This window comes from Posidoniimonas polymericola (genome assembly GCF_007859935.1).
GTDB lineage: Bacteria > Planctomycetota > Planctomycetia > Pirellulales > Lacipirellulaceae > Posidoniimonas > Posidoniimonas polymericola.
In genome coordinates, this window is sequence record NZ_SJPO01000001.1 from 227,819 (window position 1) to 343,161 (window position 115,343).

Here is a 115,343-nt window from a genome sequence, read left to right on the forward strand (position 1 = left end):
CAGGCGGTTCATCAGCGGGGTCGCCTTCTGCAGCTTGTCGGCGCGGGGGTAGCCGTTGCCCAGGTAGAAGCGGGCCAGCCGGCTGATCACCAAGCGGTTATCGGGGTCGGACTCGAGCGCCCGCTTGTAGACGTTCTCGGCGTCGAACCAGCGTTTCTGCAGTTCGTAGCCGGCGGCCAGGACCAGCGGCGCGGTGTCCTCGGTCAGTTCGAGCTGCAGCTGGCGGACCGCCTCGGCGCTGGCTTCCTCATCGCCGGTGGTCGACAGGTAGCCGAGGAACGCGAGCCACGCCTCTTCCGACTTGGGGGTAAGCTCAACCGCCTTGCGGAAGGCGACGTCGGCCGCGGCGGCGGCGCGTTCGCGGGTTGACTCCTTCAGGCGGTCGGACATCGAGGCCTTGAGCATGAAGCGTCCCAGCCAGAGCTGAACGTCGCCGCTGTCGGGGTTCTGCTCGGCCACGTTCTGGGCGGCGTCGACCGATTCTTCCCAGCGGTCCTTTATGCCGAGGTAGCGGGCGTTGAGCAGGGCCTCGGCAAACTGGCGGCCGAGCAGACGCTCGCGGAAGGCGGGCGTCGCGCGGTCGAGCTGCTTGAGCGCGTCGTCGAAGCGGCCGCTCTGCATCAGCAGCGAGACGTGCTGCAGCAGCGAGCGGGCGGTCGGCTGCCCGTAGTCGGCGGCCTCGTCGAGGTTGTTGAGGGCCTCGGCGGCGTCGTTCCTGGCGAGGGCCAGGTCGGCCAGCAGGAGGTACGGCAGGTGCCACTCGGGCCGCTGCTGGCGCGCCTTCTCGGCGAGCTGCTCGGCCTCCTTCAGTGTCGATCCGTCTTCCAGGCCACGCTGGACCAGAGAGATCTTGCGGTTGGCCTCGGTGTACAGCCAGTTGGCGTCGTTCTTGTCGCCGACGACCTCAAGAATCTTGTTCTGGATGTCGGTCATGCGGGCGTCGTCGTTGTCGGCGCGGGCGGCGACAAACATGTCGAGCAGGTTGGAGAGCTCGCCGGGGGCCAGCTCGGCCACCTTGGTGCGGGCCTTGTCGAGGGCCTCGGCGGCGCGGAGCGCCTCGAAGCGGGTGATCAGGCCCTGCCACACCATCTGCTGCTGCCGCTTGGGCCAGCTCTCGATGCCGTCGGTGACGGCCAGCATCCGCTCGACGGTTTGCTCGTCGTTGATCTGCATGTACATGTCGGCACGGTCCAGGCGGAGGAGCGCCTCGAGGTTGCGCTCGTCGTCGAACCGGTCGGCGAACCGCTTCTCAACCGCGTCGAGCATCTTGAGCGCCTGCACGGCCCCGCCTTCCGGGTCGCTGGCGGTCAGACGGCACGCTAGGCGCCAGGTGTTGATGTTGTCCGGCTCCTCGTTGATCGCGGCCTTGATCAGAGAGGTCGCCTTCTTGTAGTCCTGGGACCGCATGTGGATTTCGGACAGCAGCAGCTTCTTGGCCGCCGGGGTCATCAGGCCTTCCTCGATCTTCTCGTCGGCGTACTGGTCGGCGGCGGTGAGCACGCCATCCCAGTTCCGCTCGTCTTCGGGCAGGCGCATCTGCTCGGCCACTCGGTCGTTGATCGAGCCGCCGCCGCCGCCGCCGGCGGTAGTCGAAGGCGACCTGCCGATTTTCCGCTCGGCATTCGCCTTCAGGTCGATGGCAATCTGGCTCTGCGGGTTGATCTGCAGGACCGACCCAGCGGCGTCGATCACCTTCTCCCACATCTCGAGCCGCGTGTAGCACAGCGCGAGCATGCCGTTGAGCTCCTCGCTGATCTCCGAGTTGCCCTGCAGGAGCGGCCGCAGCGTCGAGAGCTGGTCGGCGGCCTGGTACCAGTTCTCCTCGGACACCATCAGCCGGGCCCTCAGGTAGTCCAGCATGATCTTCTGCAGGTTGGGGATCTTGGCGAGCTGATTGATCAGCTTGCGGGCCTCGCCCAGCTTCTTGGCGTTGATCAGCGCCCGGGCCTGGGAGACCTGCAGCGAGATCTGCTCGCCGCCGGTGGTCTCTTTGACGCCCCGCTCGTACCAGTCGAGGGCCGCCTCGGCGCCGTCCTCCCGGGCCGCGACGTACGCGCCGGTTAGGTACAGCGAACCCGAGTCGGGCGACTCGGCCAGGCCGCGGTTGAGCAGCTCCTTGGCCTTGCCGTACTCCTCGTCCTGGGCGTAGATACGCGCCCGCAGCAACAGGGCGTCGAGGTTCTTCTCGTCGACCTCGAGCGCCTTCTCGAGGTCGGCAATGCCGGCCTCCTTGCCGTCGTCGCCCTTGCTCAGCCGGAGCCGCGCCCGCGCGACGTACGCGTCGCCGCTCTCGGGGTTGGCGTCGACCGCGTGGTCCATGACGCTCTCCGCCTTGGCCGGGTCGGCGTTGGTCCGCGAGAGCGCGGTGGCGAGCAGGCCGTAGAGGTCGATCTCGTCCGGCGCCACGGCCTTCTCGTCATCGAACTTGTTGCGTTCGGGGTCGTAGCCGAGCGCGCCCGCGCAATGGCGCAGCGCCTTCTCGTTTTGATTCATCCGCAGGTAGCAGGTCCCCAGCATCGCCAGCAGCTCTGGGTCCTTGGGGTTGTCGTTGATCAGGATCTGCAGGTGCTCGGAGGCGTCCTTGGTGAGGCCGAACTTCATCATCAGGTCGACCAGCCGGCGGCGGAGCTCAGTGTTCTTGCGCCACTTGCGGGTGGTGGCCTCCATGATGCCCAGGGCCTGGCGTTTGTCGTCCATCTCCGAGTCTTCCGCCTCGGCGATTTCGGCGAAGGTCATCGCCATTTCGATGGCGTGCTCTTCGTCGTGCTCCCGCTTCTGCGTGAAGCGGTAGAGGTTCATCGCGGCGGAGTGCAGGTCGCCCGCCTTGCGGTCTTCTTCCGCCATGGTCAGCAGCTTCTCGGCCCCGCGGTAGCTCTGCACCAGCAGCAGGCCGTACAGGGCGCCGCCCACGGCGACAGCCCCCACAACCAGACCAACAAGCAGTTTGTAGTTGACTTGATAGCGTTGCATAACGTTCTCTGATGTTTCCGCTGAGACGGTGGGGCCCGAAAATGGAAGGGGCGCCGCGTTGGTTGCTTGTACGATCGGTGTTGCTACGGCTCCGCCGTAGGCGTCGCGTCCTCACGGGGATCCGCCCGCCACGGCGGACGGCGACGCGGAGGTCGCTGGGGAAGAGAAGCAGCGGCCCCCGGCGGAGGTTCCTCAGGCTCTGGGAGCCGTTATAACCGGCCCCGTCGCCCAGGGTTGTCCTGTCGGCCACCCGTTCATCGTATCTTCGCAGCCTAGCGTGTCAACGAATGGGAAGGCGGCGTAAGGCCTGATGGGCGAACAGCTTGGGTGGGCTGTAGCGGCTGGTCCGCATGCACTACGCGGGCCGGCGGCCGATGGTTCGATAACCTATTCCACCCAAACCCAAATCGGCGCCGAACGACGCCCCGAAACCGGGTCTTCCGCCGCCAAAGCAACCGGCCCCTGGCCCAGCTCGGCGGCCTCGATCCGCAGCACCGCGGGCGTCCCCTGCGCCTGACCGATAGTGCGTGAGTTCTGCTGGATCACATAGCGGCTGGCGTCGCCGTCGACCCGCAGCTCGAGGGTCTGGTCGACGCCTACCCGCCGTTCTGGGGTGCTCGAAAGGGCGATCGGCTCCGCCGCGGTGTTCCGGACGTCCACCCGCACGGTGAAGCGGCCGCGGGTCTCGATTGGGTCGTTGCGAACGGCGACCAGCCGGATCTCGTGGCTGCCGTCGGTGAGTTTGGTTGAATCGAGCGAGATCTTGCCGCCCCGCGGCAGCGCGCCCTGCAGCCTGCCGTCGACGTACAACTCGCAGAGCCCGGCCGCCGAAGACAGCCGCGGCTTGATCTCCAACGGGCCCTTCACCAGCTTGTCGTCAACCAGGTTGAAGGCGTCGCAGTCGGGCGGGTCGGCCCACGGCTGGCAGAGCGGGTCGCCCACCACCAGCAGCTGGTACGGCCCCGCGACCGACTGGTAGAACGCCTCGGCGAGCGAGCAGCCACGGAAGTAGTGCAGGTGGATCGTTGGCAGCGGGAACTTGGCCTGGATAGCGAGTGGCTCGGTTACCGTGCCCGACGCGCCAGCGGCGCCTGCCCGAATGAAGCTTGTCAGCAACGTCTGCCCGAGATCCTTGTCGGTGATCCCCCCAAAGCTGGTCAGGTTGTCGCAGATGGCGCCCGGCAGGATCCGCATGCCAGCGCCAGCGACGTCCTGCTTGCGGAATCCGGTTGTCAGGCCCACGACGTCCTGCGCGGCCTTGGGGAGCATGCCGGTGGTCACCTCGGCCATCGCGCCGTCCTCCCGCAGCGCCGCCGCGACCGCGTCGAAACACTTGTGGCGGGTGGTCGAGCGCACGTCTTTGTTTCGGGCGAAGTAGAACGTCCCCCGCGGGCGCGACGCGTCCGCCGAGGTGGCGGTGATCAGGCAGTGGGCGATCTCCTCGACCGTGTTCCCCATTTCGTGCCTGACGCCCAGCATGCACGACAGGAAGTACCGCGGGCCCTTACTGGGGTCCGCCTCGCGCTTGCCGCCGCGGCGCCAGGCGTAACGGCCCCGAAAACCCTGGGTTGGGGCGTTGGCCGCTTCGGCGCAGCGGGCCAGGTCCTGCACGCCCGCGTCCGGCACGTACCAGTTAGTGTTGAGCCCCATCAGCGTTGGTTCTTCCTGCAGCACGACCTGCCACAGGTACGTCGCGCCGGTGATCGACGCGATGGGCCGCATCTGCTTGGGGAACTTCTCGCCGGGGAAGAAGTCCTGGAAGTTGACCCGCATCGGCAGGTCGCACGAATAGACGACGTAGTCGATCTGCGCGGAGAGCTTCCTCCGGTCGATCGTTTCCAAAGTCGGCTTGAGGATCTTGTCGCGGAAGGTGTGGCCGCTGATCTGGGCCGGGTCGCCTTGCCAGTCGAGGTACAGCACGTTCTGCGGCGGGATCTGCCGCAGCCGGGTGTAGTAGTTGGCGACCGTCAGCGACTCGCTGCTGTTCTGGTTGACCACCAGCAGCACATTTTCCGGTCCGCCGCCGGCCAGGCAGCAGCAGGGCGCGAGCAGGGTGGCCAGCCCCAGGCAGCACGCCGGGAGCAGCAGGTCTGCTGCGGATCGGAATAGACGCAGGGGGCGTGGAGGCATGCTGTGGTTGTAAGGCGAGGCGGCGGCTGGGCAAAGGGCGGCGCGTCGCCTTTCGGCCCACTCAGCAACCCGCCATACTGGCTCTGCCGGGATCGAACCCCGGTGGCCAACGCCCTACGCAATCCTACGGTACGCAAGCCGCGGCGTGCTTGTTCATCCGCTCAGACGCCCCCACCCACCCATGGCCCCCGACACGTCAACCGCCGGCACGAAGTCTGCAAGCGACCGCGAGTGCGTGTTCGCCGCCCGCGACGTCACCAAGGTCTACCACATGGGCGAGGTCGACGTGCACGCGCTGCGCGGCGTCACGATGGACCTGTTCGCCGGCGAATTTGTCGTGCTGCTCGGCCCCTCGGGCAGCGGCAAGAGCACGCTGCTCAATATCCTAGGCGGCCTCGACGCGCCGACCACCGGCAGCGTTCACTACCGCGACAGCGAGCTGACCGACTTCGACGCCGCCGCGCTGACCCGCTACCGGCGGCGGCATGTCGGATTCGTGTTCCAGTTCTATAACCTGATACCGAGCCTCACCGCCCGAGAGAACGTGCAGCTCATCACCGAGATCGCCGACAACCCGCTCGACCCGGCCGAGGCGCTCGCGCTGGTCGACCTGGAGAACCGCATGGACCACTTCCCGTCACAGCTCTCCGGCGGCGAGCAGCAGCGGGTCGCCATCGCCAGGGCGGTCGCCAAGCGGCCTGACGTGCTGCTGTGCGACGAGCCAACCGGCGCCCTCGACGTGCACACCGGCGTGCTGGTGCTCGACGCCATCCAGAAGATCAACGAGGAGCTCGGCAGCACCACCGCCGTCATCACCCACAACGCCGTAATCGCCGACATGGCCGACCGCGTGATCAGCGTCTCCGACGGACGGATCCACGACGTGCGGAGCAACGCCACCAAACGGACCGCCAGCGAGCTAGCGTGGTGAGACCAGCGGATGCCCAAGGACCAAGTCGAAGTGACCAAGCGCGTGACCATCGGCGTCGTTGTCCAGCAATGGGGCAGTTTGGCTTGGTCGTTCTGAAGCCGAGCAGGCGAACGCCAGCATCAGGCACACAAAACCGGGACCGATTGATTTAAGTCTATGGGCTACAAGTCGCTTCAGCAGTGCGTCACGGACCTCGAGCAGCACGACCACCTGCGCCGCATCGACGCGCCGATCGACGCGTACCTCCAGGCGGCGGCCATCCACCGCCGGGTCTACGCCGCTGGGGGGCCTGCGCTGCTGTTCACCAACGTTGCCGGCTGCCGCTTCCCGATGGTCAGCAATTTGTTCGGCACGCTCGAGCGGTCGCGGTTCATGTTCCGCGACACCTACGAGACCGTGCAGCGGCTGATCGGCCTGAAGATCGACCCCAGCGGAGCGCTGCGGGCGCCGTTTGCCGCGGCCAAGGCTTCGTTCTCGGCGCTGCACATGCTGCCCCGCATCGTCCGCACCGGCCCGGTGATGGCGAACGAGACCCAAGTCAGCCAGCTGCCGCAGCTGGTGAGCTGGCCCCGCGACGGTGGCGCCTTCGTCACTCTGCCGCAGGTCTACACCGAGGACCCCACGGCGCCCGGCGTGAAGCGGTCGAACCTCGGCATGTACCGCATCCAGCTCTCTGGCAATGAGTACGCCAAGGATGAGGAGATCGGCCTGCACTACCAGTTGCACCGCTCAATCGGCGTGCACCAGGCGGCGGCGATGCGGATGGGCAAGCCGTTCCGCGTCAACATCTTTGTCGGCGGCACGCCGGCCATGAACCTGTCTGCCGTGATGCCGCTGCCCGAGGGGATGAGCGAGCTGACCTTTGCCGGCGCGCTGGGCGGCGGCCGCATCCGCATGGTCGCCCGCTCAAAAGGGCTGCCGGTGCACGCCGACACCGACTTCGCCATCTGCGGCACGGTGGTTGACGGGCGGATGCTGCCCGAGGGGCCGTTCGGCGACCACCTCGGTTACTACTCGCTGCAGCACCCGTTCCCCGTGCTCAAGGTCGAGCACGTCTACCACCGCACCGATGCTATCTGGCCGTTCACGGTGGTCGGGCGGCCGCCGCAGGAGGACACCGCATTCGGTCAACTCATTCACGACCTTACCGGGCCGATCATCCCCACGGTGCTGCCGGGAGTTCACGGCGTGCACGCGGTCGACCAGGCAGGCGTGCACCCGTTGCTGCTGGCGATCGGCAGTGAGCGCTACATGCCGTTCATGAAAGCAGTCCGGCCGCAGGAGCTGCTCACCCAGGCGTGCGCGATCCTCGGGCAGGGGCAGCTCTCGCTCGCCAAGTTCCTGATGATCATCAACCACGGCGACGCGCCGAACCTCAACCTGCACGATATCTGCACGTTCCTGACGCACGTGCTGCAGCGGGCCGACTGGACGCGGGACCTGCACTTCCACACGCAGACCACAATCGACACGCTCGACTACTCGGGCGATTCGCTCAACGCCGGCAGCAAGCTGGTGATCGCCGCGGCCGGGCCCGAGCGGTTCGAGCTCGAGTCCCGCATTGAAGATCCGATTGGCCTGCCCGATGGGTTCAGCGAGCCGCACGTCGTCATGCCCGGCGTGGTGGCGATCCGCGGCTCGCGCCTGCCGCAGCCCTCGTTTGACTACGACGCCGCCCGCCGCGATTCGGCGGCCGGGCCGCTGGTGGAAGAGCAGGGCATGAGCGAGTCCGCCGCCCGCGCGGCGGCCGACATCAATCGGCTTACCGACGCCATTCCGCCGGGGCACGCGCTCCGCAGGTTCCGGTTAATCGTTGTGTGCGACGATCCTGCTTTTGTTGCGGACGCGTCGGGCGGGTCGTCGATAGACAACTTCTTGTGGGCCACATTCACCCGGGCGAACCCCGCCGCCGACGTGTACGGCGTCGATGCGTTCACGCACCAGAAGCACTGGGGCTGCCGCGGCCCGCTGGTGATCGACGCCCGCATCAAGCCGCACCACGCGCCGGTGCTGGAGGAAGACCCCGAGTTAACGAAGAAGGTAGAATCCATGGCCGCCAGCGGCGGCCCCTTAGCTGGATTATTCTGAGTTCATACCCCATGAAGCGTCGCGGCTCCGCCGCGCGGCAGAGCCGCGACGCTTCATGATTTCGCTCGAACCAAACTGAAATCCGAATTCCGCAATCCCATGTGGGACTGGCTCAACACCACCGAAGTGCCGACCTGGCTTGAAGCCGCGCCGCTTGTTGCGCTCGAGCTGTGGTTGTTCGCCGTTGGGGGGTGCATCGGCAGCTTCCTGAACGTGGTGTACCACCGCGTGCCGCGGGGCGAGGACATCGTGGTCCGCGGGTCGCACTGCCCGGTCTGCGACCACCCAATCCGCTGGCGGCACAACCTGCCAGTGATTGGCTGGCTGGTGCTCCGCGGCAAGTGCTACGACTGCAAGGCTCCGATTCCGATTCGCTACTGGCTGTTCGAACTGTTCTTCGGCGCGTTGTTTGCAATTGTCGGCTGGTGGGTTTGGGGATAGTCAGGTGGCAGGCCCGAGCAGGGCGTGGCCGGGATGCTAGCGATTCACCCCGCCCTTTTATGGCGTGGCAGCCGGATCTGCTACACTGCCTTCTCCATTGCCAATCCAATCTTTGACTCCTCACACTTCCTTATGATCCGACTCACGTTCCACGGCGCGGCGCACACGGTCACCGGCTCCAAGTACCTGCTCGAGGCCGACGGCGCCAGCGTGCTGATCGACTGCGGTCTGTTCCAGGGGCTCAAGAAGCTCCGCGAGCTGAACTGGGCCGGCACACCGTTCAAAGCCGGCGAGCTCGACGCCATCCTGTTGACACACGCGCACCTCGACCACTGCGGCTACCTCCCGCGGGTGGTCAAGGAGGGCTACAACCACCGCGTGTTCTGCACGCCGGCCACCGCCAAGCTGGCAGAGATCAACATGCTCGATTCGGCGAAGATCCAGGAGCAGGACGCCGAGTACGCCAACAAGAAGGGCTTCAGCAAGCACAAGCCCGCGCTGCCGCTGTACGACGGCCGCGACGTCCTCGACACGATCAAGCTGTTCCGTGAGTGCGAGCGCGAGGACTGGTACAACGTCGCGGGACCGATCTGGGCCCGCTTCCACGACGCCGGGCACCTGCTCGGCTCGAACATGATCGAGGTCGAGGTCCGGCAGCACGAGAAGGTCACCCGCATCCTGTTCTCCGGCGACGTCGGCCGCTACGACGGACCCCTGTACCACGACCCCACACCGCCGCCAGAGTGCGACTACCTGGTCTGCGAGAGCACCTACGGCAACCGCGATCACCCGGAGACCGACCTTCAGAAGTCGCTCGGCGAGGTGATCAACCGCGGCATCGAGCGGGGCGGGGTGATCTTGATGGCCTCGTTCGCGGTGGGCCGCGCGCAGCAGCTCATCTACCTGCTGCAGCTCTTGAAGTGCGACAACGTCATCCCCGACCTGCCGATCTACCTCGACAGCCCAATGGCCTGCAACGCCACGGACATCTACCGCGAGCATAGCATCGACCACGACCTCTCCGAGGGCGAGCTGTGCGGCGACCGCCCGGTGCTCGGCGGCCCGGCGGTGCACCTCTGCCGCTCGCCAGACGAGTCCAAGGCCCTCAACAACATCGACCACTCGGCCATCATCATTGCCTCGAGCGGTATGATGACCGGCGGCCGCATCATCCACCACCTCAAGCGGCGGCTCTCCGACCCGCGCACCACTCTAATCATGGGCGGTTACCAGGCGGTCGGCACCCGCGGTCGGCGGCTGGAAGAAGGCGCCGAGACCCTCCGCATGCACGGCCAGGACATCGCGGTCAACGCGGCCCTCGAGAAGGTGCCCGGCCTGTCCGGCCACGCCGACCGCAGCGGCCTCTTGCGTTGGCTCAAGGACCTGCCCACGCCTAAGCAGACCTTCATGACCCACGGCGAGCCCGACAGCGCCGAGGCGCTCGCCCACACGCTCCGCACCGACCGCGGCTGGGAGGTGACGGTGCCGAAGCTGGGCGATAGCGTGGAATTGGGGTAACGGTGGCGGGCGGGGACGATGGCGTCCTGGCATCGCGCCGGAGTTTTGCCGCCCGCGGCGGCGGCGAATATGATGGAGAGTTGGACCTTACGCACCGCCCCATCAACGACTTGGGTTTCACTATGCCCTCAGCGCCGCGCCCTAGCCTCCTGGCTTCTGCCGTATTACTGATGCTGGCGGCTCACGCCACCGCGGCCGACCAGACGCTGCTGGTCGCCCCGGACGACGCCCCACGCTACCAACTCGGGGGCGTGCGGGTTGAGCCAGGCCGGTTTGGCCGCGATGAGATCGTCATCGGCTACACACGCACCCGCGAGGGTGACGTCGGGGTCTCGCTCGCTGGCCGCTCCAAGGAGGGCGCGATTTCGATCATGGGGATCTCGCCCCGCAGGGACGAGGTCTCCGGCGAGTTCCGCCTGAACCAGATGTTCGGCGGCCGCGGCGGGGCGCTCGACTACGAGTTCTATCTTGTTTCCTCTGCAAGCTGGGCCGGCGAGAACTTCGGCCAGTGCCTTGTCTCCAACACGGTGTCGATCGGTTCGCCCGGCGGCAGCGTCCGCACCCGGCAGTGGACGGCCGAGGAACGGGCCGCGTACGAGAAGCATCAGCTAGGGAAAGAGCCCCCCGCATCGCTGCCGAGCGGCTACCAGGCGGTCGAGCGAGGGACGACCCTGGTCCCCGGCATGCCGATCAAGGTCGGCTACTACGGCGACTGGAAGGACGCCGAATACATCAACGATGTGAACGAGGTGCTCGTGAACTTCCGCTTCCATGACGAGAGGCTTCTCAATCAGAAGACCCGTACCGGTTGGGTCGCCGTCGACCCCGAGGTGCTGAAGCAGACCCGCCAGAACCTGAGCCAATTCGCGCCCAGCGTGTCGGTGCTGCCCGGCGGCCGGGTGCCGCTGGAGGAGGGTATGGCGCCGCTGCCTAAGGGGACCGAGCTGCTCGTGGGCACGCCGCTCTACTACGCCCGCGGCAACGAGTGGCGCGAAGCCTATGTACTCAACGCTGACAGCAGCGGCGTGAAGGTGCGTTACGAGGGGCTCTCTTCGGCCTTCGACCGGCAGAACGACTGGAGCGAGTACGCGATCCGCAAGGAGACCCTCACCCGGCTCTCCGAGCCCGGCGCCGCGGAGGAGTTCGCCGCCAACATCCCGTCCGAACGCAAGAGCTCCTCGGACGCCTTCCCGAGTGGCGAGTCGGTCCGCGCCGGCGTGGCCCGCGCCGCCGCCAAGCGGTTCAAGGAGTACAAGGTGTCGATCGACGTTCCCGAGCGGGCCCAGTTTGTACCCGACGACCTGACCATCGAAGAGGGAACCCCGCTGGCGGGATGCTGGGCGCGGAAGTGGAATCCGATCACCGCCATCTCCGAGAACGACGACGGCACCGTCAACGTCCACTGGGACGACTACTCCGACGCCTGGGACTGCAGCATGAGCCGCGACCAGCTGATCATCCAGGACAAGACCGTCCGCAAGCTGCGGCGCAAGTACGGCGAGAAGAGCGGACCGGCGTCGTCGGGCCGCGTCTCGGAAGTGGTGTCGGCAAGCGAGCTCACCAAGACCCTCCGCACTTGGGCCGACGCCTCGGGCCAGCACAAGATCGAGGCCCGCTTCGTCAGCCGCACGGCCGACAAGGTGACCATCAAGACCGACGCCGGGCGGGAGATCAGCCTGGCGATCGACAAGCTGAGCGAAGTCGACCAAGAGCTCTTGAGCAAGGTCAAGCCGGCCGCGGCGGTGGCGAACCCGTTCGAGTGACGGGCCGCGACGCTTCATAAGCAGCTAGCAATCATCGCTACCGCAGGTACCGCCGTTCCGGTTCATCGGTCACGCGGACGTTGATTTCGAGGTAGCCCTTGATCGGGCTGGCGTCGACCTTCGGCATCAGCACCTGCTCGACCTGGAAGATGCCGGCGTAGTCGTCCATCAGGATCGAGATCGCCACCGGCTTGTTCTCGCCCTGCTCGATGCGGACCTCCTTGCAGGCGTCGGCGGAGATCTTGTGCATGTCGCCGACGGCAGGGTCCTTGTGCAGCATGCCGACCAGCCGCGAGCGGCCGGAGGTCATGTCGGTGCCGTCGGCCACCAGGAGCGCGCCGGCCTCGACCGAGTAGACCTTCTCGTTGCCCATGTGGCCGATGATGATCTCGCGGGCTAGCGTGCGGACCATCACCTGGCTGGCGATGTCGTCGGGGAACAGCTTAGGGAGGTAGCGGTCGAACATGCGGTCGGCCATCGCGGCGGAGTGCCACTCGTGCTTCTGCCGCGTCACGCCCATCCCGACGTCGTGCATCAGGGCCCCGAGGACCAGGGCGACCTCGGCGTGCATGCGCTCGCCGTAGCCCTCCTGCACGACCGACGGCTCGACGCCCCCTTCGATCAGCTTGTGCATGATCCGCAGGCTGTGCAGCGCCGCGATTCGCATGTGCACCGGGCCGTGGTCGTTGTGCCGCAGACGTTTGACGGCGACCGAGTTGGCCCACTTCTGCATCGCCAGCAGCTCCGCGTCGACGAGGAACTCCTGCAGGAAACCGACCCAGCCGGGCGCGCACTCGGCGAGCAGCTGCCCGTCGAGCTTCTTGGCGGTTGTGCCGTACTTCTTCGGGTCGAACGGCGAACCCTCGAGTTCTGGGCGTTCGATCATGGATCGCTCCTCGTGCTCTTGTGGCGTGCCTGCAGGCGAGCCCCGGTCGAACGCCGCGACGCGTGTCTCGGTGGGCGTCCCGGTGGGCGGGGTAATCGAATATACTTGGGTACTCCGCGGCAAGGGTATGTCAGTCTGGGTGGTTTCTCGCCCGGTTTTGCCGCCTTTTCTCTTGGTAACAGTCCCCGCGACCCCGCACGACACGCATGACCTCCCCCAACGAATTCTCCCTGGACGCCCACCACGAGCAGCTGCCCGAAGAGGTCCAGCAGAACCGCCAGGCGATCCTCAGCTCGCCCAGCTACGTGCTGGCAGAGAAGGACGTGTTGTTCCTCTCGGAGCCCGAGATGCGGCCGGTCCGCATGCAGCTGGAGCTGCAGAAGACCGAGCAGGCGATGAACGCCGAGGGGATCGAGTCGACCGTGGTGGTGTTCGGCGGCACGCAGATCGTCCCCGAGCACCAGGCCCAGAGCAAGGTCAAGCTAGCCAGGCTCGAGCTCGACGGCGACCCCGACAACCAGCGGCTGCAGCGGGCGCTGGTGCGGGCCGAGAAGCAGCTCGAGAAGAGCCGCTTCTACGACGAGTGCCGCGAGTTCGCCAAGATCGTCTCGAGCAGCTGCCAGATCGACGGCAAGTGCGAGTTCGTGATCACCACCGGCGGTGGGCCCGGCATCATGGAGGCCGGCAACCGCGGCGCCTTCGACGTCGGCGCCAAGAGCATCGGCCTGAACATCGAGCTGCCGCACGAGCAGGAGCCCAACCCGTACATCACGCCGAGCCTCTGCTTCCAGTTCCACTACTTCGCGATGCGCAAGTTCCACTTCATCCTGCGGGCGGCGGCGCTGGTGGTGTTCCCCGGCGGCTACGGCACGCTCGACGAGCTGTTCAACACGCTCTGCCTGCGGCAGACCGGCCGCATGCAGGCGATCCCGATCATCCTCTACGGACGCAAGTACTGGGACAGCATCGTCAACCTGCAGAGCCTGGCCGACGAGGGCGTGATCGCCGACGAGCACCTCGACCTGGTGAGCTACGCCGAGACCCCCGAGGAGGCGTGGAAGATCATCGCCACGTTCCACGGCGTGGATTAGTCGGCCGCCAATGTATCCCCGGCTCTCCGAGCCGGGACCGCTAGCGAGCCTAATCCCGCGGTAGAGCCATCGCCGGAGCCGCGGATGTTCGCTGCTCCGGCCGCTCACGCGGCCGGCTCTCGGACGGCAGAGCTGAATTCACGGCCCGCCTCGCCGTGCTACAATTCCTCGATTCCGGACCCAACCGACCAGTCAGCACTAGGACCCCTGCATGTCCCCCGACGCACAATCCCCCCAGACCATCGTCATCCAGCAGAAGGAGAGCCTGTTCGGCCGCTTCGGCAAGGTGCTGGTGGCGGTGGTGGTGATCCTGATCTTTTCGCTGATCGGGCTGTCCGCCCAGTACCAGCAGTACTTCAGCGAGCCGGGCGGGCCGCAGGAGAAGTACCACTCGCTCAGCAAGACCGCGACCGACAAAGTGGCGATCATCACGGTCGCCGGCACCATCATCGAGGGGGACGACTTCGTCAAGAAGCAGATCGACCTCGTCCGCGAGGACGACAGCGTCAAGGCCTTGGTGCTGCGGGTCAACTCGCCCGGCGGCACGGTAACCTACAGCGACTACCTGCTGCACCACCTCAACGAGCTGAAGGTCGCCAAGGGGGGCGACGAATTCCCCGTGGTCGTCAGCATGGGCAGCCTGTGCGCCAGCGGCGGGTACTACATCGCGATGGCCGTGGGCGATCAGGAGGACGCGATCTTCGCCGAGCCGACCAGCTGGACCGGCTCGATCGGCGTGGTGATCCCGCACTACAACCTGGCCGGGCTGATGGACGAGTACGGCGTCAGCGAGGACTCCATCACCAGCGGCAAGTTCAAGCGGATGGGCTCGCCCACCCGCGAGATGCGCGAGGACGAGCGCGAGCTGTTCCAGGAACTGGTCGACGAGACCTACCAGGACTTCCGCGACATCGTCAAATCGGGGCGGCCCAAGTTCCGCGAGGACGACGCCGCGCTCGACGAGGTTGCCCAGGGCCAGATCTTCACCGCCAAGCAGGCGGTCGCCAACGGCCTGGTCGACCAGATCGGCTTCATCGAGCAGGCGGTCGAGCGGGCGTGCGAGCTGGCCGGCGTCTCGGTCGACGGCGTGCGGTGCGTGCAGTACAAGAAGCAGCTCACGCCGTTCGACGCGCTGATGAACGCCCAGGCCGCCAGCAACAGCCGCGGCCCGCTCGGCGAGCTGCGTTCGTTCTTCGACCTCACGACCCCGCGGGCGTACTATCTGTACACGACGCTGCCGACAATGATGCAGCGGTAAGGGCGTAAGCGTGCACCGGCGGAGACGCTGGGTGCCGGGGGCGCTCTGCGAAGCAGAAGCCCCCGAGATCGAAGGTTTCCGGCGAAGGATCCGGGGCTTCCGCTGTCGCGGAGCGCCCCGGGCACCCCATGTATTAGGTTCATCTGCTTTGTCCCACCTCCTGACCAACATCGACCAGCATCTCGACGAGTTCGCCGCCCGGCACTCGCTGCCCGGCTACCGCCGCAAGCAGATCCGGCAGTGGCTGTTCGAGAAGCGGGCCGAGGGGTGGGACGCGATGAGCAACCTCTCCAAGCAGCTCCGGGCGGAGCTGGCTGAGGAGCTGACGCTGTGGGCGGCGCGGGTCGACCGGCATAGCGAGGCCTCCGACGGCACCGAGAAGCTGCTGGTCGGGTTGGAGCAGGGGGGGCAGATCGAGTGCGTGCTGCTGCGTGACGAGCACCGCCGCACGATGTGCGTCAGCACGCAGGTGGGTTGCGGCATGGGGTGCGTGTTCTGCGCCAGCGGGCTGGACGGCGTCGATCGCAACCTGACCACCGGCGAGATTATCGAGCAGTTCCTCCGCCTGCAGCACTGCCTGGCGCCCGAGGAACGGATGAGCCACATCGTGGTGATGGGGATGGGCGAGCCGCTCGCGAACCTTGACGCGCTGCTGCCGGCCCTGCAGGAAGCCACCCGGCCCGACGGCCTGGGGATTAGCCACCGGCGGATCACGATCTCGACCGTCGGCCTGCCGAAGTCGATCCGCCGACTCGCCAAGGAAGAAACGCAGTACCGGCTGGCGATCTCGCTGCACGCGCCAGACGACGAGCTGCGGAACCGGATTGTGCCGACCAACGCCAAGATCGGCATCGACGAGATCATGGCCGCGGCCGACGAGTACTACGAGGCGACCCGCCGTCGGCTGACCTTCGAGTACGTGCTGCTGGCCGACCTGAACGACCAGCCCGAGCACGCCCACCGGCTGGTGCGGCTGCTGCGGGGCCGCGAGGCGATGATCAACGTGATCCCCTACAACCCGGTCGCGGGGCTGCCGTACCAGACGCCCAGCATGGAAGCCCAGAAGGCATTCCGAACAGTCCTCGAGCAGGGCGGGCTGGCGGTCCGCTTCCGCCACCGCAAGGGCGACAAGATCAACGCCGCGTGCGGCCAGCTCCGCCGCAGCCAAGCGGGCGCCCAGGACCTGGTTCAATTGGAGTCATGACCGACGCCCGCCGCGGACAACGCCACAGCGGGCAATGACGGACCGGCGGGCGCCAGCTGCACGGAATCACGGCGCCGCCGCCTCTGGTGGGGGTCCGAGCTGATCGACCGCCGCGCTAGGGAAGCAAGAATTTGGTTGGCGACCCATTCTGCCACGGAGCGCCATCGCCCACGTTTCCCGACAAAATTTTCGGTTGCCGCCGCTGCTAGCGGGGCGGATCCACGCAACGGACAAGCGCCGCGGCGCCGTTTGGCGCGCCGAATGCGGCTCCGACCAGCCACGACTTCGCACTCTACCGCGGAAGCATTGCGCTCTAGGTGCTGCCCGCGCTCCACCTCGCGAGGCTGGCGCCGGCGAAGCCCCGCCTCAAGCCCATGCCAATGCCTGCGCAGGCGCCACGGGACAAAAGGAATGAGATGATGAGGATACTAAAGACCGCGCTGGTCGGGGTTTGTGCTGTGGCCATGATCGCCGCCGCCGCGAAGGCCCAGGAGCGGACCACTGGCCGCAGCCAGTTCTTCAACCCGTTTTCGGTGAGCCCCGTACGGCGGAGCACCTGGACAGACGTCTTTATGCCATCGGCAACCGCGGCGAACAGCGTTCCGCTCCGCACGCCCGCGACCGCGAATGGCAACGGCCCCCCAACCACGCCGCCGGGCAACGCCACCGGCCGGCCGATCACGCCGCCGCCGTTCCGCAGCCCCTACCAGCCGCCGCCACGGCCACCGTTCTTCCCGCCCGGGCCGCCCTTCAACCCGCCGGGGCCGCCGTTCTGATCGGCAGCCCACGACAGCAATCACCCCAACAAACGCCGCCGCCTCAGCTGCGGCGTTTGTTGTTTCGGAGGCGGGGTCAAGCTGCCAGGGCCGTGCAACTCGCGAGCGGCCCGCCGGCAGGCTCCGGTGAGATTAACCCAACCAGTGTCACGACGCTTCTGTCGCGACGCTTCGCGGCGGCAGGTTAGTCTCGACATCGCAGCTCGCAGTCGGCAGTAGGCCAGCAAGAGAACACCCCGCGGGGCCTGCCCTCGACCGCGAGACGCGAAAGCGGAAGAAGCTTTACGGGGCGGTTTTCGCGAGAAATGACTCGGTAAGAGTCGGGCAGTTGACGGACAAGGGCGAACGCGTCAGCCGCTAGGAAAAGCACAGCAGCGGTCGCAAATGAACGCGACGAACCGAATCGTGGCTTTGATTTTCTTTGCCGGCGAGCCGCCGCGGCAAGTCGAGGCCGTGACGATGGCGCTAGTCGTGCTGGCGGGACGGCTGTGGGAACCACGCTGCCTGGGCGAAGCGGTCGGGTGGGGCAGGATTGCCGGCCGATCCCGCCGATGGACAACATATGCTTCAGCGGGGAGCTCTAGTTGTTTCGCGTACTACCCCTACCGACCGTCCCGGTTGCGCTTGGATCACCGCAGTTGTGAAGCCGCCAGCCAGGATGGCAGTCCAATCGACGCCCCGCGTCTGGTCCATGAACGCTACGAGCAAGATCAGGTTGCTGACGTTCGGCTCGGTGCTTGTCACCGCGGTCGCTATCAGCGTGACCGCGATCATCGGCATGCAGAGCATGCTGCGACGTTCTGAGGCCAAGAGTCTGCGGCACGACGTGCTGCGGGAGTCGGAACGCCTCGGGCTGGCGCTGCAGGAGGCGCAGCACGACGTGCGCCTGCTGGCGTCGTTGCCCGCGGCCCGGCGGATTCTCCAGTCCCCAAACCCGGCGGAGGACGCCTCGAGCTTGAAGGATCAGCTGGCGGAGGTCTTCCGTCAGATGCTGCGCGCCAAGCCGACCTACACGCAAGTGCGGCTGCTCGGCGTCGCCGATGATGGGTTGGAGCTGGTTCGGGTAGATCACGTGGCGGGCAAAGTGGTACGCGCCGCCGACTCCGAATTGCAGGCCAAGGGAACGCGGCCCTACTTCCGCAAGGCGCTGGAGTCTCCGGCCGGGCGGGTGTACGTCTCGCCGATCTCGTTGAATCGCGAGCGCGGGCGGATCCAGCGGCCGCACCAGCCGATGCTGCGGGTGTCGCAGCGGATCGACGACTCCGCCGGCCAGACGATAGGCATCGTGGTCATCAATCAAGACTTCGCGGAGCTGACAGAGGGCTTGTTTGGGGGGCTCCCAGCTGGCCAAGAACTTTTCCTCACCAACGCGGCGGGCGACTACCTCGTCCACCCGGATCCAGGCCTCACGTTCGGGTTCGACCTTGGCGCCCGACGGCTGCTGCAGGCCGACTACCCCGCCGCGGGCGAGCTTTTTGAGGCGGGCGGGAAAGACGAGCTGTCGGTCGCGATCAAGGACCCTAGCTGGGAGCTGCTGCAACTCCGTCGGACGCCCTTGCTGGACTCGGACCCACAGAGCCACGTCGTGCTGGGGGTGCGTCAACGGCGCGGGTTTGTCGACGCCGGCGGCCTGGGCCTGCTCCGCAGCATCGGCGTGGTGACGTTTGTCTTGTGCGGCGCATGCGGCGCGGCGGCGGTCGCTATCGGCAGGGTGCAGACACGCCCCCTCGAGCAGGTGACCCAAGCGGCGGAGTGCGTCGCGCGGGGCGAGCCGCTGCCCGGCCTGCCGGTCCGACTCACCAACCAGATGGGTTCGCTGGCGCGTGCGGTGCAGAGCATGAACGATTCGCTGCTGAGCCGCCAGCGGGCGCTGACGCAGGCCAATCGCGAGCTGGAGAGCGCCAACGAGAACCTCGCCCACTTTGTTCAGATCGCCGCCCACGACCTCCGCGAACCGCTGCGCAAGCAGCGGAAACTGATCGATCTTCTGCTGCTGGAAGAGGGCGTCTCGCGGGACGCGGACGAGCTGCTCGGGCACGTCGGGCAGTGCTCTCACCGCATGCAGGCATTGATCGACGACTTCCGCGCGGTGGCGGGCGTCGAGCGTTCGGACCTGTCACAAGAGACGGTCTGCCTCAGGCGGGTGATCGAGTCTGTGCTCGACGGCGTGCGCGACGAGCTGCAGAGCCGAAGCGTGCGGGTCGAATGGGAGGACCTGCCCGAGGAAACCCGCGTCTACCCCCAGCTGGTGCGGCTGCTCTACGAGAACCTGATCGAGAACGCGCTGAGTCACGTGGCGGTCGATCGGTTCACGCTCCGCCTCACGGCCCGACATCAGGCCGGCCGCTGGTGGTTCGGCGTGCTCAACACCGGTTCGACAATCCCCAGCGAGAAGCTCGGCGAGGTGTTCAAGGTGTTCCGGCAGGGACCCGCCGCCGACGGCGCTGGCAGCGGCGTCGGGCTGAGCGTCTGCCAGAAGATCGCCGAACGGCACCACGGCGCCATCGCCGCCGAATCGGACTCCGACAGCGTGCACATCCGTTTCACTTTGGAGGAGGCGCGGGTTGCTCAATTCAATGCATGATTGCCCGTTGGCGTTCGTCGACGACGACCCCACCGAGTTGCTGCTCGCCCGCAAGTACCTGCAGCGGTCGGGGCTCGACGTGCCGATGCTCGAGTTCACCTCGGGCGAGGCGTTCCTCGGCCACATCGACAGGGCGGCGGCCGGCGACGGTCCCATGCCGAGGGTGGCGTTGGTCGACATCCGCATGCCGGGCATGAACGGCTTCGAGGTGTTGGAGCGGTTGCGGAGCCGACCCGGCAGCGACGGGGCGCCCCGGGTGGTGATGTTCTCCAACTCCGACGACCCACGCGACATCGAACGCGCACTAACCAGCGGCGCCGACGACTACGCCGTGAAGCCTGACAGCGGCGAGGCGTTCCTCGAGCTGCTGCAGTCGCTGGTCGCCCAGTGCGCCTGATTGCGGCGCCGGCTTGGCCGCGTTGGTACGCCCTTTGCACCTGGGTGCTCTCGATCTCAACAGGTGGTTGAGGCGGAAACAAGCGACCCAGAGGCGAAAGCGAGAGAGACGATGAAACGGTCAGTAGCGATGACGATGGTAGTGACCATGGGCCTGCCAGTCACGGCCGTCGCGCAGCAGTCGCAGAGCGAACTCGAGAAGATGCGATTTAATCAACCGCGGGCAGAGCAGACCGACCACGCTGGTTCGGCGCCAGCCGCGAGCCCGGTTCACGCTTCGCTAGCCGCGCGACGCCCGCAGCAGGCAGTGGCGTAACGGCCACACCCTGGGTGGTGAATCCAGCTTGGGCCCCGGGCGGCCAGGCTGGAGGCCGGCAGAACACCACGGCGCCAGCAGTCGTGCAAGTAGTTGCACCTGCTGTGCAGCCAGCTGCCCGCTCGACTAGGAACTGCGACAGCCGCCCGACTTGGCGATGCTCCACGGGGCGGGGCGCCCCCTAGAGCGGCGCCCCCTAGAGCATTGAACCGACTAGGCCGTGCTGCACCGCGAACAGCACGATCCCGGCAGTCCCCTTCACGCCGAGCTTCTGGCGGATGTTCTGCCGGTGGGTCTCGATGGTCGAGCTCTTCACGCCCAGCTCCGCGGCGATCTCACCGCAGCTCATGTCGCGGCAGATCAGCTTGACTATCTCGGTCTCGCGGTCGCTGAGGTCGGCCGGTTCTGGCAGGCGGCAGGTGATCGCGATCGCGACCACCTCGTCGTCCGAGTGCATCATGCGGTCGGAGTGCTGCTCGACGGTCTCGAAGCGGGCGCGGAGCAGCTCGCCGTACTCCCCCCGCCAGGTGCAGGTCTGGGGCTCCCCGGTAAACAGGCACTCGGAAAACACCGCGCGGATCCGGCGGGCTTCTGCCTCGTTGTTCAGGTGCTCGCCAATCGGGCAGCCCAGCATCTTTGCCGGGTCGTACTGCAGGCTAGCCGAGCACTGGAAGAACGACACAAACCGGGCCTTGCGGTCGAAAGCCGACACATAGTGGATGTTTTGCATAGCGATTCCCCCTAGCGCTCCCGGCGGCCTCCAAAAACTCGTGCGGAAAAGTGCGTGGCGCTGGCAGCCACCACGATACTCCATATCGCACGCGGGGCATAGAAATGAAGGAGAACGAAACGGCGCCGCGGGGCGACGCCGACAGCTACCCCACCTCCTCTTTCCAGAGTATGAAGAAGTCCAAATGAAGCTAACTAAGACCGCCGAGTACGCCCTCACCGCGCTGCTGCAGCTCGCCGACTACTCGGGCGACGAGCCCGTCTCTTCGCACCGCCTGGCGCGCCGCGCCGCGCTCCCCGAACGCTACTTTCTACAGGTGCTCCGGAGCCTGGTGACGCACGGGCTGCTGCAGTCGACCCGCGGCGTTGTCGGCGGTTACCGGCTCTGCGTGCCGCTGAATGAGATCAGCCTGCTGCAGGTCATGGAGATCACCGACGGGCCCATCCGGACCAGCGTCGCGCCGTCGTCGGCGCTGCCGCCCCGCGTGATCGAGCGGATCAATCGCACGCTGGCGGCGGTCGCCACCGCCGCCGAAGAGCAGCTGGCGGGGGTTAGTCTAGCCGACCTGACCGCCGAGCAGGACGCCCCCGACCAGACGGCGGGCCGCGCTGATGCCACCGCCACCCGCGAAGACGGCCCCGAGCCGACCGTGCGCGAGACGCACCTGCGCGGCTGCAACTGCGGGCAACGGTCGTCGGAGTAGGCGGCCTTCGTTGTTGGGCGCAAGATAAGGTCACGGCCGCGGGGGCCGTGACCGAGGATTGATTGGGAGAGCGCGTCGAATGCAGCCCGCCTACTTGTCGGCGGGCACGTCCTCGGAAGAAGCTCCCTCGGCGGGAATCTCAACCTCGACCGCCGGGGCCGGGGGTTGGGGCGGTTCGAACGCCGGGGCAACGTCGTTTGCTGCCGGGGCCTCACCCGATTCTTCGCCGAGCCGGCTACGGAGCTGGTCGAGCTGACGCTCCAGCGCCTCCATGCGGCGACGCAGCCGCTCGTCACGCCGTCCGGCCCAGCGTTCGCCGAAGCCGTCGAACATCCCCTCGAGCTGCGGCAGCATGTCCTGCAGGTCGACGTTCACGTCGACGCCCTGACCGTTGATCAGGCCTTCGACCATCGGGCGCACCTCCTCGGGGAGCTGCTCGAGCGCCTCCGGGTCATCGGCGTCAACCTCCCAGGTCTTACCGTTCTGGTTCACGGTGACGTGGGTCTGTCCGTTTTGGGTCTGCACCTGCACCGAGGTGTTGCCGGGCGCCTGGATGTCGACGTTCGCGCCGCCGACCGCAACGCCGGGGCCGAACATGCGGAACTGGAACGGCCCTCCGTCGGCGCCGCCAAAGAACTGCTGCATGACCGCTTCGGGCCCAAGCCCCTCGGGCGCCGCCGGCCCGTTCGGCCCGACCGGTTGCGGCGGAGCGGCCGGCGCGGGGCGTTCGGCCGGCGTGACCGTTAGCTGCTCGTGACCGCCGGCGCGGAGCAGGTCGATCGTGATCTTGCCGTTGTCGGTCCCGCCGACCTCACGCACGACCTGGGCGAGGGCGCCCATCTCGGTGACCGGCTGGCCATTGGCGGACAGCAGGACGTCGAACTTCTTGATGCCGGCCTGGTCGGCGGGGCTGTCGGGCACGACCTCGCGGACCAGCACACCGGCGCCTTCGAGGCCCAGGTGCGCCCGCAGCTCTTCGCTGACGTCGCCGCCGAGGATGCCGATCCAGTACGACGGACGTGCGGGCCGCACTTCGGTGGGGGCGACCGGCGGGGCAGGGGGCTCGTTCGGGGGCGTGGTGGCCGCCTCGGCCGGGTCCTCACCAACGCGGACGATCACCTCGCCCGGCTCCTGCGCCAGCGCGGCGGCGCCGACTCCGCAGGCGAGGGTTAGCGCCAGCACGCGGCTTCGATGGGCAAGTTGGAATCGCATGAGTATCTCCTTAACTTGGGGGATGGAATATTGAGAAGCCGTCGCTCTGCGCCGCGGGGTCGCGGCCTGGCGGGTCTCGTCTACAAGTAGTCGTCGCTCACGGGGGCGACCTGCAGGTCTTCGACCGGCACGACCAGCACGCGGCCGTTGTCCATATTGAGTGGCGCGTACCGCTGCCGGGACTGGAAGCGGTAGCCATGCTGCTCGTACTGCCGACGGACTTCCGGGGGGATTGCCGAACGGAACCGCACGCCAAGCTCCGAGTCGAGCTCGTCGGCGTCGACCAGCTTGGCCCGCAGCGAACGCCGCCCGCCGGACTCGTCCTTCGTCCAGAACGTCACGACATCGGGGTCGGGCTGGTCGACCCGCTGCTGCCGGTGAGCGATCGCGGCGTCGACTTCCTCGGGGCCGGGGAGGGCCGTCATCGGCGGTTCCTCGCCGCCAGCCAGCAGCGGCGCGTCACCGGGCGCGGCGATGTCGTTGTTCAGCGAGCCCGCCAGGAACGCCACGCCGAGCAGCGTCGCCGCCAGCGCCAGCCAACCACCCGCGGCGAGCACGCTCCGCGGCCTGCGATCGACCGTCGCGCAGGCAGGCGATTCGCCGGTCAACGCCCGGAACTCTTCCCGCAGCACCTGCGACTCGACGAACGCCAACGCGCACCGCCGCCAGTCGGTGGGCGACGACTCGAGCGCCTGCAGCAGCTCACGCCGCTCGGCGGGCGAGAGCTCGCCATCGGCAAGTCGGTCGAGGTCTTGGTCGAGGATCATAGGGGCGTGCTGAGTAGTGTCTGGGCTGACAGGAAGTTGGGAACACTAATGGCCACTAATGTCATGAACAGAAGTCACCTAGGCTGAAGAGCCACGAAAAGGCGCAAGAATGGACAAAAGAACCGGGGGTCTGGAGGGTGTCTGCGCGGCGGTCTCGCCGCGGCCAACCACGCTCGTGATTTTCGTGACTTCTCATGCCTTTTCGTGGCAGTATCTTCCGTTTGGGTGCATTAGCGTTCATTAGTGTTCCCCTTCAACCCGTCTTGCCTCTTCGCTCTAGTTCTTGGTTGGTGTTGCTAGTGGGTTTCGCTCAGGGTTGGGTCGGCCGCCATCAGGGCTCGCCGGAGCTTCGCCCGGGCGCGCTGCAGGCGGCCATCGACGGCGGCCTCGCTGACGCCCAGGTGCTCGGCCAGCTGCCGGTAGGTCCAGTCCTGCGTGTGCTTGAGCAGCAGCACCTCGGCGTCGCGTTTGGGCAGCACGGCCAGCGAACGGCGGACGAGCCGGCGCTGTTCGGCGGCCAGCAGCCAGTCGAGCGGGTCGGGTTGTTGGGGGTCTTGTTCCTCGTGTCGGACCTCGCTGCGGAACCGGTTGAGCAGCCCCCGCCGGCGGCCGAGCCGGCGGCGGTGCAGCAGCGACTCGGTCACCGCGACGCGGTACAGCCACGGCGCGACCCGCGTGGGGTCGCGGAGCTCGTGGCTTCGCTTCGCGGCGGCCAGCGCTACTTGCTGCATCACGTCCGCGACGCCGTCAGGCCCGCCGAGCCGAGCCAGCACGACGGTCCGCAGCCACGGCTGGTGCTCGGCCAACGCGGCCTGCCAGTCAATCTTCGGTGGTGTCGGTTGGGGGGCGGGTGGCATCGGCTCGGTTGGCTGCGGTGGGTCCTCATGCGGGGACCCCGCCATCGGGTGGCTTCCCTCAGGCGGCCCGCGTCCGGGACCGGCCGAGGCCTGCTATCGCCCTTACGCAGAGAAAGCTGCCGCTGGCCGGGTCGTCCGGCGCACATTTTGGGAAAAAAACCATTTCGATCAGCTAGGTCGCGAGCCAGCAGCCGGCGAGCTACGCCTCGCCGGTCGCCGGCAGGTTGGGTTTTGTCCGCCACGAATCCCCGCGTCGCAATGTCAGTATCAGCCAGCAGGGCCGTTTCGTTCTGCGATAGCAGTCTCTGCCGCAGTTCTGGGCTCCACCTGGCTCACCGGGTTGAGTCCGGAATATCGCGCGGAGGGGACAAAACCCCTGTGCGTACCTTTCCTCGAGATTGGGCTCGCGCGCAGGGCCTGGTTCCGCCACCGCGCAGCACTCCCCGCGAGCTGCCGGCTTCCGCCGGCAGCTAGTTGGCAATGACCCGTACCGGAGTTGCTCTAGCGTTTCTCTTATTGGACCGCGCGGAGTGGCGCTTCTCTACGAAGAAACGATAGAAAGCCCCGCTAGCGGCGCGGTGGTCCTCCACCGAGAGGCCCCTCAGCCGCTGGGCGGTGGCCCACGGTGCTTGCGAGCGACCTGCAACCAGAAACGCTAGGCGGGTTGGGGTTCGGCCGGAGCAAGCGCGAGTCGCGCAGGCCGACGCAGCAGCACGACCCAGAACACCGCCACGCCAATCAACAGCCCGACGCTGACGTTCTGCGAGATGCTCAGCCCGGTGCCGAAGATGGCGGCCTCGTCGGTGCGGATGTCCTCGAGCAGGTACCGCGAGACCGGGTAGAGCGACAGCAGCAGGCCGATCACCTCGCCGTCGCGGCGGCGGAACGCGTAGTAGGTCCAGGTCAGCCACGCCAGCAGGGCGGCGTTGACCGCGCTGTAGACCTGCGTCGGGTGTACGGGCAGGCTCTTGGCTTCGACCGTGACCTGCCGGCCGTCGCGGAGCGTCACCTCGACCTTCTGCCCCGACCAGTACGCGCGGCTCAGCACCCGCTGCGCCTGAGTCATGGTCGCGACCCGCCGGCCGTTGATCGACGCGACCTGGTCGCTCTCCGGGCGGCCGTCGATGCGGGCGCCGTCGACGATCAGCCGCGGCGGCCGCACGGTGTCGTCAACGAGCAGCCGCAGCCCGCGCGGCAGCTCACCGGCGTAGAGCTGGTCCTGGTAGGCAGGGCTGCCAACGGGAAAGGTGACTGCCCACGGCCGGTCGCACTGGCCGCCGTAGCAGCAGCCGTTCAGCAGGCAGCCGATCCGCCCAAACGCGAGCCCGACCACCAGGCTCGGCGCGAGGATATCCGCCAGCGCCAGCACCGGCAGCTTGTGGCGCCAGCAGAACGCCATGAACGCCAGCGAGGCGCCGATCAGCGAGCCGTACACCACTAGGCCGCCCTCGGTGAACATCAGCATCTGGATGAGGTTGTTGGGGAAGGCGAGCGTGGCGAAGCGGTCCTCCCAGTACTCGATCACGTAGAACACCCGCGCGCCGAGGATGCCGCACACAAACAGCCACCCCGCCAGCGAGTAGATGACATCGGGCGACAGCCCATTCTGGTGGGCGCGGTGCGCCGCCATGCCGATCCCGCAGACCGCCGCCAGCAGCAGCATCAGGCCGTAGCCGCGGATCGGCAGGCCCTCGGGGAAGAGCCGCGGCAGCAGCACGATCACCGCCGCTGCCAGGAGCCCGACCGGCAGGAAGCCCCGCGCCTCGGCGGCCGGCATCCCGCGTCGTGTCTGCCAGTACAGCCACCCCCCTAGACCGATCACCCACAGCGCGAGCAGCACGCCAAAGCCGAACAGCGGAACGCCGGCGATCTCGACCGGGATTCGAAACAACTCGCTCTGCATAATGCTGGATACAGGGAAGGGTCGGGGGGAACGGCAGGGGGAACGGCAAGCCGTTCCGCGTCGCTGAACGCCTCAAAGACAATTCATCAACAGGAGGCCGTAGAGGGAGCTGAGGGATGGGACTCTAAGTGCTCTGCTCTCTCTGCGGGCTCCTGCTCGTCCTGGCGCACGCCGGCAGCTTTTTCACAGCAGGAAACGAAGGGAACGAAGCATCGCCTAGGGCCGGGTTCTTCGTTCACTTCGTTGCCTTCTGCTCCCCCGTCCTGCGCGGTCCTGTTCCGACGCGACCGAGAGCCTAGCGGACGACAAGGTTATCGATCAATCGCGTCTTGCCGACCCGGGCGGCGACCGCGATTGCGGCCGGGCCGTCAACCGGGTCGATCGGTTCGAGCGTGCCGTCGCGGACGATGGCGATGTACTCCGGCGTGATGTCCGATTCTGCTAGCAGCGCCAGCATCGCGGTGCGGATGGCGGCGGCGTCGCGTTCGCCGCGGCTGCACATCTGCTCGGCCAACCTCAGGGACGCGTGCAGGGCGAGCGCCCGGCAGCGTTCCTCCGGCGACAAGTACGCGTTCCGCGAGCTCATCGCCAAGCCGTCGGGCTCGCGGACGATCGGGCAGATCACCAGCTCGATCGGCACGTTGAGGTCACGCACCATGCGATCGATGACCAGGGTCTGCTGGTAGTCCTTGCGGCCGAAGTACGCGGCGTCGGCCGGCGCGAGCTGGAACAGCTTCATCACGACCGTCGCCACCCCCGCAAAATGGGTGGGGCGGGATTCCCCCTCCAGCGACCGCGCCACCCCGCCGACGTCGATCGTGGTTTCGCAGCCGGCGGGGTACATGGTCTCGACCGACGGCGCAAACACCAGCGTGCACCCGGCCGGGCCCAGCAGCCCCAGGTCGGCGTCTAGGTTGCGTGGGTACTGATCGAAGTCCTCGCCCGGAGCGAACTGCGTCGGGTTCACAAAGATGCTGGTGATCACGACGCCGCAATCCTGGCGGGCCGCGTCAACCAGGCTGAGGTGCCCGGCGTGCAGGGCGCCCATGGTCGGGACCAGCCCAATCCGCTGCCCGCCGCGCCGCTCGGCGGCGATCCGCTCGCGGAGCCGCGCGGGGGCGGTGATGACTTCGGGCGGTTTCATGGCGTGCTGGGCGTCGCTGCGGGGGAGTTCAGGGCCCTGCATTCTACGCGGCGGCGCCCGCCTCAGCCCAGCCCGGGCCAGACGCACTGGATCGCGGCGGTCAGGTCCTGCCGCAGGGCGTCGTGGGGGGCGTCCTCGGGCGTCCACAGCGTGGGGCCTGCTCCGATCAGCGGCGCCGGGTTGTCGTTGATCACCGACAGCCGCGGCGGCAACGCGTCGGGGTCGAAGTTTGTCACGACCTCCGGCCCGTTGGCGCCGACGCACCCGCGGGCCAGCTCGACCAACCAGGAGGGCCCGCCGAGCACCGCGAGCTTGTTCGCCCCGGCGGCACGCAGCTGATCCAGCTCGCCGAGCGGCCGACCGAGGAGCGGGTGGGTGGTCTCTCCGGCGATCTCGGCGGCCGGGATCATCACGAACGGGCGGAACGTCATCCGCGGGTGGGGCGTCTGGACGCCATTCTCGCTGCTAGCACGGTCGCCGTAGAGGAGCAGGTCGATGTCGAGGGTCCGGGCCTCCCAGCGGTCGCGGCGTTGGCGGCCGAACCGCTGTTCAACTTCGTGCAGCGCGTGCAGCAACTCGTGCGGCGGGAGTTCGGTCTCGATGGTGGCCGCGCCGTTGGTGAACCGCGGCTGATCGGCGGGGCCGCCGACCGGCGCCGACTCGATGAGCCGGCTCACGCGTTGCAGCCGCACTCCGGGCAGCACGCCAATCGCCTTGGCCGACTGCATCAGGGTGCTGAGCGCGTCTCCGAGATTGGCTCCGAGCGCTAGCAGGCATTGGGGCATGGGGGGACTCGATGCAGAGGAGGGGGCGATAAAAAAACGGCTGGCGCCACAAGGGGCGCCAGCCGCGTTTGATCAACCTCGGTCGCTATGAGTTTTCAGCACCCTGAGGGGGGCATCCCTGCACTGCGGACAAGCCGCCAGTCGGCGTCCATGCAACGTCACCCCTCAAGTGAGCTGAAATTCCCAAGAGTGATCCATCGTGTGATCAATCAATCGATCAGTGTGATCAGCCAGGAACTGGAATTCTCAGCAGTCTCGAGCGGGTGACAAGTTCATCACCTTGGTCATGGTTTCCTTGAAGCTGACGTATTCAACGGGCCGGTCGGATTGAGGGCGGCTGGGAGCGTCGCCTCGTGCGACGCAGCCGGAACAATCCGAAACCCCGAACAAATTGGAAGAAGCCGCTGGGCGCCTAGGGAGGACGTCGGCAGAGACTCGTCGTTTGGGAACATTGCTGTCTCGCCGGGGTGCGCCCGACACGAGCCTCGCAAAGCCGCCGAGGCGACTCCAACGCGTTGCAGCGATGGTCACGTCGCGGGAATGAACAGCACCGGGAGCCCACACGCATGCTGCGTCTCTAGGCATCTACCAACCAGTCGCCGCACCGATTCCCATCACCCGACAATGCTTGCATCGATCGTTGATGATAAGCCAGATCTTTCCAGCTAAATCCACCAATCGGGAAGCAAGCCCGCACGAAGAAAACTGCCCACTTACACTCGGCGAGCGAACGCCCAACCGCGTTGCTCACCAGACTGAGACGAGTGTCGCGAAGTGGGGGGCGTGTGTCAAGCAGCTTTTCATTCTTCTTGCCGAAGCGCCGCGCCGCGCTAGGCAGACAGGGCTCTGCGCGTTCACTCTGACGCCGGCGCTTGCGCACGAGGAGCGCTGCGCGTACAATCCGGAGATCGATTTCTGGCGCCGCCGCGCGTCGTGTTCGCGACACGAAGAAAGGCTCCCTTGAGCACTCCCCCCGCCCCACAAGAATCGCTCTCGGTCGTTGCGCTGGAGAGCCGCCGCGCCGACGATATGCAGCGGATGATCGAGAAGCAGGGAGCGGTTGCCTACGTCAGCGCGTCGATGCGCGAGGCGCCCATCGAGGGCAACCGCGACGCGATTGAATTCGCGCACCGACTGCTAGCAGGGCAGGTCGACGCGATGATCCTGCTGACCGGGGTCGGGGTTCGTTTCTTCATGCAGGCGGTTTCTCGCCACGTCGACCGGCAGCGGCTGATTGACGCGCTGTCGGACGTGCCGACCATCGCCCGCGGACCCAAGCCGGTCGCCGCGCTCAAGGAGCTCGGCGTCAAGCCGACCCTCCGTGTGCCCGAGCCGAACACCTGGCGCGAGCTGCTCAGCACGCTCGACCAGCAGATGCCGGTCGCCAACATGAAGGTCGGCCTGCAGGAGTACGGCGCCACGAACCCCAGCCTGATCGCGGGCCTCGAGGCCCGCGGGGCCACGGTCGACCTGCTGCGGATCTACAACTGGGAGCTGCCCGAGGACGTCGGCCCGCTGGAGGAGAACGTCCGCCGCCTGGCCCGCGGCGAGGCCGACGTGCTGATGATCACCTCGGCGCAGCAGATCGAGCACCTGATGCAGGTCGCCGAGCGGCTCGGCGAAGACGAGGCGCTCCGCGCCGCGCTCGGCGGCACGGTGGTCGCCTCGGTCGGCCCCACCACCTCCGACCGGCTCCGGGCGCTCGGCCTGCCGGTCGACTTCGAGCCGTCGCACCCCAAGATGGGCAACCTGGTCGTCGAGGCGCTCCGCGAGGCGCCCACGCTGCTCGCGCGCAAACGCGCGCTGCCGCGGCGATCGATCAGCGCCCGCACCTCGCCGCGTGAGGACCGCGCCGCCGAGCTGGTCGACGCCACCCGCAACCAGCCGTGGCACGACAGCCCATTCCTCAAGGCCTGCCGCCAAGAGCCGACGCCCTACACGCCGATCTGGATGATGCGCCAAGCGGGCCGCTACATGCCCGAGTACCGCGCGGTCCGCGCCAAGACCGGATTCCTCGAGCTGTGCCGCAACCCACAGCTCTGCAGCGAGGTCATGTGCACCGCGGTCGAGTACCTCGGCGTCGACGCGGCGATCATCTTCTCCGACCTGCTGCCGATCCTCGAGCCGATGGGACTCGACCTCGAGTTTGCCCCCGGCGACGGGCCGGTGATCCACAACCCGGTCCGCGAGTCGGCCGACGTCGACCGCGTGCTCGACCTCTCTAGCGTCGAGTCGCTGCACTACGTCATCGAGACCGTCCGCCAGACCCGCGCCGACCTGCCCGACACAATCCCGCTGATCGGCTTCGCGGGCGCGCCGTTCACGCTCGCCAGCTACACCATCGAGGGGGGCGGCAGCCGCAACTATCTGCACACCAAGACCCTCATGTACCGCGACGAGGGCGCCTGGCGGACCCTCATGGAGCGGCTCGCCGACGCGGTCACCCTCTACCTCAACGCCCAGATCGACGCCGGCGCGCAGGCCGTGCAGCTGTTCGACAGCTGGGTCGGCTGCCTCTGCCCGGCCGACTACACCCGCTACGTGCAGCCCTACGTCAAGCGGATCATCGACAACCTGACGCCCGGCGCGGCGGTGATCCACTTCGGTGCCGGCAACCCCGAGCTGCTCGGCCCCATTGCCGAAGCCGGCGGCGATGTGATCGGCGTCGACTGGCGGATCGACCTCGACGAGGCCTGGTCACGCGTTGGGCGCCGCGCGGTGCAGGGCAACCTCGACCCCGCGAGCCTGCTCGGCAGCCTCGACTCGATCAAGCAGGGCGCCCAGCGGGTCCTCGACCAGGCCGCCGGCCGCCCCGGGCACATCTTCAACCTCGGCCACGGCATCGTGCCGCCGACCCCGCCCGAGAACGCCCGCGCGCTGGTTGAGATGGTGCACGAATTGAGCGCGCGCTAACCCAGCGGCTGCCTCGCGCGGAGTGGACTGGGAATAGCCACAAAAAGGCACGAGAAGTCACAACAGGTTGGGCTGTCGCCGTCGGCGTTTTTTTGTGCCCTCTTGTGCCTTTTCGTGACTATCACTCGCAGCGCTGTTGCGCAGCGGGAGCTTCACGCAGAGCGGCCATGATTGATCCTGCACCAACAACGCAACAAGCCGGCCACGCGGGCGCGGCCGGCTTGCTGGTTCGAAAGTGCTCGGGTGAAAGCCCTCGCTCGACTACAGGCCGATGCGGAAGCTGAAGCGGGGACGCGAGTCACGCTGGACCGGCGGCGCGACGGCGCCCTGGAAGCGGCCGCGGTAGCCGACCATGTGCGGGGCGACCTTCGGCGTAATCACCGGCGGGGCGGGGTGCGAAGGAACGACCACCTTCGGCGTGACCGGACCGATCGGGCCGCCGACAACCCGACCATAGGGGTCGAGGTCGATGTGACGCGTCACCCGGCGCCCGGTGTGGACGTCGCGGACACGCAGCACGATGTGACCGCCGTCGGCCATGGCCTGGGCCAGGGCGTCTTCCCACGAGCCGTGGTAGGACAGGCGTTGGTGGTTGAACCGCTCGATGAGGTCGCCCTCTTCCAGCCCCAGCTCGCAAGCAATGCCGCCGTGGTTAATGCGGACGACTACTTCGCCGTAGCCGTTGTTGTAGCTGTGCATGCCGAACCGGGGCAGCGGCGGTTCGCAGTAGTGGCCGTGGCTTGGGTGAGCGGCGTTGGCGGCGGCGGATAGGCCGACGACCGAGGTGATGGCGATCAGGGCGATGCGGAGTGGCTGGGCGAACATGGCGGGACTTTCTGTTTGCTGGTTGGCGGGGGCGAACGGTGGTAGGAGCCGTTCGCTGGGTTTCATGCCAACAAGCAATCGCAGTCGCCGCGCCAAAAGCCTTGGCCGGTGCGTCGAAATGGCTGTAAGTACCTTTTTGACAAGGGCTTACAGAAATGGGTCCGTCGCCGGCGCCTGGCTGTCGCGTCACCTTGCGGCCGTAATGTGTCATCTAGTTGATCCGTCGTATCGCGGAAGTGATACGATTGGATGACACCTGGCCGGTCAGGACTGCTACCCAGCCGAGGGGCGACTCAAGAACCGGTAGGCCGAGAGGACCTCGTAGAGGTCGGCGCTAAGGGTGACCGCGTCGTCCTCGAAATCGTCTAACCATGTACGGTTGTTGAGGATAGCGTCTGCCAGCAAGGGCAGGGCCTCGCTCAGCGGGACGGTGACCGTCTCGCCGAGTGGCGCATCGGCCGCTTCCAAGGGGGCTTGGTAGATCTTCAGGTGACTCTTCATTATGCGATGCATCCTTGCAGCGTTTACGGCCCACCCTCGTATCGTTGGGCGTCGAGAAAACGCCCGCCGAACAGGTATCGGCAGTCGGGACTGTGCCGCATGAGCCGGTTGTGTTGAAAATGCGAGAATGCCTCGCCGCGCGCCAAGCAGTGCCCAGAGGGCCCGCGCGTGCTTGACACGCTATCGCTTGGTTTCGGAGAATGGGTGCTTGTTTCGGCGCAAGGTCAGTCGCCGCCCAATCTTGCTATTGAACCTGGCTTGCTCCCGAACCTGGATGGCGTCGCCCCTCTGCTTTTCACCACGACTGTTCTGACGCAGGGCCCCGGGGCGTGCTCGCCCGACCGGGCCCCACCTCCCCGGCCCGCCAGGCCGCCGCGAGGCTGTCGCTAGCCGCACACCCCCACGCGCTACGAAAACACCCGATGGGCCCCAACGCCATCAACCTCAAGCCGATCGCCAACGAACTAGGCCTCGACGCCGCCGGCGTCGAGCAGACCGTGCAGTTGCTGGACGCCGGCAACACGGTCCCGTTCATCACCCGCTACCGCCGCGACGCCACCGGCGGCTTCGACGAGCAGCAGATCGAGGCCGTCCGCGACCGGGTGCACCGCGCCCGGCAACTCGAGGAGCGCCGCGAGACCATCCTCCGCTCGCTCAAAGCGCAGCGCAAGTTGAGCGACGACCTGCAGGAGCAGATCAGCCGCGCATCGTCGGTTGCGCAGCTCGAAGACCTCTACCTGCCGTTCAAGCCGAAGCGGCAGTCGCTGGCCGAAAAGGCGAAGAGCCAGGGCCTCGCGCCGCTGGCCGACGAGATCTTCCGCGCCGCCGACAGCTGCGCCGACCTCGACAAACGCGCCGCCGACTTCATCGACAAGGAGCAAGAAGTCCCCGACGCGGCCACCGCGCTGGTCGGCGCCGGGCACATCCTGGCAGAACGCTTCGCCGAGTCGTCCACGCTCCGCAAACGCGCCCGCAAGGTCATGCAGGACAGCGGCCAGCTCGTCAGCAAGGCGGTCGACGGCCTGGCCGAGAAGCGCAAGGCGACCTTCAAGGACTTCCTCGACTACCGCGAGAAGCTGAGCCGCGCGCCGACCCACCGCATCCTCGCCATCAACCGCGGCGAACGCGAGAAGGCGCTCAAGGTGAGCGTCGAGTGCGACGCCGCCGCGATCGAGCAGGCCGCCATCGAGCTGCTGGTCCCCGCGGAGCACGCCCACCGCGACTTCCTGGTCGGCTGCGTCCGCGACGCCGCGCGGCGGCTGCTGGTCCCCAGCCTGCAGCGTGAGGCCCGTCGCGCGCTCACCGAGAAGGCCGAGGAGCACTCGCTGACGGTCTTCGCCCGCAACCTCCGGAGGCTGCTGCTGCAGCCGCCGATCCGCGGCAAGCGCGTGCTCGCACTCGACCCGGGCTACAAGAACGGCTGCAAGCTCGCCGCGCTCGACGAGTTCGGCGGCCTGGTCGCGCACGACCTGATCCACCTGGTCGGCGGCGAAGACAAGCAGGCCGACGGCCGCAAGCGGCTCGCCGAGATGATCCGCGAGCACAGCGTCGAGCTGATCGCGATCGGCAACGGCCGCGCCTGCCGCCCGAGCGAGCAGCTGGTCGCCGAGCTGCTGGCCGACGAGCTCAAGGAGCACGACGCGCACTACGTCGTGGTCAACGAGGCGGGCGCCAGCGTCTACTCGACCAGCACGATCGGCCGCGAGGAGCTGCCGGAGCTCGACGCCTCGCACCGCAGCGCGGTGTCGATCGCCCGCCGGCTGCAGGACCCGCTCAGCGAGCTGGTGAAGATCGACCCGGCCAGCCTGGGCGTCGGCCTGTACCAGCACGACTCACGCAACAAGCCGATGCGAGACACGCTCAACCAGGTGGTCGAGTCGTGCGTCAGCTTCGTCGGCGTCGACCTCAACAACGCCAGCCCGACCTTGCTCTCGCACGTGGCGGGACTCAACCCGCTGACCGCCCGCCGGGTGTACGAGCACCGCGTCGAGAAGGGCCCCTTCAAGAGCCGCCAGCAGCTGCTCGAGGTGAAGGGGGTCGGCGAGTCGGCCTTCGTCCAGTCGGCCGGCTTCCTCAAGGTCGAGGACGGCGAGAACCCGCTCGACGCCACCTGGGTGCACCCCGAGAGCTACGACGCCGCGGCCAAGCTGCTCGAGCTGGTCGGCGTCGACGCCGCCGAGCTCCGCACGCCGGCCGGGGGCGCCAAGTTCCAGGACGCGCTCGCCGAGCGCAACCGCGACGAGCTGGCCGAGTCGCTCGGCGTGGGCCGGCTATCGCTCGATCAACTGGTCGACTCGCTGTCGCGTCCCGGCCGCGACCTCCGCGACGACCGCCCGCCGCCCGTCTTCCGCCGCGACGTCGTGAAGATCGACGACCTGGAGATCGGCTCGGAGCTGGCGGGCGTGGTGCTGAACGTGGTCGACTTCGGCGCGTTCGTCGACATCGGCTTGTCGGAGAGCGGGCTGGTGCACGTCAGCCAGCTCAGCAGCGGCTACGTCCGCGACCCGCACACCGTGGTCGCCGTGGGCGACCGGGTCCGCGTGTGGGTCACCTCGATCGACGCCCAGCGCCGCCGCGTGGCGCTCACCATGATCAAGCCCGGCACGCCCCAGGCCGAAGGGGGCCGCAAGGAGAAGTCGGGCGAGTCCGGCGGCGGCCGCCGCCAGCGTCCCAAACGCAAGTCGGGCGAGGCTGCGAGCCGGTCTGGCGATGGCCGCTCAGGCGACGGCAAGCCCTCCGGCCGCAAGCCACGCGGCAAGTCGGGCCGCGGCGACCGCCGCGTCGAGCGGGCCCCCGCCGGCCCGCGGGTCTTCGAGCAACGCGCCAAAAAGGAATCGAAGGCCCTCACCAAAGACATGGAAGAGGGCAAGGAAGCCATGCGCTCCTTCGGCGACCTGCTGCAGTTCCACAAGAAGAAGTCTTCGGACGATAAGTAGGTCGCAGTTTGTGGCGCGGTGGTCCTCCACCGTGGGGCGTCATGGTCTTGGCCACGAAAAGGCACGAGAAGGCACAAAAAGCCAGACGGCTGGGCGCCATTCCTACGCGCGACAGCGGGTAGGCAGCTTGAGGCGACGCCGCCAATCGCATGCTCACCCGCTGTTGCGTGTGAGCATGGCACCGGGCTGTTGGGGTAGCACCGATACTCGTTCGGTTTGCGGCTCGCCAGCAGGCTGGATTGGTTCGAACGAGTGTCGGTGTGCGCAGCACAAGAAGTGTTGCGGAGTTTCTGTCGCTTGCGCTGTACAAAGATTTAGGCAAGACGCGAGAACATGCCAAAGCACGGCAGCAATCCGAGCGACGAGCTCCTGCAAAGCCTCTCCGGTCGGCGTTTCGACCAGATTCACTTCCGTGGTCTCGACGCCGTGGTGGTGCGAATGCCGGCGGACGCGGATGAGCCGCCTCAGGCAGTCGTGGATCGGCACGCCAGCCAGCAGCCTCTGCGTTACTACCCGGTCGAGGGAGGGCACTTGGCGAGGTGGCCCCACACCGGCGGCGAGGTTCCCGAGGGGTGCACGCTCGAGGAGGGCGGCTGGAACCACGAGCACTGCGACGCATGCAACGGACACATCGACGCCGGCCACTCGTTCTGGCAAACGGCTGATGATCCTTGCGTCTGGCTGTGCGATTCGTGCTACGAAAAGCTGCCGGGCCTGACTGACGGCGGGTAGACATGCGGCCGACTTGCGAGCCAATCACCTCCTGTCGCAAGCGACACCGACAGCTGCCTGGTCGGCGTTTGAGAGCAGGCACGCCTTCTTGCGGGCAGCTGTCGCTGCCACCCAAAGTCAGCGCCGCCTGATCGCGAGTCGAAAAATGGGGACTGGCTCGACGCGCTAGCGAATAAAGAATCGTGGGGCCGTCGGGCCGTGTCGTGCCTGTCCCCTTTTTTCGACGGACCACCTGGGGGCGCTCTGAGCGAGCGGGCGCGCCCGAAAAGGGGACAGGCACTCGACCGCAGTCGCGCGGGTTCCAGGAAGTACGTCCGCCTTGCGGTCGCGAGCCAGTCCCCTATTCGAGCTCACCCCCACCCGTCAGCCCGGCTTATTCCCCCCGCCAAGGCGGGCTATACTTGAGGAATTCCTCACCCCCGTTCGAATCGCGATGGATTTCCGAGACCGACTGCAGAAGGCCGCCAGCCGCGGCGCCCGCTCCCGCGCCGAGCGTGAGTTCGCCGAGGCCGCCGAGGCGCTCAGCGAGGAGGAGTGCAAGCGGCTGCATAGCCGGCTGCGGCTGTCGCTGACCGAGCACATCGAGAAGTGCCTGCACCAGCTGGCCGACAACTTCCCCGGCTTCAAGCCCGAGACCATCGTCGACGAACGCGGCTGGGGCTCGGCCGTCACCCGCGACGACGTGGCGATGTCCGGCGGCAAGCGGACCAACCTGTTCAGCCGCCTGCAGGTGCTGGTTGGCCCCTACAACGAGTTCAAGGTGCTCGACATCGCGGCCAAGGGGGCGGTGCACAACAAAGAGACCTTCGCCCGCAACCACCACCAGCCGCTGGCCGAGGTCGACGAGGACCAGTTCCGCGAGCTGATCGAGATGTGGATCGTCGAGTACGCCGAGCTGTACGCGGCGCGGTAGGGGTTGCGCGTGGCCATCGGCTGCCACTCCCGCGATTCTTGCGGCGCACGTGCTCAGAAATGCTAGCGCAAAACTCGACATCCGCGGTGCGCCGAGTGATACTAGTGGTTTACGACTAGCCGCCCCCCCCCCCCGGTCTCGCCACGCACGACTGCGTGGCCGCCCGCCCCAATTCATCTCCGACCAACGCAAGCGTCTGGGAGAGTTCTTGTTTACTCGTTCTGCATTGCTGATCATCGTGGCGCTGCTCTGGGTGGCTGCTCCGGTGGGAACCCTGCGTGCGCAGAGCACATGGTCGGGTGAGATCCTCCCCGATGATCCTTCTGAATGGTTTTATCAGGACCGCTATATTGAGGTCCAAGTGATTATTGGCTACTCCCAGTCCGGGTCGCTCACGGTGGCTGACGGAGATTCTTTTCGATCGAGTTGGGCGAGTCTCGGATACGGGACTGGTTCCCACGGCGAATTGTCGGTGACTGGCTCAGGCTCTCGCTATTGGCATAGCTTGCTCTACATCGGTTTCGAGGGAACGGGAAGCATGCACATCGCAGCGGGCGGCTACGTACTAAGCACGCACACTACAATCAGCGCTGCGGCCGGCGGATCCGGCGAAGTCGTAGTCTCTGGCAGCGGATCCGAGTGGGAGAATGAGAGCACCATCTCGGTTGGACGATTGGGGCGCGGATCGCTCACCATCGAGAACGGCGGGCAGGTCAAGAGCATGGCCGGCTACTTGGGCGATCAGGCTGGCAGCACTGGAGAGGCTGCGGTCACAGGAACGGGATCCCACTGGGATATCTTGCGAGACCTCCGAGTCGGCATCCAGGGCGACGCGTCTCTCACCGTAGCTGACGGCGGAGTGGTGACGACAAGGGGGCTGCACGCGTCACTTTCTGACTTGCACGGCGATGGAACGATTGTGGCGTCAGGAGGCGCGGTGCTGGACGCCGACTTAGTCTTCAACGCTGCGACTGGCAACCAAGCCGCGCTTGGCTTCGGCGACGGTGGCGTGCTCTCGGTGACTGCCGACGGCTGGGCGCTTGGGGCGGGGTACCGAGGAAACGGGACCCTGGCCATTGCCGAAGGAGTCGCCATCTCGAGCTCCTATGGGGTACTCGGAAACTACGGTGGCTCGTCGGGCGATGCCGTTGTCGCAGGCAGCGGCTCAGAATGGAACATGTCTGAAACCTTGTGGATCGGCAGGCAGGGAACCGGTCTGTTAACCATCACCGAAGGCGGCATGGCAAGCGTCGGCGGAACTCTCACCATCGACGAGAACGGCGGCGACGACAGCCACGTCAACCTCGCCACCGGCGGCATGCTCGCCCTCTTCGGCGAAGCCGACGCGTCGATCGTTGCGTTCCTTGGCCTCGTCAATGGAACCGACAGCATCCGCTACTGGGACGACGCCCTCGGCGACTGGTCGTTGATCACCAACGCCGTCGACGGCGACGACTACTCGCTCGAGTACCTCACCGAGGGCGAGCTGGCCGGCTACACGCTGCTGACCGTCGGCGAGGCGCCGGCCGGGTTGGCGGGCGACTTCAACGGCGATGGCGTCGTCGACGCGGCCGACTATGTCGTCTGGCGGGACGGGTTGGGCGCGACCTACTCGCAGCCGGACTACGACCTCTGGCGGTCCAACTACGGGGCCACAACGCCGGTGGCCGAAGGAGCGACCGTTCCGGAGCCCGCGGCTTGGCTGCTGCTGTCGCTGCTCGCGCCGGGCCTGCGTGGCCGTGCGGGGCGGCGTTAGGCCAGTCCGCAGGTGTTGGTTGCTGCGGCGGGCCGCGGGCGGAAAGCTAAATTCTCGTGAGTCATTTGGTGGCCGGTTCTCGAGCCACCGATTAGTATAGAGGGTGTCCCAGGGAGCGCTCCGGAACCGCTCCTTGCCGGGGCGACGCGTTCGCCTCCTGCTCCTTCCCTGATCAACCGCGGCCGCGTTGCCAGGCTGCCCGAGGACCCTCGCGAGATGACCCAGCGGCGTCGCCCCCCACTGTCGAACGGCTCGGGCCGGCGGCTCTCGTTCGAGTCGCTCGAGGGCCGGGCGATGCTCAGCCTGACGCACCTGTACACTTTCAACGACGGCACGGCCGACGACTCGGTGGGGACCGCCCACGGGACGCTGGTCAACGGCGCGGCCGTGCTCGACCAGAAGCTCGCGCTGCAGAACAGCGGCGTCACGAGCGGCGACTCGGCCAACGTGCAGTACGTGCAGCTGCCCGCCAACCTGCTGACCACTGCCGACGCAACCATTGAGTTCTGGTTCCAGGCCGGGCAGTCGGAGAACTGGACGCGGGTGTTCGACTTCGGCAACAAGGTCGGCGGAGCGGGCGACAGCTACTTGTTCTACTCGCAGCAGAGCGGCGCGGGCGACTCGCGCGCGACGCTGCACCCCAGCAGCGTCGCGGAGACGGTCGCCTCGAGCTCCACCACCGACGACGGCGCGCCGCACCAGGTGGCGGTGGTGATGGACGCCGCCAACGGCGCCTTCCGCCTGCACGTGGACGGCCAGCTGGTCAGCTCGGTTCCAATGGGCCGGGGCTCCAATGGGTTGTCGATCAACGACACGCTCAACTTCCTGGGCCGCTCGCTGTTCGACGCCGACCCCGGTTTCACCGGCCTGATCGACGAGGTGCGGATCTACGACCACGCGCTGACCGCCGGCGAGATTACTGTCAGCGCCGCCGAGGGCCCGGCCGTCGTGCCGCTGCCCGGCGACTACGACCGCAGCGGCGTGGTGGACGCGGCGGACCGGGTGGTGTGGGTGACCAACTACGGCTCTGAGAGCAACCTCGAGGCCGACGGCAACGGCGACGGCCGGGTCGACGCCGCCGACTACGCCGTGTGGCGGGACAACCTCGGGCTGGGCGAGCCGACCCCGCCCAGCCAGGTGCTGGAGGACGAGTCGCTGACCGTGCCCAGCCTGTCGCGGTCGATCATCGAGCTGACCGGCCGGTCGGAGCTGCACCTCACCTCGGCGACCAACCCGCTGACCGCCGAGGTCCGGCTGAACTCGCCCGACGCGTGGCTGTTCTTCGAGAACGTCAAGCCGACGGAGGTGATGAGCGACTACCTGATGAACGTCCGGGTGAACGGCGCCGCCGCGTTCGCCGGCATCAACGTCCGGGTGGTGCAGCACGGGGTCGGCACGGTGGTCATCCCGCAGGACTACCGTTTTGTGCCGCTGGAGGTCTTCACCGGACCGCAGTTCACCGGCGACTCGGCCGAGCTGGACGTCTACACCTACTACAACACGCCGGCCACGCTGGGCGTGCTGCAGCAGAACGCCAGCTCGTTCGTGCTGAAGCGCGGCTACATGGCCACGATCGCCTCGGACGCGAACGCCCGCTACAGCCAGGTGTACGTCGCGCAGGACCACGACCTGGAGATCGCGCTGCTGCCCGAGCAGTTCGACAACCAGGTGCGGTTTATCCGCGTGCTGCCGTGGCGGTGGGTGGCGAAGAAGGGCGCGTCGGACATCGGCCCGGAAACGCTCGACGCGTCCTGGTTCTACAACTGGAACAACAGCGAGGACTCGACGCTCGACTACGAGTACGTGCCGATCCGCCAGCAGCGGTGGTGGCCCGCCTACCCGACCAACAAGGAGGAGGTCACGCACCTGCTCGGCTACAACGAGCCCAACAACCCGGTCGAGGACGCGTACACGTCGCTCGGCAACGGCTCGGTCGACACGGCGATCGCGGTCTGGCCCGAGCTGCTCCAGAGCGGCCTGCGGGTCGGCTCGCCCGCGGTGACCGACGGCGGCAAGGCGTGGCTCTACGAGTTCATGGACAAGGCGATCGCCGCCGACCTGCGGGTCGACTACATCGCGATCCACAACTACCAGGCCGGCCAGTCGGCGGCGTCGCTCAAGTCCTGGCTCCAGGACGTCTACGACCGCTACCACCTGCCGATCTGGATCACCGAGTTCAACAACGGCGCCAACTGGACCGGCGGCGCCGACCCGACCTACGCGCAGAACGCTCAGTGGGTGGCCGACATCACCGAGATGATGGACACGACTCCGTGGATCGAACGCTACTCGATCTACAGCCGTGTCGAGGCGGTCCGCGAGATGACCTACTCCGACGGCAGCCTCACGCCCGCCGGCCAGGTGTACCACAACAACGACTCGCCGATTGGCTACGTGCAGGAGATCCCCGCAAACCATCCGACCTCCGGCCGCAGCATCGCCAGCTACGCCTTCGACGACGACGCCCACGACCAGTCCGGATACGGCTACAACGGCTACGTGGCGGGCGTTCCGCGGTACGCGACCGACCCGACGCAGGGCCAGGTCATCGACCTGGGCGGCGACAGCCACGTGCAGCTGCCCGAGGGCGTGGCCAGCGGCGACGGCTTTACCTTCGCCGGCTGGGTCAACTGGGACGGCGGCGGCAACTGGCAGCGGATCTTCGACTTCGGCAACGACACCTCGTCCTACATGTTCCTGACGCCGTCCAACGGCTCGTCGATGCGGTTTGCGATCAAGGACGGCGGCGGCGAGCAGACCGTCCAGACCGCCACGCTGCCCGTTGATCAGTGGACGCACGTCGCGGTGACGCTCGGCGGCGGCTCCGCGAAGCTGTATGTCAACGGCGCCCTGGTGGCCACGAACAACTCGCTCACCATCACCCCGAGCGACTTCGCGCCGACCAACAACTACCTAGGCAAGTCGCAGTTCACGAACGACCCGCTGCTCAATGGCCAGCTGAACGACGTGCTCGTCACCGACTACGCCCTGACCGCCACGCAGATCGCCGGGCTGATGGCGAACACCCCGCCGGTGTTCGCGGCCGCCGAGGTGAATCTCGGCCCGGCGCCGATCGACACCCCGTTCAGCGGCTCGCTGGCCGGCCTGGCGACCGACGCCGACCCGGGCGACTCGGTCACCTACGCCAAGGCCAACGGCCCCGCGTGGCTCACGGTCGCCGCCAACGGCGCGCTTTCAGGCACACCGACCGACCCCGGGCTCGCGACGCAGGAGTTTGTCGTCGCGGCGACCGACTCCCGCGGCGCGGTGAGCTACACGGTGGTGACCATCCCGCTGCAGGGGGCAGTCGGGCGCGGGCCGGTGCTCGCGTTCTCGGCCGACGAGCAAGCCGACGCGCCGCAGGCCATAATCGACGCCCCCATCGCCGCCGCCGCCCAGGTCGACCTTAACCTGCTGCTGACGCTCGACCATCTAGACGCAACTGACGATGCGTGGGCCTCACTAGCTGAGCCGGTCGCCGCGGGCGCGGAGATTGACGAGGCGGCTCAGGCAGACCTGAACGCCGCGCAGTTTGATGGCGCGTTCGCCAGCCTGTAGGGACCAAGGCAGGTCCCGCAAAGTCGCTCTAGTCTTCTAGTCGTCGAAGTTCTTGGTCTCGATGGTCCAGTCGGCCGACTTGCTGAGTTTGCTCTGCTCGCCGACAAACCACTGAGAGGCTTCGTTGTCGCCTTTGAGCTGCCAGTCGAGCCAGGCGCGGGCGACGCCGGTGAACTCGCCGCCGTGGGGCTTGGCGTAGGTGCCGGCGTGGCCGACATCGAGGTTGGCCATCACGATCGGGACGTGTTCCACGCGGCGGAAGTCGTCCATCGCGTTGTTGTAGGCGATGTCGGACGGGCCGCCCATCAGGTACAGCACCGGCGCGTGAAAGTCCTTCAGCCGGTCCTTGGTGAGCGCCGGCATCGCCGGCATCGGGGACGGATCGGGCAGCACGCCGCTGTTGCAGACTACCGTGGTCGAGACCCGCGGGTCGCCCGAGATCTCGATCGCCTGCAGGCCGCCGCACGACATGCCCATCGCCGCGACCTGCGTCGCGTCGACTCGGCCGTAGTACTCGCTCTCGGTTGCTTGATTCTCGGCCAGGATCCAGTCGAGGGCCTTCAGCAGCTGGTCCGAGCTGGTCCGCTGCCGCGAGCTTTCGTCTCGGTGCTCGATCTGGTCGAGCAGGCCGATGGCGAGAACCAGGTAGCCGTGCGAGGCGATCTCGTTGAGGAAGTTCTTGTGCTCCTGGGTCGTGTTGGCGCAGGCGCCGTTCCCCCACAGCAGGATCGGCAGCTTCTGGTCGGCGCCGAACGGCGACAGGTCGCGGGGCCGGAAGAGCGTCATGCCGGGCAGCGCGTTGTCCTCGGTGGCCACGGCAGGGTAGGGGCCCGTGCCGCCCTGCTCGATCACCACGACCGCTGGCTTCTTCGTTGCGGAGGACTGCGTCGGCTTCGGCGCCAGCGGGCGCAGGTGCTTGGCGAAGAACTGCTCGATCGCCGGGGCGGTGGTCTCGAGGCTCTCGCCGTACGCGACGCCGTGCCGGCCCCCTTCGATCCGGAGGTACTCGATCTCGGCTCCCGCGGCCCTCATCTTCTCGACAAAGTCGTCGGTGAGGCTGGCCCGCACGATGCGGTCGTCGCTTCCCTGGATGAGCAGCAGCGGCGGGGTGTCGGCCGCGAGGTAGCCGATCGGCCACCACTCGGGCTTCGCCATGGGGACGTCGCGGCCCAGTTCGGTAGGCGGCGACCCGGCGGCCGCGGCGTTGACCACGCTTGAGTACTCGTCCCAGCCGCCATCGCCCTCCAGGCGGGCCGACTCGGGCGCCATCGCCAGCATCAGGGCCAGGTGCGCGCCCGCGGAGTGGCCGTACGCGCCGATACGATTCGGGTCGACGTGGTGCTCCTCGGCGTGGGCCCGCAGCCAGCGGACAGCGCACTTCACGTCCTCGATGCAGGCGGGGAACGGGGCCTCGTCGAGCAACCGGTACTCCACGTTGATCGTGACGTAGCCGAGCTTGGCGTAGTCGGTCATCATCTTTTGGAACACGTCGACCGACTTCGACCCCGCCCTCCAGCCGCCGCCGTGCACAATCACCAGCGCGGGCCGTGGCTCTTCGGTCCGATCGGCGGGCTCGGCCAGATCGAGCCGCCAGGCGTCGCTGTCGCCCGCGCGGTAGGCGATGTCGCGGGTGATCTCGATGGCGGCCGCCTGGGGTTCGGGCGTGGCGGGCGGCGCTTCGCCGGCGACGAACGCGGGGTAGATGTCGATCTTGTCGGTCGTCGCGCCGCCGCGGTCGAACAGCCCACCCCACTGCGGCGAGGTCGCCTCCCAGATGAACGTGCCCCAGCCCAGCTGGTCGGGCAGGTCCCGCACGATCTCGTTCACCTCCCGGCGGTGCTCCTGGTACTCGACCACGACGATCGGCTTGCGGTACCGCTGGGCGAGGTCGGTCAGGTTGTCCTCAAGCTGCTGGAGCGTCCCGTGGTGTTTGGGGTAGTACGACTGGCCGATGACGTCGAACTCGACATCGTGACTGAGGACGAGGTCGAAGAAGCGGACCGAGCGGCCGTTGTCGCCGCCCAGGGCGGGGTGCACCATGATCTTGATGTTCGGATCGGCCGCCCGGACCGCCTCGCTGGCGCGGCGGAGCAGCAGGCCAAACGCGCCGGGCGAGTTCTTGATCTGCCCCTGCGGCCACAGGAACCCGTTGTGGATCTCGTTGCCGATCTGCACCATCTCCGGCGCGACGCCGGCTTCCTGGAACCGCTGAAGGACGACGCTGGTGTACTCGGACACCTTGTCCGCGAGCTCGTCGTCGCTGAGCCCCTGCCAGGCGGCCGGCGTGAACTGCTTGCCGGGGTCGGCCCAGGTGTCGCTGTAGTGGAAGTCGAGCAGGAGCTTCATGCCCGCCGCCTCGACGCGTTTGGCCATCGCCAGGGTCTGCTCGAGGCCGCAGTGCCCTTGCTTGGAGTACCCGTTCTCGGCCGTGGGGTCGACAAACAACCGCAGGCGGATCCAGTTGAACTGGTGGTCGGCCAGGATCTCGAGGACATCCTTCTCAACACCCTGGTCGGAAAACTTAGTCCCCCGTTCCTCCTGCGATGGCGCCCAGGAGATGTCGGCCCCAATCAGCGGACGCTCGTCGTCTGGGACGCCGGCGCCGCTTGAATCTGCCCGCGCGCCCTCCATTAGCCCGGGGGCCAAGAGAATACCAACGGCCAACGCCGTCTTGCTTACGAGTTGGTGCATGCCTCGCTCCGTGTGCGCTAAGAGAAGATCAGCGGCGTCGCGGGTAACAGACGCGCCGCGACGCCTAGCTTAGCACGTGCCGGGGCGTGATGGTTGGCGGGGCACGCTTTTCCGGCGGAGAGAAGTCGCACCGGCGCAGCGTCCGCAGCACCGCAGTTGCAACTGGCAGGGCAATCGCTGCACTCCTCAGCCGCTGCGGGGCTTGCCGGCGGCGGGGCGAAATGCCGGCTAACAAAAAAACCGGGCGCCGGAGGGCAGGTTCCGGCGCCCGGGGTGTCGCCACACGAATGGCAACGGGCTTGCATCAAGTTTGGGAAGGACTGGTTGCTCAGCCAACTTCGACCGGGTACTGCACCTCGTAGATCAGGCCGCGGACGAACTTCTGGGCGTCGGCGTAGTCGGAGGCCTCCATGTCGGTGAGCTCTTCCTTCAGGTCCTGCTTGAGCTGCTCGGTGAGCTTCAGGATCCGGCCGGCGAACGGGTCGTCGCTGCCGGCGCCGTAGCGGGAACGCTGGCGGAACAGGAAGTCGAGCTGGCTGCGGGTCGCGGCGAACTGATCGTCCCGCAGCGGCGCCGGCCAAGACAGCTTGCCGGTGTTGCGGTTGAACTGGTCGGAGTCGAGCGTGTAGGTGTCGCGGTAGTAGGTCGCCTGACGCTGGGTCAGCAGCTCCTTGCCGAGCGAGTCACGCTCGATCTCGCGGGCGCGTTCGTTCTCGCGGTGCTGGCGCCACAGGTACTTCTTGCGGTAGAGGGTCTCGGTCTTCTTGACGTCGTTCTCGTAGGCGAGGGTCTGGGCCTGCTGGTTGAGGATGTTGGCCTGGGCGTCGTTGACGCGGTAGCGGCCGAGGGCGTCGATCACCTGTGCCCGCCCCCGCAGGGCGCCCTCCAACGCGGTGGACGAGTGACGGGGCCCAACCGTGTAGGCCGGCCCGACGCTGACCGGCTGGTAGTACGAGCCAGTCGTCTGGGCGGCGGCCGGCAGCGTGCAGGCGGCGGCAATCAGGGCGGTCAGGGAAGCGGTGGAGATGTGGCGAGCGGCGGACATGACTCGGACTCCTGCGGGCGAAGATTTGAGGTTTGAGGCGGTGGGCGTTCGTGCTCGTTGACTCCTACGCCGGAACAGACAGACTGTTACGCAATCAGGGCGCCATTTATTCAAACAGCTAGAATTCCCGGGAAACACCCCTTCGGGGGTGTCCCCGCGGTGGGACAAAGCGTCTCAGAGCGAGACGCCCGTTCGCGATGCGAGACACTCCTGCCCGCGTCGGCGCCCTTTGGCGGTCGGCGGTTGGGTGGTTAAACTGGGGGGACCTTCCTGAATGACCGCCCCCCCCGGACGACCCCCGAGCCCACCGATGACGACGCTGCTATCCGTGCTGGCCCAGGCCTCGCTGTACCGCCTGCCGTTGGCCTCGCTCCCGCTGCTGGCTCAGGAGGAGGAGACCGCCTCCTACGGCGTGGCGTTCCTGCTGCTGGTGCTCTGCCTGATTGGCGGCGTGATGGCCGCCGTGCGGGCCGACAAACGCGAGACCGACGTCAAGCGTTAGATCGCACGCTGCCTGCCGGTGGCGTCGTGTGCGGCCGAATAACGTGTGCGGCCAAATAAAAAGAGCCCCCGGCTCGCGCCGAGGGCTCTTAGCGTATGCAGTAGTCGGCTGCGACGCGGCTAGGCGGCGTCGCGTTTCTGGTTGGTGCGGGCCTCGGCTGCGAACGCGGTGACCGCTTCGATCACCTCGGTCTGCTCGGCCTTGGTCAGCTCGGGGAAGACCGGCAGCGAGAGCACCTCGCGAGCGGCCTGCTCGGTGTGCGGCAGGTCGCCTTCCTTGTAGCCGAGTTCGGCGAAGCACTTCTGCAGGTGCAGCGGAACCGGGTAGTAGACCGCCGAGCCGATCTGGCGTTCCGCCAGGTACTGCTGCAGCGCGTCGCGGGCGCCGTCCTCGACACGCACCGTGTACTGGTTCCAGACGCTGCGGCGGCCCTGGGCCACGCCGGGCACGCCGAGGACGTCGCACAGGCCGAGCTTCTTGAAGCGTTCGTTGTAGCGGAGGGCGTGCTTCTCGCGGGCCTCGGCGTACGAGTCGAGGCAGCGGAACTTCACGCCGATCGCGGCCGCCTGGACGGTGTCGAGCCGGCTGTTGAGTCCGACCATGTGGTGGTAGTAGCGGGGCTCCTGGCCGTGGTCGCACAGCACACGCATCTTGCTGGCGAGCTCGGCGTCGTTGGTGGTGATGATGCCGCCGTCGCCCATGCCGCCAAGGTTCTTGGTGGGGTAGAAGCTGAAGCAGCCGATCGTGCCCAACGCGCCGACCCGCTGGCCCCCCTCGGTGGCGCCGATCGCCTGGGCCGCGTCCTCGATGACGTGCAGGTTGTGCTTCTTGGCGATCCGGTTGAGCGCGGTCATGTCGGCCGCCTGGCCGAACAGGTGCACCGGCATGATCGCCTTGGTGTGCGGCGTGATGCGGCGCTCGACGTCCTCGGGCGACAGGTTGTACGTGCCGGGGACGATGTCCGCGAACACCGGCGTCGCGCCGACACGCCACACGCTGCCGGCGGTGGCGAAGAACGTGAAGCTCGGCAGGATCACCTCGTCGCCCGGGCCGATGTCAAGAGCCATCAGCGCGACCAGCAGGGCGTCGGTGCCGGAGGCGCAGCCAATGGCGTGCTCGGTCCCGCAGTAGGCCGCGATGTCCTCCTCCAGCTGCTTCACGGCGGGGCCCTTCAGGAAGGCGCCGGACTTGCAAACCTCGGTGATCGCGGCGGTGATTTCATCCATCAGAGGTTGGTTCTGACGGTTAATATCGAGCATCGGAACGGACATCAGAGAATCCCCTTGTGGGTCGATAGGCGGTGGGCCGGAAAGCGGGGTCCGGGTTGGCAGCGACGGTGCTCCGCCATGATGGCCAGGAGATTAGGCCGAACGCCGATAACGGTCAACGCCGAACTCTGCGTAAATAACGGCCACGGCTAGTATTAGTCTCGGTAAAGCTGGAACTCGCTGAGGTGGATGTTGTCGATGTGCAGCTCCGGCAGCGAGTGTTTCAACCGCAATTGAATGCGGCGGCGCAGCATCTGGAGTTCGGGGTCCTGAAGCTCCTCGAGCGAGGCCAGCCGCGCCGCCGTGATCACCTGATCACGCACGCGGTGCGCACGCGATGCTAGCGTCCGCGAGAACTCGGCGGCGTTCTCCTCGGTCACGCTGGCGTGCACCGTGAAGATCAGCCGCAGCGTGATGTCCTCGATCGGCTGGTAGTCCTTCAGCACGAACGAGCCGAGCTCGAAGCCGACCATCGCCGGTTCCTCGGGCGGCTCCTTGTCGGCGCCGCGCGCGGCGGGCTGGGGCAGGCACAGGGCAAGGCAAACAGCTGTGGCGAATACCGGTTTCATGTCGCTACTTCGTGGGGCGGGGTGGCTTCGTTACAGCGGGTCGGTGATGACGTCGGTGATGACCAGCCGCCGCAGCAGGTGGCCCTCGAAGATCGGCTGGACGGCGTCGAGCGCCCGCGAGCGGAACGCGTTGAGCTGCGGGTCGAGCAGCTCGCCGATGGTCGAGTTGCGGCAGGTGGTCATCACGCGGTCGTTGAGCGTGCTCGAGTTCCTCTCCACCAGGCGCCTGGCGGAGGACGCCTCGTGCGGGTCGACCAGCGCGTCGAGGTGGAATCGGAACAGCACGGCGTTCTTGTACCGGGTGTTGGATTCGTCGTCGACGTAGGCGACCGGCACCGGCACCTCGAAGTCGCCGATCGCCACCTCGACCAGCTCCTCGGAGATCCGGCCGACCTCCTGCTCGTCGATCGTGAAGGTGACCTTCTCGTCCCCGCCGCAGCCGACCAGCGCAGCGAGCGCGCAGGCCAAACCCAAGTTCGGTCTGCAACGCTGGTTCGGCTTGTGCCGACGGGAACGCACGGCGGGGGCTCGCTGGGGTGTGGGAAAGTCGCTCTCAAGGTTACGTCGCCGCCCGGCCGCACGACGAGCTATCCTTGGAGAGAGGGCGCCCGCCGCGGCAAGACCAGCCGACCGAGGCGCCGAACCTGCCGGATCTGACGACCATGACGACCAGTTCCACAACCCGAACGGCCGTTGCCGCCGCTGCGCTGCTGCTGCCCGCCGCGGGGTGCTACGACGCCGCCGCCATGATTGAGCGCGTCCGCAACGACGCCATCCAGTCCCGCCTCGAGGAGATCGACCTCGGCGACTTCCACGTCACGCTGCCCCGCGACGAGACCAACAGCGAGACCACCGAGGTCTTTGTCGATGTCTACGGCCGCGCCGTGCGGTACCGGCTGGCGGACATCGAAACCAAGCTCGAAGAGGAAGACTACTCCTACCGCCAGAACATGCTGCTCGCGGTCCGGAGCACCTCGAACGAAGAACTCGCCGAGCCGGGCCTCGGCACGCTCCGCAAGCGGCTGTTCGAGGTCGTCAACACCACACTGGCGGACACGCCGGTCGAACAGGTCGGGATCGAGTACATCCGCCTGGTGCGTCACTAGCACGCCGCGACCGCTCGTCTGACACCGCACGTGCCCGACCCTGTCGGCCGTTGGCCCAGGGCGTGTTTGAATCGACCGGCCGGGCCGCCTATCCTAGAGGGCTCCCCCGCCACCCCGCCGAGCCGACTGTGCCCGCTTCCGATGACCGCTTCCAGCAGCTTGCCCTGCACGCCGACGACGCAACCGAGATGCTCGAGCGGCTCGCCGAACGCTGCCTCGCAGAGCGGGACTGGGGCACGCTGTTCGAGGCCCGGCTGATGCAGGCCCGGCGCCGGCTCGGGCTGCCGATCGACTGCCGGCTGCTCTCCGACCAGTCGGCCGAGGTCCGTGACCAGCTCGAGCAGGCGTACCACGCCGCGTGCGTCGAGGCGGCCGACGGGATGATCGCCGCCGACCGCTTAGTCGACGCCTGGCCGTACCTCCGCGCGGCGGGCGAGCAGCAGCGGATGGCCGACGCGCTGGCCGCCGTGCGCCCCACCGACCAGACCGCCGAAGAGCTCATCCAGCTCGCCCTGCACGAAGGGGTGAACCCGGCCGTCGGCTTCCGCTGGCTGCTAGACCACTACGGTACGTGCAACGCGGTCACGACGCTCGACGGCCTGGCCGGCTACTTCGAGCCGGACGAGCTGCGGCCCTGTGCCGAGATCCTCGTGGGCTGGATGCACCGCGAGCTGACCGAGAGCGTCGCGGCCCACATCGAACGGGAGGAGGGCCAGCGGCCGGTTGGCAAGTTCACCGATTGGCTGCCGACGCGGCCCTGGTTGTTCGAGCACGAGCTGTCGCACGTCGACGCGTCGCACCTCGGTTCGACCGTGCGGCTGAGCCGGCTGCTCACCGAACCGGCGATCGTCCGCCTAGCACTCGATCTCGCCGAGTACGGGGCCCGGCTGCACGAGTCGCAGCGGTTCCCCCAGCCCCCACCGTTCGAGGACGTGTACACCGCGCACGCGCTCTGGCTGCACGCGGCGCTGGGCGAGCAGGCCGACCAGGCGGCCGCGTACTTCCGCGGGCAGGTCGACTCCCACCCCGACGAGTACAGCCGCCCGGCGTGCGTCGAAGCGTACGTCGACCTGCTGAGCCGGATCGGCCGCGAGTCCCAGGCGCTCGGCGAGCTGGACGAGCTTGTCGCGGCCGACGAGCCGCTGCCCTCGGGCGTGCCGACGCCGCTCGAGCTGGCGCGGGCCTCGGGCGACTGGCCGGCCTACGACCGCTTGGTGCAGAGCCGCGGCGACGCCGTGGGGTACGCGGCGGGGCTGATTGCCCGCCGCGAGGCGCCTTAGAGATCGCCGTGAGGCGCCCTAGCGATCGCCGCGTGGCGGCCTGCCGTTTGCCTCGTCAGGTCGGGGACCGCCGTTCCGCATGCCATAGCGTTGAGGATCATTGCGTTGCGGACCATCACGTTGAGGGCCATCACGGGGAGGGCCATCACGGGGAGGACCGCCGCGGTCCATCCGGTCGCCCAGCATCCGGTCACCCAGCATCCGGGCCATGTCCTCAAGCGTCCGCGGATCGACCCCGCCCAGCTCACGCTCGACGTACAACCGGCGGAGCCGCTCGTCCATCTGATCGCGTGGCAACGCCAACAGCTCCATCCGCTCGTTGTCGGTCAGCGACTCGCTGGCGAAGAAGTCCTCCATGCTGCCGGGGTTAATCTCCGCGGTCGCGAGCTCGAGCAGCCACTGCCGGATCTTGCCGGCGCGGCGTTCGGGCGAGTCGTCCGCCAAGCCCTCTTGCACCGGCTCGCTCAGGCCCGCGGTGAGCTCCCCGTCAATAATCTCCCACACCCGGCGGGCCTCGGCGCGGTGCTCTTGGGGGATGCCAGGCCAGGGGCGGTTGCTGCCGCGCCCTGGGTTGAACGCTACCTGGGGGACCAAAGCCACCAGCAGCGAAGGCTGCGAGGCCATGACCTGATCGAAGCGTTCGCTCCACTTCCGGATCCAGCCGACAGGGGAGTCGTTGCCGGCGCGCTTCTCCCAGTCGTCGAGTCGCTGGTCGCGTGACCGTTGGAGGTCCTTGAGGAGTTGCCGCAGCTCCGGCCGCTCCGCCACCTCGGCGACGGCCGCGCGGAGCGTCCGCTCGTCCTCGGCGGTCAGGTCCCGCCGCGAGCGGTTCACCTCCTGCCGCCGCAGTTCGACAATCCGGTCGACCCGCTTGGCCGGGTCGTCGAGCTGACGCAGCTCGAGCCGCGTGTTGGGCGTCTGCCGCGACGCCCAATCGGCGTACGCCATCGCGACGCGGTGCAAACGATCGGGGGGCAGCTCGGCGGCGGCGTAGGTCTGGTAGCGCTCGCGGAGCTGGGCCTGCTTGCTCTGGGACATCGCGAGGAACTGCCGCTCGGCGGTCTGCAGGCGGTCCTGCGCGACGCCGGTCAGGGCGGCGACCCGCGCGCGGCGCTCGGGCGAGGTCTCGTTTGCCATCTCGGTCCAGGCGTCGGCCGACTGCTCGACCTCGTCGCCCGCGTGGCGGTCGACCAGGCTCGGCTGGCGGGCGGCCAGCAGCGTCAGGAACTCGGCGTCGGCGTTCTGCGTCAGCGGTTCGATGCCCCACAGCACGGGCAGGTCGTGGGCGAGCTGCCGATCCGGCGCGGTCACGACGCCACGCATCACGAAGAACCCGGCGACCACCGCCGCGGCGGCGAGGGCCGTCGCGCCCCACTTGCGGCGGCGCTTGACCACCGGCATGGCGGCGGTGAGCTCGGCCACCTCACGTTCTGCTTCGACCGCGACCATCTCGATCGTTGTGCGGGAAAAGTTCTCGCTTGGGGTCTCCTGCGGCAGGTCGTCTAGCGCGTTCCACGTCTTCTCGAGCGACTGCATCTCGCGCCGCAGCTCGGCGTCCTCGCCGATGCGACGCTCGACCTCCCGCGCCTCCTCGGCCGACAGCTCGCCGTCGAGGTACGCGACCAGCAGCTCGCGGGTCGGGTCGTCGGTTTCTGGGGAAGGAGTGGACAAGTGCGTGGTGGTAGGTGGTTCGTGTTCGCGTTAAGAGTCTGTTTCTATCAACCGTCGCGGCTCCGCCGCGCGTCTAACTATCGACTTTCTGTCCGTGGTCCATGTACGGGGTGAGCGCCTCGCGGAGTTTGCCCCGCGCCCGCGCGAGCAGCGACTTGATCGCCTGCGGCGTCATCTCCATGATCTGGCCGATCTCCTCGTAGCTCAGGTGTTCGAACTTGGCGAGCAGCACGGCCAGGCGTTGCCGCTCGTTGAGGGTCTCGATGGCGGCCAGCACCGCCTCTTGCATCTCGGACTTGTCGAGCTGCCGGGTCGGCATCAGGGCGCTGGCCGCCGTGGCCGAGGCCGCGATCGGGTTGAAGCTGCTCTCGTCCGGCGCCGCCGTGACATTGACCTCCTTGCGGCGGGACAGCGTCCGCAGCGCGTTCGAGGCGACATTGTTGGCGATCGTGAACAACCAGGTGGAAAACTTCGAGCCCGGCACGTACCGCTTGCGGGCCCGGTAGACCCGCAGGAACACGTCCTGGGCCAGGTCCTCGGCCATGTCCCGTCGGCTGGTCAGGTGCACCATCAGCGACACCAGTCGGTTTTGGTACCGCTGCACCAACTCCTCAAACGCGGCCGCGTCGTCGTCGCGCACGCGCAGCATCAAACGCACGTCCGGGTCGGAGTGCGTGTAGCGCTGGATCGTGCTGTCGCTGATCGACAATGGGTGCTCCGGCGTGTGGTGGCCCGACAGCAACGGGCACGGCGTGCCGGGCGGCGGGGAGGGGGCTGCAGCCTATTTTAAGCGCCGCCCCGACCGCCAACCAGCTTGCCTGGCCCCGTTTGCAGGCCTGAGAAAATAAACCCCGCGAGACGCCGCGGGTTCTTCCGGCTGTGCCCCCAAAAAGACCGCTCGGCGTGGGCTAGCGATGCCGCCGCGAGTCCGCCACGCGGGCCCTGGGGCCGGCTACTGGGCGTCTGAGAACCGCCGCCGGTAGAGCCACCGCTCCCACCAGTGGGCGTGACGCAGGTTCGGGTCTTCCGCCGCCACGGTGTGCTGCTTGCCCCGGCGGGTCGACAATTGGACCTGGCCGTCCTCCAGCCGCTCCTGGACCACCCAGAACTTGTCGACGACGTACGAGTAGGTCTCGCCGCGGGGGGCCGCGGAGACCTCCTTCGCTCGGGGGCCCGGCGAGGTGCTGTGTTTCTGCTTGCGGTAGACCACCCAATCTCCAGGCACAAATGGCTTCACAGCATCCTCGTCACGGAATGGGCACGGGTTACCACGGCAGGGGAGGGCCCGATATACTCTTGCCCAGGTTAACGCCTTAACGAAATCTTAACAATGCTAGTGGACGCGGACCGTTGAACGTTGCTTCTCTCATTCAGCTTATCAGCGAACTCGTTGGCGGACTCGGGATATTCCTGCTCGGCATGAAACACATGTCCGAGGGGATGCAGGCGGTTGCCGGCGCCAGCCTGCGTCGGATGATCAGCACGGTCACTGGCAATCGGTTCTTCGCGATCCTCGTCGGCGTCATCGTGACCTGCGTCGTGCAGTCGAGTTCGATCACCACGGTCATGGTAGTCGGCTTCGTCAACAGCGGCGTGATGAGCCTGGCCCAGGCGGTCGGCGTCATTATGGGCGCCAACATCGGCACCACCATCACCGGCTGGATCCTGGTGCTGAAGATCGGCAAGTACGGCCTGCCGATCCTTGGCGTGGCGGCGTTTGGCTACCTCTTCTCCCGCAGCGACCGCTGGCGGTACTGGGCCATGGCGATCATGGGCATCGGCATGGTGTTCTTCGGCCTGGAGCTCATGAAGGACGCCTGCGCCATCATCAAGGAAACCCCCGAGTTCGAGACCTGGTTCCGCGCCTTCCGCGCAGACAGCTACCTCGGCGTGCTCAAGTGCGCTATGATCGGCTGCGTCCTCACGACCCTGGTGCAGTCCTCCTCCGCCACGCTCGCCATCACGGTCTCGCTCGCCACCCAGGGTGTCATCTCGTACCAGACCGCCGCCGCGCTGGTGCTGGGCGAGAACATCGGCACCACCATCACGGCGCTCTTGGCGTCGCTCGGCGCGACAACCAACGCTCGGCGGGCCGCCTACTTCCACGTGCTGTTCAACTTGGTTGGCGTGTTCTGGATCACGCTAGTGTTCTTTCCCTACATCCGGCTGGTGCAGTGGGTCGTCCGCCTAGTCCTCCGCTTGGTCTTTGGGGTGGACGTCGGCTCGGACGTTGGCGAGGCGGTGCTGGTGGACGGCCAGGCGACCTACCCGCACACCACGGCCGTCATTGCCGCGACGCACAGCATCTTCAACATCGCCAACGTGCTGCTGTTCCTGCCGTTCGTGCCGATGCTGGTGCGGATGCTCGAGCGGGTGATCCCCTCCAAGGACTTCAAGGAGAAGCCGCACCTCACCGACCTCGACGTGCGGATGCTCGACACGCCGAACCTCGCCATCGAGCAGTCACGCAACGAGCTCGAGCGGATGGGCGACGGCTGCGAGAAGATGATGGGCTGGCTGATGGAGCTCCGCGAGCAGGACGAGCCCGACAAGAACCTCGCCAACCGGCTCCGACGCCGCGAGAAGGTGCTCGATTCGATCCAGGACGAGATCTCCGAGTTCATCACCAAGCTGCTCTCGGGCAGCGCCCCGCACAGCGTCGCGGACGAGGCGTGCCGGCAGCTCCGCATGGCCGACGAGTTCGAGTCGATCAGCGACTACCTGGTCGACCTCGACAAGTTCGACCGCAAGCTCCGCCGCGACAGCTTCCGCTTCACGCCCGCCCACCGCGAGGGCCTGAACGCCATCAACCGGGAGCTGCACGAGCACCTCACGGCCATCAACGCGGCCTTGAAGGTCGCCAACAGCAACATCTACGTCGAGGCAGCGCCCGTCGCCAAGCGGATCCGCACGCACATCAAGCAGTTCCGCCGCGAGCACCTCGAGGACGTCACGATCGGCGGCGTGCCGCCGCTGGTCAACGTGGCGCTGCTGGCGTCGCTCAACGCCTACTCCCGCGTGCTCGACCACGCGCAGAACATCGCCGAGGCGATCGCGGGGGAGAGCTAGCGGTACGGGCGCCGCCAACTACGGCGCCGACGCAAGCTCGCCGGTCATGTGCAGGTGGTTGTGGTCGATGTAGACCACGTACGCGCCGTCCCTACGCCAGAAGCGGCGGCCGAAGTACACGGTGCACTTGAAGTGGGCGTGGTGCTGCTGCGCCGGCCCGATCATCGGGTACACTCGTACCGGGTCCACGAAGTCGGCGATCTTCTCCCGGACGATCCGCACGTTGCTTGTCGGCGCGCGGCGCCCCTTGGGAAGTGCCTTCTCAAGCGCCCGAAGGATCTCTGCATCGCTCGGGGGCGGCAAGATCGTCACCCGCTCGCCAGAGGTGATTGGCCCCAGGACCGGGATCCGTTTCGCCGAGGCCCCGCGCGGCGGCTGCCACCAGGCGACGACGCCCAGCAGCAGCGAGGTCGCGGTGAGCAGAATCAGCAGACCACGGGTGTCGAACCGGAGCCAGCGTCGGCGGGGTTGGGCAGTCACCTCCCCAGGCAAACGCTGCTTCAACTCGTCAACCCGTTCCTGAAGGTCGGCAATCTGCGCCTCCAGCTCTGCGATCATCCCCTCGGTGCGTTGCTGTTCGGCAGGGGCAACGGCGGGGGGGTCCCGAACCAAGGCTAACGTTTCCTCCCAAAGCGTAGTGCAGCCGTCAAGCAGTGTTTGATCTCTGGTAGTCGCTGCCCTACAGCAAACTATCCAGCAGCAGCCGGATCTTCCGCATCTCGCCCTCGTGGTCGACGTCTTCCATCGGGGTCATGTTGACCGACAACGCGCGGTTGTACTTGGCGGCGCCCAGCTGGCTGACCAGCTTGCCGTAGTCGACCTCGCCCTGGCCGACCCGGACCTGCAGCTCGTTCTTGCTGGTGTCGCGCAGGTGCACGTGCTGCACGTGGTCGATCAGCTTGTCGTAGCCGCGGTTCTGGTTCGGGCCGTAGATCATGCAGCTCGGGTCGAGCGTCAGTTTGAGGCCCGGCACGTTGTTGCAGAACATCAGCGCGGTGTCGACGTCCTGGCTCATGCGGTCGACCTGCGTCTTGAGCGAAACCACCGCGCCCTCGAGCGAGGCCATCGCCGACAGCTTCCGCAGCCGCTCGACCTCCTCGTTGAACGGGGCGCCCAGCTCGGCCGACGGCACCACCATCGTCACGACCTTGATCGCCTTGGCCAGCTTGCAGCACGCGCTGAACTGCTCGTAGTAGGCGGGGCCTTCGGCGTCGATGTTGATCGACAGCGCGGCCACCGTCATGCGGTGCGTCGCCCGGCACAGGTTGATCGCCCGCTCCAGGTCCGCTAGCACCTCCGAGGGCTTCAGCCAGCCGTCCTGCTCGTGGATGGCCAGTTCCACCACCGTGTATTCCAGGTCGACGAGCCGCGACAGCGCCTCTTTTGAGCTGAGGTCGGGGAAACACTCTGTCGAAGCACAAACAAACACGAGAGACTCCTTCCAAGGGGGCCGCCATCCGGCGCGTTACAGCCCGCCTACTTTAACGACCTTACGCGAAGCTCTGCAATGGCGATAGCAGCCCACAATAGCCGGCGAGCTACGCCTCGGCGGATGCCCCGGCGCCGATCCTCCTGTCGGGCAACCTCAACACCGGGTTCCCCGGCGAGGCGTAGCTCGCCGGCTATTCTGGTACCGCCTTCCAACGCGGCTCTGGCTCTGGCATGCTAGCTTAGGTCACCTGGTCCTCACCCTATGCCGCTTGTTATGCCCGTCACGGACGACGCCCCCACGATTGCAGCGCCCCGCAAGCGGGCGGTCCGCCGCCGGCTGAAGGGCTGGTTCGCCGCCCACGCCCGCGACCTGCCGTGGCGCGAGAACCGCGACCCGTACCGCGTCTGGCTCAGCGAGATCATGCTGCAGCAGACCCAGGTCGAAACGGTCAAACCGTACTTCGCCCGCTTCCTCGCGGCATTCCCCACCGTCCACGACCTGGCCGCCGCTCCGGAGCAGCAGGTGCTGCGGCTGTGGGAGGGCCTCGGCTACTACCGCCGCGCCCGCGGCCTGCACGCCGCCGCCAAGGTGCTGGTCAGTGAGCACAACGGCCAGTTCCCCCGCGACCTCGCCGCCCTCCAAAACCTGCCGGGCGTCGGCCGCTACACGGCGGGCGCGATCGCGTCGATCGCGTTCGACCTGCCCGCGCCGATCCTCGAGGCGAACACCATCCGGCTGTTCACCCGGCTCACCGCCTACCGCGGCGATCCGACCTCCACGCCGGGGCAGAAGTACCTCTGGCGGGTGGCCGAGGCGCTGGTGCCGCCGGAGGGCGCCTCGCAGTTCAACCAGGCCGTGATGGAGCTCGGCGCGTTGGTCTGCACGCCGAAGGCCCCGAAGTGTGACGCGTGCCCGCTCGCCAAGCAGTGCGAGGCCAATCTGCAGGACGCCGTGGAGCTGCTGCAGCCAACCACCAAGAAGCTGAAATTCGTCGACGTCAACGAGGCCGCCGTGGTGGTCTACAAGGGCGAGCAGGTGCTGGTCCGCCAGTGCGGCCCCGGCGAGCGGTGGAGCGGCCTGTGGGATTTTCCAAGGTTTGCGGTCGAGAGCGAAGGGCCGCTGTTCGCGCAGGACGAGCTGACCAAGAAGGTCGCTGAGCAGACCGGCGTCGAGGTCCGTGGCGCTTCGCACCTCAAGACGCTCAAGCACGGGGTCACCAAGCACCGCATCACGCTCGACTGCTACACCGCCAAGCGAACCGCTGGCCGGTTGAAGTCCACCGCCGACAGCCCCACGCGGTGGATCGACCCGGCCGAGCTAGGCGAGCTGCCGCTAAGTGTGACGGGGCGGAAGATTGCGAAGCTGATTGGGTAGTGGTCGTGGGACCTTGAATGGGTAGGAGCCACCTCGCGGCCGGCTGGCCGAGAGCAAGACTGCGGTTGTCCTCTTTGCTTTGGGGATGTAAGGGCGACGACCGGTTGCCTGGCCGAGTGCGTTCCACCGAGCCTCTCGCTAGGCAGCCTCTCGACCAGGTTGGCTCCTGCCATGCCAAGGTTGGCGGTGGATGGGGCCAAGAACCAACCAAAGCGACGAGTTTTCCAATTGCTTGCATCCGGTCGATCGGCGCCGCCGTATCATAGGCGTACTTGAAGGACTGCAATCCGCGGGCTCCCACCAGCTCCCCCTCCACGCTAATGAGACAACTATGAGCTTCCCAATTCAACTATTCACTGCGTGCATGGTCGCCGTCGCCGCATCGGTGGCGTCCGCCCAAACGACTATCGTGGCCCCCAATGGCTTCGCGATGACCGATGGCTCGGCCATCGCCGACGGTCCGATCGATGACGCCGGCGATCGCTTTCAGCAGGTCTACAGCGGCAGCTTCTTCGGTGGGCCCGTCCTTATCACGGAAATCCAGTTCCGCGCAGCGAACCCGGAAAACAGTTTCCGTCCGAACTCGATCACCGCCAGCGACGTCCTCGTCACCCTATCGACAACGTTGAGCGAGGCCAGTGCCGCCGGCATCGCCAGCGCCTTCGATGACAATGTTGGCAGTGACGTCCAGACCGTGCTGACCGGCATGCTCACTCTCGACCGCGGCGGCTCTAACGCGACCGGCCCGCAGCCTTTCGAGTACGGCTTCGTCCTCGACACGCCGTTCGCTTTCGACCCGTCGTTTGGCAACCTGCTGCTGGACGTCAGTGTTCCATCCTCGGCAAGCATCGCTCTCGGCTCGGGCTTCGGCGCACTCGAGAGCTTTGACGCTGTGGTCGATCAGCCCGACATCGATGGCATCGCCAGCAAGACAGGAAACTTCGGCGCCACCTCGACCGGTCTTGTAACGCAGTTCACGACTGTCCCGGTCCCCGAGCCTGGTAGCGGCGTCACCCTGCTAGGCGCCGGCGCCTTCGTGTTGTTCCGCAGGCTCTCTAGGTAGTCCGTTTATCAACCCGCGTGACCGAGTCGCACCCTTTCTAGTCGCTCGGAATCAGGGAAGCGTCGGGCGCCCTCCCGCGTTCGGGTGGGAACCGCTCCGCACGCACGTTCCGTCAGTATGAGCTGCCCCGCCGGCGGGCCGGAACCCCACCGGCTTCCGCCGGTGGCTGCTCGGCTAGGCCGTGAGTTGCGATGCCGCTAGGAAGGTTGGCGGCAACCGATTGGAGTTCACGCTCCAGCGCGCTATCAGTTCGGTCAGCAGCATACCCACGGCTGTTGCACCGGGTGACTGCGTGGCCATGCTTGTTGGGGGCCGCCTCTACTCCCGGCCTAAACTCGACGTGGGCATCACGCATGGCTAGTGAGGGGAGTTGGGATCGCGCTATCCCTCAGCTGCCTCAAGCACCATCCGGTCGTATTCTCTCAGATCCACAGCTTCCGGCTCGTCGAACCAACTTCGGACCATCACGAGCAGTCGAACGGCCCGGCTTGGTTCTTCGAGCTTCGACCGATCGCCGTTAATCCAGTTCATCAGGAAGTAGACTCTGGTCGTGTTGGCATGTCGGCCAGCGGTCACCGTTAGGGTGCTCTCGCTGCCATCGTGCACCCGTTGTCCGTACTGGCTCTCTAAGTCGAAGAATCTTGCTTCAATCAAGGCTGTGCGAAACTCAGCCAACTGCTTGTTCGATAGCAGCAACCTCCTGCGAGTACGTTTTGGGAAAGTGTCGACTGTGAGTTCCGCTTGTCCAGCCGAGTTCACGCTCAGGTGCCAGGAACTCCCTTTTGAAAACCGACCGATTTGGCTGACGGATAGCGTGAGGGGGGCGCCCTCCAACTGCGTGGCGGTTACGCCAGAGGGACGAGGCTCGGCGGCATCCAAGGGCGCGATCGCCACTAGCGTAAAAACGAATGCCATGAGGCTGAGGGTCACGTGATTGAGCATCGCTCTACCTACTGGTTGAATGTCCGAGGGAAGTCACGGCGGGGGAAGCGAGGACACAAGCGGGCGCCCTCCATTGGGGAGTTTGCCATCCCAAATGGTGATGGGACCGCCGGCCCAGCCTCTTAGATACCGGAAAGGCGCCAGTAGTTCCCAGCAAAGATCACAATCCGTGTTTCTCTGCCCACTCGGCCGTCCAGCTATAGATCCTGACGTGGTGAATCACTAGTCTCGACTCACCAGGCGTTCGCTTGCTGAGTTCGCAACCGCCCCACGAATCCGACATCCAGGTGATCGTGGGGACAATCGTCGAGTTCGACCGCCTCGCGGAGGAGAGTCAGTGAACGGATCAGATGATCGAGACCCGCAGCATCTGCGTGCACAAATCATTGGACCCGAGGATCTGTAGCGAAGCTCAGGACGTGTTCTGGCTTCGGCAGGTCGTGTGTGAGATGCGAGTTGGGTTGATGGTGATCCGCCGCTTACGCACGACAGGCGAGCGTTCCTCGTGGTTCACCCCCACCCCGGCCCTCCCCCAGCGGGGGAGGGAGTGGATGGCCTTACGCCGCACCCGCCTGATCGATATGCACATCCAGCTGCGGGAACGGGATCTCGATCCCCTCGCGGTCGAGCGCGACCTTGATGTCGCGGAGCAGTTGCTGCTTGAGCGCCAGGAAGTCGGCCGTGGGAGCCCACACGCGGACCGTCCAGTCGACGCTCGACGCGCCCAGGCCCTGCAGCACGACCGCCGGGTCCTTGCCGGGGTAGACCCCTTCGATGCCGGCGGCGACCTGCTCGAGCACCGCCCGGGTCTGGTCGATGTCGGCCGAGTAGCTGACGCCCACATCGCCGTCGACGCGGCGGTAGGAGTGGTAGGTGATGTTCTCGATCACCGAGCCGAAGATCTCGCCGTTGGGGATGATGATCCGCTTGTGGTCGAACGTGTCCATCGACGTGGTGAAGATCGAGATCTCGTCGATCACGCCGAGCTGCCCCGCCACGTTGACCGCGTCGCCGACCTTGAACGGGCGGAACAACAGCAGCATCGCGCCGGCCGCGAAGTTGGACAACGTCCCCTGGAACGCGAGGCCCACGGCCAGGCCCGCGGCGCCGATCAGCGCGGCGAAGCTGGTGGTCTCGACGCCGAAGTAGCTGAGGCTCATCAAACCGGCCAGCAGCAGCACCAGCCACCGCGCGAGCCGCGACAGGAACTTGGTCAGCGTGACGTCGAACCGCAGCCGGCCGAGCGCGCGGTCCACTAGCATCGACAGCCAGCCGGCCAGCGTCCAGGCGATGTAGAAGACGATCAGCGCCAGGCCGATCCGCGCGCCCCACTGCACCAGGTAGTAGGCCGCGATGTCCTTCCACTCGCCGGCGTCGAGCGCCCCCCAGTTGAGCTTCATCAGGTCGGTGTAGGTCTGGGGCGACAGACCCGGGGGAGGGGTCATCAGCTTCTCTCCACCAGCGGCGGCGGCCGCCGCGGCGTCGACGGCGCTGGCCGCGGGTGGCGTTGTGCCCGCTTGCACCGTTTGCGCTGCTGGCTGCTGAACCGGAGGCTGTTGGGCTTGGGCGAGAAGCAGCGATAGCATGACGGACTCCGGGCGGGCGGTGGTAGCAGAGGGATCGCGACTCGCGCGACTTCTAGCAAACCGCCTATTCGTCCGCAATGCGAACGCCCGCCCTCCGAAGTCCCCCTCCCCGGCTAGGAGAGGGGCTAGGAGAGGGGGCGCCCCGGGTACCCGCTTTGCGCTACAGCCGACAGATTACATCTGTCGGAGAGCCCGGGGAAAGCTTTTTCAGCGGGCGAGCCGCAAGGTGGCGCCTCCGACGGATGTAATCCGTCGGCTACTGGGGGCACGCCGGGCACGGACGGCCGGAGCTCCCTCCGCTGCCGTATCCGCGCAAGGAGGGCCTGGCGGCCCACGCTAGAGAGTGGCGGAGCGGCCTGCGGCTACAGCGCGTGCTGGTCGCCCGCGGCGCTGGAGCCGGTCGGGTTGGTGTTGAGGTCCGGCGAGCCGGCCAGGGCGGCCTGCAGGGCCGACAGCTGCTGGGCCGTGCGGAGGTTGGCGGCGAGGGTCTGCGTCAGCAGGTCCTTCGCGCGGTTGACCTGGCCCTCGACCGCGGCCAGGTGGTCGGTGATCGCCTTCAGGTCACGCTGGACGCCGGCCAGGTCGTGCTTGAGCTTGCGCTGCTCTTCCTGGCGGAACTCGCCGAGCTTCTTCGCGCCCTCGAGGGCGGCCAGGGTCTGCTGCAGGTTGGACTGCAGCGACAGGCCCTCGCTCCGCAGCTCGCGCTGCCGCTTGGCCTGCTCCTGGAACTCGAACGCGTAGTCACGCAGCTCGCGGTAGTAGATCTTCTGCTGGGCCGAGTCGATCGACTCCGGGCCGACCAGGTTGCCGTCCTGGTCGATGCCCATCACGCGGCGGGGCGGGTCGTCCGGCTGGACCGGGCCGCCGTGCCGCAGGTACTCCTCGACGCTCCCCTCCGGGAGGATCGCACGGAGCTGCTGCTCGCTCATGCCGGCAAACATCTTGTGGGTGTCGACCGGCATCGACTCGTGCAGCGTCCACGGGCGGCCGTCGGCGGCGCTGTCGAAGTAGCGGTCGAGGTCGTCGGGGTGCATCTGCAGGACCGGCTCGAGCCGCAGCTGACGCGGCGACGCCTGGACCACGCGGAACTCGCCGATGTACGCCGCGCCCTGCGACGGGTCGCCCTGCTCGAACGCGTACAGGATGGCGCCCTGGGTGATGTTCAGCGGGGGCGCGTCGTCCGACACCGCGACGTTCACCGTAAACGACTGCTGGTCCGGCGCGCCGAGCGGGCGGACGTTGTCCCACAGCCGGCCGCGGACACGGTTGACCATCCGCAGCTGGTGCTCGAGGTCGCCGATGCTCTTGATCTCTTCGGCGTTCTCGTCGAGCCCGAGCGGCTCGGCCAGCCGGGCGACCATGCCGCCGTTCTCGGTGCCGCGGTTGATGGCTTCGATCCGAGACTCTACCTCTTCAAGCGACGCGAGCGCGTCGGTCTCGGTCTTCTGATACTTGGCCCGGACCGACAGCACGCGGTAGCCGAGGTTCGAGAAGCCGACGGTAGAGAACACCAGGCCGACCACCACCAGCACGTGCGCCCAATGCCACACCTTGCTGGCGAGAATCGCCAGGGCGATGCTTGCGATCAGGACAACAACGACGACTATCAGGCCGATCATACGCGAAAATCCCGGGTCCGAGCCGCCCCCGCTGGGGCGACGCGACTACGAGGTTGGGGAATGCGAGGTTGGGGAATGCGAAGTTTAGGCAATCCGTGAACCTTGATCTTAAATGCCGCCGGGCCAAAGATCAACGAAACGGAGCTACCCAGATTGCCACAAATCCTTGCGATTGTGACGGTTACACGCCCTGCCCGAGCAGGATGTCCCCCTCCCCTGAAGGGGGAGGGGCTAGGGGAGGGGCAGAGTTCCCCGCTAGTTGGCGTGGTCCTGTACGAGCAACCCCGGGCAGGGTCATACCCTAGACCGACACCCAACCCGCAGAGATTGGGCCTGACGGCCCACGCTACGGGTGGCCGTGGTTCGAAGCCAGTGGGGCTGGCCGGCTACCGCACGGCGTCGAAGTGGTGGCCCTTGCCGACGGCCTTGCCGAGCTGGCCGGCGGACTCGATTAGCTGCACCATCGCGTCGCCGGCCGCCTTCTGGGCGTCGAGCGACTTCTTGGCGAGCGCAAAGCCAATCTGGCTCTGCGTCTGCGACTGCTTGGCGGCGATCACACTACTGATGGCGGCGTCGGTGCTCATACGGTCCTCTATCGGCTCGGGGAGGAAGATTGCCCCTAACCGTAGCACCGAATTCGGCCGCCGAGCGGTGTGGCTTGCCGCTCAAGTTGTCGCAACCGGCACAATCGGGCCGCGCTGTGCCGGATGAACAGGAGGCCGCAGAGGAAGCAGAGGAGCAGGATAGGAGGTAGGCCGGCAACAAGCGCCAGCGCCGTTCCGGCGCTTGCGGACCGAACTGCCGGAACCGCGCTGGCGCTTGTTGCCGGCCTACCCGTTCTCTGCTCTCTCTGCGCCCTCATGTTCGCAACCTGCGTCGCCTAGTAGGCAGCTCCGCTATTCCTCCCGCAGATCAGGATAAACGTCAGGCCAGTTGAAAACCTCCTCGCCGTTGCGGGTCAGCATGGCCCGCAGCAGCTTGGGGTCGGTGTCGGTTGGCGTGTCGCGGACGGAGCCGTCGGCTAGCGCCCGCAGGAAGAAGCCGTTGTAGTGACCGCCGAATTCCGGCAGGGGGCCGTCTGCGGGGATCTCGATATCCTCCGGCTTCGTCCACGGGATGTCACGTTTGGCCTCAACAATCAAGATGGTCTTCGAGGTGCCGTCGGTGACCTCGCGGATCCTTACGGCCTGCTCGCCGGGGAACATCGTTTGTTTGCCGACCGGCACAAAGTAGGAAGCGTAGTCCGATGTGGTTGCGCTCGGGTCGATCATCACAGGCACCAGCGTGTTGGCGATCTTCATGTTCGCCTCGCTGTCCCACGGCTCGTCAAACCTGTACAGGTCGTACAAGGCCTGCTCATCAAGGAACGGCAGAATCGCCACCCGCCAGCTGTGGGGGTGCGGGCTGCGTTTCTTCTCGTTCGTCTCCGGATCCACGTACTCGTAGTTGAGGGCCGCCGGGTAGTGCCCGTAGGTGCTCTCGTAGTTGAGCATCGCGAGCCCCAACTGCTTGAGGTTGTTGGCGCTCTGCGAACGCCGGGCCGCGACCCGCGCGGCGGTGACCGCTGGCAAAAGCGTGCTGGCGAGCTCGCCAATCTCCGCGACCGACTCGTCGGGCTGGTACACGACGCGGGCGTCGGCGCCGTCGGCCTTGATTTCGAGACCGGCCAGGGCGCTGCCCAGCACGCTCACCGCCTGATCGTACATCGCGCGTTGCTCGTCCGGCACGGCGGCGAAGGGCTGCTGGATGGCGTTCTGGCCCAGCACCCGCATCGCGTCCAGCATCGCGACGACCTGCTTAGCCGAATCCTCGCTGTCGGTCTCGGCGGTGAGCTGGAGCCGAGCGTTCTCGTCGATTGAGAGCGAGCCGGTGATGCGCTGAATCTTCTCTAGCGTCGGCGCGATCAACGCCGCCTGGCGGTTCTCCTGCATCTCCTGCCGCAGGCCAGTCGCTAAGACCTGCTGGTTGTCGATCCAGAGATTAAGGGCGGCTGGCTCGTCGCCCCAAGCCGCGGCGCAGGCCGGTACTGGGTTCTCAAGCGGCGGCGCCTGGTTGACCGTGTAATCGCAGACCAGCGTGGTGTCGTCAAGCAGCACGACCTGTGCAACGTTGTTTCTCCAAGCACGCCGCGTTTCTCTCGACTCTTCCTCGAACCCGAGGTGGCTGAGGGCGGCGGTCACTTTCTTGAGTGCTTCTGTGTTGAGAGTCCTGATTGCCAGTCGGGGCGCGTGGCGGCCTGTTGAAGGCACGGCGAGAAGGATTTCAGAGATTTCGTTGAGGCTTAGGTTCACGTCACGGAATCGGTCGCGGACGGCATCCGACTCCAGAAGACGCGCCATCTCGGGTTCGTGCGCAACTCGAGCGACGTTAACGGACAAAACCACCATCGAGTCCTTGGGCGCCAGCGTCAGCGGGATGGGCTCGCTGTTGTTGAGGTCCACGACGTCGTAGACCGCCGGTTCCTCCGCCACGCCCGCCGGCGGCCGCAGCCCGGCCACGCCTACCGCAACCAGCGCCAGCGTCGCCGCGGCGGTCCACTTCAGTCCGGCGGCCGGGCGGCCGTTGAGCGTTGCAAGCGGTGAGCGGAGCATCTCGACTCTCCTCATGAGCAGGGAACGAGTGGGGAACAAGGTCCGCGCGGGGCCGGCGACCCGCTGCGGCGGGGTTGCCAGGGCGAGCGCGGCGAGCGTCTGCAGGTACTGCTGGCTGCCGCCGGTGAGCCGGGCGGCCGCGGCGTCGGCGGCCAGTTCTTGTTCGAGCTGCAGCCGCGCGGCCAGCCAGCGCACCAGCGGGTTGTAGAAGTGCACCGCCACCGCCAGCCGGGCGACCACCCAGCCCAGGTAGTCGCGGCCGGCGATGTGGGCCAGTTCGTGCGCGAGCACCGCGCGGAGTTCATCGCTGGACCACTTCTGCCAGCCAGCCGGCAGCAAGATCTGCGGCCGGCGCCAGCCAATGGTCGCCGGCGTCGACAGTGAATGAGACTCCCGCACCGCCACCCGAGCGTCGACCGCCAGGTCGTCTCTCAACCGGCCAAGCTCAGCCAGCAGCTCTTCGTCCTCAATTGCCGAGCTCCCCCGCGAAAGCCGCCGCACACTCACCAGCCCAACCGCGAGCCGCAGCAGGCTGAACACCGCGCCGGCGATCGCGGCCAGCACAAGCCACGACCACTGCGAGTTTCTGGTTGGATTGATGGGCTGCTGCTCGGTCAACGCGGTGGTGAACTCCCGGGCGTAGTCCGACAGGGTGAACTGCTGGAGCGTGGGGGGGGCGAAGTCCTGCGGCGGGTCCTCCCCCACGTCTGCGGCCGTGGGTTGCTCGGCCGCGGCCGCCAACGGCATCGCGCCGACGCTGTTGTCTGGTTTGGCCGTCAGCTCCCACCGCGGCCAGGGGCTGCCGGCCAGCAGGGTCAGGCCGAGCGTCAGCACCATGCCCCACAGCAGGGCGGCCACGGCGGCCCGGGCGCCGAGCCGCCGGGCGACGGCGTACATGGCGAGCATCGCGAGCGAGAAGACCGCGACCTGCAACGCGCAGCGGACCAGCACCGAATCGAGCGGAGTCATTGCTTGCCCCCTTCATCGAGGATGTCTTTGAGCACCTGCCGCTCCTTGGCCGACAGCTTCTTCCCGTCCAACAGCCGCACCAGCAGCTCCTCACGCGAGCCGCCGAACACCCGCTTCACCATGTCAGTGACCAACCGGCCGGATACCTCGTCGAACGAGCGAAGCGGCTGGTAGACGAACGGGCGCTGCGTGCCGGTCTGCTTGAGGAACTTCTTCTCGACCAGGATCTTGATAAGCGTCGCGACCGTGGTGTACGCCAGGTCGCGGCCCGAGTTGGCCAACGCGTCCCGGGCGTCGACCGCGGTCTGGGGGCCCTGGTCCCAGAAGACGTGCATCAGCTCGAGCTCACGCTCGGTCAGCTCGCTGGCCTTTGGCCTCGCCATGGCGGGGGCTCCTCGGCGGTAGAGAAGTGGATGTTTGGTTTGTTAGATTTGGTTTTATAGATTTGCGGGTGGCGAGTCAAGGAAAAACTTGTTGGTGGACCCACGGCGGCCCCAATAGCCGACGGATTACATCCGTCGGACGCCCCAGTGATTGCCCCGTTTGGCAGGGCATCCGATGGATGTAATCCATCGGCTACCGGTCAATTCGCGAAGGCCGGAACAAGCGCAGCGCCGTTCCGGCAGACAGAATCGCAAGTGCCGGAACGGCGCTGCGCTTGTTGCCGGCCTACCGACTTCAATGAAGCACGGGCGCTTCGCCCGTGGGGTTGTTGGGATCGGCGCCGCCGAGGCGACCGTCCTAAGCGGTCGTTTGATAGGCTCAATTTCTCAACACTTTGTCGTAGAAAGGAGCCACCAACCGCGGTCCAATGAGGGGTTGGTCGCGACGGTCGGCCGAGGGCGGCGGGGCGGTGCTTGGATTGTGCCGCGTTTGGTACGCTTACCGTGGGCGTGAGGGACAAAAACCCTCACCCCCAGCGGCGGTGAATCGTCGTAAGTAGTTCTGGAGCAAGCAATTGCTAAGATTGCGGGACGGGACTCCGCTGGGTTCTGTCCCCTCCGATCGAATAATCGGACACTACCCGCCTGGCGACGCGGCCCGGGCCAGGCGGTCGGAGCTCATTCAAAAACCATCAGGCGAGGCGGCCATGACTTACCTACTTGCCCTCGATCAGGGCACCACCAGCTCGCGGGCAATCGTCTTCGATACTGACGGCGCCCAGGTGGCGGTGGCGCAGCGGGAGTTCCAGCAGCACTACCCCCAGCCGGGCTGGGTCGAGCACGACGCCAACGAGATCTGGGCCACGCAGCGCGATGTCGCCATCGAGGCGCTCGCCAAGGCCGGCCTCAAGGCGGCCGACATCGCCGCCCTCGGGATCGTCAACCAACGCGAGACGCTCGTCGTCTGGGACCGCGCGACCGGCGAGCCGGTCTGCCGCGCGATTGTCTGGCAGGACCGCCGCACCGCCGCCATGTGCCGCCAGCTGAAGGACGCCGAGCCGATCTTCCGGACCAAGACCGGCCTGCTGCTCGACCCGTACTTCACCGGCACCAAGCTCGCCTGGCTGCTGGACAACGAGCCGGGGCTCCGCGCCCGGGCCGAGGCGGGCGAGCTGGCCGCCGGCACGATCGACAGCTGGCTGGTCTACAAGCTGACAAACGGGAAGCAGCACGTCACCGACGCGTCGAACGCATCCCGCACGCTGCTCCTCAACCTGCAGACCTGCGAGTGGGACAACGAGCTGCTCGACATCCTCCGCGTGCCCGCCGCTCTGCTGCCGGCGGTGGTCGACTCGAGCGGCGTCTGCGGCGAGGTCTCCGGAGTTGACGAGCTGAACGGCATCGCCATTGCCGGCCTCGCGGGCGACCAGCAGTCGGCGCTGTTCGGCCAGGCGTGCTTCGGCAAGGGCGACGCCAAGAACACCTACGGCACCGGCAGCTTCTTGCTGGTCAACACCGGCACGGAGGTCGCCGCGTCCCATCAGAAGCTGCTGTCGACCGTCGGCTGGCGGATCGGCGGCGTCACCGAGTACGCGCTGGAGGGGAGCGTGTTCGTCACCGGCGCCGCCGTGCAGTGGCTGCGTGACGGGCTGGGGATCATCAAGCAGTCGGCCGACGTCGAGGCGCTCGCCAATCAAGTCCCCGACACGGGTGATGTGTACCTGGTGCCGGCGTTCGCGGGGCTCGGCGCGCCGCACTGGGACCCCGATGCGCGGGGCACGATCGTCGGCATGACCCGCGGCACGACCGCCGCGCACATTGCCCGGGCGACCCTCGAGGGGATCGCGCTGCAGTCGGTCGAGCTGGCCGAGGCAATGCGGGCCGACACCGGCCTGGCGATTGACGAGCTCCGCGTCGACGGCGGCGCGGCCAGCAACGACACCCTCATGCAGATGCAGGCCGACCTGCTGCAGGCGAAGGTCATACGGCCCAAGGTCACGGAAACCACGGCCCTCGGCGCCGCCTACCTGGCCGGCCTGGCCGTGGGCGTCTGGCCCGACCGGCCGACGCTCGCCAAGCAATGGGCGGTCGACCGGGAGTTCGAGCCGCAGATCTCTGCCGACGAGGCCGCCGCGAAACGGGCGCGGTGGGGCGAGGCGGTGGAACGAGCGAAAGGCTGGGCGGCGGACGATTGAATAGTCGTGTTGTAGTGGGGCGGGGTGCCGGGGGCGCTCCGCGACAGCGGAAGCCCCCGACCGCGTGCAAGTAGCGGCCTGTACGTCATCGGGGGCTTCCCTGCGGGAGCGCCCCCGGCACCCGTCGAGAGGGAGGCAACAGATGTCAAGTTCTTGGCCGAAGGCCATATTCACCGTAGCCTAGGGCAACGCCCTAGGTGACGTAGAGCGTGAAACCATTTGGCTGAAGGCCAAATTCAATGAGGAGGCGAGGTTGAGGCCGACCTAGGGCGTTGCCCTGGGCTACGTTGAGGTTGGCCGTTGGCCAACGAAATGACAATGGTTCGATCCGACCTAAGCACGTGAAGCAACTCAACCTCATCACGAAACAATCGGACCGCACGACGCAGGTCGAGCGGTTGGCCGAGCTGCAGCCGTTGGACATCGCGGTGATCGGCGGCGGCGCGACCGGCGTGGGGATTGCGCTCGACGCGGCGGCCAGGGGATTCAAGGTCGCGCTCTTCGAGCGGGACGACTTCGGCCACGGCACCTCGAGCCGCAGCACCAAGCTGGTGCACGGCGGCGTGCGGTACCTGGAGCAGGGCAACGTCGGCCTGGTCCGCGAGGCGCTGCATGAACGCGGGCTGCTGCTGAAGAACGCGCCGCACGTGGTGCACCCGCTGCCGACCATCGTGCCGCTCTACCAGTGGTGGGAGGGGCCGTACTACACCGCCGGCATGAAGGCCTACGACCTGCTGGCCGGCAAGCTCGGCATCGAGCGTTCGCGGTGGCTGTCGAAAGCCAAGACCCTGGAGCTCGCCCCGACGCTGCCGCGCGACAAGGTGCGGGGCGGCGTGCGGTACTTCGACGGGCAGTTCGACGACACGCGGCTCTTGGTCCACCTGGTGCAGACCGCCATCCTGCACGACGCGGTCTGCCTGAACTACGCCGAGGTCCGCGAGATTGTCCACCAGCAGGGGAGGGCGTGCGGCGTGGTCGCCGTCGACCGTGAGACCGGCGGCGAGCTGCGCGTCGATGCGCGGGTGGTGATCAACGCCGCCGGACCGTTCTGCGACGACGTCCGCCGACTGGAGGAGACGCCCGACAGCCCGCTCTCTGCCCGCTGGATCGCCGCCAGCCAGGGGGCGCACGTCGTGCTGCCGCAGCGGTTCCTGCCGGGCGATTCGGCGATCATCGTGCCCCGCACGCCGGACGGGCGGGTGGTGTTCGCGATCCCGTGGCTCGGCCGGGTGCTGGTCGGCACGACCGACATCCCGCTCGACCACTCGCCGCGTGAGCCGCTGGCGATGCCGGCCGAGGTCGACTACCTGCTGGAGACCGTCGCCGATTACCTCGACCCCGCGCCGACGCGGGCCGACGTGCTGTCGACGTTCGCCGGCGTGCGGCCCTTGGTCCAGGCCGACCCCGACGCCGCCACCAGCAAGCTGAGCCGGGAGCACGAGGTCCGCGCCTCGAAGACCGGTCTGTTGTCGGTCATCGGCGGCAAGTGGACGACCTACCGCCGGATGGCCGAGGACGCGGTCGACCAGGCGATCGAGGCGGGCGACCTCCCCAAGCGGCCCTCGCCCACGGCCGAGCTGCCGATCTTCGGCGCTACGCGCCGCGCGGTCAGCCCGCACGACTGGCCCGGCGTCGGCGAGCTGATGGCCGAGTCGCCGGAGCTCTCGGAACTGCTCTCGCCCGACCTGCCGTACACGGAGGCCCACGTCGTGTGGGCGGCGCGGGGCGAGCAGGCCCGCACGGTCGAGGACGTGCTGAGCCGCCGCACGCGGGCGCTGCTGCTCGACGCGCAGGCCGCGTCGGACTGCGCGCCGCGGGTGGCCGAGCTGCTAGCAGCCGAGCTCGGCCGCGACGCGGCCTGGCAGAGCGAGCAGATTGCTTCGTTTCAGGCGTTGGCAAGGAGGCACGTGGTTGTTAGGTAGCCGACAGATGTAATCTGTCGGCTACCTAACGAATACACGGTGCTAGCACCGCCGCGGACTGCTCTGGGACCAGCCAGCAGGTTCTCCTAGACTCCCGGCCCTGTGTTTTGCGCGCCGGGTGTGCGCTGTTCGTTTTCCCCTCCGCTCACGCGGGAGGTCTGCATGCGTTCGTTGGCGATCATGAATCAGAAGGGTGGCGTCGGGAAGACGACCACCACGGTCAACCTGGCGGCCGGGCTCGCCCGGTCGGGGTGGCGTGTCGGGATTCTCGACATGGACCCGCAGGCGCACGCGTCGCTGCACCTGGGGGTCGACCCGCAGCGGCCGCTGACCACCATGTACGACGTGCTGAACAGCGAGGCCCCGCTGGCCGAGGCCTGGCAGGACGCCGGCGAGCGGCTCCGCGTCGCGCCCGCACACATCGACCTCGCCGCGGTCGAGGTCGAGCTGGCGGGCGTGGTCGGGCGCGAGGTGATCCTGCGCGACAAGCTGGCCACCTGCGCGGACCAGTTCGACTACATCCTGATCGACTGCCCGCCGTCGCTCGGCGTGCTGACGATCAACGCGCTGACCGCCGTGGACCACGTCTACCTGCCGCTGCAGCCGCACTTCCTGGCGCTGCACGGCCTGAGCAAGCTGATGCAGACCATCGCCCTGGTCGCCGACCGGCTGAACAGCCGGCTGCAGATGGCGGGCGTGGTGATGTGCATGTACGACTCCGGCACCAAGCTGGCGGCCGAGGTCACCGCGGACGTCGACCAGTACTTCCAGGCGCTCCGCGGCAAGGGCGGGGTGTGGGAGGGGGTCCGCCTGTTCGAGACCCGCATCCGCCGCAACATCCGCCTGGCCGAGGCGCCCTCGTTCGGGCAGTCGATCTTCGGCTACGCCCCCGACTCGCCCGGCGCCGAGGACTACGGCGCCCTGACCGGCGAGCTGCTGGCCTACTACGCCGGCCGCGACCTGATGCGCAGCGCGGCGGCTTAGGCCCGCGATTGTTTCCAGCTGAGTGCTGCGTTGCTAGCACTCTCTATCGCCTGCTAAGGTTTGCCGGCTACGCGCTCGGCGGGGCCGTGGGCGACCTTTTCTTGTTTGCTGGATGTGCGTGCGCGGTCCGTCTGATCCGACTGGGAAGGCGGCGAATACCCCGTTCTGGGCGTCCCAACTGGACGATGATTCCCGTGAAGCGCGACTCTAGCCTGCGGAGCCCACGGAAGGTGCGCCGCCGGATGTCTGCGTCCTGGATACACCGTGTCCCATGGCCGGGACGCACAGACCGGAGATTCACGGATGAGAATTCAAAACCCACTACAGCGAGCCATCTGGGCCGCGGCGATGATGTGCTCCGCGCCGATGGCGCTGGCCGCGCCCTTCGCCATCACGCAATCGCCCGCTCAGCAGCCGGCCTACGGCTACCAGCCGCAGGTCGCGCAGCAGCCCCAGGCGGCGCCCGCCTATGGCTACCCGGCCCCGCAGGCCAACGCCGCCGCGCCGGGCTACGCTGCCGCCCCGGGTTATGCCGCGGCTCCGGGCTACGCGGCTGCTCAGCCGGCGTACCCGCAGCAGGGCTACGCCCCGCAGGCCCAGGCCCCGACGGCCTACCCGCAGCAGCGGTACGCCTACCGCGGGGCGCCGTCGCAGGAGCTGCCGACCCCGAACGAGTCGATCACCCCCGCGCCTGTTCAGGCCGAGGCGCCGACCTACCAGCCGGCGGAGACCTACAGCTACCCAGCCGCCAGCGTGACGCCGGCCTCCGCGCCCGCGGCTGACTGCAACTGCAACGGCGGCTCGGCCGCCCCCGCCACGACCTGGGAGGGCTACTCCTCGGGCTCGTGCGACTCGTCGAGCGCCTACGGCTCGTGCTACACCGGCGGCGGCTACGCCGGTGGATTCGAAGCCTGCGGCCCCTCGCGGCAGTGGTTCGGCGGCGTGTACGGCCTGTACATGACCCGCACCCAGCCCGATGGGTTCCAGACCTCGGTGCTCGTCGACGGCGCGCCGAACGACTACTACCCGATGCCGACCGACATCACTGTGTACAGCGATCAGGCCGACGTCGGCTACGCCGCGGGCATCGAGACCCGCATCGGCAGCACCTTCGGCTATGCCGGCTGCGGCTGCAACGCGTACCAGCCGTACGCCTGGGAAGTCGGCTACTGGGGCCTGGAGGAGGACTCGTCGTTCACCGAGGTGAGCGACACCTTCGGCGGCACCACGCGGATGTACGGCCGCATCAACTACGCCGGCATCCAGTACGACCGTGACGGCGTCGGCGGCGGTGCGTATGGCTACCGCCCGGTGAACGAGTACTACGACTACCAGGTGCCGGTCAACCAGACGGGCAACACCAACAACGTCCGAGTGCTGGCGAACCGCGTCACTCAGCGGTTCAAGGCCCAGAACATCGAGATCAACTTCTGGCGGTTCGGCGCCCCGGCGGCCTGCGGCTCGGTCGCGATGGCGGGCGTTGGCTCGTGCGGCGGATCTTCGTACGGCGCCGGGTCCTGCGGGACCGGCGCTTGCGGCTCGGGGTCGTGCGGCGATGGTTCTTGCGGCGCCGGTTCGTGTGGGACCAGCGGCTGCGACCTGACGCCGTGCTGCTCAACCGGCCAACGGTTCTTCTTCAGCGGACTGGCCGGCGTGCGGTTCATGCAGTTCGACGAGTTCTTCCGCAACGCGGTGTTCTTCACGCTGGACGACGGCGCCGGCGGCGTGGTCGGCGGCGAGCCGGGCCTGTACCCCGACAACATGCCGGCCGACGACAACGTGCTGTTCCACGACATTGACGTCGCCAACGACCTGGTCGGCTTCCAGCTCGGCGGCAGCATGAACTACCTGGTCGGCTGCAAGTGGTCGCTGTTCTGCGACACCAACTTCGGCATCTACGCCAACGACGCCGACGTCTACCAGCGGGTCTACAGCCCCGGCGGCGGCGACGTGGTCTATGTCAACGGCGGCGCCGCGGTTGCCGCTCGCAACAGCAAGCAGGACGTCGCGTTCCTGGGTGAGGCCCGCGTCGGCTTCGGCTACCAGATGAGCTGCCACTGGCGTGCGACCGCCGCCTGGCGTGTGATCGCCGCTAGCGGTGTGGCCCTCGCCGGCAACCAGATCCCGTCGGCCGGCTTCGTCAACAGCGCGACCGTCCGCGACATCAACACCGACGGCTCGCTGGTCCTGCACGGCCTGCAGGCGGGCGTCGAATGCAAGTACTAAGCTGAGATTGGTCTGTTGATATTGCTCTGAGGACGCACTTGAGCCCTGTGTCCTGTGTCACTGAAAGCGGCCCGGCAGCCACCATGCCGGGCCGCTTTTTTGCTTGCGCGGCGCGGTAGAAAAGAGCTCACTGAGGCAGCCCACCCCGCCAGGGGTGGAACTGTGCACGGGTTCGATCCCACCCCTGGCGGGGTGGGCTGCTCATCGTCGACTCTCAGCTAGCAGCTAACCGCGACTTACACGATCACGCCGGTCAGCATCTTGAAGCCGGGGTCGTCGCGGAGGGGCTCGAAGTCGGACTCGTGGTCGATGAGGTCGAGGAAGTTGCTGTCGAGCTTGAGCGCCTCGGCCAGGTGGTTGAGCGCGGGGCGGCGCTCGCAGGCGAGGCTCCAGTAGCACGCCAGGTTGTAGTGCAAGAGCGCGTCGTTTGGCGCGTAGCTGAGTCCACGGTCGAGTGACTCGATCGCGCGGCGGAGCTGGCCGGTCCGCTTGTAGCACCAGCCGAGCGCCAGCCAGACGTGCAGGTCGTCGGGGTTGATCTCGGCGCTGCGACGCAGCGGGATCAACGCCTCGCGGCAGCGCGACAGCTCGCGGAGCGACTCGCCCATCAGGAAGCAGGCGCGTGAGCTGCTGTGGGTCAGCTTGCCGCGGCGCTGCAGCTCGCCCAGGGCGTGGGCGTGCATGCCGAGCTCGAGGTATCCCTCGGCGGCGGCGATAGTTTTTTTGAGACGGATTTTGTCGGCGGTTGCCACGGGGTCGTCCCTGGGATTTCGCGTGCGTGAGCGGGGCGGATGTCCTTCTCCTTCTTAGCCGCGATCCTCCCTGACGCTGCCCGAATTGTATCCGTGTTCGCCGAGCGGCCCAACAATCGGGCGCAAAAGTCGCGCCGCAAGTTGTTGGGGCGTCTGGACTAAGCAACGCAATTTCGACCTTGCTGGCTGTGCCGCAAGCAGCGCTTCGGCAAGCTCGATGGCGCGGCGCTAAGACGCACTTGGGCGATTTCTCGCATGTTGACCTTTCGAGACACCTGGGTTGGTCGGCCGTTGAGAAAACGCCACACCGATGTCGGCGGGCGCCGACGCGCCCTTGCTCTAGGTGGTTGGTGCGGCTGGGGTTAGGCCAAACCGGGGCCACCGCCGCCGGGGCGTGGCGCGGGCATTGCGAACTGGGGGAGCAGCTCTTCTGCCCGCCGCTCTCGCAGCCCCCCGACCCCTCGTGCGTACCACCCTGTTTATCGTCGTCCTGATGATGGCCGGAGCCGCCCTGGCGTCTCGCTGGCCGGTGACCTCGGATCAGACGCCCGCGTCGCTCGAGTGGGTGCGGACCGTGGATGGCTGGGAGCGGTCGGCGCACCTAATCCCGGTGGCCGAGCACGGCCCGACGATGCACCCGCTGACGCTGGCCGCGCTGCAAGTGCTGGCCGCCGGTGTGGCGTTGGCGGCCGGCTGGAGTGCGGCCGCCGCTAGTGAGGACGACCTCGCGGCAAAGCCCGCCGCCGCGATCTCGCAGCGGCGCCGCGCAAAAGCGCCCCGTGGCGCCGCCCAGGCCGGTTGAACCGCGGCAGCACGCGCTAGCCCCGCGAGTCGAGCTCCCGCAGCAGTTCTTCCATCCGGTCGATCTGCTGTTGGCTCCTGGCGCACAGCTCCTGCAGCACGACAATCTTGTTGTCGAGCTGCGCCCGCAGCTCGCGGCCGGCGTCGTGCAGCTCGACCTTCTGCCGCTCGATCATCGCCGACGAGTCGGAGTACGCGCCCGACCACTGGCTGGTGGGTCGGGGTTGCCGGGCGATGGGCGAGTCGTCGTACCGGCGGCGGCGGCCGAAGTAGCGGTAGCTCCGCCGCAGCAGGATGCTGGTCAGCAGCGCGCAGCCCGCCGCGAACATGATGCTGGCGACCAGGGTGTTGGCGAGCAGGAGCATGCCGCGATTCTCGCTGAGAGCCGGCCCGCCGGGAACAGCAGGCCTATCAAGATTGCGCTCGGCTGAAAGCCGCCGCCGCGGCCAGCGAAACCTGTGCTAGCGTCACGCCATGCTCGTGGGCGGCCGCGTTACAATCGTCGTATTCGGGAGTGAACCTCTCGCCGCCGGTTGGCAGGGCAGCCACCACGCCGCCCACTTTGCCGTACTCGGTGTCGACCTCCGCCCGGCGGCGGGGGAGCACCATCCGGGGGACGGTCTGCCGCCGCAGCCCCAGGGCCGTGGTGTTGGCGAAGATCACCCCGGCCAGCTTGTCGGCCTGGTGCGGCCGCGCCTGGACCGACAGCAGCACGCCGGGCCGCAGCTTCTTCATCTGGATCGGCGTCAGGCAGACGTCAAGCGCGCCGGCCTCCCAGAGCCGCTCGACACAGGCGCCGATTGCCTCGCCGGTGGCGTCGTCCAGGTTGGTCTCGAGCAGGGTGATCGCGTCCGCCCCGCCGGCCGCGGCCGGCTCGGCCGCCTCGCCGACCAACAGCCGCACCAGGTTCGGGTGGTCGAAGTCCTTCTGGCCCGAGCCGTAGCCGATCGCCTCGATGGTCATGGCGGGCAGCGGCCCGAAGCCCTCGACCAGCGTCGACACGATCGCCGCGCCGGTCGGCGTGGTGAGCTCGCCCTCGGGCGCGAACGCCGCCAGCGGGATCCCCTTGAGCAACTCGGCGGTGGCGGGCGCGGGGATCGCGCAGCGGCCGTGGGCGATCTGCACGAAGCCCGTGCCGGTCGGGATCGGCGAGGCGTAGATCTTCTCGACCCCCAAGAGGTCCCAGCCGATCGCCGCGCCGACGATGTCCGCGATCGAGTCGACCGCGCCGACCTCGTGGAAGTGCACCTTCTCGATGGTCGAGCCGTGCACGCGGGCCTCGGCCTCGGCCAGGCGGGTGAAGATCCGGGTGGCGAGGTCGCGCTGCCGCTCGGTGAGCGTGCTGCGGTCGATCATCGCGGTGATGTGGTGCAGGTGCCGGTGGGCGTGCTCCGGCTCGTGCTCGACCCTGATCTGCGTGGCGCGGAAGCCGCGCTTCTTGACGGTCTCCTTCACCAGCCGGCAGCTCGGCAGGCCGAGCGAGTCGACTCCCGCCTGGATGGCTCCGAGGTCGACCCCCGCGTCGACCAACGCGCCGAGGGTCATATCGCCGCTGATGCCGCTGGCGCAGTCGAGGTAGGCAATGTTCATAAGGGATCGTTCAACGTGGTCGCAGTTTGGCTCGGGGCGCCGCCGAGCGACGCGTCAGCAGACCATTGTGAACGGTCGACCGCGTTTAGTCGACGTCCTCGCTCTTGATCCGCCGCAGCTGCTGCAGGACCGAGTCCATCGAGGCGTGGCGATCGGCGGGCTCTGCCTGGATGCACTTCATGATGATCGCCTCGAGCTCGGGGCGGATTTTCGGGTAGTACTGAGAGAGCGGCGGCGGTTCGCTGGCGCCGTGCGACATCGCGGCCAGGCCGTCGGAGCCCCGCACCCACGGCAGCTCGAACGCGAACATCTCGTACATCGACGCGCCGAACGCGAAGATGTCGAGCCGCTGGTCGGTCGCGCGGCGGCGGACCACCTCCGGCGCCATGTAGTTCGGCGTGCCGGTGCGGTTGCCGGGCTGCTGGAACGGCGGCGTCGCCGGCACCGTCAGCCCAAAGTCGATCAGCTTGAGCGACTTGCCGTCCTTCGCGCACACAAAGTTGCGGGGGCAGACGTCGCGGTGGATGTAGCCCGCCTGGTGCACGGCGTCGAGCGCCTCGGCCGCCTGCGTCATCAGCGCGAGCCGGTTGCCGTCGAGGATCGGGTTGCGGCCGATGATGCACGAGTTGAGCCCCGGCCCATCGAGGAACTCCATGACGATAAACTGCTCGCCCTTGGTCGTCATGCCGAACGAGTGGGTCACGACAATCCGCGGGTGGATCATCTGCATCGAGATCTCGCCCTCGGACGGTTTGCTGAGCCCCTTGAAGCGGGCCTCGAGCTGCTCGGTCTTCTTCTTGTCGAGGATCTTCAGCCCGACAATCTGACCGCTCTTCCGATCGCGGGCCATGTGGAAGTCGGACATGGTGCCCGACACGGCGGCGCGGAGGATCTCGTAACGCCTCTCGATGTCGACCTTGCCCGAATCGAGCATCGACTTAAACAGCTGGCCTATGCCCATCGTTTCTCTGCGTGCGCCCCGTGGTGAGATTCTGCTCCTGCTCCACTATATCTTGCGGGCCGCAGGCGGGCTATCGAAACGCTCCGAGCCCGCCGGGCCGCGGGGGCTACAGTGGGCGTTTTTCCGAGGGATTTGCGGGTCGGACGGCCGGGCGGGCCTAACCGCCGGTCCTCGAGCGGACTTCCGACCCGTCCCGCACGCGGTCGCTGGGGTGCAGGATCACCCGGTCCGACTCCGCCAGGCCCTCCAGCACCTCGGCCTGCAGGTCGTTCTGCTTGCCGACCGACACCCGCGTCTGGCGGGCCCGGCCCTCCTCGATCTTGAACACCACCCACTCGCCGGCCGAGCGGAACAGCGCGCTGGTCGGCACGATCAGGGCGTCCCCGGCGCTGGCCGTGACGATGCGGGCCTCGACGCGGAAGCCGTCGCCCAATTGCTGGCGGGCCGCCGGCGGGTCGACCAGGTCGACAATCACGTTCACCCGTTGTTCTTCGACGCCGAGGGTCGAGATCTTGGTAAAGCCGGCCGGCTCGACCAGCCGCACCCGGCCCTCGAGCGGGGACTCGCCGCCCCAGTGCTCGAGCAGCACCCGCGCGCCGGGCTCGATCCGCACCGCGTCGCTCGACAGGACATCGATTTCGACCTCCAGGTCGGTCGGGTCGCCAAGCTCGAGGAGCGACGCGCCGGCCGTGACCACGGCGGCGCTCTCCTGGAACACCCGCAGCACCCGCCCGTCGATCGGCGAGCGGATGGCGAAGTTCCAGCCGTTGTCGGACGCGTCGTCGGCCTCGGGGTTGTCGCTCGGACGCGTGCGGAGCAGGGCGGCCTTCGCCTGCTCAAGCTCGAACTCCGCAATCTCCTGCGAGTAGCGCGACGCCCGCAGCTCCTCGCTGGCGGCTCGGTAGGAGGTCTCAATCTTCTCGAACTCTTCGCGGGTCACCCCCTTCGAGTCGAGCAGCTTGCGGTACCGCTCGAGGTCGCGTTCGGCCTGCGCCTGCCGCAGCCGGGCCTGCTCGAGCACCGGCTCGACCCGCTTGAGCGACGCCGCGGCCGCCTGCTCCCGGGCCTCGGCCTGGGCGATCGCGCGGGCGTCGAGTAATTCCGGGTCACGCGGCTCGACCACCGCCAGCACGGTCTGGTCGGCGGTGACCGAGTCGCCCGGGTCGAGGTCGATCCGCAGCAGCCGCCCCGACAGCGGCGTGCTCACCACGTACTTCTCCCGGATGCGGGTCTTGCCGTCCTCGTCGACGGTGACCAACAGCGACCCTCGCCCGATAGTCGCCATGTCGACGTCCACCGGCTCCGGCATGAACGCAAACGCCAACCCCCCGACGACCGCCAAGCCGACGACGAGGAAGAACAGTTTGCTGAGCCAGTTGGTCATAGTGGGGCTATTGGCTATTGGCTATCCAGAGCAAGCCGCGAAGCGGCGCGCTGTTCCCCTCCCCTGAAGAGGGAGAGGGCAAGATGATCCGTTAGGCAACGCGCTCCTGAGTTAATACCTTAGTTCGAAGCTCTGACTTGCTGGTCCACCGCACTGGTGGTTCTAACCCCTTCCCCCTGCCGGGGAGGGGGGACCCTTGGGCCCACCTGTTCGACTAGTCCCGCGCCTTCAACACCGCGATCAAATCCAAGTGGTCCAAACTCCGTCGCACCAAGAGCCCCGACAGGGTCGCCGCGGTCAGCACCACGCCCGACGCGATTCCGTAGGTCGACCGCTCCACGACCAGCGGGAAGCGGAAGGCCTCCATCTGGTTCATCATCAGGTTGAGCGCCGTGGCGAAGCCGTAGCCCATCATCCAGCCGAGCGGCATGGCGAGCAGCGTCAGCAGGCCGAGCTCGCCTAGCAGGATCGCCGAGATCTCGCCGCGTGTGAAGCCCACGACGCGGAGGGTGGCCAGCTCGCGGCTCCGCTCGCTCTGGGCGATCCGCGCGCTGTTGTACACCACGCCGACCGCGATCACGCACGCGAAGAACAGGTTGATCTTCTTCATCGTGCCGAGGTTCTTGGCGAGCGTGTCCTGGAAACTCTCGATCGCGCTCGACTTGAGCGTCACCCCGGTCAGCTTAGGGGTGTCCTTCAAGGTGGCGTAGGTCTGCTGCTCCAGGGCCGGGTCGGTCAGCAGGTACGCGCCGGTCACCCGCGGGCCCTGCCGCATCAGGGCGTTGAGAGCGCGGAGGTCCATGTACGCATTGAGGCCCTGCAGGTCCTCCATCAGCGAGACCACCGGCAGGTCGGCCGTGGGGCGTTTGCCCTCGAGGGTCTCGATGCGGACCGTCTGGCCGACCTCGATGCCCAGCCGTCGGGCCAACGAGGCCGACAGCGTCACGCCGCCGGGGGGCGGCTGGTACATCGCGCCGGACGAGTCCGCCATGCGGTACAGCGTGCCCCCCTGCGGCAGCCCCATCAGCGCGACGCGGCGACTGCGGGGGCCGTGCCGCAGCCGCGCGGCCACCATCCGCACCGGCTCGGCCCGGATCACGCCCGGCACGTGCCGCAGGTCGTGCAGGATGTCGGTTGAGCCGGCCTCAAGCGTGTTGACGGTGATGTCGTACCGCTGCACGCGGAAGAATTGGTGGTCGAGCGTGTAGTCCATCGAGTCCTGGATAAACTGCCCCACGACGATGATCGCCACCGACAGGGCGATCGCCACGATCGATAGCGCGCTCTTCAGCGGCCGCCGCTCGATTTGCCGCAAGACCATCCGGGCGGAGCTCGGCAGCAGCCTGCCCAGGCCGAGCCGCTCGAGCAGCGTGGGCCCGAAGCTGGCGGGCGGCTCGGGCCGCATCGCCTCGGCCGGCGGCACGCGGACCGCGCGGCTCACAGCGCCGACGGCGCCAATCAGCGCCGCGCCCGCCGCCACCGAGACCGCCGTGGCGATGACCGACGGCCGCACGCGGATCACCAGCTCGGGGTACTGGTACAACTCGGCGATCATGACCGTGAAGGTGTGCCCGAGGAACCAACCGCCGAATATGCCGATCACCGAGCCGACCGCGATGATCGCCATCACGAACTTCAGGTAGTGCCAGCCAATCGCCACGTTGCTGTAGCCGAACGCCTTGAGGGCGGCGATCTGCTCACGCTGCAGCGCCAGCAGCCGCGCCAGCACCACGTTCAGCAGGAACGCGGCGACCGCCAGGAAGATCGACGGCGCCACCAGCCCGGTGGTCTTGAGACCTTGGATGTCGCTCTCCAGGAGCATGTGCGACAGCTGGTCCTCGCGTCCGTACGCGCCGAGCCCGCCGTACGGCTCCAGCAGCTGGTCCAGGCGGAAGATCACCTCACGGGCCTGGGCGCCGCGCATCAGCCCGATCGACAGATCATTGAACGCGCCCTCCATATCGAACGCCATCTCGAGCGCCTCGCGGTTCATCCAGAACACGCCGAAGTGCTCGGGGTCGGGCACAATGTCGCCCGGCTTGACCTGGAACACGTACTCGGGCGACAGCACCACGCCGACGATCCGCAGCTCCTTCTTGCGGCCGTTGATGATAGCGGTGACCGAGTCGCCCACGGTCAGGCCGTTGGCCTCGGTGAACTTCTCGCTGGCGAGGATCTCGTCGTCGCGGTTCGGCTCGAGCCGCCGGCCGCGCCGCAGGTAGACGCGGTTGAGGCTCGGCTCGCCGGAGACCGGCATCGAGATCAGCTGGCCCACGGCCGGCTCGTCCATGCCGGGCACGTCGAGGTTGACCATCTCAACGACGCGGGTCTCGACGCGGGCGACGCCGGGGATGGCGGCGGCGCGCTGGCGGATTGCCTCCGGCGCGCGCTTCACCGCGGCGAAGACGTCGGCGAAGTAGTAGCGGTCGTAGAAGCTCGCCCGGGTGGTCTCGAGCGAGTACAGCATGGTCCGCGAGTTGATGAAGGTCGCCACGCCGGCGGACACGACCAGCGCGATCATCAACGCCTGGCCCCACATGCCAGCGAGGTCGCGGATCAGCTTGCGGTCGAGGGCGGAGATCATGCGAGGGGTGGGCAAAGGGTTGCGAACCACCCCGATTCTACCGCCGCTTGCCGCAGCCTGTCTGTACCAGGGCGGGGCGCGCACCCGCTCAAATCAGTCCGCGTTCTATCGTTTCAAGGCCTCCTGCCGCTCGGCTTTGAAGTCGCCGACACGCTGGTTGCGTTCCGCGTCGGTTTCATGGGAACCGCGGAGCGTGTGCTCGCGGATCTCGACCGCGGGGAAGCGTTGGCAGAGTTGCTCGTACTCGCCCCGGGTGATCGAAGCCTCGACGATGACGAGTCGCTTGAGGCTTGGGATTGCGGCGAGGGCCCGCTCGAGGTCCTCCATGACGATCGCGTGGCCGCTGATACTGAGTTCCTCCAGCGGCAGCGGCGCCAGTGCGGCGAGGTCGGTTGGGCCGATTAGGTCGGGGTCCGCCGCGGCGTCGAGCCACTGCTGTAGCGCGTCGCCCGGCGGCGAATACATGCGGTAGTTGAGTGTCTTCAGCCGGCCGAACCGCGAAAGCTGCGCGACCGCCGCCTTCGGCAATGGCGACGCCAGCCTCAGCTCTTCGATATAGGGGAGCTCCGCAAGCCGGTTCAACTCGCCCTGCCAGTCCTCGCTCGACGAGAGGACGGCCGTGGTCACGTGGTTCAGCAGCGGCACGTAGTCCGGGTGACCCGCCAGCCGTTGCAGCCACTCGGGACCGGTGTACGTGCGGTAGACGCTAAAACGGTTGAGGGCCGCTCCCTGATTGAGGTCGGCTTCCAGCCGGGCTTCCTGGTCACGCAGTTCGGCGTGTTGGTGATGCCACGCGAGCGCGACGGCGCAAATTGTGAACGCGGCGAGCACGTCGATCAAACGGAAGCGGAACAGACCTCCGCGGCTGCGGAGCCACCACTCCACGACCGCGCCGACCCCGCCCACCACAAGGGCGAATGTCACTAGGTCGACGAGCAAGTTTCCGGGGTGCACACCCCATCGGTCGCCTGTCAGGGGCCAGGTGTGGTAATTGCTCCAGCGGACATAGTGCATCGGCACGCCGTTGCACGTTGTGAACGCGTGCCCGATGGTGAGGACCGGCGGCATCTTGACGCTGCTGATCATCGCGAACGCCGAGACACGCGTCGACCGCACGACACTCGGCAATGGCCAGCCGTGCTGTTGGAGCGCAGGGACCTGGAATCCGGGAAGGTCTTCGTAGGCGGCCCACGGCGCCTCCGACGGATCGACTTGCTCGGCCCGCAGCCGGTCGTCCTCAATGTCGCGGCTGGTAGCGTCGTAGACGCGTTGGCAGACCCTCTCCCACCCGTTAGCCGGGTTCCCTTGGGCGCCGACTCTGTTCGTCGTGTCGGAGGGGTAGCTCGGGATCGAGATCAGCACCATCGTAATGGTCGTCAGCGCAACCGCGACCCAGGTCGCCCAATGGCGACGCCGGATCATCGCGAATAAGTTGCGGCGGGTGAGGGCCATACAGCAACGTCGCGCGGGGGAAGGAGATCACGCAGTGGCTTTTGGCCCATTGTCGCCCATCGGGTCTCGAGACGCCACAACCCGGCAGTGGGGCCTGCAAGCAAGGTCGCCCCGTCAACGCACCCGGCGGTGCAGCTGCATGCCGTCCTGCCCGTGGTAGGTCAGCAGCAGGGCGCCCTCGGCGGCGCGGCGGCGGAACAGGTCGAACACGATCTGCTCCTCGCCCGGCCAGGGGTACGCGAAGATGATGTCGAAGTCGTCGGGGTCGAGGTCGAGCTCTTCGTAGGCGCTGCGGGCGTCGGTGCGGAGCCAGTTGATGTCGCGTTGCTCGTCGATCTCGTCCTCGTAGCCGTCGGGCACAAAGCTGCCGCAGACGAACTCGACGTCGATCTCGAAGTCCTCGGCCAGCGACTCCGACAGCGCGACCAGCGGCTCCTCGACCTCGATGCCGATGGCGTCGAAGCCCAGCATGCCGGCCAGGCAGGTCACGACGCCGGCTCCGCTGCCCCACTCCAGCACGCGGTGCCCCGGGGCGAGGTTGATCTCTGACAGGTAGGCGAGCACGCGGTAGGCCTCGACAAAGTCGCACGGCACGAAGGCGGCGATCGGCCGGTCGCGGTGCTCGAACTGCAGCCGCTCGATCCGTGTGTCGGCGTCGTCCAGCAGCGACACCACCCGCTTCGGCAGCCGGCAAGCGGGGTGGGCGAGTTCAATCGGGGCCAGTCGCACGGCGGCACGCGTCCGGGGGAGGGGGTGGGGCGGGGACGACGGATTGTACCCCGCCGGAACTGTTTCTGCCCCAGCTTTTGTAACAGGTCAGCGGGCGAGGCGTATCAGGGGGGTCCGGCGGCAGTTCGCCGGTCGAGCACACCCCACGAGACAGCGGACAGGCAGGCACGAATATGACGCGACGCATTCTGGTCTTCGGCTACGGTCTGGTTAGTTACGCGGTCGGTTTCAGCGTGCTGCTGTACCTGATCGCCTTCATCGGCAACTTCTGGGCGCCCACTACCATCGACGGTCCGCTAGTGGGGTCGCTCGCTTCGGCCGCGGCGATCAACCTCGGGCTGATCCTCACGTTTGCGGTTCAGCACAGCGTGATGGCCCGGCCGGCGTTCAAGCAGCGGCTCGCCCGCTGGATCCCGCCGGAAGCCGAGCGGAGCACCTACGTGCTGGCGAGCGGCCTGGTGCTGATCGCGTTGTTCGTCCTCTGGCGGCCCATGGGCGGTATCGTGTGGGACATTCAGCAGCCGCTCGCCCGCACCGCGCTATTCGCCTTGTTCGCCTGCGGCTGGGTGACCGTGTTTGGCTCGTCGTTCCTGATCAACCACTTCGACCTATTCGGGCTGCGTCAGGTGTGGCTCTGCCTGCGTGGCAAGCCGTACACGCCGCTCGCGTTCAAGACGCCGGGGCCGTACTCGCTGGTCCGGCACCCGCTGTACGTCGGCTGGCTGACCGCTGCCTGGGCGACCCCCACCATGGGCGCCGCGCACCTGGCCTTCGCCGTGCTGATGACCGTGTACATCCTGGCCGCGATCCGCTGGGAAGAACGCGACCTGGTCGACGCCCTCGGCCAGGACTACACCGAGTACCAGGAGCGGGTCCCAATGCTGGCCCCGCGGCTGCTGCGTCGGCGGAAGAGCGGAACGATTCAGGTGGAGAACGCCGCGGCGTGAGGAACCGCGGCGTTGTCGCTCGAGCCGGGGCCACGCACGAAGCGCGGCCCCGGCTTTGTTTGTGAGCATTGAACCCGTGCCAACGGCCTGCGCAATGGCAGCCCACCCCGCCAGGGGGGGGCCGACCCGGCACGCAGTCCCACCCCTGGCGGGGTGGGCTGATTGAGGGCGACCCTGGCGCCAGCGCTGGACCCTAGTACTTCACCGGCGGCGCCGCGCGTTGCGATTGGTCCTCGAGCTCGAAGTAGCTCGCCTCCTCGAAGCCAAACACGCTGGCGAGCACGTTGGTCGGGAACGCCCGGCAGAGCTGGTTGAGCTCGCGGACGTTGCCGTTGTAGAAGCGGCGCGAGGCGGCGATACGGTCCTCGGTGTTCGTGAGCTCCTGCTGCAGCGCGAGGAAGTGCGCGTCGGCCTTCAGGTCGGGGTACGCCTCGGCGACCGCCAGCAGCCTGCCGACGCCGATCCCAAGCGCCCGCTCGTCGACCGCCTGCGCGGCGGCCGAGCCGGTGTTCTGCATCGCCTGCTGCCGGAGCTTGGCGACCTGCTCCATGATCTCGCGCTCGTGGGCCGCGTAGCCCTTGACCGTTTCGACCAGGTTGGGGATCAGGTCGTAGCGGCGTTTCATCTCGACGCTGATATCCGCCCAGCTCTCGCGGATGTGCTGCCGCACCCGGACCAGCCGGTTGAAGTTGGCGATGACAAACACCAGCAACAGCAGCAGCGGGACCCCGAGGACTAGTAGCGGCAAGATGGCGTCTTCGTTCATGCGGATCTGGTGGGCAGGGGGCTACGCGCGGCTCTTGAGGTCGGCCAGCACGTGGTCGGGCCAGCGGTCGAAGAACATCTCGAGCCACTCCACGGACGGGGCGAACTCCTCGGGCTTCCAGGTCCCGCCCTGGGTCACCAGCGCGTGCCCCTGCGACAGGATCAGCGTCGGGCCGCGGGTGGCGAGCAGGAACTCCATCATCCGTGGGTGCACGATGGCGTAGGCGAAACGCTTGTCGTCGCTGCTGACGTGGAACTTGTTGCTGAACTCGGACGACTCGAAGTCGATGTCGTCGAAGCCGAAGAACGCGCCGACCTTGTCGAACACGCCCTCCGGGCGGATGGTCACGTCGGGCGTCGCGGCCGAGGGGAGCTCCGACAGCAGGTAGCTGAAGTGGTGGTGGTGGGTCGTGGACTGACCCTTGGAGTTGGTGGAGTGGGTCTCGTAGTGGAAGTCTCCGAGCTTGATGGGGAGCTCGCGGTCGTTGAGCTTCATCGCCCCGAAGACCGAGTTGTAGGCGTAGCGGCCGTTCCCCTGGCGGAACTGCCGGAACTGGCGGAAGTGGTCGTCGTGGTTGCGGTCGCGGTCGGGGGAGAACGTCCACCCACGCGCGGCGGCCAACGCGGCGAGCGCGTCGCGGCGGGCCTTGGCCGCGCGGTGCGAGGCGACAGCGGCCACGATGATCAGGGCGACCACGGCGGCAATAACGATGATCGGCAGCACGGATTCCATCACGGGCGGCGTCGGTGTAAGCGGGAAGAGCTGTATCGTAGACGCGTATTCGCTCGCTAGCCAGCAATCTTGGCCCCGGTGGCCTGTGCGGGGCGGAGCCGCGACGGGTCCTGCCCTGGGAATTGTCGCAGATAGAACCCCGCTGCTAGAACATCAGCAGCCAGAAACAGGGCCCTAAAAACCGAAGGGCCCGGTCTTGCGACCGGGCCCTCACGTCCCCCCCAATCTTGTCGACTGCTGCCTGCCTCTTCGGACTGCCCCGAGTGCCTCGCGGGCGGCGGCCGACCTCGCTAGCTCAACGAATCTCTACTTTAGCCCGGCCCCACTCTCGCCTGCGTAGCTGGCCTGACGCACGCCCGCCGGGTGCGAGCGGAACGGCTTCTCTTGCTGGTACAGCTCGAGTCGCTCGGCGTACTCGCCCTGATCGGCAGAGGGCGCCAGGGCGATGGCCTGCTTGATGGTTTCTACTGCGGCCGCGAAGTCGCCGGCGGTGGCCTGGGCGGCCGCCAGCGTGTCGAGGCAGATGTCGTCCTCGCCACCGGCTAGCTCAATCGCCCGCTCGGCGTTGGCCAGGGCCCGCTCGCCGTCGACGTACGAACGGTCGGGGCAGGTCGCCTGCAGCCAGGCCAGGTTGCGGTGCGCGATGGGGTCGGCCGGGTCGATCTCGATCGCCCGCACATAACCGCTGGCGGCCTGAGAGTAGCGGCCCATGTCGACCAGCAGGTCGGCCCGGCAGGTGGCGATGCCGGCGTCATCGGGCGCCAGCGCGGCGGCGGCCTCGAAGTGCTGCAGGGCCTCCTCCAGCCGGCCGACCACGTGGCAGACGCGGCCGCGGCCCTTGTGGGCGACCACCAGGTCGGGGTCGAGCATGATGGCCCGCCTGTAGTCGGCCAGGGCGGTCTCGAACTCACCGGCCTGCACGTACAGCGAGGCGCGGTTCGAGTGGGCCTTGGCGAACTCGCCGTTCAGCTCAATCGTCTTGTTGAAGGCGTCGAACGCCTCGGCGAACTTGCCGGCCTGGGCCATCAGCACGCCGCGGTTGTGGATCGCCCGCCACTGGCCGGCGTCCTTCGTGACGGCCTCGTCGAAGTCGGCCATCGCCTCCTTGACCATGCCGAGGTCAGCCTTCAGCTCGCCACGCTTGTTGAGCGCCCAAGAGGCCAGCTCGTTGCTGTACGACACCGCGACCGTCGACTCGTCGATCGCGAGCACGTGGCGGCACTGCTGCACCACGCGGGTGAAGTCTTCTTCGCTCTGGGCGTCGCGGGCCATGTAGTGGGCTTCGGCGAGCAGGGCGGCGGCCCGGTCGGAGGGCTCCTTGCGCTGCTCCTCGGCGGCGACCGCCACCGGGTTGGGCAGCACGGCGACCCGCGCGGCCGGCTTCTTGGCCGGTTGCATGACGGGCTGCGGAGCGGCCTGCTTGACCGGTTGCGGCGTCTGGGCGACCTGCCGCGGGGCGGCGGTCACGACCGGCATCGCGTGAGCAGGCTCGTTGATCATCGGGTTGTCCATCACCAGCGGCTGCGGCGTCGGGCCGGTGACTACGGGCAGCGGCGCCGACTGGGCCGCGATGATTGGCTTGGCCGGCTCTGCAACCGGGGCGGGCATCGCCGCCGCGGTGTGGGTCTCTTCGAGGTCCGAGACGAACAGCGGCTCGTCGTCGGTCGCTACCACCATCTCGTCATCCGCGGGGTCGTCCGACGCGATGATCACCATCGGCTCGGCAGCAACCGGCTGCGAGGCGATCGACATCGGGGCGGCCGGCTGAATGGGCATCGGAGCGGCGGCGACACGCGGCGCGGCGGGCTCGTCGCTGATCATCACGACGTCGTCGCTCGGCTTGGCCGGGGCCAGCGGACGCGACGAATTGCCGGGCATCGGCGACTGCACGACCGCCTGGGGCATCGACTGCTGCGGCGGGCTGCTCAGCATCGGCAGCGAGCTCGGGCCCGAGCTGCTGCTGTTGCGACTCCGCGTCTTGAGGGTCGAGCCACGCGAGCTTTGGGTCGAGCCACGCGAGCTGGAGGTCGAGCCACGTGAGCTGCTCTGCGAGGCTACCATGTTTTGATTGGAGCTGGCGGCCGGCTTGCTGGCCGAGCCGCTGCCGGTCTGCGAGCCGAGGTAGTCGAACAGACCCTGACGATCGTCGCCCTGGCGGAGGTTCAGCCCGCCGTTTGCCGGGCGGCCGGCCATCGGGGCCGAGGCCTGGGGCGTTTGGGGTGAGCCGGTCCGGCCGCCGGCGAAGCCGGCCTGCTGGATGCCGCGGGGCGGCTGCTGCGGCGGGTTGTTGGCGGCCGACTGCCGCGAGTCGTCGCGGGAGAACAAGCCCTTGAAGCCCGAGGTCAGCTTGCTCAGCGCGCCGCCGCTCTTCTGCGGCGCGTTGTCGCTCGCCTGCTGCGTGAACAGTCGGGCGGCCTGCTCACGGGACATGCTGGACGGCATCGGCGTCCCGGCCGGGATCCTGGTCTGCGAGACCGAGCGGCCGACGCGGCGTGCCGTCGGCGACGACTGCGGCTGGGGCAGCGGGTAGCGGCTGCTAGCAGCGCTGTAGTCGTCCACGAAAGATACTTCCTGCGCCACACCGGCGGGAACGAGAGACGCGACGCACGCCAAGCCAAGGGCAATGCGGTAGATTGAGGTTGCTTGCATGATTGCTTTCTCCAGACGAACGGGAAACTCGCAATGCGTCAGGGCGTTGCCACACGGAGAACGGTCGCCGTGGATCCCCGCTGTGGGAGGTATCGACCGTCCGGCGGGTCGGCCTAACCGAAACCGACGGACTTTTCGATAAAATCGGCAAGGCTTGCCCAGCTTGCCATCCACGGCCCTCCGATCCGCCTTGGTCGCAGCGGCGGGTGCCACTATCATGCCGGCCCGCGCAGCGGAGCTGCGCGCCGACTCCGCCGCCAACCAAGCGAGGCCTCGGGTGAGCCCCTTGCCTGCACCGCAACGCATCCTGATCGTCCGCCTGACCGCCATCGGCGACGTTATTCATGGGCTGCCGTCGTTGTGCGCGCTGCGCAACGCGTTCCCGGACGCGCACATCAGCTGGGTGGTCGAGGGCGCCGGCGCCCAGCTGCTAGAGGGGCACCCGGCCCTCGACGAGGTGATCCGCGCCCCGCGGCGGTGGTACCGCAGCTGGGGCGAGACCCGTCGGCTGCGCAAAACGCTCCGCCAACGCCGCTTCGACACGGCGGTCGACCTGCAGTGCCTGACCAAGAGCGCGCTCGCGGCCTGGCTCAGCGGCGCCCCCCGCCGGCTCGGCGTTGCCGGACGCAACGGCCGGGAGTTCAGCCGCGCGCTCAACAACGTGCGGACGCTCGTCCGTGCGCGGCACGTCATCGACCAGTACCTCGGCATCCTCACGCCGCTGGGGATCAACAACCCCAAGGTCGAGTTCCGCTTGCCCGAGTCCGCGGCCGACGCGGCCTTCGCCGACCGGCTGCTCGCCGAGGGCGGGCTCGAGTCGGGTCGGTTCCTCGTCATGAACCCGGGCGCCGGCTGGACCTCCAAGCAGTGGCCGCCGGAGCGGTACGGTGAGCTCGCCGCCCGGCTGCGGCGGTCGCACGGCGTGCCGACCGTGGTCGCCTGGGCCGGCGACCAGGAACGCCGGCTCGCCCAGACCATTGTCGACGCTAGCGGCGCGGCCGCGCGGCTCGCGCCCGACACCTCGCTCACTCAGCTCGCGGCGCTCGAACGCCGCGCGACGCTCTTCGTCGGATCGGACACCGGGCCGATGCACCTGGCGGTCGCGGTCGGCACGCCGGCGGTGAGCCTGCACGGCCCAAGCCGCGCGTCGTGGTGCGGCGCGTACGGCGAGCACAACCAGCGGATCCAGGTCGAGCTCGACGAGGGCCCGCAGCGCAAACGACCCGGAGCCGACGACTACGCGATGCGGGCCATCTCGGTCGACCTGGTCGCCGAGCGGTGCGACGCGATGCTCGCGCGGCTGCTGTCCGCCGGCCGCAGTACTACGGGGGACGCCGCATGAGGGTGCTCTTGATCAGGCTCAGCTCGCTGGGCGACGTGATGTTCACCACGCCGGCGATCACGGCCCTCGCCGAGCGCTACCCGGGCGTCAAGATCGACGTCGCGACCTACCAGCGGTTTGGCGCCGCCCTGCAGCACCACCCGCTGGTCGACCGCCGGCTGCTGCTGCCCAAGAAGAAGATCTCGGCCGCCGCCCGCGGGGGCGCTGTGCGCGAAGCGGCGCGGCTCGCCTCCCAGTTCGTGCGGGAGCTGCGGCGCGAGCACTACGACCTGATCGTCGACCTGCACAACGTGACCGACAGCGCGCTGGTGGCGCTCGCCGCCCGCGGCGATCGGCGGGTCGGCAACGCGCGTCAGCCGCTCAGCAGGCTGCTGCACTCCCGGTTCAAGTTCGACGACCGCAACGAGACCGCCACGGAGCACGCCGCGGTGTCGAACCTCCGCTACCTGGTCGAGGCGGGCTGGCTCAAACCGGACTCGCTGCGGGGCGAGCCGCGGTTGTCGTTCCACACGCCGGCGTCCGCCAAGGAGAATGTCGACCGCTTCCTGCAAGAGCAGCGGCTGGTCGGCAAAGAGCTGGTCGGCCTCAACCCGGGCGGCTCGTACGAGTACAAACGCTGGCCGGCAGAACGCTTCGCCGAGGTCGGCGCGTCGCTGCAGGCCCGCACCGGCGGGCCGGTGCTGCTGTTCGGCGGCCCCGCCGAACGGGAGGTTGTCCAGCGGGTTGCGGCCGGAATCAAGGGCCCGGTGGTCGACACGTCGGCGCTGCCTCTGTTCGAGGCCTTCGAGCTGATCAGCCGGCTGCGGCTGTTCGTGACCAACGACTCCGCGCCGCTGCACATCGCGACCGCCGCCGGCACGCCCACGGTCGGGCTGTACGGGCCGGCCAACGTGCGCAAGTTCTACCCGCTGTCACCGGCGGCCCGGATGGTGGAGGTCGAGGTCGCGTGCCGGCCTTGCCAGCCGAAGCAGGGCAGGGCGTGCGTTCACCGCAACTGCTTCTCGTGGCTGACGACCGACCAGGCGCTGCGGGCGTGCGACGAGCTGCTGGGCGAGCCCCAGCAGCGGCGGGCTTCTTGAGTCGGGGCCAGCGTCGCGGTCCGAGACGCGGCCAATGGCGGGACCCGTAGCGGCCGGGCGTTCTGCCGCCCGCGGGCCGGTCAGGGTATGATGGGGGATTCGATCCCGGCCCCTATCCATCGCCCACCCCCGCGGCCTGTCTACGGCCCGCGACCTACCCACGACTACTCATGTCCGAACCTGCAACGACCGTCCGCGTGAACCTGGCCGAGCGCGGCTACGACATCCACATCGGGCAGGGCCTGCTGGCCGGCGCGGCGTCGTTCATCACCGACCGCCGCAAGGCGAAGCACGTCGTGCTGATTACCGACGACAACGTCGACGGCCTGCACGCCGACCGAGTCGCCGACCAGCTGGTCGAGGCCGGCCTGGAGGTCAACGTCATGACGGTCGACGCCGGAGAGGCGAGCAAGGACGTCGACGTCGCGGCCGAGCTGTGGGAGACCATGCTGCAGGAGGGGACCGACCGGCAGTCGGTCGTGCTGGCGGTCGGCGGCGGCGTGGTCGGCGACCTGGCCGGCTGGGTCGCGGCCAGCTACGCCCGCGGCCTGACGTTCTTCCAGGCGCCGACCACGCTGCTCTCGCAGGTCGACAGCTCGGTCGGCGGCAAGGTGGGCGTGAACCTGCCGGGCGCCAAGAACATGGTCGGCGCGTTCTGGCAGCCGCACGGCGTGGTCATCGACATCGACGTGCTCTCTACGCTGACCGACCGCGACTACCGCGCCGGCCTGGCCGAGGTGGTCAAGTACGGCGTGATCATGGACGCCGACTTCTTCGCGATGCTCGAAGCCAACGCCGACGCCATCAACAACCGAGACCCGCAGACCCTCATCCAGATCATCGCCCGCAGCTGCCAGCTCAAGGCCGAGGTTGTCGAGGCCGACGAGCGCGAGGAGTCTGGCCGCCGCGCGATCCTCAACTACGGGCACACGTTTGGCCACGCCCTCGAGGCCGCCACCGGCTACGGCCCGCTGCTGCACGGCGAGGGCGTTTCAATCGGCATGGTCTGCGCGTCGCGGCTGGCCGAGAGCATGGGCCTGATTGATTCGGGAACCACCAGCCGGCAGGTGGCTTTGCTCGAGAAGCTGGGGCTGCCCACATCGCTCCCCGCGGGGCAGGACCCCGCGGAGCTGGTTTCGCTGATGTGGCGCGACAAGAAGGTGCAGGATGGCAAGATTCGCTTTGTGCTGCCGACCCGCATCGGAGAAGTCCAGCTGTTCGACTCGCCAGCTCAGCAGGCCGTGGTTGAATCGATGCGGTGAACGGTTCCGGCTATCCGTATTCCGTATAAGTTGACCGCCATTTCAGTTGTCCGGCGTTGCTATTACAGCCGACAATGAGTTTATTGAGGGGACCCACGACGCGTGTTTAGGGTCACGGAAGTGTTCCACTTCTGTGCTTTTCGCTACGGAGCTTGTGCTGATTGTGCGCGACCGGTTCGCCGCAGCGCGAGGCAAGCTCAAGCCTAATGTCCCAAGTCATTGATTGTGAACGAGCTCAGCGCAATACCCGTAAGCACCGACTATCTGCACATCGTCAAGATGCTGATGGACAAGTGTGGCGTGAGGCCGCACATCTACGAGAACGCCGGCGCCTGGGCCGACGACTCCAGCGCGCAGCACAAGGACCTTACCGCGCGGATGATCAAGCGCGAGGGCATGCCCACCCCGGCGCAAGACGCGACCGAAGAGCACTGCATGCTGCTGGTCGGTCCGCTGCACGAGATCCTCTCCCAGAAGCTGCCCGAGTTCGTCAACCAGGTGCACCCCGGCCTGCCGGTCGTGGCGGCCTGCGACTCGCCGCGGCTGGCGGACGTGGTCTCGGCGATCCGCCAGGGCGCCCGCGACGTGATCGACCTCTCGTCGACGGACGCGGACGCCTGCTCCGCCATCCGCGAGGCGCTCGAGTACGGCCGCGAGACCGAGGGTCAGCGGCTCCGCACGATGGAGCTCCGCCAGCGCCTCAAGACCATCACCCTTGGCGAACGCCAGGTGCTCGACTGCATGCTCGAGGGCCTCGCCAACAAAGAGACCGCCAAGACGCTCAGCATCGGGCTCCGCACGGTCGAGCTGCGCCGCGCCAAGATCATGACCAAGATGGGCGCCAAGGGCGTCGCGGAGCTGATCAAGCTCTTCTGCGAGGCCCGCGCCCCCGGCGTCGACACCCGGGCGGTCCGATAGCGGCGACCGCCGCCGCTGTGCAAAGTTCTGCAGAGCGTTCGTCGGGCAATTAGACTGCGGCTAGCCCCAGCGCGGCGTGCGCCGGGATCCGCGTCCCTCTGCCGCTCCGACGATGCCCGCGACTGACGACCAGCAGCTCCTCGCCGAGCTCCGCCTGACGATGGTGCGCGGCGTCGGCCCGCGTCTACGGCAGAACCTGCAGGCCGCCTTCGGCGGGGCCGAGCAGATCCTCGCCCGCGGAGCCGACGAGCTCACCCGCGTCGACGGCGTGGGCCGGACACTGGCCGACCGGATCGCGTCAGCGACCGACGCCATCGACGCCCAGGCCGAGCTCGACCGCGCCGCGCGCCACGGCGTGCAGATTGTCCTCCGCCACGGCGACAACTACCCCCGCGCCCTCCGCGAGATCCCCGACCCGCCGCCGCTGCTATTCGTGCGGGGCGAGCTCACGCCCCGCGACCAGTTGGCGGTCGCCATCGTCGGCTCGCGGCACGCCACCCGTTACGGGCTGGCTCAGGCCGAGCGGCTCGCCGCGGGCCTCGCCCGGGCGGGCGTCACGGTGGTGAGCGGCATGGCGCGGGGCGTCGATACGGCGGTGCACCGAGGCGCGCTGGAGGCCGGCGGACGCACCATCGCGGTGCTCGCCAACGGCCTGCTCAAGCCGTACCCGCCCGAGAACGCCGAGCTCTCGCTCGCGATCGCCGCGCAGGGCTGCGTCCTCAGCGAGGCCCCGCTGCTCCGCCCGCCGATGAGCGGCGCGTTCCCCCAACGCAACCGGGTGATCAGCGGCATCTCGCTCGGCGTGGTCGTGGTCGAGGCGGCCGATCGCTCGGGCTCGCTGATCACCGCCCGGCACGCGGGCGAGCAGGGCCGCGAGGTGTTCGCCGTGCCGGGGCCGATCGACAGCCGGCTGTCGCGGGGATGCCACAAGTTAATCCAGGACGGCGCGAAATTGGTCGGCTCGGTCGATGACGTGCTCGAAGAACTCGGCCCGCTGGTCGAGGGGGTCACGACCGACGACGGCGGCGAGCTCCGCAACGTGGCCGAGCTGAACCTGAACGAGGTCGAGCAGGCGGTCCTCCAAGCAATCGCCGCCGCGCCGACGCAGATGGACGCGGTCGTCCAACAGTCAGGCGTCCCGGTCCATCGGGTGCTCTCGACCATCAGCGTGCTGGAGGTTCGCGGCCTGGTGCGCCGCGTCAGCGGGTCGCAGGTGGCGCGGGTCTGAACGGGGATCTGAACGGCGGTCTGAGCGGGGGTCCAGTGACGCCCCGGTTGTCGGCGGTTCGATTGCCGGCAGCAGCACCAGGTAGGGCGGCAGATTCAGAGGCTTCCACATGCCCAAGTCTGCCCGATCGCAAGCGGGACGGCCGCCGATCGGGAAAAAGATTGCGGCAACGAACCGCGGCCGGCGACTGTCTTTGGGGGGCTGCTGCGGCTTGGCGGGCTGTTCTGCGGTTTTCAGGGGAACTTTTGTCGGTTGCTGGGTTCCAATACCTAAGAAGTGGCCGGCGCCGGCGAATAAAAATGCTGCGGCGGGCGAGTTCTGGCACGGCAGCCTGCCGGCCAGGGTTGTCTCAGGTTGATACGCCGGCGGCTGTAAATGCGACAGCCACTAGGTGTCCGGGCTACAAAGTCATGCAAAATTGGCAGGACCGGAGCGGCCGTTTTTTTCCGAATTTCTCCGAACCGACACCACCTAAGAATGCGTAAGTAAACGGAATGTAACGACTTAGGGAGTGAACGCGGACCAGAGTGCGGCGCCGCAAGTGCCTTCTGGCACACGGGTTGCGTCCTAGTTATACCAGTCGAGTCGGTACAATCGATTTCTGAGAGCTCTTGAGAGAGGCAGTTCTTACCGTCGCTTGTGTTGGATTCGATCCGAGCCGGTCGTGGCGGAGTCCACACCCAGCCGGCTCACCCCAAGGCCCAGGGAATCGCAACGGAGGACGCGAGGGCACTTGGAAAACTTTTTCAGACGGCGGGGAAGCAAGGATTTCGTTCCCCTTTGGCGTCGAGCCCTGTGATGCAGGAGTTCGTGACCATGAACAAGCGGACCACGGAGGATCGCGAGAACGTCAATGCCGGTCTCACCACCGGCGCTACCGGAACATTGGAGCCCGCGATGGCTAAAGCTGACAAACAGGCACGCACGGACGAACAGGTCCTCGCGGATCACCAGCGTGATTCGTCGGGCGGCCACCTCGCTACGCTCATAAAGCGTTACGAGCGTGAGCTTTACAACTACCTGCGTCGCTATCTGGGTGACGCCGGTATGGCCGAGGACGCGTTCCAGGCGGCCTTCCTGCAGGTGCACCTGAAAGCCGAGAGTTTCGACTCGGGCCGCAAGTTCCGCCCCTGGCTCTACACCATCGCCACCAACCAGGCGATCGACCTGCAGCGTCGCAACAAGCGTCACCAGGCGGTCAGCCTCGATAAGCCCAACCGCTCGGAGAGCGAAGAAGTGGGCGCCCTAATCGATCTCTTAGGCAGCAAAGAAATCGGACCGAACGAACGCTTCGACCGCCGCGAGCGTATGGAGTGGGTACGGAAGGCAGTCGCCGCCTTGCCCGAACAGCTCCAATCAGCGGTGTCGCTGGTGTACTTCGACGGCCTCAAGTATCGCGAGGCCGCCGCGGAGCTGTCGGTGCCAGTCGGCACGGTGAAGAGCCGCCTGCACTCGGCGATCGGTCAGCTCGGCAAGGCCTGGCGCGACTGGGAGTAGCCGCAACAGGCAGCGTCGGCATGCTGGGCCCACCCCCCGGGGCAGGGTCTGGCGGTTCGCCCGATTTTCTCGGCGGCCTTCCGTGTTACGGGTTAAACTAGCGTGACGCCCGGCGGCGTCCCTCCACTGCGTCGCCGGGCCCCCGCCACACGATCTGCAACCGGAAGCCGTCGTCCGATGCGCGAGAAGCTTGTCTGCTACCTGCTGGGAGAGTTGGACGACGCCGAGCGCGCCGCCCTCGAGGCCCGGTTGGCCAACGAGCCCTGCCTGCGGAAAGAGCTAGAGCAGATCCGCTCGTGCCTGGAGGGGTCGCACAACGAGGACGAGCCCACCGCCGACTGCCCCGAGGCCGCCGCCCTGGCCGCCGAAGGGGGCTGCCCCGAGGGGCTGGCCGACCGCACCGCCGGCGCAATCTCCAAAGCGCTCGCTATCCACGACGGCGTCGACTCGCCGTGCAATCGCTCGCGGTTCACGTTTGTGGACGTCTGCGTCGCGGCCGGTGTGCTGCTGGCGGTGTCCGCGATGGTGCTGCCCGCGCTGCCGCAGAGCCGCGCGTCGGCCCGCCGAGCCCTCTGCCAAGACAACATGCGCCAGATCGGTCAGGCGCTCTTCCGGTACGCCGACAACCACGGCGACTTCTACCCCGTGATCGGGCCCGACGAGAACGCCGGCATGTTCGCCGTGCGGCTGGTCGAGAGTGGCCAGATGTCGCAGCGTGAACTGCAGCGGCTGCTGTGGTGCCGCGCGTCGGGGCTGCAAGATCAGCTCCGCGAGTCCAACTCGCAGTTCGTCGTCGTGGCGCCCACCGCCCAGCAGCTCCAGCAGGCCAAGGGCGAACTGCTCGCCAGGATCCGCCGGTGGATGGCCGGCAGCTACGCCTACCGCATCGGCTACATCGACAACGGCAGGTACCTCCCGATCAAGTACTTCGACAGCTCGCGCTCGCCGCTCCTAAGCGACGCGCCGACCTACACCGAGCACGGCTGGGTCAGCGTCAACCACGGTGTGAACGGCGGCCAGAACGTGCTGCACCAGGACGGACACGTCCGCTTCCAGGTGCGGTGCGACTGCCCCGCCGTCGACCGCGACATGTTCGTCAACTACAGCGGTCAGGCGGCCGCTGGCGAGGGCAAGAGCGACATCGTGGTAGTCCGCAGCGACCTCACTCCCGGCGTCCCCCGCAACGTCACGCCAGTCGTGCCGGCCGAAATGCGGGTCGCGTCCCCCCGGCGCCCCCCATCCGGGCGGACCGAAGAGCCGTCGGCCGACAATGGACCAAACCGTGGCTCCGGCAGCGGCCCCGACAGTGGCTCCGACAGTGGCCTCGTCCGGGCGACTAAGTAGAATACAGCTCCCCCTCCGCCGGACACGGCCGTCCGGCTACTAGAACAGCGCCAGTCGGAATCGCGCTCGCCCGAACCTTGCCCGGGCGATGGGATTGCCGCCAGGACGCCCCGCCGAGAGACCGAGTTTACTCCTATGCGATGGATCCTCTCTGCCTACGTCTTGTTCGGCGCCGCCATGGCGGTCTTCGCCGACCTCGGTCAGTACCCGCCCGGCATCAGCCAGCTGCACGCCCTGCCAATGGGCGACAAGCTGCTGCACCTGATGATCTCCGGCGGATTCGCGTTGCTGCTCAACTGCTGGCTGATCGGCAGCCGGTGGGGTAAGCCGTGGCGGACGCTGCTGTGGGGGACCCTGATCGCCGCGGCCCTCTGCACCGTTGAGGAGGCCACCAACCTGTTCACGCCGTACCGCGGCGCCGAGCTGCTCGACCTGGCGGCCAACTACGCCGGCATCCTGCTGATTGGCGCCGTGCCGGTTGCGCTGCACCTGCTGATCCGCCCGCCCGCCGCCGCGCTGCCCCAAGCAAACCCGCTGGGCGGCGAATAGCCTGGGGCCCCGGACTGCCGGCCGCTCGCCCGCCCCGCGGATTCCCTTCCGGTAGCGCGCCGCAGCCAATTGCCCCCGCCGCGGCCGTCGCCTAGGATCGTCTGACGTGCCACTAATCTTCCTCATGCTGCTGTTCATCGCGCTGCCGATGACGGAGTTTGCCATCCTGTACCGGTTGGCGACCGACGGTATTGGCTTCTTCGCCACCATCGCTTTGGTGCTGCTGACCGGCGTGCTCGGCGCGGCGCTCGCCAAGCAGCAGGGCCTGCAGACGCTCACCCGGATCCGCGGCGAGATGGCCGGCGGCAAGATGCCGGGCGACGCGCTGTTCGACGGCGCGCTGATCCTGGTCGCCGGGGCCGTGCTGATCACGCCCGGCGTGCTGACCGACGCCTTCGGCTTCTGCCTGCTAATCCCGCCGCTGCGGGCCGGGGTCAAACGGGCTCTCAAGGCCTGGGCCGCGCACAACGTGAAGGTGACCACGGCGTTTTCGGGCGGCCCTGGCGGCCCCACGATGGGCCAGCCCCGCGGCGGCTTCCCCGGTGGCCGCGGCGAGATCCCCCGCGGCGGAGGCCGCGATGAAATAATCGACGCCGAGGTCATCGAGACCCGCGTCGAGCGCGACTGACCCCGAGACCACTCCCCACGGGCAACCGAGGGCTACTGCATGCGACTCATCGCTATCAGCATCGTTGTCTTGGCCGGCGTCTTGGGCTCCGCCGTCGGCGTGGTCGCCCAGGCGTTCAGCCCGCGGGGCCTCGGCAACGACCTCGACGTGTTCGGCGCCGTTCTGGCAGCCGGCGCGGCCGTGCTGTTCCTGCTCGAGTGGTGGGCGTCGCGCCCCGAGTGACCCCCTGGAATCGACATGCCGCACGAATCCTACGACCTGATCGAAACCATCGGCGGCATCGCCCTCTCGGTGATCGCCGCGGTGGCGCTATTCATGTTTGCGGTGTCGCTGATCGACCGCCACCCAGGCGCGAAGCAGAAAGACGAAACGCCGGACGACGCCCGCATGAGGGAGCCGTAGCCGGCGTTGTTCGTTAGAGGCCCGACGCACGGGGCCCGTTCACCGCGCAGCCATCAAGAGAAGCCGCCGAACGCGACCACCACGAGGCAGCGCTGATCCGTCTTGTCCACGAAGAGTTCGCGCGGCTGATTGGTGGGCCGCTGGCGAGCTGGCGCGAACCCAGGCCCTCGCAGCTACCGCCGCGGGTGCAGCAGGTCCTGCACTGCCAGCTAGAGGGCGACAGCGACACCCAGATCGCCGCTCGGCTCGACCTGTCGCGTCACACCGTGAACCACTACACGAAGCAGATCTATCGCCACTTCGGCGTCCACGCCCGGGCGACCCTGCTAGCCCGCTGGCTGTCGCGACGCTGGAGGTGACTGCCTGATGCGTAGGGTGACGCCATGCGGGCGAAGGCGGGAGTACTCGCTGTCGCGAAAACTCCGCTAATGATCGCGGACCCGCAGGATGGTCACCTGGGAGCTCGACTTCTCGAACTCAACACCGGTCTGAGCGGTCACGGCCTGCAGGACCGTGTCGGGGTCGACCCGGAACCGCTTCTCCTTCGGCACGGTGTTCGTGTCGTACCAGCGCTTCGACCAGGTGAGCCGCTCGGAGGACGGCGGGGTATCGTTGACGACTTTAACGCCGATGTACTCGCCTAAGTCGGTGAGGAGATTCGGCAGGTCGCCGAAGCTGATCTGCTCCCCGTGGTCGCCCTCGTACGGGCCGCTGTTGACGGTGAGGACCGCTTGGTCCTCGCCGCGGATCGATCGACGCGTCATCTCCTCTTCATTGAGGGCCAGCGTCCCGCTGGCGATGTAAACCAGCCGATCGACCTGTTCGAAGACGACCCTGACCGGTCGCCCCAGCTCGTCGCTGACCAGTTGGGACAGGGCTTCGGCGAGTTGGTCCCGTGTCGCATCGGCGCGGAACAGGTAGTCGCCCGGCAGGGGGAGCGTGAGCAGTTCCTCTGCGATGTCGACATCGACGCTCGGCTGCCGCAGGAGGTACGTCGTTAGGTCTGCGAGCTTGGGCGCCCGGCCGCCGATGCCAAAGTGGTGCTCCGGCTTGCCGTCCTGCCACTTCAGGAAGTAGAAGAACTCTTGCCGCCCCGGGGCCGAGCCTGGTCGCAGCAGGTGGCGGAGGTAGTTCCTCGCGAGCGGGTAGGGCGGGCCAAAGCGATTGAGCACCTCGCCGTCGGCGAGCACGTACGCTTGGCGGAGCTCGTCGACCGCCCGTTGCTCGGTCTCGGTCAGTTCCCGCCGGCGGGTTTCGGTGGCCGCCCGAACCTCTTCTCGGGAGGTGACATCAAACACGTCACGCTGCAGCCTCCGGACGCTGTGGCCGTCCCGCGTGTCGACAACCGTCGCGCCGGCGGGGGCGCCCAGCTGGAACACCGACTCCGGCAGCGGCGTGTTGAACCGCGCGAGACCGACACGCAAGATTGACGCGCGCTGGATCTGCCCGGCGCGCGATTCAAACTGCGTGATGACCGTCGGCACGGGAACGCCGGACTGCCGCCGCCACCCGAGCCACTGGGACCGACGCTCGGTGGCGCCGTGCCGCAAGACGAGTTCGATCGGCAGGCCGCTCTCGGGATCGAAGAACAGGGAGGCCGCGTCGCCCGCCGGGCTCGCGACGTTCGCGACACTCGCAGTCTTTCCCCGGTGCATCGTGCGGCGGGCCGGCTCGAACGCTGCTTTGTCCAGGAACTCGGGTCCCATGACCGGTAGGACATCTCTGAGCGTCGTGATGGCGAGGCGGTCGGCGGCGCGTGGTGCCAGATCCAATTGCGAATTCGCCTCATCCCACTGGATTGAGACATCGTCTGCCTGGATATGCACGTGCGATTCGTCGCGTCCAGGCCAAGATCTGCTTTCGCGGATGTGCGTGGGCCTGCCGTCGCTCATCTGCAGGTACAGTTCTAGCTGACTCCAGGGCGAAGTTGAGCGTTCGTTCATTGCGTTCGCGGCCTGCAGAAGGTCTGTCAGCGCGTCGGGGGCTTCGACCAGGTTGTGCTCGACCGCCAACTGGGCGAGGTCATTGGGCGATGACCCGGCGGCGAAGAGCGACGGACCTTGGTGAAAATGGCTCAACTGTAGCCTGGCGGTGCGGATCGAGGCGACCGCCTCGCGCAACTGCTCCAGCGCGGTCCGGACTAGGGAATCCGGGGTAGGCCCGTCCGCCGCGTTGGCGGAAGCCGGTTGCTCTTCGGACGGGGCGGCGTCGGTCTCCGCCGGCTCATTGTCCCGTATCTTAATCTCTACCACCGTATCGCCCTCCGGCGCAAATCCGACGGTCTGCTCGTAGCCCTCGTTGCCCGGCAGATAGACCTCGACTTCTTGCTCCTCGATCGCGGCGTTCAGGTCGACCGCCAAGCCACGCAGCACGGCGCGGCCGCCGGTGGGCGTAGATTCGATCACGACGCCGGCGCCCAACAGCTCGGCGTACGTCGCCCCTTCAGGCCAAGGCTCGAACGTGACGCGTTGACGCACGCTGACGCGGGGATCCCAGTTGCCCTTCTTGAGCCGGCTCAGGTCACCGGTGAGGTTGACGAACAAGTCACGCCGCTCGGGGACCACGATCTCGAGCGACTGGCCCGCTTCCAACCCGTGGTAGACCGCCCGGGCGCCGTCGTCGGCTTCGAAGATCGCCAGGTACCTCGATCCACGCGTCAGGCGGTCGAGCGTGAAGGCCCCACGGTCATCGGTTGTCGCATACGCTTCACCCCACCACTCGTGCCGCCGCTGGTCGCTAAACGCGCGATTGGATGATGGGTTGACCTCGTGAACCAGACGGATCTTGGCCCCGGCCAGGGGCTTCCCGTCCGGCCCCCGCACGACGCCGTTGGTCTTGGCGGCCGCGACTAGCTCGAGAGCGATTACCTTACCAGGCCGTAGTTCCACGATGCGGTCCAATAACGGCTCGTAGCCGGGGGCTTCCACCCGGAACGAGTACCGGGTCGCCGCCAGGTGCTGCAGCACGTGCTCACCGCGCTGGTCTGTCTGGAACTCAAAGTTGGGACCGCCGATGTGAGTGTGGATCTCCGGATGGGCGACCAGGGTCGCTCCGGGGATTGGATCGCCCTGCTCGTTGACCACCCGCACCCGTTGCGAGACGCCCGGGCGCAGCACGAGCTTGATGTCGTCGCGGTGCTCGCCGGGCGCCAACTCGAGCTGCTCGGTCCAGGCCGGCGCGTGGCCCTCGGCGTAGTAGGTCAGCCAGCTCGTGCCGGCGTCGACCTCCATTGAGAAGCGATCGACGTAGCTTTTGCCCGCGATGCTGGCAAAGTTGCCGTTGGCGTATCGCGTGTAGTAGTACACGTTCCCCTTGACCGTGGCGGCGGCGCCGTCCTCGAGGACGATCTGGCCGGAAAGGGTCGCGGTCCCCTCCGACTCGCCGTGCTCCAGCACGCTCTCTTCCGTCGGTTTGTCCTCGTTGGCCGCCTCTGCCTGCCAGAGCGTGGGACTAGCGAACAGCAAGCCGCTGGCCAGCAGAAGCGCCCCAACGCCGACCCGCGTCAATCCAACGCTCGGCCCCGGCAGCGGCATGCCGAGCACCCGCAGCACCCGGCCGCGTAGCTGACTAGCCCGCGGCCCGGTCGCCGCCAACGCCGCCGCGCCGGCGGTGCTCAGGCCGGCGGTCTGGTAGCGGAGCTCCGACAGCCGCACCAGCGACTCGGCGTAGTCGCACGGCTCGCTCCCCCAGCGGATCGCCAGGTCGTCGCAGCAGTGCTCGCGCTCGACGCCGATCTTGTGGCTCAGCCACCACACGGCGGGGTGGAAGAACAGGGCCGCCTCGACCACCCGCTGCAGCAGGTTCACCAGGTGGTCGTACCGGCGGATGTGGGCCAGCTCGTGCAGCAGCAGCGACTCGACCTGCTCGGTGGTCAGCTGATTGAGGATCGCCGCGGGCAGCAGGATGGCCGGTTTGACGACCCCCACCACGACCGGCGTGGCGACGCGGGTTGAGTAGGCGACCAGCGGAAGCACGTCGAGACGCACCCGCTCGCCGATCCGCGCAAGCAGTTCGGGCAGGCGGGATTCCTCGATCGGCCGGGCAGTCGCCCGCAGGCGCTGGCACCCGTACAGCCCCAGCAGCAGCCGGATCGCCATCGCGCCGGCGCCCACGACGTAAGCCGTGACGAGCCACTGCGAGGCCGACTCCCACGATGGCTCCGGCTTGGCGTTGACCGCCACAGGCGGTTCGGGAGCGGCTTCGATCTTGGGCAGACCGGCGGTCCGGCTAAGCGTACTTGGCGGCTCAACGGCGAGCCCTGGGGCGTAGTCGGTACTGGTCGGCCCGATCGCTCCGGCGGGGGATGCTTCGGGGGTGAGGCCGGCCACCGCCGGCGCAACCGCGGCCACGCCCGGCGCGGTGAGCCAGAGGTTGAGCGGCAAGCAGGCGGCGGTCAGGCCGAGCGCCGCGCAGTAGACCGCGTAGCGAGCGCGGGCGTCGCGGCGGCGGAGCACAAGGCACGCCAGCGCGGCCAGAACCGCGGCGAGCGTCCCTTGCCAGAGCACGTGGGCGAGCGACTCGACCAGCCAGGCCGAAGTCTGCGGCGTGAGGTAGGCGGACAGGTTCATTGCTTCCCTCCCCGACGCTTGCGGTTGATGAGCCGGCGCAGGGCCTGGTGATCGTCGTCGTCGACGTGCTCGGAGTCGAGCAGGTTGAGCAGCAGCGCCTCGGCCGAGCCTTCGAACACCCGGTCGAGCAGGTCGCCGAGCATCCCTTGGGACACTTCTTCCCGGCTCACCGCCGGCGAGAACAAGAACGCGCGGCCCTGCGGCCGACGGTCGACCAAGCCCTTGTCGGCCATCACGTTGAGCGTCGTGACGACCGAGGTGCGGGCGAGGTCGCGGTCGCACTCCTCGGCCAACGCGTCGCGGACGCTCATGGCGGAACTCTCGCCGGCCTGCCACAAGATCTGCAGGACCTGCAGCTCGAGCTCGGTGGGGTATCGCGAAGCGGGGCGGGCCACGGGGCGGTCTCCTTGGTTTGTCGATTTCTATAGACGTTACTGTCTATGGAAATCGACATCAAGGGAATTTGGTAAGATTCTTGAAGTTTCTACCCGCCCATCTCTTCCGCGATCTTCCTGGTTGGATGCTCGCGGGCAGTGAGGCACTGCTGCGATTCACCTGAGCCGTCTCGCCATTTTTCCGTAGAGAATCGCCGTCCCGCGCGGTCCAATAATAGTGGTGTCGGCAGAGCTGCGCGCTAGGCGAATCGCTGTGGGAGGCGGCTCCGACAGGTTGGTGGTGACTCGAAGTACTTTTGTCCGCGTTGGCGCGCAGGATGGGAAAAAAGTAGGCGATCACTCGGTTGGGCGGTCGCCGCAAGGTGTTTATCGAAAAGAGCTTAGGGCATCCGGCGCCCGAGAACGGGCCGGACTTTTGTCCCTACCAATCGATAGGCAAGTAAGGGACAAAAGTGGCCGCGGGTTTGCTTCGCGGGGCTACTTCGGCAGACGGCCGGTTTCGACCTTCGGCAGCGGGCCGGTGAGCGACTTCATGAACGCGACCAGGTCGGCCTTCTCCTGCTTGGTGAGCTTGAGCGGCTTGATCTTGTCGCTGAGGAACGGGTTGGGGTGTCCCCCTTGGTCGTACCACTCGATGACTTCCGCGAGGGTCGCCTGGGAGCCGTCGTGCATGTAGGGGGCGGTCTGGTCGACGTTGCGCAGGGTGGGGGTCTTGAACGCGCCGCGGTCGGCGTCCTGTTTCGTCACGACATAGCGGCCCCAGTCGATGTCCTCGTCGACTTTGTCTTCGTCCTCCTGGTCGAGGCCGACGCCCAGGTTGTGGTAGAGCTCGTCGCTAAAGTTGGCGCCGACGTGGCACTGTGTGCAGCCCGACCGCTCGGCGAAGAACAGCTCGCCGCCGCGGCGGGCCGATTCGGAGAGCGGGTGCGCGGCCGCCTGCTGCTGGAGGCGTTGGTATTGTTCGTAGAGCTCGGGGTCGTCCTCCTCGAGGTACTCCAGGTCCTCGGCGAAGTTGCGCTGGAAGGCGCGGAGCGCGTCGTGGTAGTCCCAGGGGGCGGTGCCGGTGACCACGGCGCGCTCGAAGCTGGCGAGCGCGCGGCCGATGTTGTCGATCGTGACGCCGTCGGGGAAGAGGGCGTCGAACTGCCGCTGGTAGCCCGCGACGCCGGCGACGCACTGGGCGCACGCCTCGTGGGTGCTGCCCATCTCGATGGGGTTGGCGATCGGGCCGACTGCCTGCTCCTCGAGCGTGGCGGCGCGGCCGTCCCAGAACTGACGGGCGGAGAGGATGCGGTTGAAGGCGGTCGGCGAGTTGCGGCTCCCCTCGAGCCCCTCGATCCCGACGCCAAACCGGGTGTCGGCGGCGTAGCCGAGGTCCGGCGTGTGGCACGACGCGCAGCTCACCGAAGCGTCGGACGAGAGCCGCGGGTCGAAGTAGAGTTGACGGCCGAGTTCGATCTTGGCGCGGGTCAGCGGGTTGTTGTCCAGGCCCTGGATGGCGCCCTGACCGGCGGCCAGGCCGAGCGGCAGCCGCGCGTCGAGCGGGCGGTGGTTGGCGGGGTCGGCGAGCCAGGCGTCGAGCTGGTCGCTGGTTAGCGGGCCCTCGCCGGGGACGCCGGTCAGCAGGTCGCCCTCGCCGAGGGTGATCGGCTCGCCCGGCAGGGCAGGCGACGCGGCGGCTGCGGCGGTGAGCGTCGGCGTGTGTGCGGCGGCGGTTGGCTCCTGGCGGCGCGAAGTCGGCGACAGGGGGGCCTGAGAGCCGGCGATGAGCGCAGCGCCGGCGACGACAACTCCGACCACGACAGCTCCGGCGAGCAGGGGGGCAGCGGTGCGGGGCGCAGTGCGAAACATTGTGCAGGGGCGGGGGTGGGCCAACGGCTTGAAACGATTCTGCCCCATTATAGGCGCCCGGCTGCCCGGCACGAAAAACGCCGCGGCGAACGTGACAATTCGCCGCGGCGTGCGTGGGGTTTGCTCCCTCCCGTGGGCGGGGGCGAGGCCACTACAGAACCACTATTGGGCAGCTACAGGGCAGCTACAGGGCCGACTTGAGGGCGGCCAGGGCGGCGTCGTAGTCGGGTTCGTTGGTGACTTCGCTGACGTACTCGACGTGGGTCAGCTTGCCGCTGGCGTCCATCACGAAGGCGGCGCGGCAGAGGATCTTGAGCTCCTCGATCAGTGCGCCGAAGCCCTCGCCGAAGTTGCGGTCCTGGTAGTCGCTGCCGACCTTCATGTTCTTGATTTCTTCGGCGCCGCAGAAGCGGTTCATCGCGAACGGCAGGTCCATGCTGACGGTAACCGCGTTGACCTTGTCGCCCAGCTCGCCGAGCTGCTCGTTGAACTTCTTGGTCTGGATGGCGCAGACGCCCGTGTCGAGCGACGGCACGACGCTCAGCAGGGTTGGCTTGCCGGCGAGGTCGCCCTTGGCGAGCGACTGCATGCCGCCCTCGAAGAAGTGCAGGGTGAAGTCGGGAGCGTCCTGGCCGGCGGCCAGGGCGTCGCCGGCGAGGGTGACGGGGTTTCCTTTGAACGTGACGGCGCCTGGGCGGGACATGTGTGGTTCCTAGGGCGTGAGGGGCGGGTGGTGAGAACCCCAAGTATCCCCGTGCCCCGCGGCGCCGGCAAGTGGCTCGATAGGCTACCGCCGCCGCCCGCGGAGGCCAACGCCGGCGCAGACCGCCAGCAGCAACGCCGCGGCGGGCTCCGGCACGGGCATCGCCGTGACCAGGCCGCTGAGGAAGTACTGCCCCGAGTCCTGCAGGAACCGGTCGCGGCGTCCGGAGTCGTAGGTCAGGCCGCCGTGCGAGGTCACCTGCAGGTAGTAGTCGCCCGCCGCCAGCACGCCCTCGTAGCGGGCGATGAGCGAGCGGCGGCTGGTGCTGAGCACCGGGTCGTCCTCGTACAAGAGGGCGAACGAGCTGTCGTACAGGGCGAGCCGGGCGTCGAGGTTCGGCCCGTACTCGGCGACGTCCACCAGCAGGCTGACCTCGCTGGGGTTGTCGATCTCGATGCGGTAGTAGTCCGAATCGGCCGTGGAGGCGATCACGCCCCGCTGCGGCGTCGAGGACGGGGTGTAGAGCTCGGCGTTGAAGAACGAGGTCCCGGCTTCATCGTCGACGAAGCCGAACCGGTTGGAGCTGGTTGAACCGATGGTGGTGATATCGTTCGTGCTGGACGAGGCCGACGTGGTGGGGCCGACCGACCACAGGCCGCGCCGCGCGTTGTAGGCGACCCCCATGTTGGGCGCCTGGAGGATCGAGTCGGAGTTGTTGTCGTAGGTCTCGTTGAGGGTGCCGTCGTCGTTGTAGGAGCTCTGGTGCCGCAGGCCGAACAGGTGGCCCGCCTCGTGGATAGCCGCGTCCGCCACGACCTTGGCGTCGCCGCCGCGGAGGTTGTCGGGGAACACCCAGGCGGTCCGCTGCACCATGCCGGAGCCGCTGCTGTAGAAGCCGCCGATGAACGCCACGCCGCCGCCGCTGCCGTACCAGTCGTTGTCGCCGCTGATCACCACGTGGGCCGACTCGCGGCGGTTGTAGTTGCCGGGGTCCACGGTCGTGACGTTGATGTCGAACATCGAGTACGCCTCGGAGACCCGCGACCAGATCTGTTCGATGCGGCTGAGCTCGTTCGTGCCGAAAGTGCTGGCGTCGCCGTCGACATCGTAGGCGGGGCGGAGCCTTGGGAGCTTGCCGCTCCAAGAGGTGAAGCCGTAGTCGACCCCGTCGAAATCGAGAAAGAGCTGGGCGCTGGCGGAGGGGCGGCTGTTGAACGCCGGGACCGTGGCCGAGCCGCTAGAGAAGACGGGGTTGCGGCTGTCGTAGGAGTACAGGCCCACGCCTTCGGCCACGCCCGCCGCCTCGGGAACGACGTGCACTAGGTGGTCTTCGTCGTGGACAGGGAGCACCACCGCCGGGGCCTGACCGGCGGAGAGGACAAGCATCGCGCAGGCCGCCAGGGCGGTCCACGCGGTCTGGATACGGTTCATGAGCACCCCCTCTAGCTGCGGGGGTCGCGCCCACCGCTTAGATTCTTGTCACACGGAACAAGGCGCCGGTTCCGGCGGCGCCGAGTTGTTGCCGCGGACGGGCAGATACGCCCGCGAGCAAGTTGATCGCCGGGAGACCAGGCGGCAACCCTTCCATGATAAGCAATACTAGCAGCCGGCCGATAGCATTTGGCGAACTAGGCAAGGGTTGCGGAAAAGCGCGTTATCGATTCACTCGCCCCAAACCCACCTGCGGAGCATCACAATCAGCAGAACCGCCCCGACCGTCGCGGTGATGAGCTCGGCCAGCAGCGTATTGGCCGAGAACCCCAGCAGCCAGATCAGCGTCCCGCCGAGCATCGAGCCGACCATGCCCACCACCAAGAGGCCGAGCAGCCCCGGTTTGCTCGACTTGGTGAGCAGGCTCGCCAGCCATCCGGCGGCCAGGCCGATCAGGATCCAGTACAGCAGGGACATAGGATCGTGCTCTTGCGCTCGTTGGCGATCGACCGCCGCCGGTTACGGGGCCAGCAGCAGCCGGCCCGGCGCGGCGAGCAGCTCCTTGACCTCGTTAAGGAACCGGGCGGCGTCGGCGCCGTCCACGACGCGGTGGTCGTACGTCAGCGACAGCGGCATGATCAGCCGCGGCTCGATCGACCCGTCCTCGACGACCGTCGGCAGCATGCGGCTGCGGCCGATCAGGATGATGGCCACCTCCGGCGGGTTGATGATCGGCGTGCTGTACGTGCCGCCGACCGCGCCCATGTTGCTGATCGTGAACGTGCCGCCCTGCATCTCGTCGAGCGACAGCTTGCCGTCCCGCGCCTTGGCGACCAGGTCGTCCAGGCCGCGGGCGATCTGCGAGATGCTCATCCGGTCGGCGTCGCGGAGCACGGGCACCGTGAGGCCGCGGTCGGTGTCGACCGCGATGCCGATGTTCACGTACTCCTTGTAGATGACCTGGTTGTTCTCCATGTCGACCGACGCGTTGACGATCGGGTGCGCCTTGAGGCTGCTGGCGATCGCCTTGACCAGGAACGGCATCTGCGACAGCTTGAGCCCACGCTTGGCGTAGTCGCCCTTGGACTGCTGACGCATCTCCTCGAGCTCGGTGATGTCGACGTCGTCGAAGTTGGTGAGCTGCGGGATCGTGGTGTAGCTGACCACCATGTTGCGGGCGATGGTCTGCCGCATGCGGCTCATCTTCTCGACCCGGGTCGCGCCCTGGCTGTCGGAGCTGAGCCGCCCGGGGGCGTTGCTGGCCGACGCGGCGTTGGCCTTCTCGCTCTCCTTGCGGACGTGGTTGCGGACGTCGTCCTCGGTGATGCGTCCGCCCTCGCCCGAGGGACGCACCCGGCGGAGCTCGACGCCGAGCTCGCGGGCCAGCCGGCGGACCGACGGCCCGGCCGCGGCCGACGAGTGCCCGTCGCCCGGCAGGTCGACGTTCGACGCGGCGGTCGCCTTCGCGACGGGCTGCGCCACGGGGGCGGCAGGGGCCGGCTCCGGCTCGGGTTCAGGTTCGGGTTTCGGGTCCGGTTTCGACTCTTGAGCGGCGGGCTCGGGGGCCGGCTCTGGCTCGGGTTCGGGTTTCGGCTCGGGCTTGGGTTCTTCCTTCGCGGGGGCGGCCGCCGCGGCTCCACCGCCGCCGGCCTCGATCTCGAAGATCGCCATGCCGACCTCAACCGTGTCCCCCTCGGAGACCAGGATCTTGGTGATCTTGCCCGCCTCGGGGCTGGGGACCGGCATCGTGGCCTTGTCGGTCTCGATCTCCAGCAGGTCCTGGTCCTTGTCGACGGAGTCGCCCTCGCTCACGAGGATCGAGAGGACGTCGCCGGAGTCAATGTTTTCGCCAAGGGCGGGGAGTTTGATTTCGGTAGGCATAGTTGTTAGTTGGTTCTAAGTGGGAACCGCGTGTCACGCGTATCGAAGCGAAACCGGACGGGGGAACACTAATGGTCGCTGATCGACGCTAATGCACCGAGGCGGACCCATTAGCGGTGATTAGTGTTCCTCTTCCTTTCGCGAATCGTGTTTGAGGTTGCCGTTGGTGTTGTGCTTTGGCAGGAGTCGGAGGCGCCCGGCGGCGAGACATTGTTCGCCGGCTGTCCCTTACGCATAGAGCGCCGAGACCTTCTCTGGGTTCACGCCGAGGTCCTTGATTGCCTGCTCGACTTCCGACATCTCACGCTGGCCGTCCTTGGCGAGCTTGTAGAGCGTGGCGATAACGATCGACTCGGCGTCGACCTCGAAGTGCCGACGCAGGTTCTCGCGGCTCTCGCTGCGGCCCATGCCGTCGGTCCCGAGGGCGAACATGCCGTTGGGCGCCCAGGGCAGCAGCTGCTCGCTCAGGCAGCGGAGGTAGTCGCTGGCGGCAATGATCGGACCCTCGGATCCCGCCATCTGCTGCTCGAAGTAGCTCTCTTTGCGGGGCGAGGTCGGGTTGAGCATATTCCACCGCTCGCACTCCTGCGCGTCGCGACGGAGCTCGTTGTAGCTGGTCACGCTCCACACGTCCGAAGAGATGCCGTACTTCTCTGCCAGCATCTGCTGGGCCTCGAGCACGCCGTGCAGGATCGAGCCGGAGCCGAACAGCTGCACACGATCCTTGGCGCCGCTCGCTTCGACGCTCTCAACCTTGTGCATGCCGCGGACGATGCCCTCGATGGCCTCCTGCGACAGCTCTCCATCGGCGCCCTTGGGCATCTCCGGCATCAAGACGTTTTCGTTCTCCAGCATCAGGTAGTAGATGCAGGTCTCGTTCTCGACGTACATCTTGTGGAGGCCGTGGAAGATGATCACGGCGGTCTCGTAGTTGTAGGCCGGGTCGTACGCGCGGACCGTGGGGAACGCGATCGCGTTGACCAGCGAGTGCCCGTCCTGGTGCTGCAGGCCCTCGCCGTTGAGCGTGGTGCGGCCGGCGGTGCCGCCCAGCAGGAAGCCCTTCGCCCGCATGTCCGCGGCGGCCCAGATGAGGTCGCCGATCCGCTGGAAGCCGAACATGCTGTAGTAGATGTACATCGGGATCATGTTCACGCCGTGCGACGCGTAGGCCGTGCCCGCGGCGTTGAACGAGCTCATCGAGCCCGCCTCGGTGATCCCCTCTTCCAGCAGCTGGCCGTCCTGCGCCTCCTTGTAGTAGGCGAGGTCGTCGGCGTCGACCGGCTCGTACAGCTGGCCCGCGTGGGCGTAGATGCCGACCTGCTTGAACAAGCCTTCCATGCCGAACGTGCGGGATTCGTCCGGCACTATTGGCACAATGTACTTACCGATCTTCTTGTCACGCAGCAGGTCGGTCAGCAGGCGGACGAAGCCCATTGTGGTGGACTGCTCCTTGCCCTCGCCCTTGCTAACCAGCTTGCTGGAAATGTTCTTGGCGTAGTCCTGCAGGGTGGGGACCTCGAAGTCCGCCTCGGCGGCCCGCCGCGACGGCACCGGGCCGCCGAGCGCCTCGCGGCGTTTCCGCAGGTACTGCATTTCCGGGCTGTTCTCCGGCGGCCGGTAGAAGGGCGCCTCGGCGACCCGTTCGTCGGAGATCGGGATGCCGAACCGGGTGCGGAACTCGCGGAGCTCCTCCTCGTTGGCCTTCTTCTTGTTGTGGGTCATGTTCCGACCCTCGCCCCCCTCGCCCAGGCCATAGCCCTTGATCGTCTTGGCGATGATGACGGTCGGCTTGCCGTTCTTGAGGTTCATCGCGCGGTGGTAGGCCGCGTAGACCTTGTCGGGGTCGTGGCCGCCTCGCTTCATCTTCTGGAGCTTGTCGTCCGACAGGTTCTTGAACCGCTCGAGCAGCTCGGGGTACTTGCCGAAGAACTTGCTGCGGATGTAGTCGCCGCCCGCCACCACATACTTCTGGTACTCGCCGTCGACAACCTCCATCATGCGGCGGGCCAAGAGTCCGTCCTCGTCGTCCTCGATGAACGGGTCCCAGTCGCCGCCCCAGATCACCTTGATCACGTTCCAGCCTGCGCCGCGGAACGTCCCCTCTAGCTCCTGGATGATCTTGCTGTTGCCGCGGACCGGGCCGTCCAGCCGCTGCAGGTTGCAGTTGATGACGAAGCAGAGGTTCTCGAGCTTCTCGCGCGAGGCGAGCGAGATAGCGCCGAGGGTCTCCGGCTCGTCGCACTCACCGTCGCCGAGGAACGCCCAGACCCGCTTGCCGGACAGGTCCTTGATGCCGCGGTCGGTCAGGTACTCGTTGAACCGCGCCTGGTAGATCGCCATGATCGGCGCCAGGCCCATCGACACCGTTGGGAACTCCCAGAAGTCAGGCATCAGCCAGGGGTGAGGGTAGCTGGACAGGCCGCCCCCCTCGCCGAGCTCGCGGCGGAAGTTGACCAGGTTCTGCTCGGTCAGCCGGCCCTCGAGGAACGCGCGGCTGTACATTCCCGGCGCCGCGTGGCCTTGGAAGTAGATTTGGTCGCCGGAGAAGCCGTCTTCGCCGCGGCCACGGAATACGTGGTTCTGGGCTACCTCGTACAGCGTGGCGCTGGACGCAAAGGTGCTGATGTGCCCGCCCGGTGACGACGGGTGCCGGTTCGCCCGGGTGACCATCGCCATCGCGTTCCAGCGGACGTAGCTCTTGATCCGCCGCTCCAGCTCACGGTCGCCCGGGTAAGCGGGCTGATCGCTGCGGGAGATGGTGTTGATGTAGGGCGTCGTGGCGGTGAAGGGGAGCTCCACGCCGTTGCGGACGGCGGCGGCCTCCAGCGCGCTGAGCAGCTCGCTCACCCGCTCCGGGCCCTTGCTCTCCAGCACGTAGTCGAGCGACTCGAGCCACTCGTTGGTTTCTTGTGGGTCTTTGTCGTTGGGGATCGGTGACGACGATGAAAGTTCGGCGCTCGACATGGCGGTACCTTGTGAGGTTGAACCACGAAGGGCACAAAGGACAGGACGCTAACCTGTGGCACTGGTGACAGCGGGAGGCGTCCCACAGTCGGCTGGTTGGCGGAGCGCCTAGTCCTTCGTGTCCTCCGTGGTGATTGGCTTCTTACTTGCGTTTGGGTTTGTAGATCTCGGTCGCGGTGCCGAGGTGCACCTCGCCGGCGAACGCGATGGTCTCGCTGAGCGTCGGGTGAGGGTGGATGCTCTCGGCGATGTCGCGGATGGTGCAGCCCATCTCGATCGCCAGCACGCTCTCGGCGATCAACTCGCCGGCGCCGCTGCCGACGATGCCGCAGCCCAGCACGCGGTCGGTCTCGGGGTCGACGATCCACTTGGTGAGGCCGTCGGTGCGTCCGTTGGCGGTGGCCCGGCCGCTCGCCTGCCACGGGTACTGGGCGATCTTGACCGGGATGCCCTGCTCCTTGGCCTCGCCGGCGGTCAGCCCGGCCCAGGCGATCTCGGGGTCGGTGAACACCACCGCCGGGATCGCCAGCGCGTCGAACGCGGCCGGCTCGCCGGCGATCACCTCCGCGGCGATCTTGCCCTCGTAGGCCGCCTTGTGGGCCAGCATCGGGTCGCCCGCGACGTCGCCGATGGCGAAGATGTTGCCGTCGCTGGTGCGCTGCTGCTTGTCGACCTGCACAAAGCCCCGCTCGTTCACGGTGACCTTGGTGTTCTCCAGGCCGAAGCCCTTGCTGACCGGCCAGCGGCCGATCGACACCAGCACGCGGTCGTACCGCTTGGTGACCGCGCCGTCGGGGCCCTCCATGCTGACCTCAACCTGTTCGCCGAGGTCCTTCAGGCCGGTCACCTTGGTCCCCAGCATGACGTCCTCGAACCGCTC

General features: G+C 67.6%; 91 protein-coding genes (2 of these 91 running past the window's edge). 43 read left to right on the forward strand and 48 right to left on the reverse strand.

The window, feature by feature from the left end:
* Positions 1–2,970: the 5' portion of a tetratricopeptide repeat protein gene (locus tag Pla123a_RS00930; protein WP_146583646.1), read on the reverse strand. It extends 1,437 nt beyond the left edge of the window; the window shows 2,970 of its 4,407 coding nt (coding positions 1–2,970); the start codon lies at positions 2,968–2,970; its stop codon lies off the left edge, out of view.
* Positions 2,971–3,357: 387 nt separating this feature from the next.
* Positions 3,358–5,100: a TIGR03790 family protein gene (locus Pla123a_RS00935; RefSeq protein WP_146583647.1), complete on the reverse strand. Its 1,743-nt coding sequence runs from the start codon at positions 5,098–5,100 to the stop codon at positions 3,358–3,360.
* 181 nt (positions 5,101–5,281) lie between these two features.
* Between Pla123a_RS00935 and Pla123a_RS00940 the strand changes: the two genes are divergently transcribed.
* The 5 genes from Pla123a_RS00940 (at position 5,282) to Pla123a_RS00960 (ending at position 11,841) form a co-directional block, all read left to right on the forward strand.
* The gene (locus Pla123a_RS00940; protein WP_146583648.1) at positions 5,282–6,031 is read left to right on the forward strand and encodes an ABC transporter ATP-binding protein; all 750 of its coding nucleotides are present in this window, start codon (positions 5,282–5,284) and stop codon (positions 6,029–6,031) included.
* 156 nt (positions 6,032–6,187) lie between these two features.
* Positions 6,188–8,119: a UbiD family decarboxylase gene (locus Pla123a_RS00945; RefSeq protein WP_146583649.1), complete on the forward strand. Its 1,932-nt coding sequence runs from the start codon at positions 6,188–6,190 to the stop codon at positions 8,117–8,119.
* 99 nt (positions 8,120–8,218) lie between these two features.
* The gene (locus Pla123a_RS00950) at positions 8,219–8,560 is read left to right on the forward strand and encodes a prepilin peptidase (protein WP_146583650.1); all 342 of its coding nucleotides are present in this window, start codon (positions 8,219–8,221) and stop codon (positions 8,558–8,560) included.
* 132 nt (positions 8,561–8,692) lie between these two features.
* Positions 8,693–10,078: an MBL fold metallo-hydrolase RNA specificity domain-containing protein gene (locus Pla123a_RS00955; RefSeq protein ID WP_197527568.1), complete on the forward strand. Its 1,386-nt coding sequence runs from the start codon at positions 8,693–8,695 to the stop codon at positions 10,076–10,078.
* 170 nt (positions 10,079–10,248) lie between these two features.
* Positions 10,249–11,841, forward strand: a complete 1,593-nt coding sequence (locus tag Pla123a_RS00960; protein WP_197527569.1) for an SHD1 domain-containing protein — start codon at positions 10,249–10,251, stop codon at positions 11,839–11,841.
* Positions 11,842–11,878: 37 nt separating this feature from the next.
* Here the strand turns inward: Pla123a_RS00960 and Pla123a_RS00965 are convergent, their stop codons facing one another.
* Positions 11,879–12,727: a phosphohydrolase gene (locus Pla123a_RS00965; protein WP_146583653.1), complete on the reverse strand. Its 849-nt coding sequence runs from the start codon at positions 12,725–12,727 to the stop codon at positions 11,879–11,881.
* 206 nt (positions 12,728–12,933) lie between these two features.
* On the opposite strand from Pla123a_RS00965, the gene Pla123a_RS00970 reads away from it, so the two are divergent.
* The 7 genes from Pla123a_RS00970 (at position 12,934) to Pla123a_RS01000 (ending at position 20,352) form a co-directional block, all read left to right on the forward strand.
* Entirely contained in the window at positions 12,934–13,818 is an 885-nt protein-coding gene (locus Pla123a_RS00970; RefSeq protein ID WP_146583654.1) for an LOG family protein, read from the forward strand.
* A gap of 211 nt (positions 13,819–14,029) precedes the next feature.
* Complete coding sequence (sppA, locus tag Pla123a_RS00975; protein ID WP_146583655.1) at positions 14,030–15,076, forward strand: signal peptide peptidase SppA; 1,047 nt, start codon at positions 14,030–14,032, stop codon at positions 15,074–15,076.
* A 148-nt stretch (positions 15,077–15,224) separates the two neighbouring features.
* Positions 15,225–16,280, forward strand: a complete 1,056-nt coding sequence (rlmN, locus tag Pla123a_RS00980) for a 23S rRNA (adenine(2503)-C(2))-methyltransferase RlmN (RefSeq protein WP_391541654.1) — start codon at positions 15,225–15,227, stop codon at positions 16,278–16,280.
* 419 nt (positions 16,281–16,699) lie between these two features.
* Positions 16,700–17,056, forward strand: coding sequence for a hypothetical protein (locus Pla123a_RS24400; protein ID WP_197527570.1), 357 nt, complete (start codon positions 16,700–16,702; stop codon positions 17,054–17,056).
* Positions 17,057–17,747: 691 nt separating this feature from the next.
* The gene (locus Pla123a_RS00990) at positions 17,748–19,640 is read left to right on the forward strand and encodes a sensor histidine kinase (protein WP_197527571.1); all 1,893 of its coding nucleotides are present in this window, start codon (positions 17,748–17,750) and stop codon (positions 19,638–19,640) included.
* The gene (locus Pla123a_RS00995) at positions 19,633–20,037 is read left to right on the forward strand and encodes a response regulator (RefSeq protein WP_146583658.1); all 405 of its coding nucleotides are present in this window, start codon (positions 19,633–19,635) and stop codon (positions 20,035–20,037) included. The genes Pla123a_RS00990 and Pla123a_RS00995 overlap by 8 nt, the downstream gene beginning before the upstream one ends.
* 111 nt (positions 20,038–20,148) lie before the next feature.
* Positions 20,149–20,352, forward strand: coding sequence for a hypothetical protein (locus Pla123a_RS01000; RefSeq protein ID WP_146583659.1), 204 nt, complete (start codon positions 20,149–20,151; stop codon positions 20,350–20,352).
* 196 nt (positions 20,353–20,548) lie between these two features.
* Here the strand turns inward: Pla123a_RS01000 and Pla123a_RS01005 are convergent, their stop codons facing one another.
* Positions 20,549–21,082 (reverse strand): response regulator transcription factor, encoded by a 534-nt coding sequence (locus Pla123a_RS01005; RefSeq protein WP_197527572.1) that lies wholly within the window; start codon positions 21,080–21,082, stop codon positions 20,549–20,551.
* Between the two features lie 184 nt (positions 21,083–21,266).
* Between Pla123a_RS01005 and Pla123a_RS01010 the strand changes: the two genes are divergently transcribed.
* A complete protein-coding gene (locus Pla123a_RS01010; RefSeq protein ID WP_197527573.1) occupies positions 21,267–21,785 on the forward strand; it encodes an RrF2 family transcriptional regulator in 519 nt (172 codons plus the stop codon).
* A gap of 90 nt (positions 21,786–21,875) precedes the next feature.
* Here Pla123a_RS01010 and Pla123a_RS01015 read toward each other — a convergent pair whose 3' ends face one another.
* The 6 genes from Pla123a_RS01015 to folK all read right to left on the reverse strand — a co-directional run bounded on the left by Pla123a_RS01015 (position 21,876) and on the right by folK (position 28,453).
* Positions 21,876–22,997, reverse strand: a complete 1,122-nt coding sequence (locus tag Pla123a_RS01015) for a PDZ domain-containing protein (RefSeq protein ID WP_146583662.1) — start codon at positions 22,995–22,997, stop codon at positions 21,876–21,878.
* A gap of 80 nt (positions 22,998–23,077) precedes the next feature.
* Complete coding sequence (locus Pla123a_RS01020; RefSeq protein ID WP_146583663.1) at positions 23,078–23,764, reverse strand: hypothetical protein; 687 nt, start codon at positions 23,762–23,764, stop codon at positions 23,078–23,080.
* Between the two features lie 296 nt (positions 23,765–24,060).
* Positions 24,061–24,621 (reverse strand): RNA polymerase sigma factor, encoded by a 561-nt coding sequence (locus Pla123a_RS01025; RefSeq protein WP_197527574.1) that lies wholly within the window; start codon positions 24,619–24,621, stop codon positions 24,061–24,063.
* A 655-nt stretch (positions 24,622–25,276) separates the two neighbouring features.
* Entirely contained in the window at positions 25,277–26,524 is a 1,248-nt protein-coding gene (locus tag Pla123a_RS01030) for a prolipoprotein diacylglyceryl transferase (protein WP_146583665.1), read from the reverse strand.
* A gap of 295 nt (positions 26,525–26,819) precedes the next feature.
* A complete protein-coding gene (gene panC, locus Pla123a_RS01035; RefSeq protein ID WP_146583666.1) occupies positions 26,820–27,668 on the reverse strand; it encodes a pantoate--beta-alanine ligase in 849 nt (282 codons plus the stop codon).
* Positions 27,669–27,730: 62 nt separating this feature from the next.
* A complete protein-coding gene (gene folK, locus Pla123a_RS01040; RefSeq protein ID WP_146583667.1) occupies positions 27,731–28,453 on the reverse strand; it encodes a 2-amino-4-hydroxy-6-hydroxymethyldihydropteridine diphosphokinase in 723 nt (240 codons plus the stop codon).
* A 1,029-nt stretch (positions 28,454–29,482) separates the two neighbouring features.
* On the opposite strand from folK, the gene hemE reads away from it, so the two are divergent.
* On the forward strand, positions 29,483–31,366 hold the full coding sequence (gene hemE, locus Pla123a_RS01045) for a uroporphyrinogen decarboxylase (protein WP_146584248.1): 1,884 nt from the start codon (positions 29,483–29,485) through the stop codon (positions 31,364–31,366).
* 261 nt (positions 31,367–31,627) lie between these two features.
* Here hemE and Pla123a_RS01050 read toward each other — a convergent pair whose 3' ends face one another.
* Together Pla123a_RS01050 and Pla123a_RS01055 are read right to left on the reverse strand one after the other, a co-directional pair.
* A complete protein-coding gene (locus tag Pla123a_RS01050) occupies positions 31,628–32,191 on the reverse strand; it encodes a hypothetical protein (protein ID WP_146583668.1) in 564 nt (187 codons plus the stop codon).
* Between the two features lie 273 nt (positions 32,192–32,464).
* Complete coding sequence (locus Pla123a_RS01055) at positions 32,465–32,692, reverse strand: hypothetical protein (RefSeq protein ID WP_146583669.1); 228 nt, start codon at positions 32,690–32,692, stop codon at positions 32,465–32,467.
* Positions 32,693–33,114: 422 nt separating this feature from the next.
* On the opposite strand from Pla123a_RS01055, the gene Pla123a_RS01060 reads away from it, so the two are divergent.
* The 5 genes from Pla123a_RS01060 (at position 33,115) to Pla123a_RS01080 (ending at position 42,587) form a co-directional block, all read left to right on the forward strand.
* Positions 33,115–35,628, forward strand: coding sequence for a Tex-like N-terminal domain-containing protein (locus Pla123a_RS01060; RefSeq protein ID WP_146583670.1), 2,514 nt, complete (start codon positions 33,115–33,117; stop codon positions 35,626–35,628).
* A gap of 333 nt (positions 35,629–35,961) precedes the next feature.
* A complete protein-coding gene (locus Pla123a_RS01065) occupies positions 35,962–36,360 on the forward strand; it encodes a hypothetical protein (protein ID WP_146583671.1) in 399 nt (132 codons plus the stop codon).
* A gap of 433 nt (positions 36,361–36,793) precedes the next feature.
* Positions 36,794–37,273: a hypothetical protein gene (locus Pla123a_RS01070; RefSeq protein ID WP_146583672.1), complete on the forward strand. Its 480-nt coding sequence runs from the start codon at positions 36,794–36,796 to the stop codon at positions 37,271–37,273.
* 397 nt (positions 37,274–37,670) lie between these two features.
* Positions 37,671–39,029, forward strand: a complete 1,359-nt coding sequence (locus tag Pla123a_RS01075) for a hypothetical protein (protein WP_261342740.1) — start codon at positions 37,671–37,673, stop codon at positions 39,027–39,029.
* 216 nt (positions 39,030–39,245) lie between these two features.
* Positions 39,246–42,587, forward strand: a complete 3,342-nt coding sequence (locus Pla123a_RS01080; protein ID WP_146583674.1) for a LamG-like jellyroll fold domain-containing protein — start codon at positions 39,246–39,248, stop codon at positions 42,585–42,587.
* A 36-nt stretch (positions 42,588–42,623) separates the two neighbouring features.
* Here the strand turns inward: Pla123a_RS01080 and Pla123a_RS01085 are convergent, their stop codons facing one another.
* Together Pla123a_RS01085 and Pla123a_RS01090 are read right to left on the reverse strand one after the other, a co-directional pair.
* Positions 42,624–45,278, reverse strand: coding sequence for a glycosyl hydrolase 53 family protein (locus tag Pla123a_RS01085; RefSeq protein WP_146583675.1), 2,655 nt, complete (start codon positions 45,276–45,278; stop codon positions 42,624–42,626).
* Positions 45,279–45,606: 328 nt separating this feature from the next.
* The gene (locus Pla123a_RS01090) at positions 45,607–46,323 is read right to left on the reverse strand and encodes a hypothetical protein (RefSeq protein ID WP_197527576.1); all 717 of its coding nucleotides are present in this window, start codon (positions 46,321–46,323) and stop codon (positions 45,607–45,609) included.
* Positions 46,324–46,633: 310 nt separating this feature from the next.
* On the opposite strand from Pla123a_RS01090, the gene Pla123a_RS01095 reads away from it, so the two are divergent.
* Positions 46,634–46,825, forward strand: coding sequence for a hypothetical protein (locus tag Pla123a_RS01095; RefSeq protein ID WP_146583677.1), 192 nt, complete (start codon positions 46,634–46,636; stop codon positions 46,823–46,825).
* A 119-nt stretch (positions 46,826–46,944) separates the two neighbouring features.
* Here Pla123a_RS01095 and Pla123a_RS01100 read toward each other — a convergent pair whose 3' ends face one another.
* The 3 genes from Pla123a_RS01100 to Pla123a_RS01110 form a co-directional block, all read right to left on the reverse strand.
* Positions 46,945–48,096, reverse strand: coding sequence for a DegT/DnrJ/EryC1/StrS family aminotransferase (locus tag Pla123a_RS01100; protein ID WP_146583678.1), 1,152 nt, complete (start codon positions 48,094–48,096; stop codon positions 46,945–46,947).
* Positions 48,097–48,248: 152 nt separating this feature from the next.
* Positions 48,249–48,662 (reverse strand): hypothetical protein, encoded by a 414-nt coding sequence (locus Pla123a_RS01105; protein WP_146583679.1) that lies wholly within the window; start codon positions 48,660–48,662, stop codon positions 48,249–48,251.
* A gap of 30 nt (positions 48,663–48,692) precedes the next feature.
* Complete coding sequence (locus tag Pla123a_RS01110; RefSeq protein ID WP_146583680.1) at positions 48,693–49,130, reverse strand: hypothetical protein; 438 nt, start codon at positions 49,128–49,130, stop codon at positions 48,693–48,695.
* A gap of 194 nt (positions 49,131–49,324) precedes the next feature.
* Here Pla123a_RS01110 and Pla123a_RS01115 point away from each other — a divergent pair, with 194 nt between their 5' ends.
* Complete coding sequence (locus Pla123a_RS01115; RefSeq protein ID WP_146583681.1) at positions 49,325–49,768, forward strand: hypothetical protein; 444 nt, start codon at positions 49,325–49,327, stop codon at positions 49,766–49,768.
* Between the two features lie 128 nt (positions 49,769–49,896).
* A complete protein-coding gene (locus tag Pla123a_RS01120) occupies positions 49,897–51,048 on the forward strand; it encodes a hypothetical protein (RefSeq protein WP_146583682.1) in 1,152 nt (383 codons plus the stop codon).
* 18 nt (positions 51,049–51,066) lie between these two features.
* Here the strand turns inward: Pla123a_RS01120 and Pla123a_RS01125 are convergent, their stop codons facing one another.
* The 3 genes from Pla123a_RS01125 to Pla123a_RS01135 all read right to left on the reverse strand — a co-directional run bounded on the left by Pla123a_RS01125 (position 51,067) and on the right by Pla123a_RS01135 (position 53,956).
* The gene (locus tag Pla123a_RS01125) at positions 51,067–52,719 is read right to left on the reverse strand and encodes an anti-sigma factor family protein (RefSeq protein WP_146583683.1); all 1,653 of its coding nucleotides are present in this window, start codon (positions 52,717–52,719) and stop codon (positions 51,067–51,069) included.
* 73 nt (positions 52,720–52,792) lie between these two features.
* Positions 52,793–53,428, reverse strand: a complete 636-nt coding sequence (locus tag Pla123a_RS01130) for an RNA polymerase sigma factor (RefSeq protein ID WP_197527577.1) — start codon at positions 53,426–53,428, stop codon at positions 52,793–52,795.
* 243 nt (positions 53,429–53,671) lie between these two features.
* A complete protein-coding gene (locus Pla123a_RS01135; protein WP_146583684.1) occupies positions 53,672–53,956 on the reverse strand; it encodes a hypothetical protein in 285 nt (94 codons plus the stop codon).
* A gap of 113 nt (positions 53,957–54,069) precedes the next feature.
* On the opposite strand from Pla123a_RS01135, the gene Pla123a_RS01140 reads away from it, so the two are divergent.
* A complete protein-coding gene (locus tag Pla123a_RS01140) occupies positions 54,070–55,788 on the forward strand; it encodes a Na/Pi cotransporter family protein (RefSeq protein ID WP_146583685.1) in 1,719 nt (572 codons plus the stop codon).
* An 18-nt stretch (positions 55,789–55,806) separates the two neighbouring features.
* Here the strand turns inward: Pla123a_RS01140 and Pla123a_RS01145 are convergent, their stop codons facing one another.
* The gene (locus Pla123a_RS01145; protein ID WP_231956293.1) at positions 55,807–56,346 is read right to left on the reverse strand and encodes a hypothetical protein; all 540 of its coding nucleotides are present in this window, start codon (positions 56,344–56,346) and stop codon (positions 55,807–55,809) included.
* A gap of 121 nt (positions 56,347–56,467) precedes the next feature.
* The gene (locus Pla123a_RS01150) at positions 56,468–57,217 is read right to left on the reverse strand and encodes a sugar phosphate isomerase/epimerase family protein (protein ID WP_197527578.1); all 750 of its coding nucleotides are present in this window, start codon (positions 57,215–57,217) and stop codon (positions 56,468–56,470) included.
* Between the two features lie 276 nt (positions 57,218–57,493).
* On the opposite strand from Pla123a_RS01150, the gene mutY reads away from it, so the two are divergent.
* Together mutY and Pla123a_RS01160 are read left to right on the forward strand one after the other, a co-directional pair.
* On the forward strand, positions 57,494–58,594 hold the full coding sequence (gene mutY / locus Pla123a_RS01155; protein ID WP_146584251.1) for an A/G-specific adenine glycosylase: 1,101 nt from the start codon (positions 57,494–57,496) through the stop codon (positions 58,592–58,594).
* A gap of 364 nt (positions 58,595–58,958) precedes the next feature.
* Entirely contained in the window at positions 58,959–59,657 is a 699-nt protein-coding gene (locus Pla123a_RS01160; RefSeq protein WP_146583687.1) for a hypothetical protein, read from the forward strand.
* Between the two features lie 381 nt (positions 59,658–60,038).
* On the opposite strand, the gene Pla123a_RS01165 is transcribed toward Pla123a_RS01160, so the two are convergent.
* The 6 genes from Pla123a_RS01165 to Pla123a_RS01190 form a co-directional block, all read right to left on the reverse strand.
* Positions 60,039–60,599: a hypothetical protein gene (locus Pla123a_RS01165; RefSeq protein WP_146583688.1), complete on the reverse strand. Its 561-nt coding sequence runs from the start codon at positions 60,597–60,599 to the stop codon at positions 60,039–60,041.
* Positions 60,600–61,156: 557 nt separating this feature from the next.
* Positions 61,157–62,185: a mechanosensitive ion channel family protein gene (locus Pla123a_RS01170; RefSeq protein WP_146583689.1), complete on the reverse strand. Its 1,029-nt coding sequence runs from the start codon at positions 62,183–62,185 to the stop codon at positions 61,157–61,159.
* 362 nt (positions 62,186–62,547) lie between these two features.
* Positions 62,548–63,804, reverse strand: coding sequence for a hypothetical protein (locus Pla123a_RS01175; RefSeq protein ID WP_146583690.1), 1,257 nt, complete (start codon positions 63,802–63,804; stop codon positions 62,548–62,550).
* A 386-nt stretch (positions 63,805–64,190) separates the two neighbouring features.
* Complete coding sequence (locus Pla123a_RS01180) at positions 64,191–64,388, reverse strand: YjfB family protein (RefSeq protein ID WP_146583691.1); 198 nt, start codon at positions 64,386–64,388, stop codon at positions 64,191–64,193.
* A gap of 312 nt (positions 64,389–64,700) precedes the next feature.
* Positions 64,701–67,364, reverse strand: coding sequence for a M56 family metallopeptidase (locus tag Pla123a_RS01185; RefSeq protein WP_146583692.1), 2,664 nt, complete (start codon positions 67,362–67,364; stop codon positions 64,701–64,703).
* Positions 67,361–67,747 carry a BlaI/MecI/CopY family transcriptional regulator gene (locus Pla123a_RS01190; RefSeq protein ID WP_146583693.1) on the reverse strand — a complete coding sequence of 129 codons (387 nt, stop codon included), beginning with the start codon at positions 67,745–67,747 and terminating at the stop codon, positions 67,361–67,363. The genes Pla123a_RS01185 and Pla123a_RS01190 overlap by 4 nt, the downstream gene beginning before the upstream one ends.
* A 707-nt stretch (positions 67,748–68,454) precedes the next feature.
* On the opposite strand from Pla123a_RS01190, the gene glpK reads away from it, so the two are divergent.
* The 4 genes from glpK (at position 68,455) to Pla123a_RS01210 (ending at position 75,074) form a co-directional block, all read left to right on the forward strand.
* Positions 68,455–69,942 carry a glycerol kinase GlpK gene (glpK, locus tag Pla123a_RS01195; RefSeq protein ID WP_146583694.1) on the forward strand — a complete coding sequence of 496 codons (1,488 nt, stop codon included), beginning with the start codon at positions 68,455–68,457 and terminating at the stop codon, positions 69,940–69,942.
* A gap of 341 nt (positions 69,943–70,283) precedes the next feature.
* Positions 70,284–71,864, forward strand: a complete 1,581-nt coding sequence (locus tag Pla123a_RS01200) for a glycerol-3-phosphate dehydrogenase/oxidase (RefSeq protein ID WP_231956294.1) — start codon at positions 70,284–70,286, stop codon at positions 71,862–71,864.
* Between the two features lie 162 nt (positions 71,865–72,026).
* A complete protein-coding gene (locus tag Pla123a_RS01205) occupies positions 72,027–72,848 on the forward strand; it encodes a ParA family protein (protein ID WP_146583695.1) in 822 nt (273 codons plus the stop codon).
* Positions 72,849–73,151: 303 nt separating this feature from the next.
* The gene (locus Pla123a_RS01210) at positions 73,152–75,074 is read left to right on the forward strand and encodes a hypothetical protein (protein ID WP_146583696.1); all 1,923 of its coding nucleotides are present in this window, start codon (positions 73,152–73,154) and stop codon (positions 75,072–75,074) included.
* A 236-nt stretch (positions 75,075–75,310) separates the two neighbouring features.
* Here Pla123a_RS01210 and Pla123a_RS01215 read toward each other — a convergent pair whose 3' ends face one another.
* Complete coding sequence (locus Pla123a_RS01215) at positions 75,311–75,826, reverse strand: TPR end-of-group domain-containing protein (RefSeq protein ID WP_146583697.1); 516 nt, start codon at positions 75,824–75,826, stop codon at positions 75,311–75,313.
* Between the two features lie 463 nt (positions 75,827–76,289).
* Between Pla123a_RS01215 and Pla123a_RS01220 the strand changes: the two genes are divergently transcribed.
* Entirely contained in the window at positions 76,290–76,628 is a 339-nt protein-coding gene (locus tag Pla123a_RS01220) for a hypothetical protein (RefSeq protein WP_146583698.1), read from the forward strand.
* A gap of 16 nt (positions 76,629–76,644) precedes the next feature.
* Here the strand turns inward: Pla123a_RS01220 and Pla123a_RS01225 are convergent, their stop codons facing one another.
* The 7 genes from Pla123a_RS01225 to Pla123a_RS01255 all read right to left on the reverse strand — a co-directional run bounded on the left by Pla123a_RS01225 (position 76,645) and on the right by Pla123a_RS01255 (position 85,327).
* Complete coding sequence (locus Pla123a_RS01225; protein WP_146583699.1) at positions 76,645–76,992, reverse strand: hypothetical protein; 348 nt, start codon at positions 76,990–76,992, stop codon at positions 76,645–76,647.
* 46 nt (positions 76,993–77,038) lie between these two features.
* Positions 77,039–78,217 carry a nickel pincer cofactor biosynthesis protein LarC gene (larC, locus tag Pla123a_RS01230; RefSeq protein WP_146583700.1) on the reverse strand — a complete coding sequence of 393 codons (1,179 nt, stop codon included), beginning with the start codon at positions 78,215–78,217 and terminating at the stop codon, positions 77,039–77,041.
* An 85-nt stretch (positions 78,218–78,302) separates the two neighbouring features.
* Positions 78,303–79,178, reverse strand: coding sequence for a serine/threonine protein kinase (locus tag Pla123a_RS01235; RefSeq protein ID WP_146583701.1), 876 nt, complete (start codon positions 79,176–79,178; stop codon positions 78,303–78,305).
* A 157-nt stretch (positions 79,179–79,335) separates the two neighbouring features.
* Positions 79,336–80,562: an efflux RND transporter periplasmic adaptor subunit gene (locus Pla123a_RS01240; protein WP_146583702.1), complete on the reverse strand. Its 1,227-nt coding sequence runs from the start codon at positions 80,560–80,562 to the stop codon at positions 79,336–79,338.
* 214 nt (positions 80,563–80,776) lie between these two features.
* Positions 80,777–83,146, reverse strand: coding sequence for an ABC transporter permease (locus tag Pla123a_RS01245; protein WP_146583703.1), 2,370 nt, complete (start codon positions 83,144–83,146; stop codon positions 80,777–80,779).
* Positions 83,147–83,251: 105 nt separating this feature from the next.
* On the reverse strand, positions 83,252–84,598 hold the full coding sequence (locus tag Pla123a_RS01250) for a hypothetical protein (RefSeq protein WP_146583704.1): 1,347 nt from the start codon (positions 84,596–84,598) through the stop codon (positions 83,252–83,254).
* Between the two features lie 114 nt (positions 84,599–84,712).
* Entirely contained in the window at positions 84,713–85,327 is a 615-nt protein-coding gene (locus tag Pla123a_RS01255; RefSeq protein ID WP_146583705.1) for a class I SAM-dependent methyltransferase, read from the reverse strand.
* A 173-nt stretch (positions 85,328–85,500) separates the two neighbouring features.
* On the opposite strand from Pla123a_RS01255, the gene mddA reads away from it, so the two are divergent.
* Entirely contained in the window at positions 85,501–86,274 is a 774-nt protein-coding gene (gene mddA, locus Pla123a_RS01260; protein WP_146583706.1) for a methanethiol S-methyltransferase, read from the forward strand.
* 193 nt (positions 86,275–86,467) lie between these two features.
* On the opposite strand, the gene Pla123a_RS01265 is transcribed toward mddA, so the two are convergent.
* The 3 genes from Pla123a_RS01265 to Pla123a_RS01275 all read right to left on the reverse strand — a co-directional run bounded on the left by Pla123a_RS01265 (position 86,468) and on the right by Pla123a_RS01275 (position 90,421).
* Positions 86,468–87,040 carry a LemA family protein gene (locus Pla123a_RS01265; RefSeq protein ID WP_146583707.1) on the reverse strand — a complete coding sequence of 191 codons (573 nt, stop codon included), beginning with the start codon at positions 87,038–87,040 and terminating at the stop codon, positions 86,468–86,470.
* A 21-nt stretch (positions 87,041–87,061) separates the two neighbouring features.
* On the reverse strand, positions 87,062–87,772 hold the full coding sequence (locus Pla123a_RS01270) for a hypothetical protein (protein ID WP_146583708.1): 711 nt from the start codon (positions 87,770–87,772) through the stop codon (positions 87,062–87,064).
* 306 nt (positions 87,773–88,078) lie between these two features.
* Positions 88,079–90,421, reverse strand: coding sequence for a tetratricopeptide repeat protein (locus tag Pla123a_RS01275; RefSeq protein WP_146583709.1), 2,343 nt, complete (start codon positions 90,419–90,421; stop codon positions 88,079–88,081).
* A gap of 286 nt (positions 90,422–90,707) precedes the next feature.
* On the opposite strand from Pla123a_RS01275, the gene Pla123a_RS01280 reads away from it, so the two are divergent.
* The 12 genes from Pla123a_RS01280 (at position 90,708) to Pla123a_RS01330 (ending at position 101,029) form a co-directional block, all read left to right on the forward strand.
* Complete coding sequence (locus Pla123a_RS01280; RefSeq protein WP_197527579.1) at positions 90,708–91,763, forward strand: glycosyltransferase family 9 protein; 1,056 nt, start codon at positions 90,708–90,710, stop codon at positions 91,761–91,763.
* Entirely contained in the window at positions 91,760–92,842 is a 1,083-nt protein-coding gene (locus Pla123a_RS01285; RefSeq protein ID WP_146583711.1) for a glycosyltransferase family 9 protein, read from the forward strand. Before Pla123a_RS01280 ends, Pla123a_RS01285 begins: the two co-directional genes overlap by 4 nt.
* A gap of 170 nt (positions 92,843–93,012) precedes the next feature.
* Positions 93,013–94,104: a 3-dehydroquinate synthase gene (gene aroB, locus Pla123a_RS01290; RefSeq protein ID WP_146583712.1), complete on the forward strand. Its 1,092-nt coding sequence runs from the start codon at positions 93,013–93,015 to the stop codon at positions 94,102–94,104.
* A gap of 225 nt (positions 94,105–94,329) precedes the next feature.
* Complete coding sequence (locus Pla123a_RS01295; RefSeq protein ID WP_146583713.1) at positions 94,330–95,022, forward strand: response regulator transcription factor; 693 nt, start codon at positions 94,330–94,332, stop codon at positions 95,020–95,022.
* A 112-nt stretch (positions 95,023–95,134) separates the two neighbouring features.
* Complete coding sequence (gene dprA, locus Pla123a_RS01300; RefSeq protein ID WP_146583714.1) at positions 95,135–96,250, forward strand: DNA-processing protein DprA; 1,116 nt, start codon at positions 95,135–95,137, stop codon at positions 96,248–96,250.
* A gap of 816 nt (positions 96,251–97,066) precedes the next feature.
* On the forward strand, positions 97,067–97,747 hold the full coding sequence (locus Pla123a_RS01305; protein WP_231956295.1) for an RNA polymerase sigma factor: 681 nt from the start codon (positions 97,067–97,069) through the stop codon (positions 97,745–97,747).
* A 177-nt stretch (positions 97,748–97,924) separates the two neighbouring features.
* Positions 97,925–99,091, forward strand: coding sequence for a DUF1559 family PulG-like putative transporter (locus tag Pla123a_RS01310; protein ID WP_146583715.1), 1,167 nt, complete (start codon positions 97,925–97,927; stop codon positions 99,089–99,091).
* A gap of 135 nt (positions 99,092–99,226) precedes the next feature.
* Complete coding sequence (locus Pla123a_RS01315; RefSeq protein ID WP_146583716.1) at positions 99,227–99,640, forward strand: hypothetical protein; 414 nt, start codon at positions 99,227–99,229, stop codon at positions 99,638–99,640.
* Positions 99,641–99,746: 106 nt separating this feature from the next.
* Positions 99,747–100,268, forward strand: a complete 522-nt coding sequence (locus Pla123a_RS01320) for an FxsA family protein (RefSeq protein WP_197527580.1) — start codon at positions 99,747–99,749, stop codon at positions 100,266–100,268.
* A gap of 39 nt (positions 100,269–100,307) precedes the next feature.
* Positions 100,308–100,490 (forward strand): hypothetical protein, encoded by a 183-nt coding sequence (locus Pla123a_RS01325; protein WP_146583717.1) that lies wholly within the window; start codon positions 100,308–100,310, stop codon positions 100,488–100,490.
* A 15-nt stretch (positions 100,491–100,505) separates the two neighbouring features.
* The gene (locus Pla123a_RS24405) at positions 100,506–100,670 is read left to right on the forward strand and encodes a hypothetical protein (protein ID WP_197527581.1); all 165 of its coding nucleotides are present in this window, start codon (positions 100,506–100,508) and stop codon (positions 100,668–100,670) included.
* A 140-nt stretch (positions 100,671–100,810) separates the two neighbouring features.
* Positions 100,811–101,029 carry a helix-turn-helix domain-containing protein gene (locus Pla123a_RS01330; protein ID WP_261342741.1) on the forward strand — a complete coding sequence of 73 codons (219 nt, stop codon included), beginning with the start codon at positions 100,811–100,813 and terminating at the stop codon, positions 101,027–101,029.
* 66 nt (positions 101,030–101,095) lie between these two features.
* Here the strand turns inward: Pla123a_RS01330 and Pla123a_RS01335 are convergent, their stop codons facing one another.
* From Pla123a_RS01335 to lpdA, 9 genes are all read right to left on the reverse strand, one after another.
* Positions 101,096–105,238 (reverse strand): M56 family metallopeptidase, encoded by a 4,143-nt coding sequence (locus tag Pla123a_RS01335; RefSeq protein WP_146583719.1) that lies wholly within the window; start codon positions 105,236–105,238, stop codon positions 101,096–101,098.
* Positions 105,235–105,633 carry a BlaI/MecI/CopY family transcriptional regulator gene (locus Pla123a_RS01340; protein WP_146583720.1) on the reverse strand — a complete coding sequence of 133 codons (399 nt, stop codon included), beginning with the start codon at positions 105,631–105,633 and terminating at the stop codon, positions 105,235–105,237. The genes Pla123a_RS01335 and Pla123a_RS01340 overlap by 4 nt, the downstream gene beginning before the upstream one ends.
* A 477-nt stretch (positions 105,634–106,110) precedes the next feature.
* Entirely contained in the window at positions 106,111–107,484 is a 1,374-nt protein-coding gene (locus Pla123a_RS01345; protein WP_146583721.1) for a cytochrome-c peroxidase, read from the reverse strand.
* A gap of 184 nt (positions 107,485–107,668) precedes the next feature.
* Positions 107,669–108,187 (reverse strand): thiol peroxidase, encoded by a 519-nt coding sequence (tpx, locus tag Pla123a_RS01350; RefSeq protein ID WP_146583722.1) that lies wholly within the window; start codon positions 108,185–108,187, stop codon positions 107,669–107,671.
* An 84-nt stretch (positions 108,188–108,271) separates the two neighbouring features.
* Positions 108,272–109,618, reverse strand: coding sequence for a zinc-dependent metalloprotease family protein (locus Pla123a_RS01355; protein WP_146583723.1), 1,347 nt, complete (start codon positions 109,616–109,618; stop codon positions 108,272–108,274).
* Between the two features lie 231 nt (positions 109,619–109,849).
* On the reverse strand, positions 109,850–110,095 hold the full coding sequence (locus tag Pla123a_RS01360; protein ID WP_146583724.1) for a GlsB/YeaQ/YmgE family stress response membrane protein: 246 nt from the start codon (positions 110,093–110,095) through the stop codon (positions 109,850–109,852).
* Between the two features lie 42 nt (positions 110,096–110,137).
* On the reverse strand, positions 110,138–111,499 hold the full coding sequence (locus Pla123a_RS01365) for a dihydrolipoamide acetyltransferase family protein (RefSeq protein ID WP_146583725.1): 1,362 nt from the start codon (positions 111,497–111,499) through the stop codon (positions 110,138–110,140).
* A 228-nt stretch (positions 111,500–111,727) separates the two neighbouring features.
* Positions 111,728–114,463: a pyruvate dehydrogenase (acetyl-transferring), homodimeric type gene (aceE, locus tag Pla123a_RS01370; RefSeq protein ID WP_146583726.1), complete on the reverse strand. Its 2,736-nt coding sequence runs from the start codon at positions 114,461–114,463 to the stop codon at positions 111,728–111,730.
* A gap of 142 nt (positions 114,464–114,605) precedes the next feature.
* A protein-coding gene (gene lpdA / locus Pla123a_RS01375) for a dihydrolipoyl dehydrogenase (RefSeq protein ID WP_146583727.1) crosses the window boundary here: on the reverse strand, positions 114,606–115,343 show its 3' portion. It continues 684 nt past the right edge of the window; the window shows 738 of its 1,422 coding nt (coding positions 685–1,422); its start codon lies off the right edge, out of view; the stop codon is at positions 114,606–114,608.

Excerpts from the sequence above, each read along its gene's own strand:
- Pla123a_RS00935 (WP_146583647.1), bottom strand. The coding sequence starts at position 5,100 with ATGCCTCCACGCCCCCTGCGTCTATTCCGATCCGCAGCAGACCTGCTG.
- Pla123a_RS00940 (WP_146583648.1), top strand. The coding sequence starts at position 5,282 with ATGGCCCCCGACACGTCAACCGCCGGCACGAAGTCTGCAAGCGACCGC.
- Pla123a_RS00945 (WP_146583649.1), top strand. The coding sequence starts at position 6,188 with ATGGGCTACAAGTCGCTTCAGCAGTGCGTCACGGACCTCGAGCAGCAC.
- Pla123a_RS00950 (WP_146583650.1), top strand. The coding sequence starts at position 8,219 with ATGTGGGACTGGCTCAACACCACCGAAGTGCCGACCTGGCTTGAAGCC.
- Pla123a_RS00955 (WP_197527568.1), top strand. The coding sequence starts at position 8,693 with ATGATCCGACTCACGTTCCACGGCGCGGCGCACACGGTCACCGGCTCC.
- Pla123a_RS00960 (WP_197527569.1), top strand. The coding sequence starts at position 10,249 with ATGCTGGCGGCTCACGCCACCGCGGCCGACCAGACGCTGCTGGTCGCC.
- Pla123a_RS00965 (WP_146583653.1), bottom strand. The coding sequence starts at position 12,727 with ATGATCGAACGCCCAGAACTCGAGGGTTCGCCGTTCGACCCGAAGAAG.
- Pla123a_RS00970 (WP_146583654.1), top strand. The coding sequence starts at position 12,934 with ATGACCTCCCCCAACGAATTCTCCCTGGACGCCCACCACGAGCAGCTG.
- sppA (WP_146583655.1), top strand. The coding sequence starts at position 14,030 with ATGTCCCCCGACGCACAATCCCCCCAGACCATCGTCATCCAGCAGAAG.
- Pla123a_RS24400 (WP_197527570.1), top strand. The coding sequence starts at position 16,700 with ATGAGGATACTAAAGACCGCGCTGGTCGGGGTTTGTGCTGTGGCCATG.
- Pla123a_RS00990 (WP_197527571.1), top strand. The coding sequence starts at position 17,748 with ATGAACGCTACGAGCAAGATCAGGTTGCTGACGTTCGGCTCGGTGCTT.
- Pla123a_RS00995 (WP_146583658.1), top strand. The coding sequence starts at position 19,633 with ATGCATGATTGCCCGTTGGCGTTCGTCGACGACGACCCCACCGAGTTG.
- Pla123a_RS01000 (WP_146583659.1), top strand. The coding sequence starts at position 20,149 with ATGAAACGGTCAGTAGCGATGACGATGGTAGTGACCATGGGCCTGCCA.
- Pla123a_RS01005 (WP_197527572.1), bottom strand. The coding sequence starts at position 21,082 with ATGCAAAACATCCACTATGTGTCGGCTTTCGACCGCAAGGCCCGGTTT.
- Pla123a_RS01010 (WP_197527573.1), top strand. The coding sequence starts at position 21,267 with ATGAAGCTAACTAAGACCGCCGAGTACGCCCTCACCGCGCTGCTGCAG.
- Pla123a_RS01015 (WP_146583662.1), bottom strand. The coding sequence starts at position 22,997 with ATGCGATTCCAACTTGCCCATCGAAGCCGCGTGCTGGCGCTAACCCTC.
- Pla123a_RS01020 (WP_146583663.1), bottom strand. The coding sequence starts at position 23,764 with ATGATCCTCGACCAAGACCTCGACCGACTTGCCGATGGCGAGCTCTCG.
- Pla123a_RS01025 (WP_197527574.1), bottom strand. The coding sequence starts at position 24,621 with ATGCCACCCGCCCCCCAACCGACACCACCGAAGATTGACTGGCAGGCC.
- Pla123a_RS01030 (WP_146583665.1), bottom strand. The coding sequence starts at position 26,524 with ATGCAGAGCGAGTTGTTTCGAATCCCGGTCGAGATCGCCGGCGTTCCG.
- panC (WP_146583666.1), bottom strand. The coding sequence starts at position 27,668 with ATGAAACCGCCCGAAGTCATCACCGCCCCCGCGCGGCTCCGCGAGCGG.
- folK (WP_146583667.1), bottom strand. The coding sequence starts at position 28,453 with ATGCCCCAATGCCTGCTAGCGCTCGGAGCCAATCTCGGAGACGCGCTC.
- hemE (WP_146584248.1), top strand. The coding sequence starts at position 29,483 with ATGCAGCGGATGATCGAGAAGCAGGGAGCGGTTGCCTACGTCAGCGCG.
- Pla123a_RS01050 (WP_146583668.1), bottom strand. The coding sequence starts at position 32,191 with ATGTTCGCCCAGCCACTCCGCATCGCCCTGATCGCCATCACCTCGGTC.
- Pla123a_RS01055 (WP_146583669.1), bottom strand. The coding sequence starts at position 32,692 with ATGAAGAGTCACCTGAAGATCTACCAAGCCCCCTTGGAAGCGGCCGAT.
- Pla123a_RS01060 (WP_146583670.1), top strand. The coding sequence starts at position 33,115 with ATGGGCCCCAACGCCATCAACCTCAAGCCGATCGCCAACGAACTAGGC.
- Pla123a_RS01065 (WP_146583671.1), top strand. The coding sequence starts at position 35,962 with ATGCCAAAGCACGGCAGCAATCCGAGCGACGAGCTCCTGCAAAGCCTC.
- Pla123a_RS01070 (WP_146583672.1), top strand. The coding sequence starts at position 36,794 with ATGGATTTCCGAGACCGACTGCAGAAGGCCGCCAGCCGCGGCGCCCGC.
- Pla123a_RS01080 (WP_146583674.1), top strand. The coding sequence starts at position 39,246 with ATGACCCAGCGGCGTCGCCCCCCACTGTCGAACGGCTCGGGCCGGCGG.
- Pla123a_RS01085 (WP_146583675.1), bottom strand. The coding sequence starts at position 45,278 with ATGCACCAACTCGTAAGCAAGACGGCGTTGGCCGTTGGTATTCTCTTG.
- Pla123a_RS01090 (WP_197527576.1), bottom strand. The coding sequence starts at position 46,323 with ATGTCCGCCGCTCGCCACATCTCCACCGCTTCCCTGACCGCCCTGATT.
- Pla123a_RS01095 (WP_146583677.1), top strand. The coding sequence starts at position 46,634 with ATGACGACGCTGCTATCCGTGCTGGCCCAGGCCTCGCTGTACCGCCTG.
- Pla123a_RS01100 (WP_146583678.1), bottom strand. The coding sequence starts at position 48,096 with ATGTCCGTTCCGATGCTCGATATTAACCGTCAGAACCAACCTCTGATG.
- Pla123a_RS01105 (WP_146583679.1), bottom strand. The coding sequence starts at position 48,662 with ATGAAACCGGTATTCGCCACAGCTGTTTGCCTTGCCCTGTGCCTGCCC.
- Pla123a_RS01115 (WP_146583681.1), top strand. The coding sequence starts at position 49,325 with ATGACGACCAGTTCCACAACCCGAACGGCCGTTGCCGCCGCTGCGCTG.
- Pla123a_RS01145 (WP_231956293.1), bottom strand. The coding sequence starts at position 56,346 with ATGATCGCAGAGCTGGAGGCGCAGATTGCCGACCTTCAGGAACGGGTT.
- mutY (WP_146584251.1), top strand. The coding sequence starts at position 57,494 with ATGCCCGTCACGGACGACGCCCCCACGATTGCAGCGCCCCGCAAGCGG.
- Pla123a_RS01160 (WP_146583687.1), top strand. The coding sequence starts at position 58,959 with ATGGTCGCCGTCGCCGCATCGGTGGCGTCCGCCCAAACGACTATCGTG.
- Pla123a_RS01165 (WP_146583688.1), bottom strand. The coding sequence starts at position 60,599 with ATGCTCAATCACGTGACCCTCAGCCTCATGGCATTCGTTTTTACGCTA.
- Pla123a_RS01170 (WP_146583689.1), bottom strand. The coding sequence starts at position 62,185 with ATGCTATCGCTGCTTCTCGCCCAAGCCCAACAGCCTCCGGTTCAGCAG.
- Pla123a_RS01175 (WP_146583690.1), bottom strand. The coding sequence starts at position 63,804 with ATGATCGGCCTGATAGTCGTCGTTGTTGTCCTGATCGCAAGCATCGCC.
- Pla123a_RS01180 (WP_146583691.1), bottom strand. The coding sequence starts at position 64,388 with ATGAGCACCGACGCCGCCATCAGTAGTGTGATCGCCGCCAAGCAGTCG.
- Pla123a_RS01185 (WP_146583692.1), bottom strand. The coding sequence starts at position 67,364 with ATGACTCCGCTCGATTCGGTGCTGGTCCGCTGCGCGTTGCAGGTCGCG.
- Pla123a_RS01190 (WP_146583693.1), bottom strand. The coding sequence starts at position 67,747 with ATGGCGAGGCCAAAGGCCAGCGAGCTGACCGAGCGTGAGCTCGAGCTG.
- glpK (WP_146583694.1), top strand. The coding sequence starts at position 68,455 with ATGACTTACCTACTTGCCCTCGATCAGGGCACCACCAGCTCGCGGGCA.
- Pla123a_RS01205 (WP_146583695.1), top strand. The coding sequence starts at position 72,027 with ATGCGTTCGTTGGCGATCATGAATCAGAAGGGTGGCGTCGGGAAGACG.
- Pla123a_RS01210 (WP_146583696.1), top strand. The coding sequence starts at position 73,152 with ATGAGAATTCAAAACCCACTACAGCGAGCCATCTGGGCCGCGGCGATG.
- Pla123a_RS01225 (WP_146583699.1), bottom strand. The coding sequence starts at position 76,992 with ATGCTCCTGCTCGCCAACACCCTGGTCGCCAGCATCATGTTCGCGGCG.
- larC (WP_146583700.1), bottom strand. The coding sequence starts at position 78,217 with ATGAACATTGCCTACCTCGACTGCGCCAGCGGCATCAGCGGCGATATG.
- Pla123a_RS01235 (WP_146583701.1), bottom strand. The coding sequence starts at position 79,178 with ATGGGCATAGGCCAGCTGTTTAAGTCGATGCTCGATTCGGGCAAGGTC.
- Pla123a_RS01240 (WP_146583702.1), bottom strand. The coding sequence starts at position 80,562 with ATGACCAACTGGCTCAGCAAACTGTTCTTCCTCGTCGTCGGCTTGGCG.
- Pla123a_RS01245 (WP_146583703.1), bottom strand. The coding sequence starts at position 83,146 with ATGATCTCCGCCCTCGACCGCAAGCTGATCCGCGACCTCGCTGGCATG.
- Pla123a_RS01250 (WP_146583704.1), bottom strand. The coding sequence starts at position 84,598 with ATGGCCCTCACCCGCCGCAACTTATTCGCGATGATCCGGCGTCGCCAT.
- mddA (WP_146583706.1), top strand. The coding sequence starts at position 85,501 with ATGACGCGACGCATTCTGGTCTTCGGCTACGGTCTGGTTAGTTACGCG.
- Pla123a_RS01265 (WP_146583707.1), bottom strand. The coding sequence starts at position 87,040 with ATGAACGAAGACGCCATCTTGCCGCTACTAGTCCTCGGGGTCCCGCTG.
- Pla123a_RS01270 (WP_146583708.1), bottom strand. The coding sequence starts at position 87,772 with ATGGAATCCGTGCTGCCGATCATCGTTATTGCCGCCGTGGTCGCCCTG.
- Pla123a_RS01275 (WP_146583709.1), bottom strand. The coding sequence starts at position 90,421 with ATGCAAGCAACCTCAATCTACCGCATTGCCCTTGGCTTGGCGTGCGTC.
- Pla123a_RS01285 (WP_146583711.1), top strand. The coding sequence starts at position 91,760 with ATGAGGGTGCTCTTGATCAGGCTCAGCTCGCTGGGCGACGTGATGTTC.
- aroB (WP_146583712.1), top strand. The coding sequence starts at position 93,013 with ATGTCCGAACCTGCAACGACCGTCCGCGTGAACCTGGCCGAGCGCGGC.
- dprA (WP_146583714.1), top strand. The coding sequence starts at position 95,135 with ATGCCCGCGACTGACGACCAGCAGCTCCTCGCCGAGCTCCGCCTGACG.
- Pla123a_RS01305 (WP_231956295.1), top strand. The coding sequence starts at position 97,067 with ATGAACAAGCGGACCACGGAGGATCGCGAGAACGTCAATGCCGGTCTC.
- Pla123a_RS01310 (WP_146583715.1), top strand. The coding sequence starts at position 97,925 with ATGCGCGAGAAGCTTGTCTGCTACCTGCTGGGAGAGTTGGACGACGCC.
- Pla123a_RS01315 (WP_146583716.1), top strand. The coding sequence starts at position 99,227 with ATGCGATGGATCCTCTCTGCCTACGTCTTGTTCGGCGCCGCCATGGCG.
- Pla123a_RS01325 (WP_146583717.1), top strand. The coding sequence starts at position 100,308 with ATGCGACTCATCGCTATCAGCATCGTTGTCTTGGCCGGCGTCTTGGGC.
- Pla123a_RS24405 (WP_197527581.1), top strand. The coding sequence starts at position 100,506 with ATGCCGCACGAATCCTACGACCTGATCGAAACCATCGGCGGCATCGCC.
- Pla123a_RS01335 (WP_146583719.1), bottom strand. The coding sequence starts at position 105,238 with ATGAACCTGTCCGCCTACCTCACGCCGCAGACTTCGGCCTGGCTGGTC.
- Pla123a_RS01345 (WP_146583721.1), bottom strand. The coding sequence starts at position 107,484 with ATGTTTCGCACTGCGCCCCGCACCGCTGCCCCCCTGCTCGCCGGAGCT.
- tpx (WP_146583722.1), bottom strand. The coding sequence starts at position 108,187 with ATGTCCCGCCCAGGCGCCGTCACGTTCAAAGGAAACCCCGTCACCCTC.
- Pla123a_RS01355 (WP_146583723.1), bottom strand. The coding sequence starts at position 109,618 with ATGAACCGTATCCAGACCGCGTGGACCGCCCTGGCGGCCTGCGCGATG.
- Pla123a_RS01360 (WP_146583724.1), bottom strand. The coding sequence starts at position 110,095 with ATGTCCCTGCTGTACTGGATCCTGATCGGCCTGGCCGCCGGATGGCTG.
- Pla123a_RS01365 (WP_146583725.1), bottom strand. The coding sequence starts at position 111,499 with ATGCCTACCGAAATCAAACTCCCCGCCCTTGGCGAAAACATTGACTCC.
- aceE (WP_146583726.1), bottom strand. The coding sequence starts at position 114,463 with ATGTCGAGCGCCGAACTTTCATCGTCGTCACCGATCCCCAACGACAAA.